Genomic DNA, 115,343 nt, shown 5'->3' with positions numbered 1-115,343 from the left:
GTTTCCGGCAGCGAGGCCCACCGGGGCTCGGTCAGCAGCCGTTCCAGTGAATCCAACAGCGTCATACGTCGTCCAGGGGGCCATTCCAGCAGCACGCCGGGGCCGCTGCTCAGGTCCACGGCGAGCGAGAGCAGGGTGGCGTGGTTGTCGAGGGTGGGCGGCAGGAGCCCGGCTCGCGTCACGACGCTCTCGTACACGGTGAGCGCGTCCCCATAGGCGAGGAGGTCGGTCGGGGCGTCACGCGAGTGCCCCATCCGGACCAGGAGCCCGCCCGCCCGGGCGAGCAGCGCCGTGTCGGAGGGACACCGGCCGAGCAAGTCGGGCAGCCGGGCTGCCTCCGCGATCCGGCGGGCGACCGCGGTGCTGAGGAGTCGGGGTTCAGTGGAAGAGGCAACCAACTCCTCGTGGACGGCAGCCTGTTCACTCTTCCACAAGGCGCGGACGAGTGGCCGCAGCTCATCACGACGCGCGTGGAAGGAGAGCCAGACAACGGCTGCGCTCTGGGGGGCCAGGGCGTCGAGGGCGTCGACAGCCGGGCGGGTGAGCCTCCGGAGCAGGCCGAGAACGGAGAGGTACGGGATGTCCTCGGACGTGCCGAGGCGGGTGAGCAGGGCGAGGCCTGCGGTGACGGCGGGCACGGTGGTGCCGGTTCGCGTGAGCTGTCGGGCCAGGGACCGGGCCGCGTCCTGCTGCCCGGCTGACAACGGCAGCCCGGCGACAGCAGCTTGGATCAGCATCAGGTGCATGGCGGAGTCCCGGATACCCAGCCGCGTGAAGCGGCGGTGCAGGGTGGCCGGGTCGTCCGGTAGCGGGTTCAGCGCCTCCCGGATGGCGGCCTGTGACTCTTCGGGGGACGGCTCTTCGAGGGGCAGCGCTTCGAGGGACGGCGGGCTCTCACCCGGTTCGGGCTGTGGGGAGACGCCCCGTTCGGGCTGTCGGGAGAGGGGGAAGCCACGCCGCGGCGGGATTCCGTCGGGAGACTCCTGCAGCAGATGCAGAGCATAGTCATACAGGGCGGGCGAGAGGGTGAGCGCGCCGCGCTCTTCCTGGGCGCTCACCGGGCGGGGTGGAACTCGATTCCGTAGGTCATGCACGCAGCCTGCCGGACCGGTTCGCGCTCTGTCGAGGGAATTCGGGGGCGGGCCATCTGCAGATGCTCTGCTTGTGTGCCCCGGCACCCTCTGGCGAGAGGATACGGCGGAGCGCAGTCGCTTCCCTTCGTGCTCGTTCCACGGCAGAGGGCTCACGGGCAGGGGCGGCGGCGGGCGGCGTCACCCCCCGGCCCTTTCCCGTTCCCTGGCCCCTGCGGGCAACCGTCATCCCCTCATCCATGCCCCGTCTGCCGGGATCACCATGCTCCGTCACGGACCCTTGTGCTCGTTTCTGTTCTACATAACACTCTCAGTGCACAGAAGCGCGCATCACTGAACATGTTCGAACCTTGCGTGACGGTCGGTTGGTCGGTCGGTCGAGTCGAGTCGAGGAGAGCAGGCATGACGCAGTTCAGCCGACGTAGATTTCTGAGCGCGGCCGTGGTGGGGGGCGCGTCCGTGGGTGTCGCCCTCGGCGGTGGGCGTACGACCCTCGCCCAGGCCGACAGCCCGCGGGGGCTGACCATCCGCGGGAACGAATTCCTGCTGGACGGCAAGCCGTTCCGCATTCTCTCGGGTGCCTTCCACTACTTCCGTACGCATCCCAAGGACTGGCGTGACCGGTTGCTGCGGATGCGGGCCATGGGCCTGAACACGGTGGAGACCTACGTCGCCTGGAACTTCCACCAACCGTACGAGAAGAAGGCCGACTTCAGCGGTTGGCGCGATGTCGCCGCCTTCGTACGGACCGCGGACGAGGCCGGGCTCAAGGTGATCGTGCGACCGGGACCGTACATCTGCGCGGAATGGGACTTCGGCGGGCTGCCGGCCTGGCTCCTCAAGGACAAGGACGCGCCGCTGCGCCGCTCCGACCCCGCCTACGAGAGGGCGGTCGACGCCTGGTTCGCCGAACTGCTGCCCCGGCTCGTGGACCTGCAGGCCACCCGCGGCGGGCCCATCATCGCCATGCAGGTCGAGAACGAATACGGCAGCTACGACGACGACCATGCCCACCTGGAACATCTGCGGGACACCATGCGGTCCCAGGGCGTGGACAGTCTGCTGTTCTGCTCCAACGGGGCCACGCAGGAGGCGCTGAAGGCCGGCAGCCTTCCCGACCTCCTGTCCACCGTCAACTTCGCCGGGGACCCCACCGGGCCCTTCGCGGAGCTGCGAAAATTCCAGCCGGACAAGCCGTTGTTCTGCACGGAGTTCTGGGACGGCTGGTTCGACCACTGGGGCGAGCCGCACCACACCACCGACCCGGCGCAGACCGCCGCCGACGTGGAGAAGCTGCTCGAGGCGGGTGCGTCCATCAACTTCTATATGGCCGTGGGCGGAACGAACTTCGGTTGGTCGGCGGGGGCCAATCTGACCGGCAGCGCCTACCAGCCCACCATCACCAGCTACGACTACGACTCCCCGGTCAGCGAGTCCGGTGAACTCACCGAGAAGTTCCACAAGGTGCGTGAGGTGCTGGCCAAGTACACCACCGTGCCGAGCACGCCCCTGCCGGCCACGCCGCGCCGTATGCCGTCCCAGAGCGTGGCCGTCCGCGAGTCGGTGCCGTTGATGGACGCGCTCGACGTGCTGGGCACTCCGCTACGGCGTACCACTCCCGTTCACATGGAAGCGCTCGGGCAGCCGTACGGGCTGATCCACTATCGCACCCGGGTGCGGGGGCCGCAGGGGAGCAAGCGCCTGAGGATCACGGGCCTGGGCGACCGTGCGCTGGTGTTCGGCGACGGCAAACGCATCGGCACCTTCGACCGTAATCAGCCGGACCACACCCTCGGCTTCGCCGTGGCCGGTGCCTCCAGCACGCTGGACCTCCTGGTCGATCCCACCGGGCGGGTCAACTTCGGCCAGGGACTCAATGACCCCAAGGGAATCAGCGGCAAGGTTCTCCTCGACGACGAGGCGCTGAGCGACTGGGAGATCCGCCGGCTGCCGCTCGACAACCTCTCGGCTCTACGGTTCGGCAGCACGGACACGCCGGTCGGCCCCGCGTTCCACCGGGCCCGGGTCCATGTCGGCACCCCAGCGGACGGCTTCCTCGCTTTCCCGGGCTGGGACAAGGGCATGGTGTGGCTCAACGGGTTCGCGCTCGGCCGGTACTGGTCCCTCGGGCCGCAGGTCACCCTGTACGCGCCGAGCCATCTGTGGCGGCGGGGGCGGAACGAGCTCGTCGTCCTGGAAATGGAGCGGACGGGGGACCGGATCGAGGTCCGGTCCGAGCCGGACATCGGTTAGCGCGGTAGCGATCGGACATCGGTCAGCACGGTAGCGATCGCCGCCATCGCCCTCGCCATGCCGCGCGCCTGTCCCGCGGCTGGGGGCACTGGCATATAGACATGGGAGCGTGACTACAGACCCGCAGAGCTTCAAAATCTTGCTGATCCCCGAACATGTCGAGGACAGAAACGGTGCCTCCGCGGAGGACTCAGCCGTACGATCGGCTGTCGTCGAGGCGACGGGTGAGACGGGCGCCTCGGGCTACCCCCGCTACGCCGGCAACGGGATCGTGGCCGACATCGACCCCCGTACGCGCACGGTCGAGGCCGTGCTCGTCGACGGTGCGGAGCTGGACTATGGGCTGACCGCTACCGTCACGTCCTGAGCGTGTGTCGTCGTCGACGAGCAGCGGCGTTGCCGCGACATCGGCGCAGATCGAGCGGGAAGGACTCCGTCAGGGCGCAATCTGGTGCATCGGCAGAGTAGTTGACGACGCATCAGCTCTTCCCTGGGCTTCCGTCCACCCCGTCTCCTGTGCGGGCGTCGGCGACCGCGGCGTCGAACAGCTCCGCGAGCGTGCCCGGGAAGGCCGGGAGGAGACGTGCGGCGACGGCCCACATCTCGCCGTCGTCGGTACGAGATCCCAGCCGGCGGCGGACCTCGTCGGCGAGGGGTTTGTCCGGCAGCACGGCCGGTCGGTACCACTCCCGGCCTCGGCGCGGCAGCGCGAGGCGGGCGGGTGTGCCGTGTCGCAGCAGGTCTGCCGCGGTGAGCGTGCCGTGCGCCAGATGAACGCCGACCCAGTGCCGCGCGTCGTACCGGTGCCGCAGGCGGGGCAGGAAGGCGCGGACCAGGTGCGGGTTCCAGCCCGTGTCCGGAGGGGAGGAGGAGAACAGCCCAGGGTGAGCGTTGATGAGCAGCGGAGCAAGTTCCTCCGGGAGCTCGGGATGTTGGGCGAGCAACCAGGCGTCGCGCGGTTCGTCGGCCACACCGTCGCGGTAGCGGGCGGTGACGGCGGCCCAGTCGACGGGTGGCCGGGATGCCTGGCTGTCATGGCCGGCCGACCTGCGTGTGGTCGGTGTGCCGGGGCCCCTCCCGGACTGGCGCTGCCCGCCGATGCCCGCCCGCTCGGCAGGCGGAACGCAGGGGGCCTCGCAGGGCCGGGTGCCGGTATCGGGGAGGTCGCGGGCCGCGTCCGGGACGGTGGCCACGAGGCGGTCGCGGACGGGCGGGTCGGTGCGGAGCGTCAGGACGGAGTCGAGGATCGCTGGAGTATCGCGGCGGAGGGCGACCGCGGCGAGGGACAGCGCGTCGTCGGGCCGCAGGGCGCGGATGACGTCCGGTACCACGGTTGCGGGGGCGCGGGTGAGCAGCCAGTGCAGCAGCTCGGCGTCGAGCCCGAGGCCGGACGGCTCGGCGCGAAGCAGCTCGGGAAGCGTGCCCGGCGTGCTGCCGGGTCGTGTTTCGGCGGCGGCGACGATGCCGCGGGGCGGAGCGTCGGCCAGCAGGGTGTCCACGGTCCGCAGCATGGCGGAGCGCTCATGCTGCAGCCACTGCCCGCCGGCGTCCCGTAGCTGGGGGTCGCTTATGGGGTAGGGGACGCCACCCCCGCTCTTCACCATGATGAGGCCCGGCAGCAGGCGTACGGGGGCAGTGGCGCGGACGACGTCATCGAGTGAGAGCAGACCGAAGCGGACGGCGAGCGCGGCGAGGTAACGGACGTCGCGGGGAGCTGGAACGGGCGACGGGCCGTGGTGGAGGAAGGCACGGGCGACGTCCGGCTCCAGGTCGTCCCAGAGGAGCATCCAGGTGCGGACCGGGACCGGGAGCGGTTTGTGCAGATGGCGGCGTACCAGCTCCGCGGGGTCCCGCCGGATCGGTGCGGGCAGGACGAAATGTGGGGCCTGGGGGCGCTCCCGGAGCAGGCCGGTGAGGCCGCCCTGGCGGTCGGGCCGTCGGGCCATCAGGACCAGGGCGGCGGCGCGGGGGTCACCGGCGCCCGCCGGGAGCGTGTCGTACTCGCCGAGCAGACGCCGTAGCTCACGGCGGACCCGGCGCCGCGGGGCGGTCGTACGCGGGTGGCCGAGCAGCTGGACGATGCGGTGCGCCTGCCCGGCCGACAGCAGCCGGAGCACGGCGTCGGCTTGCTCCGCCTCGGTGACCAGGTCTCCGCGCGTGGTCAGGATCCGGAGCAGGACACGGGGGTTGCCGGTGACGGCGAGCGGCCGGAGGCAGTCGATGCGGTTCACGTGGTGCAGGCGTTCGGCCACCTCCTCACCGAGGGGGCCGTTCGCGAGGTGATGGCGCAGCCGGGGAGTGGAGCGGCGGTGGACATAGGCACGTTCGGCGGCGGCCGAGAGGTGGAGGCGTTCGGGGCGGCCGGCGCCGGCCGCGGGCTCGGCGGCCCGCAAGGCGAGCTCCGCCGCCAGGGCGCGGAGCTGGGCCCGGGTGAGCTCGGGGTTGGCGGCCAGGACGGCGAGGTGTGCGGGCGTGCCGTGCGCGAGGACGGGGCCGACCCACCCGGGATCCGGTGTGGCCGTGGCGAGGAGTGAAGCGGCGTCGAGCCGGTCCAGCACCGGGACGACGAGGTCATCGGGTACGGCGGCCGCGAGCAGCGCGAAGATGGCCTCATGATCCGGATTGCGCGTCACGGGGAGGGGGACGCAGGGGGAGGCAGCGAGGTTCCCGGCGCCGGGGTGGGTATGTTGGCGCCCCGTCCGCCCCGTCCGCCCCGTCCGCCCCGTCCGCCCCGTCCGCCTTGTCCGCCCCGTCCGCCCTGTCCGCCCGTCCGCCCGGCTCCCGGGCCAAGGTTGCGACCGGATGAACGTCGGCTCAGCGGCGCTCGCCGAACCAGCGGTCGAGCGCCGGTTCCAGGCCATCCGCGCCGGCCCAGCACACGTAGCCGTCCGGCCGGATGAGCATCGGCTCGGCGTCGGCGCCCTGGCCCACCCGGTCCACCCGGTCCGCCCAGGGGCCGGCGACCCCGGCGAACGTGTCGGCCGGATCCAGCAGGATGCCGTGCCCGGACCGCAGCAGTTCGTGCACCCGGGCCGGGCCGAGGTCCAGGTCCGGCGCGGGCCGGCCGACGAGCGGATGGGTTTCGGTGCCCGGCATCGGATAGCGGATGGCCATCCCGGACATCAGGTCGGCGAGATGGTGCTGGACGTCCGGCAGTTGGGCCATGGCCGTGAAGATCTCCCGGGCGGCCAGCACGTCCCGATCGCGGGTGCCGGCCCAGTCCATCAGCAGGCTCTGCGCCCGGACGTTGCGCAGGACGGCGGCCCCGGCCGGATGCCGTTCCGCGTGATACGTGTCGAGCAGGTTCTGCGGTGCCCAGCGGTGCACGGCGGCGGCGAGCTTCCAACCGAGGTTCAGCGCGTCCTGCATCCCGGTGTTCATGCCCTGTGCGCCGAGCGGAAGGTGGACATGGGCGGCATCGCCCGCCAGGAACACCCGCCCGTGCCGGTACCGCTCGACCTGTCGTGACGCGTTGGTGATACGGCGGGCGTAGCGCAGTTCGAGGAGGTGCACCCGCGTGCCGAACACGGTGCTCAGGCCCCGGCGGATGTCGTTCTCGGTGACCGGCGTCTCCCTCGGCAGTGACTGGCCCGGCCCGCCGAGGACCAGGCGGCGCAGTTGCCTGCCCTGCGGATCGGTACCGAGCGGGAACAGTGCCGCCCAGTGCCCGTCCTCGTTCCAGGTGTGCGACGTGGACGGCTCGACGCCGCCCAGCCGCACGTCGGCGGCGGTGATCGTCAACGTGCCCGGCTGACCGGGGAATCCGGCCCGCAGCAGGGTCCGCACGGTGCTGTGAGCGCCGTCGGCGGCGACGAGGTAACGGGAGCGGAGGGTGGTGCCGTCGGCGAAGGCCGCGGTGACCCCGTCGTCGTCCTGGGCGAGGCCGACCAGTTCGTGGCCCCGCCGGGTGTTCAGGCCGTGCGCGGCGAGATGCTGCTCGAAGAATCCCTCGATCACCACCTGCGGCACGGACCGCCATGGCAGACGGTGCCGGTTGGAGTGGCGCGGGAGGGGGATACCGGCGAAGTGGCCAGTGGTCACGGGGTGATCTCCGGTCGCCAGCAAAGGCTCCAGCAGCCCCCGTTGGTCAAGCGCCTCCAGTGTGCGGGACTGCACGCCGCCTGCCTTGGACAGATCGCTGCGCTGCGACAGCTTGTCGACCAGCACGGTCGACACCCCCGCCAGCAGCAGCTCGTTGGCCAGCGTCATTCCGGTCGGGCCGGCGCCGACGATGAGCACATCGGTGTCCACAAACTCTCCTCTGACTGTGTCGATCAGGACAAGAGCAACGCTCTGCCGGCCGAGCCACCCGGGCCAGGAACCGGCCCGATTGCGCTGGAATCTGACACCGCCTACCTTCAGTTCGGTGGAATCCGACTACGACGAGCTGGACCGACGGCTCGTGCACGCCCTGCAGATCGACGGCCGCGCCCCGTTCAGCACCATCGCCGACGTTCTCGGCGTCTCGGATCGCACCATCGCCCGGCGCTACGCCCGGTTGCGGTCGGCCGGGGCGGTACGGGTGCTCGGCGGGGTCGACCCCACCGCGCTGGGCGCCATCCTGTGGTTCCTGCGGGTGCGATGTGCTCCCAGCGCCTCGCTCCCGGTCGCCGAGGCGCTGGCCAGACGCCCCGACACGTCGTGGGTGAGCCTCAGCTCCGGCGGCACCGAGATCACCTGCGTGGTCCGGACCGAGAGCGAGGCGGACAGCGAGGCACTGCTGCTGGCCAAACTTCCCCGCACCCCGCGCGTGGAGGGCGTGACCGCGCACTCCGTGCTGCACGCCTTCTACGGTGGCCCTGACAACCTGATCGCAAAACTCGGGTCGTTGGACGAGGAGGCGATCGAGCGACTGCTCCCGCCTCCGGTGCCGCACCGAGAAGGGCCGGTGCGACTCGACGACGGTGACCGCAAGTTCCTCGCCCTCCTCGCCACCGACGGCCGGGCCGGGTTCGAGCAGTTGGCCACGGCGACCGGCTGGTCACCGACGACGGTCCGGCGCCGGATGACGGAGCTGCGCGAACACGGCCTGCTCTATCTCGACATCGACGTCGACTGGCGCATGTTCGGCGTGCACGCCCGAACCCTGCTCTGGCTCTCGGTCGCCCCCGCACACCTGGAGGAGGCCGGTCAGGCGCTGGCCGGGCATCCGGAGATCGCGTTCGCCGCCGCCACGACCGGCCCGACCAATCTGTACGCGAGCGTGGTGTGCACGAACCAACGGGAGCTGTACCGGTACCTGACCACCCGGGTCGCCGCGCTCCCCGCCGTCACACACCTCGAAACGGCACCAGTGATCAGGACCGTCAAGCAGGCGGCGAACCAGCCGTAGCAACCGACCAGCCCCCTGCAGCAGCACCCACCATGGCCGGGCTCGGCTACTCCTCGAGGGTCACGACGGTGTCGAGACCGGCATGCCGCAGGGTGCGCTGAACGGCGCGGCGGGCACCGTGGACGGTGACGGCGACGGTTTCCGGTGCATGGGTGACGGCGCGGAGCAGTGCGTAGGCGCATGCGAGGCCGATCCGCTCAAGGCCGCTCATGTTCCATACCCAGGTGTCTGTCCGTCGCAGGCGCCGGTCGCTGAGGAGTTCTTCCAGCTCGGGCAGAGCCTGTGCGTCCAGGGTGCCGGAGAACGTCAGGACGGCATGTTGCTCGTCAGCCTCGGTGAGCGCCACGGGTGCGCGCTCCGGGCGGGCGGACTGCGGGGGCATGGCTGGCACGTCGACCTCCTGGCAGCACGTCAAGGACGTTCACCCATAGTCTCGACGAATGCGCTGCATTCGCCAAGCAGCCGGCCGATGGCGCGCGCGGTCAGGCGCATGGCGCCCAAACCGATCCGGTGGACCGTGAGGTCTCCGAGCAACCACGTGCCTGCGGCCCCCGCACCAACCGTCTCCGATGTCATCTTTCCCCCGGCTTCCTTGGCCCAGCCCTCGCCCCACGACGGTTCGGGGCGAGGCGGCAGGCGCGGAGTATGCCCAGGTGAGAGCGGTGGTGAGAAGGTAGCCGACGGTGGAGGAATGTCACAGTGAGACCGGGAATCCGTGCGGGGCGCACCAGGTTGTTACGGGTGACGCTTTCTTCTCGATGCGGAGGGCTCGCTCGGTGATGGGCGATCAGTCGCCGACGGACTTGGCCCAGCTCTCACGGACGGTGCGCAGAGCCTTGTTCAGCTGGGCCTCGGTGGGGAACTGGGGTGTGCCCTCGACCGTCGGCAGGCGTGCGGCCAGGGCGTTGTTCAGGGTGCCGTTCTTCGCCATGACGGCCATCAGTACCGGGCGTGCGTAGTCCACGAGGCGGAGGTTCTGGCCTTCCGGACTGAAGACGTATTCCTCCCACAGCCGTGCCGCCGCCGGGTGGGGGGCGTTCTTGTTGACCGCCTGCGCGTAGTACTGCGAGAAGCTGCCGTCGAAAGGAATGGAGACCTCCCACTTCACGCCCGTACCGTGGAGCTGGTCGATGTGCTGCAGGTTGAGGTAGTCCCACTCGATGCTGATCGGTGTGCTGCCTTTGGCGATCGCGGCGGGGCTGGGGTCGGCCCGGTTGTAGTTGCCGCTCTTGTCGAGCCGGGCGAAGAAGTCGATGCCCGGCCGGATGTTGTCGAACGAGCCCCCGTTGGCGAGGGCCGCCGCGTACACGGCGGCGAAGGCCGACCCCGCTGCCGTGGGGTCGCCGTTCATCGAGACCAGGCCCTTGTACTCCGGCCGGAGCAGATCGGCGAAGGATTCGGGGCAGGTGCGCTCGCGGGCGGCGTCGCAGCCGATCGAGATGTAGCCGCCGTAGTTGTTGTACCAGCGGGCCTCGGCGTCCTTCTGCTCCGGCGGGATCTCGTCGAACTGCGCGACCCGGTAGGGGGCCAGCAGGTTCTGCCGCGCCGCGGACTGGGCGAAGGTGTCCCCGACGTCGATCACGTCGGGGGCGCGCTTTCGGCCTCGGTAGCGCTTGAGGGCGTCGATCTCCTGACCGCTGTGGCCGCTCGGGTTGTCGACGACGACCTTGATGCCGTACTTCTTCTCGAAGCCGTCGATCAGTCCGCCGTAGTTGGCCCACTGGCGCGGCAGCGCGATCGTGTTGAGCGTGCCCTCCTTCTTCGCCGCCTTGACCAGTGCCGCCGTCCCGCCCACCTCCGCGGCGGACTCGGCCCGGGAGGGCGCGACCGGCCGGGTGGGTCCCGCTTCCTGGCACGCACCGAGACCGGGCATCGCCAGGCCGAGACAGCACAGGAGGGCGCCTGCGCGGACCCGATGATGTGTTGCCACGACGCCTCCAACAGGGCCAAGTGGGGGAAGGTCCGCCGGACGGGGGAACGTCCGCCAGGGGCCTCGAAGGCTCACTGAGCGGACGATGCCCCCGGCACTCCCGCAGACCGCCTACGACTTGTCGCGGGGGCGGTCCTGACGCCACCCCGCCGCGTCGGTCACCGCCCGGAGTTTCTCTCTGCAGGAATGGTCCGAATCAGCCTACTGTGCCCGTTGTGTGTCCCCGTCAGGGCGGTGATCGGGCCAGGTCACAGCGGCGAGTGCAGAGCACGGGTGGGGGAGTGACCGCCACCCGCGGAGGGCTGTACCCCGCTCGTTAGCGGGCGCAGGCGCAGGCACGGTGCCACGACCTCACCACCCCCCGAGCTGCTCCCAACGGCTGAGGAGGTGGTCCGGTGACTCCTCTTCCGGGGGCAGGGCATCGGGGGCGATCGCCTGGGAGGCCCAGATCGTTTTGCCCCTGGGGGAGTAGCGGGTGCCCCAGCGCTCGGCGAACTGCGCGACGAGGAAGAGGCCGCGGCCGTTCTCGTCTGTGGCCTTCGCCTGGCGGATGTGCGGGGAGGTGCTGCTGCCGTCGGAGACCTCGGAGATCAGGGTGCCCCGGGTGCGCAGGAGCCGCACATGGATGGGCTCGGCACCGTAGCGAATGGCGTTGGTGATCAGTTCGCTGAGGATGAGCTCGGTGCCGTAGGCGATGTGCTGCAGACCCCAGTCCTCCAATCGGCGGACGCAGGCGTTGCGGACCGGACCCACCGCCGCCGGGTCGCGGGGGACGTCCCACTCGGCGACGTCCGCAGGGCCCAGCCGCCGGGGCCGGGCCACCAGCAGCGCGACATCGTCGGCGGGCCTGGCGGGCAGCAGCGCTTGCATGACGGCGGCGCAGGTGTCCTCCGGCGTACGGTCCGGTCCGGCGAGGGCCGCACGCAGTGCCTCCAGTCCCGCGTCCAGGTCGCGGCTGCGGCTCTCGATCAGCCCGTCGGTGTAGAGCACCAGCCGCGAGCCCTTCGGCAGCGACAGCTCGGTGGACTCGAAGGGCAGGCCGGTGCTCAGGCCCAACGGCGGAGAGACGGGAGGGTGCAGGAACTCCACCGTCCCGTCGGGGTAGGCCACGGCCGGCGGCGGATGACCGGCCGTGGCCGCGGTGACCCGCCCGGAGACGGAGTCATAGATGACGTACAGACAGGTGGCGCCGGTGATCGCCGGTCCCTCATCGTTGTCCTCGTCCTGGACATCGAGATGGGTCACCAGCTCGTCGAGGTGGCCCAGCAGCTCGTCGGGGGAGAGGTCCAGGGCCGAGAAGTTGTGCACGGCGATGCGCAGCCGGCCCATGGTGGCCGCCGCGTGCACGCCGTGGCCGACCACGTCGCCGACGACCAGCGCCACCCGGGCGCCGGGCAGCGGGATGACGTCGAACCAGTCCCCGCCCACTCCGGCCCGGGCGGGGAGATAGCGGTGCGCCACCTCCAGGATGTCCTGGTCGGGCAGGCCGCGGGGCATCAGACTGCGCTGGAGCGTCATCGCCATCGTGCGCTCGCGGGTGTAGCGCCGGGCGTTGTCGATCCCCACCGCGGCCCGCCCCGCCAGCTCCTCGGCGAAGGACAGGTCCTCGTCGTCGAAGGGCGGAGTGCCCCCCGACCGCCAGAAGTCCACGAGTCCCAGCACCACCCCCCGGGCGCGTAGCGGTACGACCGCCAGGGAATGCACCCCGTGGTCCAGGATGCGCCGGGTGCGTTCCGGGTCCTGGGACCGCCAGGCGGACGAGCCGGCCAGGTCCGGCTCCACCATCGAGCGGATCCGGCCCCGGTGTGCGCCCACCGGGGGCTCCGGGACGAACCGGATCAGCTCGCCGACGGGGTAGAGCGGATGGTCCGGCGCCAGGCCGGCGAGGGCCGCCCGGCGCAGCTCGGTACCCGCCACGGCCGGCTCCTCGCCCTTCAGGACCGGGTCCAGCAGCTCGACGGTGACGATGTCGGCGAACCGGGGGACCGCCACCTGCGCCAGTTCCTCGGCCGTGCGCACGACGTTGAGCGTGGAGCCGATCCGCACCCCGGCGTCGTAGAGGAGCCGGAGCCGTTCCCGGGCCACCTCGGCGCGCCCCGACAGCCACCTCAGCTCGGTGGTGTCGCGCAGGGTCACCACGCTTCCCTGGCGAGCCCCGTGGGCGGTGGTGGACCGCTTGTTGAGGGCCAGCAGTCGGTCCTGGGCCAGGTGCACCTCGTCGGTGGCGCTGCGGTCCGAGGCCAGGAGTCCGGCGGTGCGGTGGTCCAGTCCCAGGTCGCCGACGTGGCGTCCCTCCGCTTCCGCCGGCAGGTCCAGCAGCCGCCGCGCCTCGTCGTTGGCCAGCAGCAGCCGCCCGTCGGGCCCGACGATGAGGACCCCCTCCCGTACCGCGTGCAGGACCGCATCGTGGTGCTCGTACATCCGGGTCATCTCGGCCGGTCCCAGACCGTGGGTCTGCCGGCGCAGGCGACGGCTCACCAGCCCCGCTCCGCCTCCGGCGAGGGCCAGTGCCACGGCTGCGGTGCCCAGGAACATGGGCAGCTGCCGGTTGACCGATTTCTGCACCTTCTCCACCGTGACCGGCGCGGCGACGAGGGCGACGACCCTGCCGGAGGCGTCCTTGACGGGGGCCGCGGAAACCACGGAGAGGCCCAGGGCGCCCTGGAAGGTCCGGGTGAAGGGCTTGCCCCGGGCGGCCTCGGCATACGGGCCGATGACGTGTTTGCCGATCTGCCGCGGGTCGCTGTGGGTGAGGGTGATCCCGTCGAGCTTGTACACGATGAGCGCATCGACGCCGGAGGCCTTCCGGGCCGCCTCGGCGAGCGGTTGGAGCTTCGCGGACGGATTGTCACTGTTCAGCGCCTCCTGGAGCCCCCAGGAGTGCGCGAAGGACTCGGCGGCGGCGAGCGTGCGGTGCCGGGCGTCGGTCATGGTGTCCCGCCGGGCCTGGACGACGAGGGCGACCACCGCCGCCGCGACCAGCAGCACCACGAGCACCAGCTGGAGGAGGAAGACTTCCCCCGCGACGCTGCGCGTGGTCAAGGAGGGCCGTATGTGCTGCGGACCTCCGGCGCTCGCGGGGGGTTCGCCCTGCGGGGGGCCGCCGGTGTCCGCGGGGCCGCGGGCCTCTGTGGGGACACCGTCCCCGGTAAGACCGCCCTCTTCCGTCGGATCTCCGGCCTCCGCTGTGCGTTCGCCCTGCTGGTCGTCGCCGGTGCTGTCCCCGGCAGGGGGTGTGCCCGGAATGGCGGAACGGCCGGGCGCGTGGCTCAGCCAACGCCGGAATCGACCCGGATTTCCGCTCATGCTCCTTATTTATGCTGTATTGCCCGGAGGTCGGCAAGGCGCGCTACGGCAGTTGCCCCACGGGGCGGCGAACGGCCGCCAGGCTGTGACCGCACCGGCCCTCCCCGTCCCGCTCAGGCCTCCGTGTTCGGGTGTGTGCCGGGACGGCGGCCCCATGCCGAGATGGTGACCTGCGGGATGTCGATGAACGCCGGGTCTTTGAGCAGGGTGGCGAACTCGGTCAGGTCGGCCTCGGTGACCAGGCCGTCGGCGAGGAGGGCGGGAGCCGCCTGGGTGATGAGCGGGAGCCAGCGGTCCTGGCCGAGTCCGCCCATACAGCCGAGGTTTCCGGCGAAGGCCACCTCGGTCAGTGCGTTGCGGGCGAGGAGGGCAGGCAGGGCCCGGGCCCAGGTCATGTCGGCGCCGTGTTCGCGGTAGGTGCGCTGGTAGGCGTCGAGGATGCGCTGGACCAGGGGGAAGGGCGAGGTGCCGGCCGGCAGGTGATAGGGCTCTTCGATGAGGAGCCAGCCACCGGGGGAGAGCCAGCCGGCGGCCCGCGCGACCATCTGGTCGCGTTCCTGGAGATGGCAGAACAGGTAGCGGGCGTGGATGAGGTCGAAGCTGCCGGGTGCGTAGTCCTCGCGCGTGATGTCGGCTTCCTGGATCTCCAGATTCGCGGCCCGGCTCGCATCGAGGTGGCGGGTGTCGAGATCGGCGGCGACCACGCGGCCGTCCGGACAGCGTCCGGCGAGCCAGTAGGCGATGGAGCCTGTACCTGCGCCCAGTTCCAGGCAGTTCCAGGACGATTCGATGGGAAGGCGGTCGAGGACGCCGGTGGTGAAAGCGTCGACACTGCGCTGGATGGACTCCAAGCGGTCACGTTCGCGGTCGGCGTCATTGCTCAACAGGCCGCTGTTGTACGGGGTGGTGGCCGGCTGCTGTGTCATGGGTGCGCCTTTCTCGTGCTCGGGTGGGTAGCCGGGGTGTGTCGATGGCGTCGGTCGGTTGGACGGACGGACGGTTGGTCGGTCGGTCGGACGGACGGACGGACGTGGCGAGGCCGGAGGTGGCGGCTGTGCCCCCTCCGGGGCCGGTGGCGCACGGCCGCCGGCCTGCGTCGATCCTGGGCGGCGGCCCTGCGGCCCTGCGGCTCTGCGACCTGGCGGCCCCGGGGTCACAGACTCAGCAACTGCTGGCGAGGTCCGACGGCGCGCTCGCCCACCGCGCGCAGCGCTGCCCAGATGGTGGCCTGGTTGACCGTGATGACGGGCTTGCCGAACTCCTCCTCCAAGGGGGCGATGAGGTCGTAGGTCGGCAGCGCCGTGCAGCTGATGAACACGGCGTCGGCCTGCGGGTGGACGCCGGCCCGGACCGCCGCGGTCACCTGCTCGTAGGACACATCGTAGATCTCGTGGACGGAGCCCAGGCCGAGGTCGGTGAGGGACAGCACCTCCAGACCCTCGCCGGTCAGGTACGCGTGCAGTCGCCTGCCCACCGGCGGCTCGTAGGGATGCACCACGGCGACGCGCCGCGCCTCCAACGCGCGCAGGGCCGCCACCACCGACCCGGCCGCGGTCAGGGCCTGCGGGGCACCCGCGGTGCGCATGGCCGTGCGCAGCGCCCGTTCGCCGGCGGCGCCCCCGACGAAACTGCACGCGGTGCAAAGGTAGGTGACGACCTGGGAGCCGATCGCGCAGACCTCACGGGTGGGCCGGTCCACGCAGCCGGGGCGGTTGAGGGACGAGACGAGTTCGAGGTTGTCGGAGAACGTCACAGGGTCGGTACGCGCGAGGAAAAGCGACACCGTCTCCGGCGCCCAGCGCCAGATCTCCCGGTCCCGGTCGAAGTCGAACGAGGCAACCACCCCCACCCTGGACCGGGGGTGCGGGACGGGCGAACCCTGCGCGTGGTTCAGGCCTGTCACATCCGCGTAGTTCGGGTCTGTCACATCCACCATGGTCTCTCACCTGTGGTGCGAACGGGGCCTCGGTGGCATTCCCGGCTGGGGCCGGCTGGGCGGCGGCCCACGCTCAAGTCGCCGCGCAGAGCGCGCACTTCGCATGCGACGGGGGTTGATTCCCGCTGTGCGATTGGCTGTGCGCCCTCTACAGTGAGGCCCAATGACACTCCTACACGTTCATGATTACGGGGGCGATGGCCCTCAACTGGTGCTCCTGCACGGTTACGGAAGGTCGCTCGCCGACTGGGACGCCTCGGCCGCCCAGCTCACCTCCGGCCACCGTGTCCTCGCCGTCGACCTTCCCGGACACGGCCGCTCTCCCGCTATCTCCCCCTGGACCATCCCCGCCGTGGTGCGGCACCTCACGGACACACTCGACGCGCAGGGCGTGCCGGAGGCCGTAGTGGTGGGCCATTCCCTCGGCGGACTGGTCGCGGTCGAGTACGCCCGGGCGAACCCGGACCGTACCCGAGCCGCCGTGAATCTCGACGGCTTCTGGTGGGGACGCGAGTACCCCGGCGCCGACCGGGTGAGTGAGGGGCTGCTGGCGTCGGCCGGGGTCATCGCGCCACCCGAGTACATCGAGGAGCAGGTCCTCAACTGCGCCCGGTTCGGGATTCCCGCGGACCGGGCGGCGCCCGCCGCCCGTGCGGCCGCACGCCCGTTGCCCGACGGCACGTGGCAGACGCTGCCGGAACGGCCGGCGCCGCTGGAGATTGTCGACGAACTCCACAGGCTCGGCGCGCCCGGTGTCGCCGCATGGCTGGAGGGGGTCGACCGCCCGCTGCTGCTGGTACAGGCCGGCCGACAGCTACCGCCTGCGCCCGGCATGGAGTGGTTCGATGAATTCACTTCCCGGTTCGCACGAGAGGTCGCTGACGAGCTGGATGCGGTCTCCCGCACCCGGCCGACGGTCAGCGTCGACCGGATCGACGCCACTCACCCCATGACCATGGAGACTCCGGAAGCGGTGGCGGCGGTGGTCGCCGGGTTCGTTCGAGGACTGCCCGGCTGAAGCACCCGGCACAGTTCACGAAGCGTGCCTTCGCGCGGTTCCTGCTGCTCGCATGCGGACGTGAAGAGGCCCCGTTGGCCTGTGCGCAGACCAACGGGGCGCTCTGCCGTGAACGGTCAGGACAGGATCTCGACGTACCCGTCGGTTCCGTGCACGCGGATCCGTTGCCCGTCCCGGATCAGACGGGTGGCTTGCTCGACGCCCACGACGGCCGGCAGGCCGTACTCCCGGGCGATCACTGCGCCATGGGTCATCAGGCCGCCCACTTCCGTCACCAGGCCCGCGACCGCGACGAACAGCGGCGACCAGCTGGGGTCCGTGAAGGTGGTGACCAGGATGTCGCCCGCTTCGAGATCGGCCTCCGCCATGTCGAGGATGACGCGGGCCCTTCCCTCGATGGTCCCGGCGGAAACCGGCAGGCCGGTCAGGGCGCCGGCCGGCACGTCGTCGCGCCGGTACGCCCCGGTGAACGCCTCGCCGTCCGAGGTGAGGACCCGGGGCGGGGTGAGCGCCTGGTACGACCGGAAGGCGTCCTTGCGCTGCTGGATGAGCCCGTCATCCACCTGGTGCGAGCGCACGACGTCGTGGAGTTCCTGGAACGTGAGGTAGAAGATGTCCTCCTTCTCGGGAAGCACGTCGGCCTGCACGAGGCGCCCGGCCTCCGCCAGCAGAGCCTGCTTGTAGACGAAGTAGCGGCTGACGATGCCGTACTTCGGGTACTCCCGGTACCCGATGAAGGTTCTGACCCGGTCGATCATCCGCTTGGCCTCGTCGGCTTTCCGGTCCCCGTCCGGCAGAGCACGCAAGCGCGACAGCACGTCCTGTTCCTTCTTCCGCGCCTTCCGCCGCCCTTGCTCGAAGCGGCGCTCGGCGGCGCCCGGCTCGAAGTTCCTGATGTTGTCGAGGAGCACGGGCACGAGCGAGGTGGGGCGCTCGCGCCATCGCGGCCTGGTGATGTCGATCTCGCCGACGCAGCGCATGCCGTACCGGTCGAGGTAGCCCTCGATGGCGTCGCGCGCCTCGGTCCCGCCCGCGAGCTTCGCCAACTCGTCCAGGAAGCTCCCGTCCAGCAAGCCCCCGTCCAGGGCGCCCTGCAGGAACGCCACCACTTCCGACTGCGGGCGGATCACGTCCGCGACGTCGAGCAGCGCCAGCCCCATCTCCGACGTGACGTTGCCGGGGGCGGACAGCGTGAGCGTGTCCGCCGCGTTCTTCTCGCCCAGCCACTCCTGCAGCTTGTCGTTGAGCCACCATGTGGCCTCCATGCCTGCCATGATCGCCTGGAAGTTCAGCGGGTCGCTGAGGACCCGCTTGTGCTCCTCGAAGGCCTCCAGCAGGAAGTCGAACAGCGCCGGTCCGGTCTTCGTCCGGATGTCGCGCTCCAGCGCCGCGATGGATGCCTGGCTGCGCTCGATCAGCTCGGTGACGAGGGCCGGATCGGTCTCGATCGGAGCGGGCGCACCGCCGGCCGGCGGCCCGCCGGGACCCGCGTCCGGGAGCGACGGGACGAAACCGTCGCGGTCGAGGACGGTCTCCAGCGCGTCCCTGACCAGCGGGTCGCCTCTCCCCATGAGGTCCAGGAGGCCGGCGCGGCTCGCGGGCGAGGACAGGCGCCGGGTGACGTCGACGAACAGCCTCCCGGCGGCCTCGTGCATCGGCACCATGGCCGTCAGCTGCCACATGGAGAGCCCCAGGGGCTTCATGGGGTCGGTCATCATCTGCTGATGGCCGACGGAGACGAAGACGTGGTTCTCCTGGTCGCCGGTCTCGGGGATCGGGAACAGCGTCGTGATCGGCCGGCTCTGAACGATCTGGAAGTCGTCGTCGACCAGGCACCATTCGATGTCCTGCGGGCGGCCGAAATGGTCTTCGATCCGTCGCCCGAGCTGCACGAGCCGCACGGCCTGCGCATCCGTCAGCGCCGGCTGCTCCTGCCGCTGTGCGTCGATCGTCACTTCTCGCGTACCGCCGGTTGGCAGGGCGTGCAGGGCACGCTGTTTGGCGGCGATCGCCTTGGTGACGACTTCACCGTCCCGCACCGTGAAGACGTCCGGGTTCACCAGGCCGGAGACCAGGGCCTCGCCGAGGCCGAAGCCGGCGTCGACGGTGGCCACCTTCCGGTTGCCCGTGACGGGGTCGGCCGTGAACAGGACGCCGGCCGCATGCGGGAAGACCATCTGCTGCACGACCACGGCCATGTGGACCGTATGGTGGCCGATGCCGTTCCGCTGCCGGTAGGTCACGGCCCGTTCGGTGAACAGCGAGGCCCAACACCGGCTGACGTGCCGGAGGATCGCCGCTGGCCCCACGACGTTCAGGTACGTGTCCTGCTGGCCGGCGAAGGAAGCCGTCGGCAGGTCCTCGGCCGTCGCGCTGGAGCGGACGGCGTAGGCGCTCTGTTCGCCGAGCCGGGTGAGCGCGCGGGTGATCTCCGCAGCGAGATCGCCCGGGATGGCGATGCCTTCGATGGTCCGGCGGATCTCCGCGCTGAGCGTGCGGATCGCCTCCCTGTCGTCCGGGTTCAGGCGCGACAGCTGATCGAGCCGATCGTCGATCGACGGTGCTTCCTTCATGATCCGCCGGAAGGCGTCCGTCGTCACGCAGAAGCCCCCCGGTACGCGGATGCCGTCGATCCCCGACAGCCCGCCCAGGTGCGCGCCCTTGCCGCCGACAACCGCGACCTGCGTCTCGTCAGCCTCGTGCAGATCCCGCACGTACTGCTCGATCATCGCGATGCCTCCGTGGCAGTCGTGTCCCGCCGCACTGCGCCGGCCGGTCGCCGCACCGGCGCCTCCCGCTTCGTCGACCCGCTTGTCAGGCATGTCTTCGTCTCTGTCCCCCCACTGGTTCGACGCCACCGCATCCCCCCATACGTCGACAACTCACGCACGCCGTGCCCTCATTTCCGCAGGTTGTGGTCTCGGCCGACGATTTTGCGTCACCCCCTGGGCCTTGCCGCAAGCCCCCCGGTGCGCTATACGTTAGGAGTGGCAAGGAGAGAGCTCTCCTTGCCTTTTCTGTTGGCCGTCACCACGCGCACCGGCGAACGGCCCACGCCGACCCCCCCCCGCGGCCCGGGGCGGTTGGCGACGCCGTGGAGGCGATGAGGCGCCGTCTACGCCGGAGGGTCCCCGGGCCGTCGTTCGGCGCCGGCCGTGAGCCGTTGGGCCAGGTCTGCGAGCGAGTCGCGCAGTTGGTCGGGGCTGTGGACGGTGAAGGGCCACTCCAGGGAGGCGAGCAGGCGGGCCACGCTGTCCAGCCGTGCGGCCTGTGCGCGCATGAGGACGCCGGTGGGGGTGGCGGTGAGAGTGACGATCGTGCGTGGCAGCCGGCGCGCGACGTCCTCGAGGGGGCCCTCGATCAGTACCTCGACCCGCCACGGTGCGGGGGTCCGGGCCAGGGATGCGGTGAGGTGGGTCACCGGGTCGAAGTCGTCGGGGGCGGTGAACGTTGCCGCACCGGGCGTGGCGGAGGCGATCCGGTCGATGCGAAAGGTACGCAGGCCGTCCCGGAGGTGGTCGTGGCCGACGAGGTACCAGCACCCGGAATGGAAGACCACGCCGTACGGGTCGACCTCGCGTTCCGTGTGTTCCCGGTGCCAGTCGCGGTAACGCAGGCCGACGGTGTGACCGGAGTGGCATGCCTGCGCCAGGGTCAGCAGGACGCCTGTTTCGGGGGCCTGCGCAAGCACGGTGTCGGTGGTGAAGGACAAGGTGTCCCGCATGGCGGCCAGCGGTGCACGCAGCGGATCCGGGAGTACTCGCTCGATCTTGGCAAGGGCGCCGGCGCCGGCCGGGGCGGTGGTGCTCATGCCCAGGCGGTCCCCGGCCAGCAACCCCAGCACGATCACGAGGGCTTCTTCGTTGGTGAGCATCAGCGGCGGCATCCGGTAGCCGCGGGCCAGCCGGTAGCCGCCGAAGCGGCCCCGGCCCGATTCCACCGGGAGGCCCAGCTCGCGCAGGCGTGCCGCGTAGCGCCGCACCGTGCGCACATCGGTCCCCAGACGGTCCGCCAGCTGTGCACCGGTCAGACCCGGCTGCGTCTGGAGGAGTTCCAGCAGGGCCAGTACACGCGTCAGGGGGTATGACATGGATCACTCGGTATTTGAGGGCGGAAACTGTCCTCTAGGGACTCTACTCTCGCCGAAACCCCTTAAATCCAAGGAGAAACCGCATGGCTACCTTCGTACTCGTCCCTGGTGCCTGGCTCGGGGCCTGGGTGTGGGAGGACACCGCGCAGGCGCTGCGGGAGCGCGGCCACCGGGTGCTGCCGATGACGCTGACCGGCCTGGGCGAACGGTCCGCCCTCGCCACCCCGGAGGTGGGCCTGGACACGCACATCGACGACATCACCGCGTTCGTCGCGGAGCAGGACCTGCACGAGGTCACCCTCGTCGCGCACAGCTATGCGTCGGTTCCCGTCACTGCCGCCGCGGTCCGCCTCGGGACGCGCCTGGAACGTGTCGTCTATCTGGACAGCGCTCCCTTTGCCGAGGGCACGGGCCTGCTCGACGTCATGCCGGAAGACGTGGTGAACCGCCTGCACCAGCAGGTTGCCGAGCACGGAGACGGATGGCGGCTGCCCTTGCCGCCCGTCGGCCTGCTCGGCACGTTCAGCTCCCTCGACGGGCTGGACGAGGACCGGCTCGACCTCATGCGCACCCGGGCCACGTCCCAGCCCTTCCGCACCTTCGAACAGCGGCTGACCTGCCCCGGAGAGGTCGGCCCCGACGTCGACCACGTGGTGGTCGCCTGCAACGATGCCCAGGCCCTGCTGGATGCCGGGATACCGGCGCTGGCCTTCCTCCACCAGTCACCGTGGCGGCGCTTCCACCTGCCCACCGGGCATTGGCCCATGCTGTCGACACCCGTCGAACTTGCCCGGACCCTCGACACAGTCGTCGCTTCCGGACACTGACGGGCAAGGCCTGCTCCCCTCGCGTGGCCGGCGTTGCCGGCTCAGCCCGCGTTGCCGCCGACGGCGTTCATATCGAGGTCCCAGTCCAGTTGGCGGGTCAGGGTGTCGTCGCCGGGGCGCTGAGGGGAGGGGGCCCGGCCGGTGCGGGAGGGGGCGGGGCGGGTGCCGCGGGAGATCTCTCCGCTGGCGGTGATGTTGTGCTCCACGCGGGGGCGGCGGTACGCCTCGTAGAGGGTGAGTGCGCTGTCCGGGTCGGGCGTGTCCCGCAGGGACTTGGCGAGGATGACGGCGTCCTCCAACGCCATCGAGGCCCCTTGCCCCGTCGCGGGTGACGCCGCGTGCGCGGCATCACCGATGAGCAGCGTCCGCCCGGAGCGCCAGGGGGTTTTGGGCGGGATCTCGGTGGCGTTGGTGGCCATGATGCCGTCGGTGGAGGCCGCGACGATGCCCGCAGCGGGGGTGGCGTCCTTGCCCAGCAGATCGACGAGTTGCTGCCGCCAGCGGGAGGGCGTGGGGTGTGCGAGTTCATCGGCGGGGAGGGCTGGACCGGTAACGCGCGCGAACCAGTACGTCTCCCCGTCCGGCGAGACCGCGTAGCCGACGGCGGCACCGCTGCCCCGCACCATGGTGATGTGCCCCGTGTCCTCCGCCACCGGGGCGCTGTGCGTGTAGCCGTAAAAGACGCTCTGCCCCGCGTAGACAGGATCCGCGCCGGGCGCGATCGATTGCCGGATGGCCGAGTTCAGGCCGTCGGCGCCGATGAGCAGATCACCGGTCGCGACGCCGCCGTCGGCGAAACGCGCGGTCACCTTGCTCGGCCCGTTCTGCACGGACACCAGCCGCGCCCCGTGCGACAGCTCGATTCCCCGGCGCACGGCCTCGGCCTGCAACGCGGCGTTCAACTCGCCACGGCGCACGCACCGGTACCGCAGGGACGCGTCGTCGGGCTCCCCGAGCGGCACCCGGGCCATCTCGGCACCCTGGTCGTCGAGCACCCGCATCGCGCGCAACGGAAAGCCGAGCGCGGTGACCGCATCCGAGGCGTCGAGCTGCGCCAGTGCGCGCATCCCGTTGCTCGCCAAGGTCAGGAACGCCCCGATGTCCTCGGCCGTGTCGGGATGCGCCTCGTGCACGGCGACGTCGAACCCTGCCTTGTGCAGGGCCAGAGCGGTCGCCGTACCGGCGATCCCGCCGCCGATGACCAGTATGCGTGTCACGTGGTGCTCCATTCTCCGCGCAGGTCCCCCTCGGGCCTCCGGGTAAATGATGTACCCGGTCGGCCCGGCGTTTCAGGAATCTGCGGCCAATGGCTCGTGCACGCTGCGGGGTGTCCTTCGACGGCCCCTCAGACGGAGGCCTTCGGGCGTGCGTCGTCGGGGGCGCCGGTGGGGTGCGGGGCGGCTTCGGCGACGGACAGAGCGCCGGTCAGGCCCCGTTCGTGGGCCCTGACCCCGGAGCGCACCGCCCACAAGTAGAAGACCGGGGCGGTGACCGCGATCAGGACGGTGCCCAGCACGCCGGGGAGGATTCCGCGGCCGCCGAACTCCCGGCCGCCCAGCGCGGAGACCGTGGCCGTCCACACCAGGAAGGTGATCATCCACCAGGCCGGAGCGAACAGCCGCAGCAGGCTCGCGCCGCGTCCGCCCCCGCCGGACGCCTCGCGGCCCTTTCCGAGCTCGCCCCGGCGCCACAGCACCAGCGCCGCGACCGGCACGGCCACCAGCGTCAGCAGGGTGATCTTGCCGGTCTCCGGCCACTTCGACCAGTACAGCGCGCAGGCGGCGAAGGCGAAGGTGACCGGGCACAGCACCCCGGCGGCCGGCAGCCGGAAGGGACGGGGCAGGTCCGGGCGGGTCCGCCGCAGCACCCCCACCGCGATCGGGCCGATCAGATACGAGATGACCATGGCCGCCGACACCACGCCGGCCAGCGCCTGCCAACTGCGGCCGACGGTGAGCAGCAGTACCACGGAGAAGCCGAGATTGAGCCACATCGCGGGGCGGGCGGTGCCGTAGCGGGGGTGCACGGCCGCCAGCTTCCGCGGGAAGAAACCGGTCTCGGCGAGGTTGGTGACCATGTACGCGGCCGAGGCGACATTGGCGATGTTGGACCCGGCCGGCGAGATGAACGCGCCGAACTGCAGCATGGTGACCACCCAGTGCAGCATCAGCAGTTCCGCCAGGTCGGCGAACGGCGAATTGAGGTTCACGCCCTGCCAGCCGCCGGCCCGCTCCAGCAGCTCCGGCGGCACCGCGCCGAGGTAGGAGACCTGCAGCGCCAGATAGATCACCAGGCCCAGTGCGAGCGCGCCGGCCAGGGCGAGCGGGATGGCCCGGCCCGGGTTCTTGGCGGCGCCGCCGAGGTTGACCACGGCCTGGAACCCGTTGAAGGCGAAGACCACACCGCAGGTGGTGACGGCGGTGAGCACGGCCGGCCAGCCGTACGGGGCGAAGCCGCCGTGGGCGGTGAAGTTCGAGGTGTGGAAGCCGGACCCGACGAGGGCGAGCACCGCCAGCACCGGGATGGCGAACTTGACCAGGGTGAGCACGGTGTTGGCGCGGGCCAGCAGCTGCACCGACCAGAAACAGGTCAGCCAGAGCGCGAGGGTCAAAACCAGCGCCACCACCGTGCCGGAGAGGGTCAGCTGGTGGGTGCCCGGATCGACCAGGCCCTTCGCCCAGCCGAAGCTCCAGGACGTCATGTACTGGGTGGCCGCGATCGACTCGATCGGGATCAGTGAGGCGGTGGCGATCCACACCGCCCAGCCGGTGAGGAAGCCCAGGACCGGGCCGTGCGAGAGGTGCCCGTAGCGGGCCATGCCGCCGGGGATCGGGTAGGCGGAGCCGACCTCCGCGTACGACATCGCGATCATGCCGATGAAGACGACGCCGATCACCCACGCGACCAGTGCCGCGGGGCCCGCCACCTGGGCGGCTGCGCCTGCTCCGAAGAGCCATCCGGAGCCGAAGATCGAGCCTATCCCGATCATGATGAGGGCGAAGAGGCTGAGCCCCTTGCGCTCGCCGGCGCTCATGTCCATGGGAGGTGTTGTCCGTCCTGGTGTTGCGCAGGCCCCCCGCACTGCCGGGGGGCCGCTGTCCGCTGCTGGCGACCACCCTATTTCCGGCCCGGTGGCGGGAATGCCGCTGCGCCGCGGGAACACCAGGCGGACCGGCCCCGGCAAGCCACGGGACCAAGGTCAACAGGCCCGGGCCCATGGCCCGTTCACGCCCCGGCCGCTGCTCTTCGGCGGCCCGGGAGGCCCCGGCATGAGACGCGTCACAGCGAGGGCCGGGTCGGGGCCTGTCCGCGAGGAGGGAAGCGCGGGTTTCGAGGGACCCGGCCCGGCAGCTGAACGCCGTCGGCCGGGTGGCACGGGCCACCTGGCCGACGGTCGTCCGCGGTGCCTCAGTTGTTGACCACCTGGGTGGTGGTTCGACTGGACGGTGCGTAGCTCACGTCGCCGTTGTAGTTGCCGGTGGCGAGGTGGGTGCCCTTCGGCAGGGGGCTGAACACCGCGCTGGCCCGGCCGTTGACCAGGGACACGGTCTGGGGGTGCGCCCGGCGATGGCGAGGGTGACGGTCCCGGTGGGAGTGCCCGTCCCGGGAGCCACCGCGGTGACCGTCGCGGTGACTTCACCCACGACGGAGGGGTCGGGCGCGGAGCTGACGGCCGTCTGTGTGGGCGCCTGGTAGCCGAAGCCGCCGGCCACGGTCACGCTGCCGCCCGCGGTGGTGATGACGAGGTCGGCCGGACCCGGCGTCCCCGGGGGCGTCACCACCAGCAGCAGGGTGTCGGAGTACGCACGGAAGGACACCGCGGGCAGACCGCCGACGGTGACGGCGGTGACCTGGCTCAGGCCGGTGCCCGTCACCACCAGGGTGGTACCGCCCGCGATCGGCCCGGTGCCCGGGCTGACGCCGGTCACCGACGGCGCCGCGGCATGGGTGTAGAGCAGCCGGTTGCTCACCCCGCCGGTGGTGGTCACGTAGACCGGGACGGTACCGGGCCCCGCGACCGGGGGAGCGGTCACCAGCAGCTGCCCCTCGGAGACCGCGGTGGGGAAGGCGATCGCGTCACCGAAGTGCACCAGCAGCGCGGTGCTCAGGTTGGCGCCCGTCAGCTCCACCACATTGCCCCCGCCGACCGGACCGGCGGAGGGGATGAGCCGCGAAAGACTGGGCCAGTACAGGTAGAGGAAGTACCCCACGCGGGCGCTGCCGTCGGGTGTGGTGACGGTGACCGGAACCGCCCCGCTGCCCGCGGGGGCACCGCGAGGATGGTCCGGTCGTCGAGGACGGAGAAGCCGGCCGCCGGCCGGGTGCCGAAGTACACCGCGGTGGCGCCGGTGAAGTGGCGCCCGACGATCGTCACCAGGGTGCCGCCGCTGTAGGAGCCGTGGTCGGGGAAGATCCCGGACAGGCTCAGCAGTCCGGGTACGTCGGCCGGCCGGCGAGGTAGGCCTGCTGTAGCTGTCCCGGCGTGCCGATCGGCTCCGGTGTGCCGATCAGTCCCGATGCGCCGGGTGGTCCCGATGCGCCGGCCGTCCGGGCCGGCGCGCCGGCCAGGGCGTGCAGCAGCGTGCCGCTGTCGAGCGCCCTCGGCAGGTCCGCGCGGTCCACCGTGGTACGGAGCACCAGGTCGTCCCCGCCCCCCGTGCCACGAGCGGGACCGGGGCGCTCACAGTGGGCACGATCTTGCGGGTGACCGGGTCGATGACGGCGATGCAGTGCCCGTCCCGGTCGGTGATCAGAAAGGGCCCGTTCGGGCGCGCCGGTGTCAGCATGAGACCGCCCTCGCTCGCGTCATGCCTCCGATGACCGCATCGCCGGCTTCCGCATCGACGGTCTCCGCGGGGCGACGCACCACCAAGGGAGGCGGGACGAAGCGGAGCGGGACCGGGCGTGCTCTTCCGGGCGCGTGGCGCGGGCCGGTGAGGTGCGCGGGGCGAACAGCATGCATGACGGCTCCAGACCAGCTCGCGGGCCGGCCGCAGGGGCGCACACGGCGGCGCTGATACGGCCGTTACCGGCATGCCTCAACGGAGGAGCGCGCTCGGCGCCTCGTCATGGCACACGAGACTCCGACGCGGGCAGGACGCCTTCCACTCCCCCGGAAAGGATGGGCGGCCCACCGGAATCGGACGGACCAAGTAACCCATTCCGGTGACGGCGAAGGCAACGCTCCGAGCGCGAGGTCACCCGAAAGGCCGATCGCGCGGCGTGGTGTGTGCCGTTGCCGTTGCCGGTCGCCGAAGCAGTGGCTCCCCCTCGGCCCCGGATACGGCCGAGCGACCGGCAGCCACGCCAACCACGCAGCACAATCAGCCAACCTCACCCGGTCCGCCCACCGAAAGCCCGTCACCACACCAAGGCCACCGAAGGTGACCTGCTCGCCGTCGCCGTCGCCGGCGTCGACGTGCAGGTGCATCATCGGCGGTTCGAGGAGGCCTTCCAGGTGTCCAGGAGTGTCCGCACGGCCGGTGACACCTGCTCTTGCCCTGCTGCGTCTGCCCACAGATAGGCGTCGTGCTCGTCCGGGGAGAGTCGCACGGGCGCGCCGAGGTCGGTCGAGGCGGCGAAGGTGAACTGGCGGGCCCGCTTTCCGGAGCCGGAGGTGTAGTCGAAGTGGCCGAGGTAGCCGTCGATGGAGACCAGAGGCAGGCCGGTCTCCTCCCTCACTTCGCGACGGAGGGCGTCGAGCAGTCCCTCGCCGGGGTCCACGCCGCCGGAGGGGAGTTCCCACAGGCCTCCCATGAAGTCATCGGCGGCACGGCGCATGAGCAGCACGCGGCCGTTGCCGTCGGGGATGACAGCCCCGACGACGTGCTTGGTGATGGCGTCCCGATCCGCGGCCGCCAAGAGGTCGTTGATCAGCTCAGCACGGGGAGCCGGAGTCACAGCACATCCTTGTGGTTGAGGGCGACCTCGGTGATTGATCGCCGCGACGTATGAGTTCGCGAGGGTGCGGTCCTGCTCGTGGTGCCATACCCGGAGCTCCATCTTGCCGCCGTGCGCCAGGCGGGCACCAGGGGAGTCGTCCGCGGCGGGACTCCACAGCCGGCCTTGCGAGTGCGCAAGACCCGAAAGCCGTGCGGTCGCTGTCTAAGACGCCAGTCACCGGGCACCCGCTCGACTGCGCGAGATGCGCGTCGCGGGCTTCGCCACCCGCGTGAGTCACCACTGAGGAGGCGTAGCAATGAGCACGGTGAAGGAAACGGTGGACGTCGAGGTCCCGGTCCACACCGCCTACAACCAGTGGACGCAATTCGAGGAGTTCCCGAAGTTCATGGAGGGTGTCGAGAAGATCACCCAGCTCGACGACGAGCGCAACCGCTGGACCGTCAAAATCGGCGGCGTGCAGCGGGAGTTCGACACCGAGATCATTGACCAGCTCCCGGACAACCGTATCGCCTGGCGGACCACCACCGGCGAGACACAGCAGAAGGGCCTGGTCAGCTTCCAGCGTCTGGATGAGACCCATACCCGGGTGGAGCTGGTGATGGACATCGAGCCTTCGGGCGTGGCGGAGAAGGCCGCCGACGTGTCGGGAACCATCGAACGGCGGGTCAAGGGCGACCTGCGGCGCTTCAAGGAATACATCGAGCACCGAGGCGTCGAATCCGGAGCCTGGCGCGGCCGGATCCAGCCCGGCTGACCCAGTCGCGGGAGACTCCAGGCCGGCCCCTGCGCGCAGGGGCCGGCCCCTCGTGCCGCGATAGCGCGATGACCGGCCGGCTCACCACACTGACGCGGCATCAACCTTGGGGAACCGGCTCTCCAGGAAGCTGCGATGCTCTGATCACGCCTGACCACGGAAAGATCATCTACCCCGTGATCAGCGACTACGGGACGGCACCTAGACTGCCTGCGTCTTCACAGTTGATCGGAGCACGACATGCGTCGCCTCAGTCTCGTCCCCGTCCTCGTGGCAGTCGCCGGCCTGGCACTTGCCGGGTGTGCACAGGACTTCGGCAAAGGCCCTGAAGGCCGGGTCACCGGCAAGACCAAGGACGGGAAGAAGTTCTACTTGGTCGTCGATCCCAAGAAGGAGGGCAAGGAGAAGAAGTTCCGGGTCAGCAAGTACGACTACCACGACTGCTACCGGGGCTCGAAGTACCCCAAGTGCATCGACGATTAACCCGCACAGGCCTTCCTCCTGCTCGGCGGCCCCCGCTCCAGTAGTGCGGTCCCGGACCCGCGGTCCTCGCGATGGTCTGTTCCGCACAGTGAGGAGTTGTTGCCCGGCTCGCCTCCCTTGCGGAGCGGACAAGGCAATGCCGGCTTGCCGGGCCGGGGCGGCCGTGACCGTTTCCGGTGTCTACGCGGCCCGTGACCAGGGCGGCACCAACATCGCGGAGGGCAAAACTCCGCATGTGGTCGTTTACCGCGTCATCACCGAAAAACCATAAAGCTCAGGACAGGTGCGTCCCCGGTCTGTAAGGATCCACCCACCGGCCTACGAACAGTCGATCGAATGTTTTCCGGGTCAGGAGGGCTATCCGCAAGGGGAATCGATGCGCACCTTACGCACCAAGGTGGTTCTCTCCGTCCTGCTGCCCCTCGCCGCCACCACGGCCATGCCCGGCCCGGCCTCCGCAGCAGAGAACAAGACCACGAAGAACGCCGACGAGGGCCATGGACCTCCTCGCCCGCATCCGGACCGTGCTCCCCGTGGACCTGCCGGCGACAGAGTTCTTCGAGGCCGCCCCTGTCGCCGGGCCGGCGGAGCCGGCCGAGCACTACGCCCCGACCTGCTGTTCTTCGGCGAAGCGGGAACCCAGTGCCGCCGCACTTCTTCGTGTGCGACGAGGACCTGGAGGACGAGCTCATCCGCGCCCTGGGCGTGGCACGGGTGACCGAACTCATCCAGCAGCAGGGCGACCTGCGCCCCCTGCGGATCTTCCTGTCGCAGCCCGCGCAGCGGGGCCGCAGCCCGCATCAGCAACTGCGGCGGTTTCTCGGCACCAAGAAAGGACGCAAGGTCCACTACGGCCGCGTGCTGGTCGACGCACTCCCACACGAACACGTCCCCACGCCGCTGGCGGACCTGCTCGACTTCATCTGACCTCGCCTCGACGGCAGACGGCCGGCTCACAACGAGCGGCCGCCCGGCGGCGCGCCCACGAGCGCCACCCACCTACCACCACGATCAACCGGCCCGCCCCACTCAAGGAATCACAGCCCCGTCATGCCCTCAACGCACTCCACCCCTGTGCCCAGCAACGGCCCGTCATCAGGATGCCCCGTGCCCGTATCGTCGCCTGCCTCGACCGACAGGACCGCAAAAGCCGCACTGGAGATCATCGCCGAGGTACTCGGCGTTCCCGAGCCTGACGGGACCCAAAGCTTCTACGACTTCGAGGCAACCTCCCTGCAGGCCATACGGATCTGCGCCCGACTCAGCAAGGACCTGAACTTACACGCCATCCCCGAGGACCTGTTCGAGGCGGACACCCTCATCGATTTCACCGCCGGGCTCGCCCCGGACCCGGGCAACCCAGCGACACCCGTCGCTCAACGGATACCTTCCGCCCCGTGTTCCCTCCACGCCGCCGTCGCCCACCAGGCGCGTCTGCGTCCCACCGCCCTCGCCCTGATCTGCGGGAACGAACGCGTCGACTACGCCACCCTCGACGCCGCATCGGACACCTACGCCAGGGAGCTGGCCGAGGCCGGAGTGCAGCCCGGCTCCGTCGTACCGGTCCTGCTGCCCCGCTCACCCCGACTCGTCGCGGTGCTGCTGGCCGTCCTCAAGTGCGGCGCCTCCTACGCCGCCTTGGACCGGCGCTGGCCCGCCCAGCGGATCCACGACATCGTCTCCCGTTTGCGTGCCCCCCTGACGGTGGCCGAAGGCGGCATGCCGCAGGCGTGGGCCCCGCCCGCCGAAAGCCTGGAACAGGCAGCGGCCCGGCGCATCGCCCCGCCCGATGTGACCGTCGCCCCGGGCGACCCCGCCGTGGTCTTCTTCACCTCCGGTACCACCGGCGTCCCCAAGGGCGTCCTTTCGCCCCACCGCGCGACCACCCGCCTCTTTCCTTCCCACGGTGGCTCGTTCGCGGACTTCGGCCCCGGGCGAGTGGTCCTGCAAGCGGCTCCGGCCCCCTGGGACGCCTGCAGCCTGGAGCTGTGGGGCCCGCTGACGAGCGGCGGCACCTGCGCCATCGCTCCTTCCGACTACCTTCTCCCGGACGCCCTCACCGGTCTGGTCGCCAGGGCCGGCGTGGACACCGTGTGGCTGACCTCGTCCCTGTTCAACCTCTTCGTGGACGAGGACTCCCCGGACCGCCCCTGCTTCGCCGGGATCCGGCAGGTCCTGACCGGCGGCGAACGGATCTCGCCCGCGCACGCCGGCCGCTTCCTGGCCCGCTACCCGGACACCGTACTGATCAACGGCTACGGACCGGTGGAAAGCTGCGTATTCGCCACCACCCACCAAGTCACCGCCGCCGACTGCACCCGCGACAAGGACATCCCCGTTGGCCTGCCGGTGCCGGGCACGACCGTGCACATCCTCAACGGCGACCACCCAGCCACACCCGGCGAGCCAGGAGAAATCTGCCTGGCCGGCGACGGCCTGGCCCTCGGCTACCTGGGCGACACGGAGGCCACCGCCACGTCCTTCGTCACCCTCCCCCTCGACGGTTCCCCCGTACGCCTCTACCGGACCGGCGACCTGGGCACTCTGGACCCGACGGGACGCTGTCTTTCCACGGCCGGACCGACCGGCAGGTGAAGATCGCCGGCCACCGCGTGGAACCGGACGAGATCGAGACCGCCGCACGCCAAGTCCCCGGCGTCTGCCAGGCAGCCGTCATCCCCGTCCCGGCGCCGACAGGCGGCTACGCACACCTTGCGCTGTTCTACACCTCGAAGGACCGAGACGATCCCTCCCACCCGGCCGTGGTGCGTCGTGCCCTGGCCACCAGGCTCCCCGCCCCTCTGGTACCCCGCACCGTCCGGCGCTGCACGTCCCTGCCCACCACGGACAACGGCAAGCTCGACCGCCGCGCCCTGCCCGCCTGGCTCTGACCGAGGACCGCTCGCCATGCCGCACACCCTCCCCAGCTACCCCATGTCCTGCGAACAGGAGTCGATCTGGCTCAACGACCAGTTCCAGGAGGGGACCTCCCGCTACCTGGAGTCCTGGACGTACCGGCTGCGCGGCGCCCGCGTCGTGCCGGCCGCCGTGCAAGCCGCGCTGGACGGCATCGTCGCGCGGCACGAGGCCCTGCGCAGCCGCCTGCATCTCGTCGACGGAGAGCCGCGCCAGACCGTGCTCCCGCCGGGCCCGGTCGAGCTGGAGATCCGTCGCCTCGCCCCCGGGCAGCTGCCGGCCGCACTGACCGAAGCAGCCGCCCGGCCGGTCGCTCTGAACCGACCGCCGCTGCTGCGGGCGACCCTGCTCCAGCTGGACACCCACAAGAGCAGCGACGCCGTCCTGGTCGTGGCCATCCACCATGCGGTGGTCGACGGCTGGTGCTGGAGTCTGCTGGACACCGAATTCAGCGCCCTTTACCGGGCCGCCCTGGACGGCTCCGACCCCGGCCTGCCCGAGCTGCCCGTGCAGTTCGGTCCGTACGTCCAGGAACGCCCCGACCCCACCCGGGCCTCCCTGGAGCACTGGCGCCGCGCGTTGGCCGGAGCACCGCAGGAGTCCTCGTTCCCCGCAGACCGGCCGCGGCCTGCCGTGCTGGGCACCGGCGGCGACCGCGTGGAGTTCACCCTGGAGCCCGGCCTGGTCACAGGTGTGCGAGCACTGGCCCGCCGGGCCCGGGCCACCCCCTTCGCCGTGCTGGCCACCGCCCTGGGCGCGCTGCTGGCCCGGTCGTCGGGCCGGCAGGACGTAGTCATCGGTACCCCCGTCTCCCGGCGGGACGACGAACGCCTTGAGCCGATGCTGGCCTGCCTCACCGATGTCATGCCGCTGCGCCAGCACCTCGACCCCACCGCATCCTTCGCCGAGCTCACTGCCCGGACCAAGGCCGCGGTGTGGGCCGCCGTCCGGCACCGCGACGTTCCCTACACCCGCTTGGTCCGCGACCTGAAGGTGGAGCGGTCCACCGGCCGCTTCCCGCTCTTCCAGGTGGTGTTCGGTCTCGACGACGCGCCCGCCCCGGCCCTGGCCCTGCCCGGCGTCACGGCTGAGCGGCTATACGTGCACCGGGGCACGGCAAAGTACGACGTCTTCCTCCACATGGTTCCCGAGGCGGGCGGCCTCCACGGCTACTGGGAGTTCTCCACCGACCTCTTCGACCGCATCACCGCCGAGCGGCTCACCGCACGCCTGACAGCGCTGCTGACCGCCGCCGTGTCCCACCCCGACCGGTCACTGGCCGAGCTGGACATCCTTCCTCCCGAGGAGCACGCCCTCCTCCAACAGTGGACGCACGGTCCGGAGCCGACCGGCGACCGCCCGCTCGCCCACGAGATCGTCGCCGCTCAGGCACGCCGCACCCCCCACGCCCCCGCGGTCGTCCACCGGGACCGGATGCTCACCTACGCCCAACTGGAAACGGCTGCCGCCAACGTCGCCGCCCATCTCGTGACCCGGGGCGCGGCGCGACAACCCGTCGGGATCTGTCTGCGCCGCTCGCCGGAACTGGCCGTCGCCGTACTGGGCGTGCTCAAGGCGGGCGGCTCCTACCTGCCGCTCGACCCCGACTACCCGGCCGACCGCCTCGCCTTCATGGCCGCCGACAGTGGGATCAAGACCGTACTGACCCAGCGCGACCTGGTGGGCCTGGTGGACGCCGAGCCCGTCGTGGTGGACGACCTTCCGCCCGCCCCCGCCGTACCGCTGCCCGCGGCGAGCCCGGACGACCTCGGCTACCTGATCTACACCTCCGGATCGACCGGCCGGCCCAAGGGCGTGGCCATGCCGCACCGCGCTCTGGCCAACCTGCTGGCCTGGCAGCGCGCCCGGTCCGCCGCAGGCACCGGCACCCGCACCCTGCAGTTCGCCCCGCTCAGCTTCGACGTGGCCTTCCAGGAACTGTTCAGCACCTGGACGACCGGCGGAGCCCTGGTCATGGTCGACGACGAAATCCGCCGCGACCCCGCCCGCCTCCTCGACCTCCTCGCGGCCCAGGGGGTGGAGCGGCTCTTCCTGCCGTTCGTCGCCCTGCAGCAACTCGCCGAGTACGCCTGCGCCACCGGCCGGACCCTGCCGCAGCTGCGCGAGGTGGCCACCGCGGGCGAGCAGCTCTTCGCCACCCCGGCCTTGCGGGAGTTCTTCCGGTCGCGCGCGCCCAGCGCAGTGCTGGACAACCACTACGGCCCCTCCGAGACCCACGTCGTCGTCGCCGAGCGTCTCGCGAAGAACCCAGCCTCCTGGCCGGACCTGCCCTCCATCGGCCGCCCGATCGCAGGCGCGCAGATACTCGTCCTCGACGAAGCGCTGCGCCCGGTCCCACCCGGTACGACGGGCGAACTGTGCGTCGCAGGACCCGTACTGGCCGACGGCTACCTCGGCCGCCCCGACCTGACCGCCGAGAAATTCGTCCTGCGCGGCGGCTCGCGGCTCTACCGCACCGGCGACCTCGTTCGGCACCTCCCCGACGGCCGGCTCCAGTACCTGGGGCGGGGGGACGACCAGGTCAAGATCCGCGGTCATCGGGTGGAGACCGGCGAAATCGAGGCCGTCCTGCGGGCGTTGCCCGCGGTGACCGATGCCGCCGTGGTGGCGCAGGAGTCCCCCTTCGGGCGCCGCCTGGTCGCCCACTACCTCACGACCGCGGACGACGCAGCCGCTCCACACCCCACCGCAGTGCGAAAGGCGCTGGCCGAACGCCTCCCCGAGTACATGGTCCCGGCCGCCGTGCTGAAGCTGGAGAGCTTTCCCCTGACCCCCAGCGGCAAGCTGGACCGGGCCGCCCTGCCCCGCCCGGAGCAACTGGACACCCAGTCCTCCACACCCTTTGCCGCGCCCGCCACCCCTGCCGAGCGTCGGATCGCCCGGATCTGGAGCGAACTGCTGGACATCACCCGCATCGGCGTCCGGGACGACTTCTTCGCCCTGGGCGGCCACTCCCTGCTGGCCACCCGGCTCGTCCTCAGGATCCGCGAGGAACTGGGCGTGCGGATCCCGCCCGGCGCGGTCTCCGCGTCCGCGACGGTTGCCTCCCTGGCCGCCCTGGTCGACGGGGACGACGTCACAGAGGCCTTCGACCTGCCCGCCGAGGTCGACCTGCCCGCCGACATCGTCCCGGCGCCGAAGACGGCCCCGGCGGCGCAAGCCCCGGCACATGTCCTGCTCACCGGAGCCACCGGCTTCCTCGGCGCCTTCACCCTGCGCGCCCTGTTGAACCGCACCGACGCCACCGTGCACTGCCTGGTCCGCGGCACCGACCCGGAGCACGCCGCGAAGCGGCTGCGCAGCGCCCTGGAGACCTACGGGCTGTGGGACGAGCGCTGCGCTCATCGGGTCACCGTGGTTCACGGTGATCTTGCCCGGCCGTCGCTGGGCCTGTCCGAGGACGCCTTCGACCACCTCGCCCGCACCGTGGACGCGGTGCACCACGTGGGGGCGGCGGTCAACCTCGTCTCCTCGTACGGACAGCTCAAGGCAGCAACCGTCGACGGCACCACCGAGATCCTCCGGCTGGCCGCGCGCCACCGCACCGTCCCGGTCCACCACGTCTCCACCGTGGGCGTGTACGCCGGCAGGTCCCCGCACCCGATCGGCCCGGAGCACCCGACAGGGCCACCCGAAGCGCTGGAGCACGGGTACACCCAAAGCAAATGGGTCGCCGAAGGGCTCGTCGAACAAGCCCGCCGGCGAGGACTGCCCGTCACGATGTACCGGCCGACCCGCATCGCCGGCCACAGCCGCACCGGCGCCTGCCAGACAAGTGACTACCTGTGGCTGATGCTCAAGGGCTGCATCCAGGCCCGGACCGCACCCGCCCAGGTCGACACCGCCTTCGACCTGGCACCGGTGGACTACGTCGCTGATGCCATGGTGGCTCTGTCCCTGCTCCCAGGCACCACCGGCCGGACCTTCCACCTCGCCGCAGGCCGCCCGCTGCGCCTGGAGACGACGCTGGACTGGCTGCGAACCATGGGGTACCACCTGCCCGAGGTCTCCCCGCAAGCGTGGCTGGACCGGATCGGCGCGAACCCCGGCAACGCGGCGTTCCCGCTCCTGGGCACGCTGGCCGCGGAACTGACCGGCGGCGGATCGGAGGGCAGCCTGGCCTTCGACCCCACCGCCACCGACGCCGCGCTGGCCCCAACGGGCATAGTGCGCCCCGAGATCGACCGGGAGCTGTTCGGCCGTTGCGTCGCCTACTTCACCGCAACAGGATGGCTCCCGGAACCCGGCGCAGCGCCGCCCCCGCCCGCCTCCGCTCCAGCCGGCCCGTTGGTGGACCTTCCGCGGGAGCCCGGCACCCACCCGGCAGGAGAGGCCTGATGACAGCTGCCACCGGCCGCGATGCCGACGATGTCCGCATCTCCCTCGCGAACTCGTTGAGGCCGGTGACGCCCAAGGCATCGAGGACAGGAGCAGACCGACACGGAACGGCCGGAGGTACATCAGCGCTTCCGCCCGGCATGGACCGGGATCACTTCCACGAGACCCAGTAGGCTCAGTCCGTTTCGGGCTCTCGGAATCCCACCACGGCCGCGCCGTGCTCGTGAGCCCACTCAGTCAGCACGGCGATCGGCTTCACCAGCGTCCGGCCCAGGTCTGTCAGCACGTACTCGACCTTCCCGGCCTCGGCGTGGCGGTCGACCAGACCGTACCCCTGCAGCCGCCGCAGCGTCTGGGTCAGCACTTTCCGCGAGATGCCGCCGATCAGGTCGACCAACTCGCCGTGCCTGCACGGTTTGCGGCTCAACGCGAACAGCACGACCACCGCCCATTTGTCGGCGATGATCTCGATCGCCAGCCGAGCCGGGCAGTCGGCGAGGAAGACGCTGCCGGAGTACTCACGCATGCCCCGACGGTAGCCCACTGCCAGGAACCTGGAGGTACCCACCGCCTCAGTAGCGTCGACGGCGGAAGCCAACGAGCAGGGGAACCGAATGAGAGCAGTAACCGGCTGGCCGGGCGGGCGGAAGGTCGTCGCGCTGGTCACCGTCGCGTTGGAACTGTGGTCACCAGGGCACTGGCCCGCCTACGCGCCGATGGCCGCGGCGTGGCCGCTGCCCGGCATCGACGACACACACAGCACCTCCTGGGCGGACTACGGCGTCACCACCGGCATCTGGCGGCTGCTCGACGTCCTCGGTGACCTGCCCGCCACCGTCGGCGTCAATGGACTGGTCGCCGAGCGGTACCCCGAGACCGTCATGGCCGTGCACGAGGCGGGTCACGAGATCGCCGCACACTCCTGGGCTCAGGACGTGGTGCCCGCGCTCCTCGATGCCGATGCCGAGCGGACCGACATCCGTCGCTGCACCGCCCTCCTTGGCCAAGTCACCGGCGTTCGCCCGACGGGGTGGATGAGCCCACGCGCCACCGGTTCCAGGCACACTGACGACCTGCTCGCCGAGGCCGGCTACCGCTGGACCGGCGACCACGGCGACCATGACCTCCCGCAGGTCCTGTCCACCGCTCACGGTCCGCTGGTCTCCCTCATGCACAGCGACCACTCCGACGTCCGCGACGCTGCGGCCGGCCCGTACACCTACCGCGACCTGCACCGTGAGCTACTGAACCAGCTGCTCGCCGAGGCCGGCCCAGGCGCCGCCTGACCATCCACGCCCACGTCGCAGGCCGACCGCTCCTCGCGGGCATGGTCGGCCAGATCCTCGACCACATCCGCGAGTCCGGCGACGTCTGGGTTGCCACCCACGCCCAGGTGGCCGAACACGTCCTGACACAGGGAAGAACGCCATGACCCACGTCCTCGTCGTCGGCGGCACCGGGGCCATGGGCAGCCACGTGATCCAACACCTGTTGGCCACCACCGACGCCACCATCACCGTCCCCAGCCGCCACCCGGAGTCCGCTCACGCCACCGAACTCGCCGCCCTCGCGCCCGACCGCGTGCGACTGGTCCGTTCCGACTCGGCGGCCCTCGAGGGCCTGATCGGGCAGGCCGACCGCGTGTTCGCCAACACCGACTTCTTCGCGACGGGCAGCGCCGTGGGCGAGTATCAGCAAGGACTGCACTTGCTGGCCGCCGCGGAGCGGGCCGGCGTGGAGCGTTTCATCTGGTCCTCGTTGGACAGCGCGGTGTCCCTGACCGGCAACCCCGTCCCGCACTTCGACAGCAAAGCCGCAGTCGCAGCCCACATCGACCTGATGCGGTCGGAGGAAATGCTCCGCAAGGAGACCGACGGCTGGTACACGGACCACGTCTCGGTGCTGACCACGGCGCCGTACTTCGAGAACCTGCGAGACCGACTCACCCCCCGGCCGAACGGCAGGGGCGGCCTGACCTTCCATCTCCCCCCCGAGACCGGGACATCGACCTCCTGCGCCGTCTGCACCCCGACCTGATGGCCTTCAAGGACTGGCTGCACCACACCGGATGGACGGCATGACCACCACCACGTCAACTCCGAACGCAGACACACGGAACAGGGCTCGTCGCTGCGGACCGGGATCGACGCCGGCCTGAGACGGGCAAACCCGCTGTGACACCCACCAAGGTCCATCCGAGGAAGGTTCATGGGGCGGGGAGAGCTCACGGACGAGCAGTGGGCGGCGCTGGAGCCGTTGTTGCCGGAACGAGGGCGAGGCGGCCGCCCCTCTGGCCTCGGCGGCAGCTGATCGACGGCCGCCGCCCCGGCACGGGTCGGGACATCGCAGGACCGCCGGCGAGTGCCACGGGACGTGCCGATCCCGGGAACCGGGCCTGGGCCTGTCGCGTCCTTCACTCCATGTTTGGATCTTGGAAGGACATCGACGAGTTCCTCAGCGATCTCTCGAGCGTCTTGTACGACCACCCCTGCGGTGACCCGCACGAACCGATCGAGCGATGCGTCGAGGAGCTCGAAGCCGACCTCGGCAGCGAGGCGACCGTTTACTGGGTGCTCGGGGTCGTCGCTTCTCTGCCGTGGATGCACTGGTACGACGAGCGGGGGCTCAGGCCGCGCGCGGACGCGGCACTGGCGAAGGCAGGGGCCGAGTTGCGCCGGCACGTGCATGCCTGTGGGCACGACACGCACCCGTGCGTGGACGACGAGCCGCTCCAGGTCCCGACCGACCTGCTGGGCCTCATGTCCTACACCCAGGAAATGGACGACTGGCAACCCGATCCCGATGTCCCGGACGACGAACCTCCGCACGACTCCGACTTCGCCGAAGCGATGCGCTGCCCCCGCAACCTGATCGCCGTCGTCGAACTGGCAGATCGGATCGCGTGACCTTGTCTGCTGATACGCGGTATTCGGCGAACCAGTGATTCAGTGCACCAACGCGAACTCCTGGTCCGCGCCCGAGTTCTTCGCGCTGAATTTCTTGTCGCGCACTCCCTGAAGACTGCCGAATGTCTCTCGGATCTCGCGCCACGCGCACACGTCAAGCCATCCGAGCACCCTGAACCGACGCGCCGCTCGGCACGCAACCAGAGCCAGAGACCGATGCCGTCGTGTTCGACGTGCTCGACACGCTTGGCAGGGTCCAGCAAGAAGCGTGAACGGCAGTACGAGCACATCACGGAGCAGGCCGAGGAGCGTGGCACTTCGCAGAAGCGGGCCAAGGAGATCGCCGCCCGCATGGTGAACAAGGCTCAGCTGTGCCGAGCGGTCGGCCGTTGAACCTCGGCCCCGCGTGGACGGGACGCACGCCGGACGCAGCTCGATGCCTGGAGAGAGGCAGCAGGCTGCGTCCGGCAGCTGAGGGTTGTGCGGTCAGTCGTCGGCCAGCATCGCTTCCCGCAGGTGTGCGCAGATGCGGGTGATGAGGCGGGAGACATGCATCTGGGAGAGGCCGAGCTCTTTGCCGATCTCGGTCTGGGTCATCTCGGCGCCGAAGCGGAGCTCGAGGAGGATGCGCTCGCGCTCGTCGAGCTCGGCCAGGTGCGGCTTGAGGGCCTGGATGTTCTCGGCCAGCACGAGGGCGGGATCGTCGGTGCCGACGAGATCGGCGACGGTTCCCGTCTGCTGTGGGGGCCCGGAGGTCTGTAGGGGCCGCTCGATGATTGCCGTTGTCTCCGCCCTCGACCTGGCCGGAACCGCATGCTGATGGGCCGGTGGCCGCCGCGTTCCTGTGGGGAGCCGCGATCGGCCACGTCTACCAGTGGTTCGCCCACGGCGACCACGCCGCCGGAAACACGGGTGGCACCCTCGCCAACGACGTTCTGATTCCCGCCGTGATGATCGCCTTGGCCGCCCGGGATGTCCGCCGCGCCGGCTCGGGCCGCGGCCCCACCGTCCGCCCGGCCGCCTGACACGGCGGCGAGGGGCCGTCGCCCGGCGGATCCGCGGCGAGGGGCCGGCCGCACGAAGCGCAGACGTGGTGGGCTGACTGCGAGTCAGTACCCCATGTTCAAACGTCTGATGTTTGTATAGAGTGCTGCCATGAAACGCATCAGCGCACCACGGCGGACCGCCAGCCTCTCCGCTCAGCTCGTTGACAGTCTCCGCTCCCACATCGAGTCCGGCGGGTGGCCGGTGGGGACGCGGATCCCGCCGGAACAGGTCCTCATCGAAGAACTCGGCGTCGGACGCAGCACCCTGCGGGAGGCGATCGGTGCGCTGGTGCACCTGGGTCTGCTGGAGCCCCGAGCCGGCGACGGCACCTACGTCCGCTCATCGAGCGAGCTGCAGTCGGTCATGGTGCGGCGGGCGAGCTCCGCGCGGCGGGACAACGTGCTGGAGCTGCGGAGCGTTCTGGAGGAGTACGCCTCCCAAGCCGCGGCCCTGCGCCGCGACGAGAGTCAGTTGCAGCAGCTGCGGGAGCTCCTGACCGACGCCGACGCGGCCTGCGCCGATGAGGACACGTCCGCGGCCACGAACGTCGACGCGCTGTTCCACCGGGCCGTTGTCCAGGCGAGCGGCAACGACCTGCTGATCGAGGTGTACGACTACCTCGGCACGGCGCTCACCTCGTCCCTGGGGGGCCTGCCCTGGGACGCCGTCCATGCCGAGGAGCACGCCCGCCTGCACCGCCGGCTCGTCGACGCGATCGAGGCCCGGGACGCGGGCGGCGCCCGTGCCGCGGCGGCCGCGATCGTCCAGCTCACCCGCGGCCACGAGACCGGCACACCACGAGCCGCGGAGGACCGGTGAGTGCGCGGCCGGCCTCCGCCGTACCGGCTGTCCTGGGCATTGCCACGGCGGTCGCCGGATACGGCGCGGGCCGGGACCGCCGGCTGCGTGCGCCCTCCCGCTGACACGAACACCCTGCCCACACGGCAACGCCCCCACCCGAACGGGCTTTCACGGCCGAAAAGGAGACCACTCGTGTCCCACTCCCGACCCTCCGCCGCCGAACTCAACGCACGTACCGACCGGCTAAACGCCCACCTGTCCGCGACCGACGCGCAGTTCCGTGACACCGCGCCCCTGGAAGCCGTCACCGAGGCGATCCGGCGGCCCGGACTGCCGCTCGCCGCCCTGGTGGCCACGGTGATGAAGGGGTACGCCGACCGTCCCGCCCTGGGCGAGCGTGCCACCGAGCCGGTCACCGACCCGGAGACAGGCCGGACCACGCTGCGCCTGCTGAAGCGGTTCGACACGCTCACCTACGGCGAACTCTGGGAACGGGTGGGCGCGGTGGCCTCCGAGTGGCGGCACCACCCCGAACACGCGATGGGACCGGGTGACCTCGTCGCCGTTCTCGGGTCCACGAGCTCCGAGTACACCGTGGTGGAGCTGGCCTGCATCCGCTCCGGCATGATGTCCGTTCCCCTCCAGGCCGGTACCTCGGCGTTACACCTGGCCCCCATCGTCGAGCAGACCGGACCGCGCCTGCTCGTGGCGCACGTCGACCACGTGGCGGTCGCGATCGACATAGCGGCGAACGCCCCCTCGCTGGGCCGGATCATCCTCATCGGCCATCACTCCGAGATCACCGCCCACCAGGAGGAGCTGGACTCCGCGCGCGGCCGGCTCGCGGCGCAGGACCGAGGCGTCACCCTGGACACACTGGCATCGGTCATCGACCGGGGAAGGACGCTGCCGTCGCTCCCCGAGGTTCCCGACGGGTCGGCAGCCGACGCGCTCAGCGCACTGATCTACACCTCGGGCAGTTCCGGCACCCCCAAGGGCGCCATGTACACCGAGCGCCTGGTCAGGCACTTCTGGATCGATTTCGTACCCGGCCAAGCGGTTCGGCCCTCCATCGTGCTGAACTACCTGCCCTTGAGCCACATGATGGGCAGGGGCGTACTGTTCAGCACGCTCGCCAAGGGAGGCCTCGCCTGCTTCACGGCGTCCAGCGACCTGTCGACGCTCTTCGAAGACCTCTCGCTGGTCCGACCCACCGAGTTCCTTATGGTTCCCCGCATCTCCGACATGCTCTTCCAGTACTACCGGGCCGAGTTGTCCCGCCGGACCGAGCCGGACGGCGATGCAGCCGAGCAGGTGAGGGAGGAGCTGCGGGAGAAGGTCATGGGCGGCCGCCTCCTGTGGGCCGTCACCGCCTCCGCTCCACCGAGCGACGAGCTGACGGCGTTCGTCGAGAACTGCCTCCACGTCAGGCTGTCCGACGGCTACGGGTCGACGGAAGCCGGCATCGTCTCCCTCGACGGCCAGGTGCTGCGCCCGCCGGTGACCGACCACAAGCTGGCCGACGTACCCGAGCTGGGATACTTCGCGACCGACTCACCGCACCCCAGGGGCGAACTGCTGATCAGGTCCGAGCGGCTCGTCCCCGGCTACTTCCGGCGCCCGGACGCCACCGCCGAGGCCTTCGACGAGGATGGCTTCTACCGCACGGGCGACATCATGGCCCGCGTCGGCCCCGACACGCTGAGGTACGTCGACCGCCGCTCCAACGTCCTCAAGCTGTCACAGGGCGAATTCGTCACGGTCTCCCGCCTGGAGGCGCTCTTCAGCGCCAGTCCGGTCGTCCGGCAGATCTTCCTCTACGGCAACAGCGCCCGCGCCTACCTGCTCGCGGTCGTCGTGCCGACGCAGGACGCCCTCGACCGCGCCGACGGGGACCCCCGGCGCATCAGGCCGGTCCTGCGGGAGTCCCTGCAGCAACTCGCCACCGAGGCGGGACTGAACTCCTACGAGATCCCCAGGGACTTCCTCATCGAGAGCGAGCCGTTCACCCAGGAGAACGGACTGCTCTCCGGAATGCGCAAACCGCTGCGGCCCGCCCTGACGAAGCGTTACGGCGAGCACCTCGAAGCGCTGTACACCGAATTGACCGACCGCGAGGCCGACGAACTGCGGGCACTGCGCCGGCTCGGCCCCGACCAGCCCGTACCGGAGACCGTGCTCCGGGCCGCACAGGCGCTCCTCGGGCAGCGGAACGGCGACCTGGAGCCCGACGCACGCTTCCTCGACCTCGGCGGTGACAGCCTGACCGCACTGTCCTTCTCCCAGCTGCTGAAGGAGATCTACCGCGTCGATGTTCCTGTCGACGTGGTCATCAACCCGGTCAACACGCTGCGACGGGTGGCCGACCACATCGAGCGGGCGCTCGCGTCGGAACACCGCCGCCCTACCGCCGACAGCCTCCACGGCCCTGACGCGACGCGACTCGACGCGGCCGACCTACGGCTGGACGCGTTCCTCGACGCACGGGCCATCGGGCGGGCCGAACGGCCGGCCGGTCCGCTGCCCGAGGCCCGGACCGTGCTGCTGACCGGCGCCAACGGCTACCTGGGCCGTTTTCTGTGTCTCGAATGGCTGGAGCGCGTGGCGCAGCGCGGTGGCACGGTGGTGTGCGTGGTCCGCGGCTCCTCCGCCGAGACGGCCCGGGCACGGCTGGAGGCGGCCTTCGACAGCGGCGACCCGGAACTCATGGAGCGCTACCACGACCTCGCCGCCCGGCATCTGCACATGATCGCCGGCGACATCGGGGAACCGAACCTCGGCCTCGACGACAGGACTTGGCAGTGGCTGGCCGACACCGTCGACCTGATCGTCCACCCGGCGGCACTGGTCAACCATGTCCTGCCCTATGACCAGTTGTTCGGTCCCAACGTACGGGGAACAGCCGAACTGATCAGGCTCGCGGTCACCTCCCGAATCAAGCAGTTCACCTACCTGTCGACGGTCGCCGTCGTCTTCGGGAACGAGTCAGCGGCCGACGAGTCGGCGGACATCCGCACCGCCTGCCGGACACGCGTCCTCGAAGGTGACTACGCCGACGGTTACGCGGCCAGCAAATGGGCCGGCGAGGTGCTGCTGCACGAGGCGCACGAAAGGTTCGGGCTGCCGGTCGCAGTCTTCCGCTCGAACCTGATCCTCGCGCACCCGCGCTACCGCGGCCAGCTCAACATCCCGGACGTCTTCACCCGCCTCCTGCTGAGCCTGCTGGCGACAGGCATCGCACCCGGCAGCTTCTACGCCCGCGACACGGGGGACGGCAGCGCACACTACGACGCACTCCCCGTGGACTTCACCGCGCGGGCGATCACCTCGCTGGGTGACGACGCACGAGAGGGCCACCGGACCTACAACGTGGTCAACCCGCACGAGGACGGCATCTCCCTCGACACGTTCGTCGACTGGCTGATGGCAGCCGGGCACCCCCTGACCCGCGTCCAGGACCACGCAGAGTGGCTCGACCGTTTCGAGACCGCCCTGCGGGGCCTGCCCGACCACCAGAAGCAACATTCGCTGCTTCCTCTGCTGCACGCCTTCGCCGAGCCGCAGAAGTCACTGCCCGGGTCCGCCCTGCCGGCGGAACGGTTCCGTGCGGCGGTACGGGCCGCAGCCCTCGACGAGGAGAACGACATCCCTCGTCTGTCACCGGCCCTGATCACCAAGTATGTGGCTGACCTCCGGGCGCAGTACCTGATTTGACGCGCGCCTGTGCGTCGGCGGACGGCATCGTCACGCTGCCTCCGGGCCAGCGGCGCCGGTGAGGAAGACCGGCCGGCCGGTCTCGGTCCGCACAGTGCGGTCCGGGGTGTGGTGCCGGCCGACCAGGTGGTGCTCGCGGAGCGGGCCGTCGACCGCGAAGGCGTGGCGCGCGACGTGGGCAGCCGGCGCGCCGTAGGCGCGGTCGGCCTCGGAGGGCGGTCCGCAGTGCTCGAGCACGGCCGGCTCCACCGGCAGCACGAGCAGCGGTTCGGCCCGGCCGACCGGCCGGAGGGGGCCTCGGGACTGATGGGCCGCATGTTGAGGTGTCGCGTATTCGGTGGATGACTCCCGTTACTGATTACTGATTGCTGTGGGTCGTCACCGGGGTGATCACCCACTCCGGCTGACCCGCCTGGTGGGTCCCGTGGTCACGCCAGGGTGTCGAGCGCTTCCTCGGCCAGGCCGGTCAGATACCGGGGGCAGCCCCAGGCCTCGGCGCCCCGGGCTTCCTCCGGGGCGGCGAACTCAGCCGGCGCGTAGAGGTGGTTGAGGTGCGTCTGGAAGTCCGGGTAGGCGGGCGGATGGGCCTCGCCGTGCGCACACACCGCGTCGGGCGCGGCGGTCCGGACGCCGACGAGCACCTCCCGGATCTCCTCGCCGACGTCCGGCGCCAGTTCGACGGCCTCCGCGCACCACAGGACCAGGAGCAGCAGCACCAGACGCTCCCGCGGGCTGTCGTCCCCGGTGGCCGCGTACCGCCGCGCGGCCCAGCGCACGGCGTTCTCGGCCTCCCAGGACTTGTCGTACTCCGCCGCGTCGAAGCAGTGCGTGAGCGCGCCGATGTCGAGCCGTCCGTCGGCGCGGGTGTACGTGCCGTCCAGGAGACGGTCGTCCCGGGTGGCGACGAGCGAGTCCCGCGCGTAGCGCAGATTGCTCAGTGCCTCCTCGGCGAGGCCGCGCAGGAAGCCGTGGCACAGCCACCCCTTCAGGAGCTCGTCGGCGCTCCATGCCCGGAGCTCGGCCCGGCCGCCGGGACTGCGCAGGAAGTAGCCGGTCATGGCGTCGCCGCTCGGGTCGCCGGACGGCTTCGGGTGCTCGGCGGCGGTGTGCGGGCAGGAGGTGCCGCGCAGGAGTGGCAGCGCCGCCTCCAGGCCCGTGATCATGTCGTCCAGCACGGGCTGCTCGGTGATCAAGCCGGAGGCCGCGTACCACTGGCTCGCGTGCAGGGTGACGACATACCCGGCGAGCACCCCCTTCGTCGGATGGCGGGGGAGGGCGCCGGCCTGGAAGGACAGCTCCTCGCCGGGGTCGCCGTAGGGATAGCCGTTGAGCAGCGACGACAGCCTGCTCAGGCTGCTGGTGTGGGCGGCGGGGATCCGCTCGGGGAGGCCGCCCACCGTGAACGGGTCGAGGACGTCGGCGGTGAGCCGGGCGAAGCCGGCCACGTTGGCCGGGCAGCGCCAGGTGTCGCCCTCGGGCGCCGGGCCTACCAGGCTCTTCAGCTCGGGCCCGGCCAGCCACACCTCGTCCGCCAGGAGTTCCTTCAAGGCGTCCTCATACGGGTGGGAGGTATGGGGGCACGGCATTTCCTTCAAGGCCCGGTCGACGGCGAGCAGCGCGTCCAGCGCACTCCGGGCAGCCTCCGGTCCCGGCCGCCAGGCGAGGTAGCCGGCCATCCGTACCAGCCCGAACGTCCACAGATGCGCCTGCTCGCCACCAGGGTCGGCGAGCAGGTGGCGGGCGCAGTCCCGTACGAGCGGATCCGCTGCGGCACCGTCCGAGGCCGCCGAGACGCGCCCCCATGCCTCAATGAGCCGCTGGTTCCGGGCGGCAGGAGTATCGATCATGTCTGTGATGGGTCCACCTTGCCGCTGGTCGGCTCTGTATACGCGTCTGCTCGGTCGCTCAATGCTCAAGGCCCCGGGGAGCGGGCCACTGCCGGACATCGTCCCAGCCTCGCGCTATGGGCCGGCCAGTGGGGGCAGGCTCGTCGACACCGTTCGCCAGGCAGCGCGTCATGCGGCCAGCGTGGCCGCTGAGCTTGGCCAACGGTATGCGGCAGCGCTCCATCGGACGGGGCGCGCCCTCGTTCCACAGGCCGGTCGCCCTCGACGCGGAGGCCTGCCAAACCGTCGCAGCCGAGGGCCCCTCGTCTGCGCCTGCAGGATGCACCTGAGGTGTTGCCAAGCGAAGTGCTTGCCGAGCCGCGGATCATCGCCCCGCGCCGGCCGACCCGCGTGAACTCACCGGGCCTGGCAGCGGCACCGGTCCCGAGCTGATGGAACGGCTCCCCCCGTCAGGTTCTCGTCGGCGCGACGAGGCAGCCAACCAGCTCGCGGAGCAGACCGAGGACGGAACGTAGGACACGTGGCTCAGCTGCTGGGCAGGCCGGAACGCAGTGGGCGGTGAGTGACCCCAGGCGGCCCGCCCTCGTTAGGCGGCCCGCCCTCGTTCGGCCGTCAGCCTGGCCCGCCCCGGCGACCCGGCAGAACCAGGCCGTGCGGCGGCTGGTGCCGAGTCCTAGGCTGCGAGCATGACCGAGATCAGCACCCCCACGCCCCGCGACGCCTTCGAGCTGCTGCTGGCCGGTAACCGGCGCTTCGTCGCCGGCACCCCCGAACACCCCAACCAGGACGCCACCCGTCGCGCCGCGATCGCCCCCTCCCAGCAGCCCTTCGCCGTGCTGTTCGGGTGCTCCGACTCCCGGCTGGCCGCCGAGATCATCTTCGACCGCGGTCTGGGAGACCTGTTCGTGGTACGCACTGCAGGTCACGTCATGGGTGCGGAAGTGCTGGGCAGCATCGAGTACGGCGTGGAGGTACTGGACTGCCCGCTGGTCGTGGTCCTCGGCCACGATTCGTGCGGCGCGGTGGGCGCAGCGTGCGCCGCCCTGGAGAACGGCGTGCAACCGGCCGGATACATTCGGGACGTCGTCGAGCGCGTGACCCCCAGCGTGCTGGCAGCACGGGCTGCCGGACAGGTTGAGCCCGAGGAGATTCTGGCCGAGCACATAAGGCACACCGTCGACTTGCTGCTGGACCGCTCCCGGGTACTCGCCGAGAAGGTCGCCGCCAAACAGGCCGCTGTGGTGGGCCTGTGCTACCGCCTGGCCGACGGCAGTGCAGAGCTCGTCGCCTCTCGCGGCCTCGACGCGGCAGCTCCCGCAGCGTCCTGACCGCCCCCCCGTGGGCTGGTGCGGGGCTGTGAGGTGTGCCGGGGCGGGGGAGGGCCGGCACCGACGACTCGCGGCACGAGCTGCGTCCGGTCTGCCCGATCAGGTGAGGCCACCGTCGGCGCGGATGTTCTGGCCGGTGACCCAGCGGTTGTCCGCGCGGACGAGCAGGGCCACGAGGCTGGCCACATCATCGGGTCGGCCGATCCGGCCGAGCGCGGTCATGGCAGCGGCACCGTCCAGCGCGTCCGGGTGGGCGCCCGCCCGGAGGAGGTCCGTGTCGGTCGGCCCGAGCGAGAGGGTGTTGGCCGTGATGCCCCGGTGTCCGAGTTCGCGGGATGCGACACGGGTGAGCTGTTCGACGGCAGCCTTGCTGGCTGCGTAGAGAGCCTCGCCCTGGCTGGGCCAATGCGTGCCGACCGTGGAGAGGGTGATGATCCGCCCGCCGTCGCGCATGCGGGTCGCGGCGTGCTGAAGGGCCAAGAACGTACCTCTCCCGTTCACGGCCATCACGCGCTCCCACTCGTCGAGCGTGGTTTCTGCAATGGGTGCGCTGGTGAACACCCCGGCATTGGCCACCAGGATGTCCAGCCCGCCCGCCCCGGCCTCATGGAATGCTCTGTCGGCCGCGGCGAACACCTCGGTGACCTGCTCCGGTGCGGCCAGATCGAGCTGGAGGGCGTAGGCCCTGCCGTTCAGCTCAGCGATCTCGGCGATCAACGTGTCGGCCGCCTCGGACTGCGTGTGGTACGTGAAGACCACTGTGGCGCCGTCTGCGGCCAACCGGCGGGCGATCGCGCGGCCGATACCGCGCGATCCACCGGTGACCAGGGCACCGCATCCGGCTAGCGGTCGAGTGGACGTATCAGGTGAGCCCGTCGAGGAAGTCATGGCCGCACGATGACATCGATTGCGGCCCCGATCGTTCCGCAATCGCCGTAAGAGTGGCAGTCACCGTCGCCGCTCCCTCATGGCTCCTGACACCTCGAGCCGAGCCCGGCTTGCCGTCCGTGCGGCTCTCATGACCGGTGCACCGCTCGGGGGGCGGAGTTTGCCGCGGCTGCCCGCCCCTGCCGGGGGGCGGGCAGCCCGGCAGGGGCGGTGTCGGCCGTGGTGAGCAGCTCAGTAGGAGCCTTGGGCAGGGCGCTGGCCAGCGGCTGCCCGTGCTGATGCGCCGGCTCGATCCGGCACGTAGCGGTACTGCTGGTATCTCGCCTCGGCCGGCATCGGATCCTTCTGGGCGGTTGTGGTCAGGCAGCCTGGGTGAGTTCGGCGCGGCCGAACAGGAGCCCGTACCCGGAGGGGAGCTGCGCGAGGATGCGGGTGAGGAGGTCGTGGCCGGCGAGTTGGCCGACGGTGGTGAGCACGGTGCCGGTGTCCCAGCGTGTGGTGGCGCGGGTGCCGCCGGTGCGTGCTGCGAGGTCCCTGACGAACTCCCGGCCGGTGAGTTGGTGGGTGTCGGGGATCTGGGAGGTGAACACCATGGCGGCCTCGACGGGCAGGCGGGCCGCGAGGTCGACGCGCTCCTCGCCGGTGAGCTGGCGGCCCAGCGCGGCCAGCACGGCACGGACGACCTCTCCGGCTCGCTCGCGGGTGGGGTAGGCGCCTTCGTACCGGACGCGCTCCAGCATCTGGTCATAGGTCATGCCCGGTGCTGGGAGAACCGGTCCAGGCTGCAGGGACATGGGGAAAGTGTCGCCTTTCTCGTCAAAGGGTTGGGGTGGAACGTGCGTAATGCGGGCTGGTCATGCGGACTGGGGACGGCCGAAGAGGAGGTCGTATCCGGGTGGGAGCTGGAGCAGCACGCGCCGCATGAGCTCTTCACCCGACGCGTCCGCCACGACACTGAGGACGGCCCCGACATCCCACTTCGCCGTCTCCGCGGTGGCGCCCTCGATCCAGGCCGCAGTGGCCTGGACGAACCGTTCGGCGGAGAGTGGCTCAGCGGCCTGCAGCGGATTGAGCAGGATCAGGGCGTAGGCCTCCGGTAGCCGGGCGGCCAGCTCGGCACGCTCGTGTCCCACCAGGTGCGCACCGAGCAGTGCCAGGACGACGCGGGCCACCCGGTCCGCTTCCTGTGACGTCTCGTACTCGCCGCGTTCCTGGACAGCTGCCAGGAACGCCTCCCACCGCAGTGTCATCTTCGAGGCCCCAACATGTCCGCGGAGGGCGGGGCCGGGAGGACGAAGAGGCCTGCCCCGCCGGGTGATCCGCTCAGCCGCTGATCTGCTTGTGTGTGGTCTCCCCGCCGATGCTGATCTTGCGGGGCTTGGCGCGCTCGGCGATCGGGATGCGCAGGGTCAGGACACCTGCGTCGTAATCGGCCTTGATGTGCTCGGTGTCGAGGGTGTCGGCCAGCATGAGCTGGCGGGAGAAGACGCCCAGCGGACGCTCGGAGAGCTCCATCTGCACGGTGTCGGCCTTGGTGACCGGGCGGCGCTCGGCCTTGACGGTCAGCATGTTCCGCTCGACGTCGATGTCGATTGCGTCCGTCGACACCCCGGGCAGGTCGAGGGCGATCACGTACTCCTCACCCTCGCGGTAGGCGTCCATCGGCATCGGGGATGGCCGTGACCAAGTGCCGGACGTGCCCATCAGCTGCTGAGTGAGCCGATCGAGTTCGCGGAACGGGTCAGTGCGCATCAACATCGCGAAACACCTCCAGAAACTTCGGGCAGAAACTGCCAATGCGCTTCACCTGACACCGTTGTAGCATGTCATCCAATCGACGACAAGCCGGAGCGTCGTCCATCAGGTGACAAGATCGGAGGACCACGGTGCCCAGGCCCGATCAGCCCACGCCGTCCCCAAGCCAGCACTCCGCCCCCGTGCCCTTCCTCGCCGCCGCAGCGGCGCTGGACGCCATCAACGAAGCCATGTACACCGCCCACACCGCGCAGGCCGACGAACCACACACCCCCGCCGCAGCGCCCCAGCAGGCCCTGGCTTCCCTGATGCTGCTCCGCGAGGTCCGCGAACAGCTCGCCGTCTGGGAGACGGGTCTGATCGAAGCGGCCCGGGAAGCGGGCGCGAGTTGGGCGGACCTGGCCCCACCGCTCGGCGTCGCCAGCCGCCAGGCCGCCGAGCGCCGTTACCTCCGCCTGCGGCCCGACCCCGCCAACACCACCGGCGAAGCGCGCGTCAAAGCCACCCGTGACCGCCGCGCCGCCAACCGCACCGTCGCCGCCTGGGCCCGCGACAACGCCGCCGACCTGCGCCAACTCGCAGGGCAGATCACCGCCCTCGCCCACCTGCCCGCCCACGCCCACGCGCCCGTGGAGCACCTCAGCCAGGCCCTCGCCGACAACGACGCCGCCAACCTCCTCGCCCCGCTGGCGGCCGCCGCGCCGCACCTCCAGCACCACCACCCCGACCTCGCCACCCGTATCGAGACCCTCACCCGGCACGCCGAACAACTACGCCACCAAAGTGACCATCAGCGCCGCACCACCTGAGCCACCGAGCCTCTGCCCCTCACCGTGGTGCATCCGCCGCGCCCCACCTGGTCAGCGGCCGCGATGGGGGGCCGATGCAGCCTCGTGCGATCAAGGCCTGCATGGGTAATGGAAGGCACCCGCGGTGAGCTGGAAGGTTGTGGAGTGGCAGTATGGAACTCCATGAAGATCGCAGCAGGTCAGTTCACCTGTGTCCCGGCCGACGTGGCCGCCAACGTCCGGCAGATGACCGTTCTCGCAGGCCAGGCCCGCGCTCAGGGTGCAGAGCTCGTGGTGTTTCCCGAGCTGGCCTTGACCGGGTACGAGCTTGAGGCCGTACTCGCTGATCCTGCCCTCTGGGCGACGGCGGAAGACCAGCGCCTGGACGTGATCCGGAAGAGCGGCATCGCCACCGTCGTCAATTGCGTAGCAGCCACCGACGGGCCACGGCCCGCGATCGAGACGCTGGTCTTCGGGGCCGACGGCGAGCTGCTCACCAGCTACCGGAAGCAGCACCTGTTCGAGCATGAGCAGGCGGCCTTCGCAGCCGGGCAGCACGATGGGCGATTCGAGTTCGGAGGTGTGCGCTTCGCGCTCGCCACGTGCTACGACAACCACTTTCCCGACTTGACCGTGCGTGGGTCCACTGACGGGTGTCAGGTGCACCTGGCCAGCTCGCTGTACGGCACTGGCGCCGGAGTTGATGAACTCGCGGCGATCTATCCGGGAATCGCCAAAGACTCGAACATGTACGTCGTGCTGGCCAACCATGTCGGACCGGCAGGGCCGTGGACCGGCTGCGGCCGTTCTTCCATCTGGGCTCCGGACGGCGCCCTTATCGCGGAGGCCGACACGGAGACGGCCATGGTCGTCACGACCGACGTCGGGTGAGCCTCGTTCGGCTCACGCCCGGAACCAGATGATGACCGCGACGGCGGTGACGGTACCCAGGCAGACGTATCCGCGCTTGTCAGAGCGGGTAGCGACGGCCCGAAACTGTTTCAGCTTGCTGATCGCCCGCTCCACGCTATTGCGCTTCCTGTACCGCGCGGGGTCGAAACTTGGGGGCCGGCCGCCCTGTGCACCCCGGTTCCGGCGCCCGGCCTGCTGGCCCTTCCTCTCCGGGATCACGTGCCGGATGCTGCGTCGCCGCAAGTAGGAGCGGATGGCGCGGTTGGCGCGGCGTCAGCGGGTGCTCGGATGCTCGTAGAGGTCCAGGGGCGCGGGGCCGTACTCGTACAGCAGGGAGCGAGGTGGTTGGCGGTCTGATGTCGGTTCAGCTGGAGTCCTGTCGGGCGTGGGCTGCCGGTTCCCTAAGGAAGTGGTGTTCCGCCGGTGGCATTGAGGACCTCCGCTGTGATGTAGCTAGCCTGCGGTGAGGCGAGGAAGACGTAGGCGGGAGCCATTTCCGCTGGTTGGGCCGGCCGTCCCAGGGGTGATTGCTTGCCGAAGGTGGTGGTGTCCGGGAGCGTCGCCGGGATCAGGGGAGTCCACACCGGCCCGGGGGCGACCGCGTTGACGCGGATGCCGTCGGAGGCCAGCATCTGAGCGAGCCCCTGCGTGAAGGTGACGATGGCGCCCTTGGTCATGGCGTAGTCGAGCAGGTGCGGGCTGGGCTTGTACGCCTGCACCGATGCGGAATTGATGATCGATCCGCCCTGAGGAATGTGCGGCACAGCCAACTTCGAAAGCCAGAACATGCCGTAGAGATTGGTGCGGACCACGCGGTCGAACTGTTCGGTGGTGATGGCGCTGATGCCGTCGGGCTGCGACATCTGGTAGGCGGCGTTGTTGACGAGGATGTCGATCCTGCCGAACTCCGTCACCGCGCGTTCGATGAGGCGCTCACACTGCTCTTCCTCGCGGATGTCGCAGGGCACCGCCACGGCGGCACGTCCGGCTTCCTCGATGTGGCGGGAGGTTTCACCGGCTTCCTTGCCTTCTTCCGGGAGGTAGGTGAACAGGACGTCCGCGCCCTCGCGTGCGAATGCCAGGCAGACAGCTCGCCCGATGCCGGAGTCCCCGCCGGTCACCACGGCCTTGCGCCCTTCCAGGAGGCCGCTGCCCCGATAGGAGTCCTCCCCGTGGTCAGGCGGCGGGTCCATGGGCCCCGTCCAGCCGGGGTGCGCCTGGTCTTGCTGCTCGAACTCCGGCTGAGGGTGCTTGGTGACCGGGTTCTGCTCGGCTTTGTTGTCGCCTGCCACTTTAGGTCTCCTTCGTTATTGGCCGCGGGTCCGTGTTGTCGATGCGACGGATTCCGGAGTCCGTTCGAGGTCTTGGTAGTCCGTGCCGTGTTGGGCTTCGCCCACCCAGTAGGTGACGGCACCTGGTGCGAGGGAGAATCCGAGGTCAGTGGGGGCTCCTGGAGAGTCGATGCGCTTGCCAGGTGTGGCACGGACTCCGTACCGGATGACGCCTACCGCTTCAGGGAGTGAGAACGGTCTTGATCATGCCGTCCTCCTTGGCCTGGAAGGCCGCATAGGCGCGCGGCCCTTCTTCGAGGGGCAGTGTGTCGAACAGCGTCAGCATCGGCATGGGGTCGACGGCTCCTCCATAGAGTCCGATGAGCGAGATGGTGCCGCCGCGGTGCACGGCATCGACGGCTGTGTTGAGGGCCGCCATGCTGTCCACGCCGGCTCGGCCCAACATCCTCTCGCCCAGTGCGTCGGGCAGCAGGCCGGCGAACTGCTGGGCCACCTTGGCCATGGGCGTGCCGTGTGCCTCCATGCCCACCGCGTCGATGACGGCGTCGGTGCCGCGGCCTCCGGTGAGGCTGCGGATTTCCTCGCCCACATCCTTTTCGTGTTCCTTCAAGTCCAGGCTGTGCACCGGGCGCGGGCCCGCGCCAGACGTTCGGGGACGAGGTCCACGCCGATGACCTTGCTTGCGCCCTGGTGCAGGGCGATGCCATCGGCTCATGCCCGAGAATGTCACCGGGATCGAGGTAGGGGCCGAGCACCTCATAGAGATGCAGGTCGGACCCGCAGATTCCGGTCGAGGTGATGCGGACGATGGTGTCGGTCGGGTCCACGATCTCGGGGTCGGGGACCGTGTCGATGCGAACGTCGCGCTTGCCGTGCCATGTCAAAGCCCTCATGACGCCTCCTTCGAGCCGTGACGGCTCGTCAGGCCGTTTTACCTAGTTTGTCCCTAATCGACGGCGCTGGGCGCGGGATGCGTCAGCGGCAGTCGAGGGGCCAATCGCCCTCTCGCACTGGGGCGCCGCCGGCAGTGTCTTTGTGCGCTCAGGGGACAAGGAGAGAGTCGTCATGCACCTGAGCTCCCGGGAGCTGGTGGTGTGCGGCGATCAGAGCCGCGTCCACGTCGGAGGTGCCAGTGGAGAGGCACAGGGCGCAGGCGACCTCGGTCATGCGTCCGCGCGGCTCTGCGTTGCCGCATTCTGCGTGTACAGCCCGCAGGGCCTCGTATTCGTCCACGAGCTTGCGCAGCACTGCGGGGTGGGCCGTCAGCATGCCGGACTCCTCAGCTTTGGACTCCACCGTTCTCAGTGGCACTCACGCCGGTACCCGGTGCACGAACACTCATGTCCCCTGGTCACGGGGAGAGGTGGCGGACGCTCCCTGAGCCCTGCTGGGGGCCAATCTTGCGCCACTTGAGCCGTCCCGGTGGGTGCCCGCAGTGACGTAGCGGCAAGAGAACCGGTTGCCGAGGCGCGCAGCGGCTGCCGTAAGGGCACCTGGGCCCCGGCCACCCGCCACTCGTGGAACCAGCCCCCGCGTCGTGTCGTTGCCGAGGGGCCCTGGGCCTCCCCTCTCGTGCGCCGCGCTGGAGGCGCCGCTGCCCCAAGGGCGGTGGCTAGCCGTCGGCTGTGAGATGTGGAGAGGCAGGGGCGGTGCTGGTGGTGAAGAGCCGCAGTGTGCCGCTCAGTTCAAGCACACGGCGCACTGCGGGGCTGGTCGCCCGCAGGGACACGGTCTTGCCGTGTCGCAGCGCCACCTGACGTACGGTGAGGAGGACCTTCACGCTGGAGCACGCCCAGAAGGAGACCTTGCTGAGGTCGATCCCGATTCCACGGTCAGAGGCGCTCAGAACGTGGGTGAGAGCCCTTTCGAGTGCCTCCTCGCAGCCATAGTCGATCTCACCCCGCAGGGCCACCACGGTCTCTTCTGCATCGGAGACGCTGGAGACCCTCATCAGGCATGGCGGACCCACCGCCCCACCGACTGGGTTCTCGTGTGGCGTGGCGAGCTGCTGCGCCCCCGGGGCGCGCTCTGTCACAACCGTCACTACCCGAGGGTCCACCCCGCTTGCCCTTCTCGGAGACCTGCCGATGCCGGAACTCGACACACGCAACGTGTTGCACGAAATATATGTCATGTATTTGGCGTCAGCCAAGGGGCCCTCATAGGATTGCCGCATGGGAGTGCCTGACCCTCACAACGGATGGACGTTCATCACCAATCACGCTCGCGTGCTGGCAGCCATCGCCGACGACCCCAACGCCCGCATCCGCGACATCGCCGCCCACTGCCGGCTCACCGAGCGCGCCGTCCAGCGGATCATCGCGGATCTTGAGCAGGGGGGTTACTTGTCGCACAAACGCGAAGGACGCGCGAACACTTACCGCATCGAGCCCGGGAAGGTGTTGCGGCACCCGGCTGAAGCCGGCCTCCCCGTCGCCTCCCTCCTCTCCCTGCTCGTCCAGGACGAAGCGCTCCGCAGCGAGCAGCCGCCCCCGCGCGCCGACGCGTAGCGCCGAACACCGCGTCGCGGCTGCCCGTGGCACCGTGACTACGCCCCGCGAAGTATCGCGCCGTCGGTTGACGTTCACCGGTGTGGTGGGTACCCCCAGGACTGGCACCGCCTGATCTGAAGGCGGCAGCCGAGTCGCGCTCCGGATATGAGCGGGACAAGTTCCGCCTGTGGACGGACGCCGATCCCGACGGCTGCGAGATGCGCAAGGAAGTCCTCCTGGCCGACGCGGTCAAGAAGCCCCGCGAAGGCCGGAACCGGCGGGCCGGGTCGTGGTGGTCGGCGCCGACATGGACAAGGGCCTCGTCGGTCGTCGCGTGGTCGTCGATCCGGCGATCTGCGACTCCGGAGGGCCGGATGCGAACCCGGTGGGGTTGAGGGGGAGCGAACGCGACGGTGGTTACGCCGAGTATGTGACCGCGCCGGCGGAGCGAGTTCACGATGTGACGGAATCCCCGCTCACGGACGATCAGCTCGCCACGTTGCCGATCGCCTACGGCACGGCGCTGGGGGTGATCGAGCGGAGCCGACTGCAGGAGGGGGGAGACCGTGCTGGTCTCGGGAGCATCCGGCGGAGTCGGCCTCGCGCCGGTGCAGATCACCCGAGCGCGCGGTGCAAGGGTGCTTGCCATCAGCAGCGGATACACGATCGATTCGGTGCGCGAGGCGGGTGCGCACGAAGTCGTCGACCGGGCACGAGACGTCGCCTAACAGATCCGCGCTATCGCCCCGAAAGGCATCGACGTCGCACTCGACATCGTCGCCGGGGCCTGGTGAGTGAGGGGCTGCCGCTGCTGCGCGAAGGCGGCCGGTGGGGCGTCGCCGGCGCGCTCGGCGGCTACAACGTGTCTTTTGACGTGCACCGTCTTCACCTGCACAACGCGCAGGCGATCGGCATCCTCGATGCACACCCCCGCGCACTTCGATCTCCTCATGGACATGGCTCGCCAGGCCGGGACGACGGGCGCAGCACGCATCGCACCCACCGTGATCGTGCCGTCTTCTGGGCTGGGCGTGCGGGTGCCACGCCCACCCATGGCGCAGGTGGGGCATTTGCGGCCACAGGGGTGTTAATGCGGCCTCCGTCCGGGAACCCGTGAGCCATCAGCCGGAGAAGTCGGCTGCCGGAGCGAGAGGCGGTGTGCCGTGGGGCATGGCGGCGATGTGATTGCGGAGCTGACGACCGATCACCGTGAGGTCGAGGAGCTGTTCGAGCAGTTCAGTGACGCTCCTCCTGGTGGGGAGGACCGCAAGCGGCTGGTGGATGCGTTGACGATCGAGCTGGTGCGGCACTCCGTGGCCGAGGAGGCGTACCTCTACCCGGCGGTGCGCGAGCACTTGGAGGACGGTGACGCGCTGGCGGACAAGGAGCTCGCCGATCACGCCCGCGTCGAGCAGCTGCTCAATGACCTCGAGCGGCGCGAGGCGACGGACGAGGACTTCGACCAGCTGGTGCGGGAGCTGCGCTCCGAGGTGACCGCGCACGTGGATGACGAGGAGAACAACCTCTTCACCCGGCTCCGCAACGGTGTCCACCCCTACGTGCTGGAGGAGCTGGGCGACAAGGTCCGCCAGGCGAAGAAGAGCGCTCCCACCCGCCCCCATCCCGCTGCCCCGAGCACGCCGCCGGCCAACAAGCTGCTCGCTCCGGGCCTGGGCCTGGTGGACCGGGTGCGCGACTACGTCAGCGGCCGCGGCCAGTAACCCACCCAGAGCTCTTCCCGTACGCAAGTGAAAGGTGAATGACGCGCCGTCGTCGGCGCCGATGACCTCCTCGCAGCCCTCTCCAGCGAATAACGGCGCTGTGCTGCGGACTGTGCGGCGGGCGGGTACCTTCACTCATCAAGATCAGTTGCAGGACCACGCCGTCCGCCTGCGCGGCCACCTTCGCGGCCGCCGCAGGGCCGCATCGGCCAGTCGCAGCTCTAGACGCGCTCGGCGTCGAGTTCGTCGCCTTGCAGGTGGCGCACGAGCGCGGGGCGGTGGAGGTCGGCGACAGGGCCGAGGAGGTCGGGGTGGCGCAGCAGCGTCGCCGCCCGGCGATCGCGGTCGTCGGGCCGGGTCAGCCGGCGGAAGTCGACACTCATCCCGGCGGCATGCTCACCGCAGGAGAGGGCGGCCACCGCCTCGTCGGCGAGTTCCGGTGTGGTGAGCAGGCACGCAGCCCAGCTCGCCACGACCTCGTCGACCCAGGTGCGCCAAGGCTCCTCGAACGCCTCCGGGCCGGATACGTCGACGCCGGTGATCCAGTCCAGCCGGGCCGAGCCGCCGGGGCCGACGAAAGCGACTGCCGCGGCGTCCGCCGCCGTGGGGTAGCGCAGCCACGCAGCGGCCGTGGTTGCCTGGTGGGCCTGGGCCTCTGCGAGGGCCACGTCGAGGGCACCGCCCGTGGCGGGGTAGGAGCGCAGCAGCCACTGCGCGGTGGATGCTATGACCGGTGAGATATCGGTGGACAACGACATGGCGTCCTTTCTCTTGCGCCACAGGGTCACCGCAGGTCGCGGACCGTCGCGCAGTGCAGTGGGGCCGTACCCCGGGCGCCCGGAAGCCTAGACGCGCGGACCATCGGGCGAAATGACGCAGCTCACGCGGAATGCTTCGATATGCCCGTTCGTCCTTTCAGGGCCCCGGGGCCGACGGAGCCCTTCAGCAGCACGCGGTAGTTAGCGGAGGCGACGGTCCCGTCCGCCCGCGCTCCTTGGCCGGGAGCCTCTCGCGGTCTGTCTGCGCCCCGGGATGCGGGTTCTCGATCTCGGCTCCGGCAAGGGCGCCACGTTGGTGTTCCTGGCCCGCGAATACGGTGCCGAGGTCGTCGCGGCCGACTGGTGGAGCGCGCCCGAGGACGCGACAGCCGTCTTCGCCGAGGCGGGTGTAGGGGACCAGGTGACCGCTGTGCGAGCGGAGGCTCACGCCCCTGCCGTTCGAGGAGGAGAGTGAGCGGTGGCGCTTTCACTGGGGGATCACCGAGTTGGTGGAGGTCACTTCGGCGCGGCCGCAGCCTGATGCCTGGCGGGACTGGCTGCTGTGGGCCCGGGCAGGGGCCGGGCATCAGCCGGCCAGCCGTAGCGCGAACGCGCCCGTTATCGACCTGCTCACAGCGGACGGCGGGGATTCCTTTCCTTCGCTCTGGTCACCGCACGTAAGAGCTGAACAGGCCGTAAGCCTGTTTCTCCGGTCGTGAACGGGGGAGCGGACTTCCTAGCCCCGGCAGCCGCCCTGGCGCCGCAGGGCTGACCGTGCCACGGCGGCCGTACCCAGCGCGGCGCCGAGCAGGCCACCGACGAGAGCGGCGGGGTGCCGGGCCAGCGCGGTTACGGGCGAGTGAGCTGCTGCGTGGTCATCGAAGTCGCCGTGCGCGCCGTAGTCGTGCCCGCTCCTGCCGTCGGCGGGCTCCCAGAGGTTACCGGTTCGGTCCGGGGGAGCCGGGGCGTCGGTCTGCTGGGAGTCGAAGCCGGTGCGGGCGAGGTAGTGGTCCAGGAGCGCGGGGGCCAGCTTGTTTGCCAGGACGGTCGCGAAGGTGGACGCGCCGACGGCATATTGCTTGCGCCGGGGATGGTCGGCTGCGTGGACGATGGCGCGGGCGGCGACTTCCGGCTGGTAGATGGGCGGGCACCGGCTGCGGGTGGCGGGGCAGGCGGGACCGCAGCCAGGAAAACTGAGGGGTGTTGACGGCCGGCAACTTCACCAGGGTGACGTGGACGCCGCTGCCCTCGTGGAGGAGCTCTGTGCGCAGGGCTGAGGTGAAGCCGTTGATGGCGTGCTTGGCGCCGCAGTAGGCGGACTGCAGAGGCACGGACCGTTCGCCGAGCGCCGAGCCGACCTGCGTCGGGCAGGCTGGTGGTGGCCGCGGCGACCATGCCGCCCTCGGCGCCTGTCAAGCCGCGCAGGACCGCATACGACTGCCGAGCCTCGCGGGCAGCGATGGTGTCCCTGAGCCCCGGGACCGCCCAGGCCCATGCTCGCTCGGTTGCCGCCCAGGCTCGAGCGGGGTGGACGGTTGGTGTTTGTGGGAGCCCGGTGCCCAGCTCCAGCACCAGATCGCGCCGCTGGCCGGTCGGGAGCACCAGGTCAAGCGTGAACTGGTCGCCGTGGCTGCTGCCGTCGGTCAGCCGGGCGTCCCCGGCTCCCGACCACCGCAACGCCAACTGGCCGAGGCGCGCCTGCCACTGGCCTGCCGGGCCGAGCCTGACCTCACGCATGGGCTCCTGCCCGTACGCCGGCAGCGGGTGCAGCACGACATGTACGCGGGCCGGCCCGTCGAGGGCCACGATGCGCCGCAGCAGCACCAGCCGTCCGGTCTGGCCGGGAAACGCCAGAGCATCGCGGCACTCGACGATGCCGGTGCGCGTCACCCACCGGCTGCGCCAGATCAACGAGCCCTCCTCGTAGGCGCCGCCGGGTACGAACGGTTCCGCTGGAGTGACCGCGTACAGGCCCCTGCCTCCGACGAGCGCGGCGAAGACCGCGTCGTCGTGCCATCGTGGGGCACACAGCCAGCAGATCTCGCCGCGCGGGCCGACCAGGGCGCCGCGCTCGCCGTCAGCCAGCAGCGCGTAGCTGCCCAGCTCCTGCGGCGGATATGCAGGGCCTAAGTTCGGCCGTTGCTCCCTGGTCATCGTCGCCGCGCCTCAGGCGATCCGGTACGGATCGGCGCGGTCGGCCCGCAGCACGAGCCCGTGGCCGGGTGAGCGGTCATGGCCGGGCCGGACGGTACCGCCCGCAGGGTCCAGAACGCCGCCGAAGACCAGGTTCTCGATGCGCACGTGGTCGTGGAACCACTCCAGGTGCCGCAGATTGGGCACGGAGGCCGCGGCGTGGGCGTGGACATGGGGTGCGCAGTGGGCTGAGATCTGCAGCCCGGCCGCTTCGGCCAGCGCTGCCGCTCGCAGCCAGATGGTCAGGCCCCCGCAGCGGGTGGCGTCGGCCTGGAGGCAGTCCACGGCGCCTTCCTGGAGCATGTGCCAGAAGTACGGCAGCGTGTAGCCGTACTCTCCCGCGGTCACCTCGGAGGTGACGCCGGACCGGACCTGCGCAAGTCCCGCCAAGTCGTCAGAGGAGACCGGCTCTTCGAACCAGGTGACGCCATGCGCGTCAAGGTGCGGGCCGAGCCGGACGGCCTGTTTGCGGGAAAAGGCGCCGTTGGCGTCGACATACAGCTCTGCGGCCTCGCCGATGCTCTGGCGGGCCAGGGCGATGCGCCGCCGGTCGCGATGCTCCTCGGTTCCCCACGACTCACCGATCTTGATCTTGACCCGCAGGATGCCCTGCTCCGTGACCCAGGTGCGCAGCTGCCGGTCCTGCTGCTGGTCGTCGTAGGTGGTGAAACCACCACTGCCGTAGACGGGCACGTCGTCGCCACTCGCGCCCAGGAGCCCTGCCAGCGGCACCTGCAGCAGTCGCGCCTTGAGGTCCCACAGGGCGATGTCGACCGCCGAGAGGCCGCCCGCGATCAGCCCGGGCCGGCCGGCGTTGCGCACGGACCGGGACATCGCCTCGTTGGCGCCCGGTACATCCAGCGCGCAGCGGCCGGTCACGATGTCGGCAAGCTGTTCGTCGATGACCTGGGCCGTTGCCGCTGCTCCGTAGGTGTGGCCCAGCCCGGTCGTGCCGCCGGAGTGAACCCGGGCCACCACCATGGTGGCGGAGTCCCAAGCCAGCGTGCCGTCGCCCTCGGGTGCGTCGGTAGGGACCCGGTAGACCGAGGCCTCAACCGAATCGACAACCGGCTCTGACGAACCGCCCAGCTGGGCCGCGCTGCCGGCGTTCTTGGGACGCACCGTCAGTCCTGGTGGTGCTTGCGGCCCGGGAGAAACTCCTGGACCTTTGCTTTCAAGCCCTGCTTGACGACCGCCGTGCGGTCGCTGTCGCCCTTGAGGACGGCGGTGGCCGCTGCCTCGATCTGGTCGAGGCCGGCGTGCGGCGGAATCGGCGGGACGGCCGGATCGGTGCGGAAGTCGATAACGAAGGGCCGGTCGGCGGTTAGCGCCTGACGCCAGGCGTCCGCTACCTCGCCGGGCTTCTCCACCCGGATGCCGCCAAGTCCGATGGACCGGGCGAAGTCGGCGTAGGGCACGTCCGGGAAGCGCCTGTGAGGCGAGGAACTGCGGGGCGCCGGACATCGCGCGCATCTCCCACGTCACCTGGTTGAGATCCTGGTTGTTCAGTACGGCGACAATGAGTCGAGGGTCGCGCCACTCCTGCCAGTACTTGGCCGCGGTGATGAGCTCCGCCATGCCGTTCATCTGCATGGCTCCGTCGCCGACGAGGGCCAGCGCGGGCCGGCCGGGATGGGCGAACTTCGCGCCGATGACATACGGCACGCCCGGGCCCATGGTGGCGAGCGTCCCCGACAGCGAACCGCGCATGGTGCCGCGCATCCGCAGGTGGCGGGTGTACCAGTTGGCGGCCGAGCCGGAGTCCGCGGCGAGGATGACATCGTCCGGCAGCAGCGGATCGAGGGCGTGCACGACATACTCCGGGTTGATCGGCTCGGCCTCCACGGCGGCCCGCCGCTCCATCACCTCCCACCAGCGCGCCGCATCCTTGGCGATCTTCTTGCGCCATTCGCCGTGCTTCTTCGGCTTGAGCTGCGGCAGCAGCCGTTGCAGGGTCGCTCGGGCGTCACCGACGAGGTTGACCTCGAACGGATAGCGCATCCCGACCATGTGCGGGTCGATGTCGATCTGCACCGCCCGCGCCTGGTCCAGCTCGGGCATGAACTGGGTGTAGGGGAAGCTCGATCCGATGACAAGCAGGGTGTCGCAGTCCCGCATCAGCTCGTACGAGGGTCGGGTGCCCAGCAGGCCGATGGCGCCGGTGACATAGGGCAGGTCGTCGGGGAGCGCGTCCTTGCCCAGCAGCGCCTTGGCCACGCCTGCGCTGAGCATCTCGGCGGCCTGCTCCACCTCCGCACGTGCCCGGCGGGCATTTTGCCCGATCAGGATGGCGACCTTCTCTCCGGCGTTGAGGACGTCGGCGGCGCGGGCGAGGTCGTCCTCCATGGGTACGGGCGCGTACGAGGCGATGCCGAGGCTGGAGGGGACCATCTTGAAGTCGTGGGTGGGCGGCGAGTAGTCCAGTTCCTGGACGTCCGCCGGGACGATCACCGCGGTGACCGTGCGTCGGCCGTAGGCGGTCCGCATCGCACGGTCGATGGCGTTGGGCAGTTGCTCGGGGACCGTCACCATCTCGCAGAAGTCGGAGGCCACGTCCTTGTACAGGCTCAGCAGGTCCACTTCCTGCTGGTACGAGCCGCCCATGGCACTGCGGTTGGTCTGGCCCACGATCGCCACGACCGGGACGTGGTCGAGCTTGGCGTCGTAGAGGCCGTTGAGGAGGTGGATCGCGCCCGGCCCGGATGTGGCCGCGCAGACACCGACCCGGCCGGAGAACTTCGCGTAGCCGACGGCCTGGAAGGCGGCCATCTCCTCGTGCCGGGCCTGGACGAACTTCGGCTTGTTGTCCGCCCGTTCCCAGGCGGCGAGCAGGCCATTGATCCCGTCGCCGGCATAGGCGAAGACGTGCTCGACGTCCCATTCGCGCAGCCGCTGAAGAATGTAGTCAGAGACCTTGGTGGACACGCGTGATCCTCATTCCTCGTCGGTGAAGTGCGCTGCCCACGCCGGCGCCCAGCGCACCCAGGGCGGCCAGAGCCCCGGCCGCCGCCAGGCGTGCATCGCGGGCAACGGCCCGGGGCCGGGGTGCGGCGTGCTCGGGAGCGTCGGTGGGCAGTGGCCCCTCGAGGCCGAGGGCCAGTGCTTCGGCCAGGTGCAGCGCGCCCCGGCCGGTGTCGCCGTCGGTGATCTGCGTCCGGCAGCTGAAGCCGTCGGCCAGCACCAGGGCGTCAGGGTGGGTGGCGCGCACCGCGGACAGCACGCCGTGTTCGGCGATCGTCATCGAGATGTCGTGATGGCCGCGTTCGAAGCCGAAGTTGCCCGCCAGCCCGCAGCAGCCGGAGTCCAGGACGTCCGCTTCGACGCCGGCCCGCCGCATCAGCTCCCGGTCTGCGTCGTCACCCAGTACCGCATGCTGATGGCAATGCGTTTGCACGGTCGCCGGCCGCCCAAGCCGGGGTGGCTTCCAGCCGTCGGGAGCGTGGTGGACGAGTTGTTCGGCGAAGGTCCGAAACTGTCGGGCCAGCCGCTGGATGTCCGGGTCATGAGGGAGCAGCTCGAGGGCGTCGGCGTGGAAGACGGCCGTGCACGAGGGCTCCAGGCCGATGACGGGTGTCCCGGCTTCGATCCAGGGACGCAGTGCTGTCACGGTGCGGTCCAGCACTCGTTTGGCGAGGGACAGCTGCCCCGTCGAGATCCACGTCAGTCCGCAGCAGAAGGGCTGGAGGGGGACCGCGAGGTGGAATCCGGCATCTTCCAGGACCCGCACCGCCGCTTTGGCGACGTTGGGGTGAAGGTGGTTGCTGAAGGTATCCGGCCACAGCACCACCGTCCGAAATTGATCTTTGGCAGGGGCGCGCGCCGCACCGATTCTTCTGGGCCTGGTGGTCACCGCGGCCTATCCCGGACAGCCCGGTTGCCAAGCCGCCCCGAAACCCGATCATGCCTGTCAAACTGATCGTAGGTTCATGTCATGACGACCGTTGACGACATGGACTACGAGTTCCGCACTGCCCGGGCTGAGGATACTCAGGCCATCGCGGCACTCGACGGATCCTTCACCACCCGCACCATCTTCCACGTGGCCGTCACCGAGGGCGGGTTCGCCCTCAAGGAGATCCCGGTGGACCCGCCCATCCGCAAAGTCTTCGACACCACCGCGCCTGCCAGGGCTGCCTGCGCCCGGGCTCGCACCGAGCACGCTGCCCACCGGGCAGAGGAACTGGCCATACGCCAAGAGCGAGGAGAGCAGGCACAGTCTGCAGCGACCGTGTCCGTGCACCGGTCAGCGCATCTCCCAGGAACGCGCCTGCAAGTCAGCAACCCGATCCCGATGCTTCAGGGTCTGAAGGGACTCAGCTCCGGAATTGCGTTGACGATTGAGCTGCGCCAGGCTGTCAGGTTTTAGGGAGTGCTATACCCATTTCACGCATGGCAGCCGAGGCGGGACCGCCTTCGGAGCGTTCGGTTTTGTAGCCCTTGGTACGAGGGGCGAGGGTGCGGGGGTCGACGGCTTCGGAGGGGGCACCGGTGGCGTAGAGGCCATCTGGTTGCTGGTCGCGGTCGTGGGGGGCGAGCCAAAAGACGCGGCGCAGGAAGGTACCGGAGGCGCGGGAGGCTTTGGCGGTGGGGCCGAGGACGGCGTAGCCGATGAGGCGGCCGTCGCGGTGGTAGGGGGGTTGGCGCCGGCGGCTGGAGACGCGGTCGAGGGACTGGCGGACGTAGTCGAGGTCGGTGGTGTCCTCGAGCCACACGAGGTCGGTTTCGTGCGTGAGGTCCTTGGGATCGATCAGGGCGCTCACGCGTTCCTCGGTGATGTCGGCGATGAGGCCGATGCCTGGGTAGTACTTCTTGGAGTTGGAGGTGGCCATCTCCTTGGGCGAGCGCAGGCCGAGGGTTTCGCGGACGCGGCCGGCGAAGGCGCGGGAGGAGACGGGGGTGGCACCTTCACTTTCGCACCAGCGGGTGTAGGCGAGATAGAGGTGCTTTTGTTCGGCGCGCAGTCCGGGGTCGGTCTTGCAGCATTCGGTGAGGAATCTGCCCATGTGGTCTTCGGTCTCGGCGTAGGCGATGGTGGCCAGGCGGACCCTTTCGGGGCCGGTGAGGTCTTTTTCGCCGGAGAGGTAGCGTCGGGCGCCGTCGACGAGCCAGGTGAGGAGGCCGGGGCCTCCCTCGCGGACGAGGATGTCGACCTTGCGGGTGTCGGGGACGACGCGTTCAAAGGGGACCAGGCTCATTCGGCGCCAGAAGACGAAGCCGCCGGTGCCGACTTCGGGACGGGGGTTGCCCAGAAGAAACAGTTTGTGTGTGGGGACGAAGGAGAAGAAGTCCTGGCGCATGCGGCGGGCTCTGATGATGTCACCGCCGGTCAGGAGTTTGACACGGGAATCATCGAGGCGGTCGCCGGCCTTGAGTTCGGAACAGACGATGACCCGTCGGCCGTGGGGGCGGACACTCCTGTTGCTGCCCAGAACTGCTTACCGAACGTATGACTGTATTGACGGTTGGTCATCAGCTGGTCCAGCCTCTGGGGTTGCGGTACATGAAGCCGCGCTTCCCAGAGAGGAATTCATGGCCATGGAGCCGACGAAGGAGCAGCAGGCTGCCCGTGAGGTGTTCGCCTCCGGCCGGGACCTGGCCCTGGTCGCCGGAGCAGGGACGGGCAAGACGTCCACGCTGATCCTGATGGGCGCCGCGACCCGCAAACGCGGGCTGTACGTGGCGTTCAACCGGTCGATCGCCGACGATGCCCGCGGGCGGTTCGGGTCCAATGTGGAGTGCCGTACCGCGCACTCCCTGGCCTTCCGCGCTGTCGGCCACCACTACCGTGAGCGTCTGGATGCCTCGGCGAGGATCCCCGCCAAGCACACCGCCCGTCTGCTCGGCATCACCCGTGACCTTGACGTCAACTCCCGCCAAATCAAGATCACTCACGCCGCGCGTCTGGTGATGGGCATGGTCCGCAAGTTCTGCTACACCACCGACCGGCAGGTCATGGCCCGCCACATGGAGCCGGTCAACGGCCTCGACGGCCCCGGCCAGGACTATCTCGCCCGCACCCTGCTGCCCTACGCACATCGCGCGTGGGAGGACATCTGCTCGCCCGCGGGCCGGCTGCGGTTCGAGCACGACCACTACATGAAGCTGTGGGCGATGACCGCCCCGCAGCTCGGGGCGGACTTCGTCCTGCTGGACGAGGCCCAGGACACCAACCCGGTGCTGGAGGAGGTCTTCCTCGCCCAGGACGCGCAGCGGGTGTGTGTCGGGGACCCTGCCCAGCAGATCTACGGCTGGCGCAACGCGCGCGATGTGATGACCGGCTTCCCGGCCGACCAGCTGCGCCTTACCCAGTCCTTCCGTTTCGGCCCGGCCATCGCCGAGGTGGCCAACCGGTGGCTGGGACACGCCGAGTCGGAGATGCAGCTGACCGGCCATGGCCCCGGCTCCCGCGTCGGCGAGGTGGCGCAGCCGGAGGCGGTGCTGTGCCGGGGCAACGTCGATGCGATGAGCGAAGTCCTGTCCTTCCTGGAGTTCGGCATCCCGGTGGCGCTGACCGGCGGGGGCAGCGCTCTGCAGCGCATCGCCAAGGCCGCGCTCGAGCTCAAAGCGGGCCAGCGCACCAGCCACCCGGAGCTGTTCTTGTTCTCCTCCTGGGGCGAGGTACAGGAGTACGCCGAGCAGGACAAGGCCGGCCAGGACCTCAAAGCGATCGTGCAGCTGGTCGACACCTACGGCCCCGACCAGATCATCACCGCGGTGGACCGCTTGTCTCCGGAGGAGAAGGCGCAGGTCACCGTCTCCACCGCCCACAAGGCCAAGGGACGGGAGTGGCCGTCGGTACGCATCGGAAAGGGCTTCATAGCCCCGTCGGTGGACGACCACGGTCTGCAGCGCAAGCTGAATGCGAGCGAGGCCCGCCTGATCTACGTCGCGGTCACCCGCGCACGCCATCTGCTGGACACCGAGGGCATCACCTGGATCGACGAGTACGAAAAGACCATGGCCGACGCCGGCCGGGACGGCACGGTGGCCGGGCGGCCGATGATCGAGCTCAGTCTGACCGGACAGCTGAAGTACGACTCCTCACCGATCTCGCAGTTCATGGCCGCCCACCTGCCCTACAGCCAGAACCTGGTACGCGACTACCAGTCGCGCATCGCCTGCCTCCCGCACCCGGTGCAGCCGATCGACGTGCAGTACCCGAACTGGACGGCCCTCGGACACGCCATCGACTACCGCCTGCGCCTCAGCCTGGGCGGGCGGCTCGGACTGGCCGTTGTCGCCGGTGTCACGCTCCTTGACGAGACCGGACCGCTACGCGGCGCACCGGCTCGTGGCTCCCGCAAGGCCCTGCACGCGGCGGGCCGAAAACTGCTGGCCACCGTCGACACCTACCTCGCCGACCCCAGCAGCCTGGACGAGAACGCGCTCATCCGGCTGTGCTTCGTAGCCGGCTTCTTCGAGGACGTCGCCCGCACCGGTGAGATCCGCCGCTTCAGCATGCTCGCCCAGGCCACCGCCGCCACGACCCTGGACGACCTCACCGCGGCGGTCCCCGAGTACGTCGTGACCGACATCGACCAGCAGACGCGGCTCGCCGACGGCCCGTTCGCCACCTTCCGGGCCCTACCACAAAGGGCCCGCGTGTGTGGTCCGGTCTTCGCCGGCAGCGGCGACATCGGCGGCGCCGACGCCGACTACATCCTCGGCGGCCTCCTACTGGACTGCAAAGCCACCAAAGACCCCCACCGCCTGGGCCGCGAGGAGATTTACCAGCTCGCCGGATACCTCCTGCTGGACTACGACGACCAGTTCGGCATCGACCAGGTGGGCCTGTACCTCTCCCGCCAGGGCGGCCTGATCACCTGGGAGGCCGCCGATTTTCTGCGGCGGCTCGGTGCGGCCATGCCACTGGCACAACTCCGCGCACAACTGCGCCAACATCTGCATGATGCCGGAGGGGGACGCTGATATGCCTACCTGCACCGGATTAGATACCAACTCAGGTTGCCGGTCCGATAGACAGCCGGGGAGAACCTGATCCGCTGCCCCACTTCGTCGCCGTCCGGGCCCTGGGGCTGGACTCCGGAGCGGCCGCTGCCGGACGCAGCGCTGGTGGAATCCGGGTTGGGCGTGAAGCCGGGAGCGGGGGAGTGCTGGAAATCCGTGGTGAGGCAGGGGAGGGGCTCGTAGGTGCGCAAGGCCTCTCTCGGGCAGCACGAAGCCCTGATGGTTGCCGGGAGCTGGCGCGGTCTGGGTTCGTATCGGTGCGGAGCTCTTCAGGGGGTGTGCTCCCCGTGGTGTTCGGCGGTGTTGGCTCGGGTGGACCGGAGAGCGATGTTCGTCGTGCCGGCCGGGGACCACTGGAACCTCGTTCTTGGAACTCATGGACGACCACTACGACGTCGGTTGCGCCTCGGGACTACCGCGGGGTGGCTGGCCTTTCGAGTGTGGCGTTGGTTGGTGTCATGCCGTGTCACTGAGTGGGTAGGGGACTTTGGCATGCCAAGTGCCTGCGGTTTGCGGCGGGTGGTGCCCAGTTGACCGCCGGGTCGCGTTCACGATGGTTGGTGAGCCTGTTGACGAGGCGTCTGGCGCGGTTCGGCGGGAGCGCTGCCAGGGGCGGCGACCTTCTGCTTCGACGTGCTTCTCTGCACTTCACTCTCATGGGTGAAGGCGTGTATGTGGCTCGTCAAAGGGCCTCCGAGATGGATGGGATGGAGTCAGGGGCGGTGACGGCTCCGGCCGCTGCCGGGCAGATCCCCGGCGTCGGTAAGATCAGCGCTCTCATGGGGGGTGCGATGCGAACGTCGGGAGTGGGCAGCGAGGGGCAGAAATACGCGCTGACCTCGGATGAGGACGACAGCGATTTCTGGGGCTTCGCTCACGAGGCCGAGGGGCTGTTCACGCCCCTGCCTGATGAGGAAGGAGCGCGCCGAGTGCACCTCGCGCGTTGCCTCCCGCAGGGCGGCCTACTGAGGTGCGTTGACCACGTCGGCAGTCGTCGTGCCGTGGCAGGGAACGCCTGGTTCCAGCTCCTCGACGGTGACGGTGCCACCATGGGGTCCTACTTCGCCAACGAGGTCACCGTCATCGACGTCAAGCCCTCCGCCAGCGGTGCCGGCCTCGTCGACCTCACGGTGACGCTCTGGTGCGAGAACGCCTTGCCCGGAGCGGAACGATGGTGGGAGCTGATCCGCACCGGTCACCTGAACCACACCGGAATGTGGCACGAACTCGCGCCCAAGGACCGACACGCGTGGCTGTCGGTGGCCCTGTGGTCCCGGGAGTACCAACGCCAGGGGAAGCCCGATGCGCCTGCAGGCCAGGTGTTCACCTTGGACGGCCGACACATCGTTGACAGGGACACCTTCTACTGCGCCATCGGTGAGGCCATCAACGGCCCCGGTGGGTACTTCGGCTGGAACCTGGACGCTCTGGACGACTGTCTGAGAGGCGGCTGGGGCGCGACCACTCCGTTCACTTTGCACTGGGACTCCTCGGCCGAGGCTCGGACGCGGTTGGCAGAGCGCGTGCCCGCCGGTGATCGCGAGCTTGTGCTGTTCGACCTCCTCCTGGAGACCTTCGATGCACGGGGTGTGAGCGTCATCCTTCGGTGACAGCTCGTTGCTTCGAGGCAACGGCCTGGGGGACGTCATTCGGACTCCTGCGGACGGCGGCGTGCGGGGATGCCGAGGTGGACGGCTGGGCGCTGGGCTCGGCGTTGGGTCTCGTCGCGCTTCGCGCGGAGGCCCCCATGGCTGAACCGGTCCCGCTGTCCCTCTCGCCGGAGCGCCTGGAGCAGCTAGGGGGTGTCGTTCGGATCATGGTGGATCAGGGAGCGGGGCCTGGCGCGTGCGATCGCAAGGCGGAGGAGGGAGTCGACGCGGAGCGTCGGCGAGTGACGACAACGCGGATGGGGGTCCCCCCGCGCCGTTCAGGCGTGGGGGAGTGCGTGCCAGGCCCCGCGAGCCCGCCATGATCCGAACGACACCCCCTAACTGATGCGGTCCGGCTGAGGGCGGTTGTGTACCCGTCCCCGAAGCTGACGTCGGTCCGTCGGCGCTCGCGGCAGTACCCCGGAAGCCGGCCGAAGCCGCGGCGGTCCCGCGCGGCTGCGCCGACGCCACTACTGAGCCTTAGACCATGTCCTACGTGGTGAGGCGGACGAGTCGTTTGTAGCAGCACAAGGCGGCAGCCAAGCCGAGAAATGCCAGGTAGTTACGGGGGTTGCGTTCGTAGCGGGGGCTGAGGCGGCGGTAGCCGGACAGCCATGACATCGTCCTTTCGATCACCCACCGGCGGCGGCCCAGCCGTTCGCTGGACTCTATGCCTTTGCGTGCGATCCGGACTCCAATGCGCTTGCCACATAACCATTTCCGCAGGTCCGGGCGGTCGTAGGCTTTGTCCGCGTGTAGGCGCTGGGGCTTGAAGTACCGACCTCGATGAGGGTCGTGTCTCGTTTGGTGACCCTCGATCATGGGCTTCAGCCCCTCGCTGTCGTGGGTGTTGCCGGCTGAGACGCCGACGAGGAGAGGCAGTCCGTTCGCGTCCGACAGGATGTGCATCTTGGAACCCGGCTTTCCCCGGTCCACGGGGCTCGGACCTGTGTGTTCGCCCCCTTTTTTGCCCTGACGTGGGCGGTGTCGAGGACGACACGGGTGACGTCGAGGAGGCCGGCATCATCAAGCCGGTGCAGCACTGCCCAAAAACGCCGCCGACAACGCCCGTCGCGTCATCGGCGCCCCGTTCCAGGTAGACCTCCCCGTCGAGTACGTCACCGGCCGCCCCTGACCCCGCGCCCGGCGCCGCCCGACGAACGCTCGGGCGGCGCCGGAAAGAGGCCAAGGCGTAGGCGCCCCAGTGCTCGCTCGCGACGATGCACTGAACGATCGTCCCTTGCTGGAACATTCGGGTCTCCCGATGACGCGTCGATGTGGGCTATGCGGCTGCCAGGAGTTCGCCGGTCGCAGCGACCAGCTCGTCGGCGGCAGAGTTGGCGCGTGCGCGGGTGGTGTGGAGGACGGCGTGGTCAGCGGCGCCGCGCATGGCATAGGTGGCGTCGGCGGCGGCCTTGGATGTGGGCCGAGAGCGCCCATCGCAGCGCCAAGGAAAAGGGCAAGGACGCCTTTAAGGACTGACTGCCACAGAAATACGCGGGGCCCAACATTTCTGTTGGGCCCCGCGTACGTTGACTATCTCCAGGTCCGTACCGTGCAGGGTCTCTCCGTTTCGGGCACGGATGGTACGGAGAATGTGCGGCCCTCCCCAAGACAATCCTGGTCAACCCAGGAAGCCCAGCCGCACCTGACGGACGGCAACTTCCTTGCCGTCGGCTACGGGGTGTCGTCCCTGGCCTGCCGTCAGCAGGGGGTGTGGGGCGCAGTAGTCCGGTAGTCCACCGTCCTATTGCGCTTGTCGAACGCCTCTACCCATACGCCGTAGCGGACTGCGAAGGGGTCACAGCCAGCCGGCCGCGAGTAGAGTTCGCCTGCCTCCCGACTGCTTACCGGAAAGCAGTCGTGGACGACGCGCTCGTCACCGCTGAATACCTTGTCCTTTGAAATGGACACACAGATCTTTCGCACATTCGACCGTCGAGACGTCTCATATCTGACTGTCGCGGCGATGTACCGCTTACCATGGTTTTTGTACGCTTCCCACTTCGGCTGCCACAGCTTCACCTGCGCGCCGGCGGCCACGTGAGCTTCCGGGCTCGGCGTGGAGAGAGTCTGAGCTGCTGCGGTGTTCCCTGGGAGTCCTGCAAGCAGGGCGCTCGCAGCCAAGGCCAGGGCAGCACGGGCTGATCTTTGCTTCGTTGGTTTCAAAGCCGTTTCCTGTTTCCTTCTTCGTGTGATGGAGAACTAGCGCAGGCATCGGACAGACGTCCTTCGGATGCACAGGCCGGACCGTGATCCTTGATGCGAGAAAGGACGTAGGCGGCAATGTCCGTGAGAGTTGAGCTCTCCAGACACGAGCACCGCTCCTGGCGCTTTCGCTGCCTGATGACCAGCCACACTCAAGTGATGCGGTTTGCCGACCTCGCGCGGTATCCGCAGTCTCTTCAAAATCGACCGTGAGGCAGGTCAGAGCGAGACGCCGGTCCTATCCGTTCAGCAGTAATGCTTCTTGACGACGTAGGCGAGGCTCTTCCTGCTGGGCCGTGCCTTGCACCACACAGCGCCTTCGGTATTCAGCGAGAAGCTCTTGGCGAACCCGTACTTCCCTGCGACCCACTTCGTGCCACCGTCGCAGCGATACACCTGCCAGTACCCCGATGCCTGCCTACGGCCCGCATAGAACACGTAGCGTCCCTGCTTCTTCATCCTCCACTCGACCTTTTCGCTTGCCTTCTTCGTCCACTCGCCCTCGCCCGCGAGGGTCAAGTCCAGCTTCCCCTTGAGGCTTGCGAAGATCTTGGTCGCCAGGCCCGACTCGACTTCAACCCCGGTGTGCAACTCGGCACGGGCTTGGAGCCGTCGAATGCGCTCGACAGTGACCGTGCGACGCAGTTCGCCTCCGCTGTAGTTCTCCTTCGATGTTTCATGCGTGATCTTCCAGGGCTTCTTGGTGTAGTCCCACCTCACCGCGGTGCTCCCCGGATCGCAGATCAGGGGCCCCGCACTCGCAGTAGTCGCCGGCACAGCAACCAGCAATGACGCGACTACCCCTGCTCCGGCCATCGTCGCGGCCATCTTCCTTGTCATCGTTGTCCTCTTCTGTGTCGTGGGTGCGGGCGGCAGCAGGCAACTGCTCGGCGCCCAAGCACCCAGTGCCGTTCCGGCACCCGTCCATCGCCCGTGCACTTCGGCTTCGAGGAGAGCTGCCGGCCCTCGTGCCCGCCCGGTCCACTCCCCCGTGGTGGGCGGGGCGGCGAGACCGAGTCCACCCGCCGCAGAGTTGTTTGGCAGCCCCTCTGAACTGCACTAATCAATTCGCGTTGCGGTCCCCGTCGTCATGGGATGCCGTTGTGGCCCTGACGACCTGGCCCTTAGGCTGGTGGGGAATACAGGGGGAGTTGAAGGGGGAGCGGCCAGTGGGGCGCCCGGAGAATCCGATCGATCCGCAGGATGGTCCGGTCCAGCGTTTCGCCTATGCGTTGCGTGAGCTCCGAGACGAGGCGGGTGCGCCGGCCTACCGGGCCATGGCTCGGCACGCGGGGTACTCCGCGGCGACGCTGTCGCAGGCAGCCGCGGGGGAACGCCTCCCACTCTGCCGGTGCTCCTGGCCTACGTAGGGGCGTGCCGCGGAAATACCGCGGAGTGGCGGGACCGCTGAGAGCAGGCCAATGAGGAGCTCACCCGGCGGCCACGCCCGCAAGAGGACGACGTCGATCCGCCTTGCAAACACCTTGAACGTCTGGAGCCGGCTCCCGGTCCTGGAGAGACCTGGCTGTTGGTCGACCAGTTCGAGGAATTGTTTACCCTCTGTACCAACAGCATGGAACGAACCGTCTTCCTGGAGCGACTGCTGGGCGCGTGTGACGACGACAGCCGACTGCGCGTGATCCTGGCTGGCCGGGCAGACTTCTTCGGCCACTGTGCCGGCCACAGAGAGCTGGCAGCTGCTCTCAAAGACACCGCACTGCTGGTCAGCCCCCTGGATAAAGATCAGCTACGGTCGGCCATCGCGCGTCCGGCTGCGGCCCGCGGGCTGATCGTCGAACGCGACCTGGCTGCCCGCATCATCGAGGACGTCGCGGACGAACCCGGCTCCCTGCCACTGATGTCTCACGCTCTCATGGAGACCTGGCGCCGACGGCGAGGACGAACACTGACCACCCAGGCCGGAGGGTGGGACCGCGCCCACCTCGTCGACCTGCGCACCCATCGGACCCTGGCGCGCCCCGTAACAGGTGAGAGCACGATGGCGGTCGCCTTCAGCGCCGACGGCCGCTTCCTGGCCGCCGGAGACACGGCCGGCCGGGCCACACTGTGGGACGGCCAAGCCCGCCGCCAACTGGGCCAGCTGCCCGCCAGCGGCAACGAGACACCGGCCGGCCAACGGGAAGCAGTGACCTCACTCGCCTACTCCCCCGACGCCAAGACCCTGGGCACCGCCGGGGATCACGGCGCCGTCCGACTGTGGGATGCCGCCTCCCACCACCCCTTGGGCGGCCCGCTGCCGACCACCCCCGGCGCCCCGGTCCTCGCCTTGGCCTTCACCCCGGACAGCGAAGCCCTGCGCACAGTCGGCCGCCGCACTCCTGTGCAGACCTACGACACCGCTCCGGACCACGCCGCCAGTACCCTCTGCCATCGCGGCAACGGCGGCCCCTCCCCCCTTCGGAATGGCGGACCTTTCTGCCCGACGTTGACTACCGCACGACCTGCTGAACAGCCTGTCCCTGATGCCCTCACGAGCGGGATATCGCTCTCCGTCTCATCGCACGCTCTGGCCTGCAGGGGAGGAGGGGACCTGAGCGAATGTTCCCTGCTCGCGTGGGGGTGATCGGCGTGGTGTTCGCCATCGGCTAGGAACGCCACCGCCTTGCCATGGCAAGGGCCGTCCCGCCCACCGACATCGCCAACCCGGTCCCACCAAAGATCAACGGCAGCAGCCACAGCGAGGCGAACCCGTTGAGCCGCGCATCCTCGGGGGCACCGGCGCGGTAGAGCACCTCGACCCGGTCACCCTTCTCGTACGAGGGCGGATTGGAACCCGTCGAGCTCCGGAATCTCCTGGGCATGCCGTCCGCCGACGTGAACTCGACCACCGGGTACGCCACGGGCGTGTGGTCCTCTCCGTGGTCGTCCTCGCGCCACTCCAGTGCCACCACTGAGCCCCGGGTCCGCTTCGCATCCGACAGGAACGAGGCCGACACCCCCGCCAGGACCAGCCCGAGGACCAGGAACACCGCCCCGAGCGCGATCAGCGCGACCGCGATCCACCGGCGGGAAGCCCGCCCATTCATCTGAACTTCAATCTCCACGGAGGAACTCCTTCGGGTGGTTATTGGTCGGGCTGGTGGTGCTGGTGGTGTGTGAGGTCTTGGTGTTTGAGGAAGTGGCGGGCGGCTGCCAGCAGGAGCGGCCCGACAACATCGAGTTCACCCGCCGTGGAGTTGTTTGACACCCCACCTGAGCTGCACTAATCAATTAGCCCAGGGCCTGCGCTTGGTCTCGACGCCGTTGTGGCCCGGTGGTGCGGTTCCTAGGCTGACGGGCAAGTGCCGAAGACCTTGGGGGAGTCGAGTGGGGCGTCCGGAGAATCCGATCGATCCGCAGGACGGACCCGTCCAGCGCTTCGCATACGAGTTACGCAAGCTGCGCGAGGAGGCGGGGGCACCGGCCTACCGAGCCATGGCCCGGCACGCGGGCTACTCCGCAGCAACGCTGTCACAGGCCGCCGCCGGCGAACGCCTGCCGACCCTGCCGGTAGTCCTGGCCTACGTACGCGCCTGCGGTGGCGATGGCGAGGAGTGGCGGTATCGCTGGAAACAGACCGACGACGAACTTGCCCGCCTGCCACGCCCGCAAGAAGACGACACCGAGTCGCCGTACAGAGGAATGTCGCGTTTCGAGCCTGCAGATGCGGAGTTGTTCTTCGGCCGCGACCAGCTCATCTGCGACCTCCTCCAGCTGGCCCGCCAAAACCGTGTCACCGCACTTGTCGGAGCTTCGGGCAGCGGCAAGTCGTCCGTCTTACGCGCGGGTGTCATCCCCCGCCTGCGCCACACCGACGACGCCGGCCTTCGACCTGCTGCCCTGCGTATCGTCACCCCGGGCGCCCATCCACTACACACCCACCACCGCCTCCTGCGGGCCAAGGACACCAACGGCGAGAGGGCGGATACCTGGCTGATCGTCGATCAGTTCGAGGAGCTCTACACCCTCTGCCGGGATCCGGCGGAGCGAACGGCCTTTATCGACCAGCTCCTGACGGCCCACGACCCGGACAGTCGATTACGCGTGCTGATCGCGGTGCGGGCTGACTTCTACGGCCGATGCCTGGAGCACGAGGGGCTGACCACCGTGCTGCGAGACGCCGGCATGCCGGTCGCACCCATGGGCCCCGACGAACTCAGAGAGGCCATCATCAAGCCCGCCGCGGCGCGTGGCCTGATCGTCGAGCGGGGCCTGACCACCCGCATCATCGAAGAGATCGACGGCGAACCCGGCGGCCTTCCCCTGATGTCCCACGCCTTGCTGGAGACCTGGCGCCGCCGCAGGGGCAAGACGCTCACCGAGGCCGCCTACAACGCAACCAACGGACTGCACGGCGCCATCGCCCACACCGCCGAGGCCACCTACACCCAACTGCCACCCGCCCAGGCCGCCATCGCCCGCCGCACGCTGCTCCGTCTGATCACCCCAGGAGAAGGTGCCCAGGACACCCGCAGGCCCATCGACCGCTCCGAACTGGGCGCCGGCGATCCGGCTGACACCGCCGCGGTGCTGGAGCGTCTGGTCTCCGCCCGGCTGATCACCCTCGACGGCGACACCATCGACCTTGCGCACGAAGCCCTCATCGGCGCCTGGCCGAGACTGCGAGGGTGGATCGAAGACGACCGCGAGCGCCTACGGGTGCACCGAAGGCTCACCGACGCCGCCCACGCCTGGGATGAGCTCGGTCGGGACCCAGGGGCCCTATATAGGGGTATCCGGCTGACAGCAGCCGAAGAAGCCTTGACCACCAGCGACCTCACCACGCTGGAGCAGGACTTTTTCGCCGCCAGCGGCACCGCCCGCGACCATGAACAGCAGGCCGCCACCCGCACCACGCGACGCCTGCGCCAGTTCACTGCCGCACTGTCCGTCCTGCTCGTCCTCGCGCTCGTCGCAGGAACTGCCGCCTGGGACCAGTACCGGACCAGCGAACAGGAGCGGCGCAACGTATTGGCCGCACAGCAGATCTCCCTGTCACGGCAGCTCGCCGCGCAGTCGGCCGCTCTGGCCGATGACAACCCTGATCTGGCCTCGCTCCTGGCAGTCCACGCTTATCGGGCTGCCCATACGAAGGAAGCGGCCGCCGGTGTCCTGGCGGCCGCCGGCCTTCCACTCCGGCACCGACTGACGCACACCTACGGCGCTCTGTCGATGGCGTTCAGCCCCGATGGCCGCACCCTGGCAAGCGTCGACGGAGCTGGGGGAATTCGGCTGTGGGATGTGAGCACGGGAAAGACCCGCACCACACTGACGGACAACAGCGGTGCTGAATCGGTTGCGTTCAGTCCCGATGGCCGCACCCTGGCCAGCGGGGAAGACAACGGCGGGGTACAGCTCTGGGACGTGACCACCGGCAAAGTCCGCAGTTCCTTGCGCTCCCCCCAGGTTGATTACGTGAAGTCGGTGGTGTTCAGTCCCGACGGCCGCACCCTGGCCGGCAGCGGCGGAAGGGGCGTGAAGGTACGGCTGTGGGATGTGGCTACGGGGAGACTCCGCGCCTCCTTGCGCTCGCACGCCGATGAAGTGAAGTCGGTGGTGTTCAGTCCCGACGGCCGCACCCTGGCCGGCAGCGGCGGAAAGGGCATGAAGGTACGGCTGTGGGACGTCACCACTGGCAAAACCCGCACCACACTGACAGGCAGTGGCGCTACCAGATCGGTGGCCTTCAGCCCCGACGGACGCACCCTGGCAACCGGCGGAGACGGGGGAAGGCTGCGGCTGTGGGATGTGGCTATGGGCAGAGTCCGCGCCTCATTGCGCTCGCACGCCGATGAAGTGAACTCAGTGGCGTTCAGTCCCGACGGCCGCACCTTGGCCAGCGGCGGCGAAGACGGAAATGTGCGGCTCTGGGACACCGCAACAGGCAAGACCCTGACCACCCTGACCGGGCACACCAGCGATGTGCAGGCAGTAGCGTTCAGCCCCGACAGGCGGACGCTGGCCAGCATCGGTGGCGAAGACGGGGCGCTGCGGCTGTGGGACGTGGCAAGCGGAAGAACCCGCGCCACACTGACCGGCCACACGGGGGCTGTGAAATCGCTCGCGTTTAGCCGCACAGGTAGCACACTGGCCAGCGGCAGTGACGACGGCACAATGCGATTGTGGGACGTGGCCAGCGGCAAAGGCCGTATCGGGTTCAGTCGAAACACCACGGTAAAGGCGGTGGCGTTCAGTCCCAGCGGGCGCGCTCTGGCCGGCGGCAGTGACGAGGAGGGGAGGGCATGGCTGTGGGATGCAGCAACCCGCCGGGTGAGAGTCCTAGCTTTCTCCGACGCAAACCATCTCGACAAACTGGTGTTCAGCCCCGACGGCCGCACCCTGGCCGGCGAAAGCGGTTCAGGCTCGGTGCACGCCTGGGAAGTCACCGCAGGCACGGTCCACGCCACTTCGGCCCGGCCCCCCGATCCCGTGGGTTCTTTGGTGTTCAGCCCCGACGGACGCACGGTGGCCAGCAACAGCTATGAGGGGACGATGTTCCTCTGGGACGTGAAGACGGGCACTACCCGGACCCGTGTCACCCAGCCTGGATCCATCAACGGTGTGCGTCCGGTGGCGTTCAGTCCCGACGGCCGCACCCTGGCCAGTGGCGACGGCACGGAAAGAGTGCGGCTGTGGGACTTGACGGCCGCAAGGCGCTCGGTCACCCTGACCGGTCCCCTCACCCCGGTGGCGTCGGTGGCGTTCAGCCCTGACGGACAGACCCTCGCCATCGGCAGTTATGACGGGACGGTGCGTCTATGGGATGTGAAGACTGGTAGGAGGCGTGCCATTCTGCCTGGCCACACCGGCCGAGTGGGGATGGTGCTCTTCAGCCCTGATGGCCGCACCCTGGCCAGCGGCGACGACACCGGGGGAGTGCGGTTGTGGGACGTGTATCTGCCCCACCTGGCCGACGCAGTCAACAAGTTATGCCTTGCCGTCAACCGAGAGCTCACCCCCGCGGAGACCTCATTTTACCTACCGGGCCGAATTCCGCACGACGTGTGCCGTTCCTGAAAATCGGCTCGTCCTCCCACACGGCGCGGAGAACCACGGCCTGGGGCGTTGAGAGTTTTCTGAGAAGGTGACGGGCGCGTCCTGAATGCTGGGTGCGGTGGTTGCCTGGTGTCTGACCTGGGTGCGGCCGGAGGCCGGATTGTGCCGTCGCTGTCGTTGAGGCTCACGCCCGATGTGTTCAAGAGCAGAAGGTAGCGGCCCGAGAGTGTGAGAGGGCCGAGAAGCACGCAGCCCAGCAGCGCCAGCGGGCCGCACGGCGTGAAGCCCAGGAGCGCGAACGGACCGAGGCAAGGGAACGCCACATCCACCAGGCCCGCGTCGAGAAGGTGGAGAATTTCGCCCTGCCCGTCCGCGGTGCGCTGAAGAAGGCGGCCCGTGAGCCACGCACCACCACCTGGCCGGAAATCCAGCAGAAGACCGGCCTGCACCAGCTCGGCCGCCTCGACCACCAGGACAAGGTGGAACTGCTTCACCGCCGGTGATAGCCGGGACCTACGGTCTGCCGACACTCTTGGTGGCGGACATGGCATGGCAAAGCGGATTGGGTCCGGACCGGGCGGCTCCCGCACCGAAGCCGGCGCGGCCGTTGACGTGGGCAAGACCGGTTACACCCGCACCGGCACCTGCGCCCGTCACGCCGACGCCGGAACTGCCGTGGCGGATCCGCGTCGTCATCCGCACGGGGCTGCTGGGCCAGTTCATCGTTCACCTGCTCCCACAGGCTCTGCCAGTACGCCGCACCGCCGCGGCATACCTCCACGAACGCCATCAGGACCGGCAGCGTTGGCAACCGCTCACGCCCGCCGCAGCCTGAGACAACGTCGCCGCCGAATCCCCCGCACGCCGTGTCATCGCCCGGCTGCCCGGTGCGCCGGCCTCCTCGCGAGGCTTGCGCGATCCGAACGCGAAGTGCTGCACGGGCCCGGCCTGCGGGTCGATCGGATTCTCCGGACGCCCATGAAGCCTCCCCTCGGTCGCTAGGCACCCCGCACAGAGGCAGTAGTGGTCCCTGCCCGCACCAGTGGATCTCGGCCGATTGATTAGTCCAGCTCAGCAGGGGTGCCAAACAACTTGCCGGCCGGTGAACTCGAAGTTGTCGGGCCGCCACCCACACCGGGCACCGAGCGGTTCGTCGCCATCAAGACCACTAGCTGAAGGGAACCACCATGCGCATCAACAAGAACGCCACTGCATGCACCGTGGCAGGCGTAGTTGCAGCTCTCGCCATCGGCGTGGCCGCTCCGGCCGCACAGGCGGCCACCAACCAGGCTCCAGCCCGCACCGCCGCGGTGCAGACGACCGGACGGACCGTCGTGACGCCGTCCAGCATCGCGGTGCTCTCCACGCTGTCAACCCAGGCTCAGACGACGGGGAAGCTGACCACCGCCGACGTGCACAAGCTCCGAGCGGCCGATGTCAGCACCAAGGGTGTGGGCGGTCTCATCGCCAAGGCCGTGAAGCTACTCAAGAAGGTGCCTGGCGCCTATAGGTGGGGCGTGGCGAAGGCCAAGAGTGCCTACAAGATGGGTAAGAACAAGGGAGTCGCTTACCTGAAGAAGAAGGTGAGCGAAATGTCCAACTGGAGCCCGACCAAGTGGGCCTGGAAGACTGTCATGGCGCTCGGCAACGGACAGTTCGTCTGGCAGCTCATTAAGTTCCTCTCCGGCCACTGATCATTCCGGTGATTTCGGCCCCCGGCGCATCCGCGCCGGGGGCCGATCCAAATAGAGGAGGACCAATCGTGACATATCTAAACCAGAGGGAAACCTCGCACGCCAGTGACATTTGGTGGATGTCATCCGCTGTGCTCGTCGGAGCATCCCTTGTCCTTACCGGTTTCATTGACGGGGCGTCATCCGAGCGATGGGGGTGGTGGATCTACTTCGGGGCATGGCTGCCCTTCCTCGGAGGCATCCTGCACTCCATGGCCGCCAAGCTGCCACGAGCAGGCGCCAGCATCCGCAACTCAGCTCTGGTCCTTGCCGTAGCCACCGCGAACCTCACCCTGTTCCACCATGATGCGTTCCCCTTCTGACCCGGTGAGCCTGAACGAGGGGTGCCATGGTTTTTCTCTCACGGCCTCGGCCAGGGAGCCGACGAGGGGCCAGGGCCGGGCGCCGGGAGCACAGCACAGGTCGGAAGCCGGGGATCGGCACCGTCCCGCCCGGCCGGAGCGCCGGGGACGGTGCCGGGCAGGGCAGGAAGTTGTGCTGCCACTGGAGCGAGTCCATGCTCAGCGCGGCGTCGGCGAGGGCCTTCACGGACGGTGTCTTGAGCGAGGCGAGGCTGGTGTCGACCCAGTTCTGGGTAAGGCCGTAGCTTTGCTGCCGGTACTCGACGGCCTGCACCAAGCACTGCACCCACCCCGCCAGCGGATGCGGCCCGCCGACGTCGCCAGTGAGCCCGGCCGCGATGATCCGGTCCGCGTCCATCGCCGCGTCCAGCCACTGCACCAGGCCCGTGTCCGCACCCAGTGCGGGAAGCCGTCGACGCAGCTCCAGCAACGCCCCGGCACGCATGTTCGCCAGTGGCCGCCGCCCGGACTCCCAGCCCTGCAGCGTGTCCAGCTCCACGCCCAGGTCCTCCGCCAGGGGCGGCCTGCGCGCGCGGGATCGACTCGCGAAGCAGGCGCAGCACGAACCCAGTGCCGGCACCTGCTGATGTTCGCCTGGGTCTGCCCAATCTGGCCTGTTCCCCGGTCACTTGGCGCACCGAAACTCGTACTCACGGTCAGTTCTACCGCATCGGCAAGTTCACCCGTCGTGGAGTTGTTTGGCAGCCCCTCTGAGCTGCGCTAATCAATTAGCCCAGGGCTGTGCTTGGTCTCGGTGCCGTTGTGGCCTGGTGGTGCGGTTCCTAGGCTGACGAGCAAGCACAGAAGATCTTTGGGGGAGCCGAGTGGGGCGTCCGGAGAATCCGATCGATCCGCAGGACGGGCCCGTCCAGCGTTTCGCCTATGAGTTACGCAAGCTCCGGGAGGAGGCGGGTGCGCCGGCCTACCGGGGCATGGCCCGGCGCGCGGGCTACTCCGCGGCAACGCTGTCGCAGGCGGCCGCCGGCGAACGTCTGCCGACCCTGCCGGTAGTCCTGGCCTACGTGCGGGCCTGCGGCGGTGACGAGGAGGAGTGGCGACGCCGCTGGACAGGGACCGACAAGGCGGTATCACAGCAGCCCCGCTCGCCGGAGGACGACACCGATCCGCCCTACCGGGGGCTGTCCCGCTTCGAACCCGGGGACGCGGACCTGTTCTTCGGCCGCGACGCGATGACGGCGCAACTGGCCGGCACCGCCTGCCGGCACCGCGTCACCGCGTTGGTGGGGGCCTCCGGCAGCGGTAAGTCCTCACTGCTGCGCGCCGGGCTCGTCCCCGGCCTGCGCCACACCGACAGTGCCGCCCGCCAGGCCCCGGCTGCTGTGCGCATCCTCACCCCCGGCGCACATCCCATGGCGCACGGCCAACGTCTGGAACCTGCCGCCGGGCCCGGGGAAACCTGGCTGCTGGTGGACCAGTTCGAAGAGCTGTTCACCGTCTGCAGCGACGATGCGGAACGCGAGGCATTCCTGGAGCGACTGCTGGCCGCGCGCGACGAGAGCAGCCGACTGCGCGTGGTCTTAGCTGTACGGGCCGACTTCTTCGGCCACTGTGCCGCCCACCGGAACCTGGCGGCTGCGCTCAAGGACACCGTGGTGCTGGTCGGCCCCATGGACAAGGATCAGCTACGCGCGGCCATCGTGAGGCCGGCCGTGGCCCGTGGGCTGATCGTCGAACGGGACCTGACCGCCCGCATCATCGAGGACGTCGGAGACGAACCCGGCGCCCTGCCGCTGATGTCCCATGCACTGATGGAAACCTGGCGCCGCCGCCGAGGACGAACGCTGACCCCCCAGGCATATGAAGGCGCCGGCGGACTGCACGGCTCCATCGCCCGCACTGCCGAAGACACCTACCAACAGCTCACCCCAGACCAGGCCGCCCTCGCCCGCCACATCCTGCTGCGCCTCATCGCGCCGGGAAACGGCACCCAGGACACCCACCGTCCCACCGCCCGCACCGAATTCGCTACCACCGACCCCTGCACCGAAGAAGCGCAAACCGAGACCGATGCGGTTCTCAACCGCCTTGCCCACAGCCGGCTGCTCACCCTCGACGACGGCCACGTCCGCCTCACACACGAAGCACTGATCACCGCCTGGCCTCGGCTCCACAGCTGGATCAACGACGAGCGCGACCGCATCCGCCTGCACCGCCAGCTCACCCGCGACGCCGCCGGCTGGCAGGAACTCGATCGCGACCCCACAACCCTTTACCGCGGCAGTCGACTCACCTGGGCAGAAGAGACCTTCACCGGCGAGGACCGCAACGCACTCAATGCACTCGAATCCGCATTCCTCGACGCGGGTCTCGCCGCCCGGGAGACGGAACGCGCACACGCAGCACGCGCGGCACGCCGCTCTCGCCGAGTCGCCGCAGCCGTGGCCGTGTTATGCGTTCTTGCCCTCGTTGCAGGCACCGTTGCCGTGCAACGGGCCGTCACGTCCAACGAGCTTCGTCAGTCGGCACGATCCCGTGAACTGGCGGGCCAGGCAGCGGATGCGGCAACTGACCAGCCGGAGGCGGCGCTGCTGACAGCGCTGGCGGGCTACCATCACGCTCACACCGTCGAGGCCCGCTCCGCGCTGATCAGTTCGTACGCCGAGTACCGCGCCAACCGCCTCGGCGGCCACACCCGTGACCTGACCACTCTGGCCTTCGCCCCCGACGGCCGCACTCTGGTCACCGCCAGCGACGACCACACCGTCAAACTCTGGGATTCCGCCGGCCATCGTCTGCTTGCGACCCTTGTGGGTCACGTCGCCGGCGTCAATGCGATAGCCATTGCACCTGACAGTCGTACCCTGGCTACTGCCGCCGACGACAGCACGGTACGTCTTTGGGGCCTCACCACGCATCGCGCCAAAGCTGTCCTCACCGGCCATAAGGGAGCGGTCAACGGTGTGGCGTTCAGCCGCGACGGCCATACCCTCGCCACAGCTGGTGCCGACCGAACAGTCCGCCTGTGGAACACGTCCTCACATAAGCCGGAGCATACGATCACCGGGCTCAGCGGGGCGATCAACGCAGTGGCCTTCAGCCCTGACGGACACACCCTCGCGATGGGCGGGGACGACGGTAGGACCAGGCTCTGGAACGTCAAAACCCACCGGTGGACCGCCACTGTGACGGGGCATACCGACGCCGTGGACACCGTGGTGTTCAGCCCTGACGGACACACCCTCGCCACTGCCGGCAACGACGGAAGCGCCAAACTGTGGACAGCCTCCGGCAACAGACTGAAGAAGACCCTGTCCGTGTACGACAGTGCTGCACCAGCACTTGCCTTCGCTCCCGATAGCAGGCACCTAGTCACAGCCAGCCCAGTGGGAGTGGGCGGAATTTCGGTGTGGGACACGAGAACCGGACACAAGACCGCAACCCTGGGCGAGACTCCGGCCCGTGCGGTGGCATGGCGGCCGGACGGCCGCACTGTCGCAGTCGTCGCCACCTCGCGTCACGCAGGTCTGTGGGACCTGCGTACACATGAGGTTTCCTCCTCCGGCTTCTTCTCTGCCCAGCGAAACTTCTTCGCCATCGCATTGCGCCCCGACAGCAACGTCGTAGCAGCAGCCGGCTACGGAAAGATCACCTCCTGGGATACCGCCCGCCAGCGCTATATCAGCGACTTCCGCACACCCGATTACGTGCAAGCCGAAGCCTTCACCCCTGACGGCCGAGTCCTCGCCACAGCCACCAGCTCCAAGACGATGCTGTGGAGCTATCCCACCGGCCGGCTCCTGGCCACGCTTGACAGCCATAACACCACCGTCACCGGCCTCGAAATCTCCCCGGACGGCCACACCCTGGCCGCAGCCGGATACGACCACACCGTTCGCCTGTGGAACTTGGCCACCCGACACACGATCTCCGTGCTCACCGGGCATCCTGATTCGGTCCAAGCGATCGCATTCAGTCCGGACGGTAAAACCCTGGCCTCAGCCGGCGACGACCGCACCATCCAACTGTGGGACGTCACCACCGGCCGACGAAAAGCCATCCTCACCGGCCACACCAACACCCTCTTCGCCCTCGATTTCAGTCCGGACGGTAAAACCCTCGCCTCAGCCGGCGACGACCGCACCATCCGCCTGTGGAATGTCGCCAGCCACCACACACGGACAACCCTCACCGACAACAGCGGAAGGATCACCTCCGTCCGCTTCAGCCCAGACGGCAACACACTGGCCACAGGCGGGCCGGGCCGCACCATCCGCCTGTGGGATCCGGCCACCCACCGCACCACCGCCACCCTCACCAGCTACCGTGCACCACTCCTGGACGACCCGGATTCCTTTCTCCCGGCACTGGAGTTCACCCCGACAGCCGCACCCTCATCAGCTTGGGCGGCCCCAGCATCCGACTATGGGACCTCAACGCCGACCACATCGCCACCCGCGTCTGCCAGCAGAGCAAAGCGAACCATTGGGGAGAATTGCTTCACGCGCTACCGCAAGAAAGGCCCTGTCCCTGACTTGTCCCGGCACCAGCTCGGTCACGCTGTCCACCGTCACGCGGCGATACCCCGCGGCGTCGGCGGCGTGCTCGGCCCGGTGCCCGCGCCGCTGAAACCAGCCGGTCAGCGCCACCCCGGCTAAAGGTTGTCCCGTAAGTGATCTTGAGAGTGGAGGGGCGGGCAGACAGGACTCATTCATCCGATGAGGACGAGGTTGTGCAGGCGGGCGATGCCGAGCATGACGTAATGGATGCCATCGCCTTTCAGGCGGCAGTCGCGAAGGATCTTCCAGCCCTTCATGCGGGCCAAGGTGTGCTCGACGCGGGCGCGAACTCGCTTGTGCGACCGGTTGTGTTCCTCCTTCCAGGTCGGGAGTTCGTTGCCCTTGGTCCGGCGGTGCGGAATGACGAGTCCGGTGCCCAGGTAGCCGCCGTCGGCGACGGTTGCGGTGTGGCCGACGGCCTCCTTGGCGCCGGATTCCTCCCAGCCTCGGCAGTCGTGGCGGTTGCCAGGCACGGGCGGCCGACTATCACGACCGCTCGGGTGTCGGCATCGATGACGACCGGTCCGGCGCGCGCGTTGGCCAGTCGGCCGGGCTTCGTCAGGAGGCCGAGAGGCCTGGTGCTGCTAGCGCGACGGGCAGTGATGGATGGAGAACAGCAGCGACTCATGCCGCACCACGTCTCTGGCGGCAGTCGGGCCGGCTGGGGCATCGCACTGAGAGCACCGGCGCTGTGCGCCGTCCTCGAACGCGCATCGCCCGCAGCGGAGCCTGTCGGGCTGCTCGCTGAACACCACCGCTGGAGCCGGGCTCGCCAGATGCGCACAGACCGGAAGGCGTCCGCGTTCCTGGTTCTGGTAGAGCGCGGCCACGATGGTCTTGAACCAGTCCGGCAGGTCGGTTAGCGAGGCCGAGCGACTACGGCCCGGCCCGAGTACGGAATCGAGCGTTGCGGCGGTGTGAGCGGAGGCCGCCTGGAACTGGTCGCCAAGGGCGGTGGAATTCTGCATGGGCCAGGGGACCGCCTGAACCCGGTGGCTGCTAGGAGGGGGCCGGCGTCCGGGTGAAGCTCCCGGTCGGCCCATGCCGTTGTCCAGGCCCGCGTCAGACGCGTGAGGCCCGAATCAAGGTGGAGCTGGTGTCCGAAGGGGCGAAGGCGACTGTGGACCCCGGCCTGCCGGAGCCGGACTGTCCGGTCTGGGGGACATCCATGGCTGGTGGAGCGCCAACGGACAGCCGGCCAGCGCCAGGAGGCGCCGGCGGCAGTGAGCCTGTTAGAGCCAACTACTGCGGGCATTGTGCACCTCTGCGGCCCGGACGCGATTGAGGCTGCGGCCGGGCCAGGTCGCGGCCCGGGTGATGTGGAGTACCGGAAGTGTCGGCAGACGTCACCGGCCCGCCACTGGGGCAATGCCGCCTGCTGTGTCGGTCGGGGCGCGGCTGGATTGATTAGTCCAGCTCACAGGGCCTGCCAAACAACTCCATGGCCGGTGAACTCAGTGCTGTCGACGTCGACCTGGCGCCGGCACACGTGACAACCCAAGGACGGATCACATGAAGCGCAAGCTCGCCCTCACCGCAGCCACCGTGGCCCTCAGCGTCGGAAGCCTGGCCGGCATGACGGCCCCAGCCGCCACAGCCAGCCCCGCCGCGCCCGCCACTACCGCTGCCGCTGTGCCGGCAGACTCCCCGGTGAAGCAGGGCCACACGATGACCAAGGATGCTCAGGGCCGCAAGGTGGCGAAAGTGACGTTTACCCAGGTGACCGGGCACGTCGTGAAGGGATGGATCGAGAAGCTGTCCAAGGACAAGATCTGCGCCCAGGCGATTGTGAAGTGGTACAAGGGCGGCAAGCTCCGCGACACTGACCTGTCTGAGAAGGTCTGTCGCAAGGGCCAGAAGAAGTACTTCTCCATGCGCGCCGGCGACAAGCACCACTTCAACGCCAGCGACGTGTGGGGCGGATTCAAGCTGTCCTGACCACCGTCAGCGATGACGCCCGGGCGGCGGGACGCACGTCGGGGGACGATGCGAACCACGCCCGGGCACCACATCGTTTGTTCATGATGCGGCGGTCTGCCTCGCAGCCCGCCGGTTGCCGAAACCCGTCGCGGCGCACGTCGCTGGTCTGTCACCGGCTGAGGCGGATGCGCGGCCCCCACGCGAACTCGAGGTCGTCCAGCAGGATGAGCTCCAGCTCCTTCTCCCACAGGCCGCGCAGACCGAACGGGTTGGTCTCCATCCGCTCCAGGACGACCAGGGTCTCAGGCTGTCCGATCAGCGCGTACCGGCCGTGCGAGGCGGGCCTGCTGCCGGCCCGTACTCCCGCAGCAGCTCTTGCAGGCGGGCGCGGTGCTGTGCGGCGAACGCCTCCCGGCGCTCGATGTACCCCTCGCGTTCCTCGGTGCGCACTGTGCTCAGCGCGACGTCCAGGAACTCACCGTCCGGCCAGTGGCGCTCACCGGGCGCGGCCAGGGCTCACGGGAACCGTTCCGCCGCCGTCAGGACGTCCTTCGCGTCCAGCGCCGGAGCCGGGGCCCGTTCCTCCACGGGAGCCTCCTGAGGGGGAGGGGAGGTCGGCTGCTGAAGGTGGGTGAGGAGCATGGCGCTGGAGGCGGCGCGCCCGCGTTGTGCGTGGGCGGTGGTGTCGGCGATGCGCAGCAGGTAGCAGGCGACGTCGCGGACTCCGGCGAACCAGCCGTCCTCGAGTCGTTAGCCTGACAGCGTGCCCCGGCCGGATCAACGGCCGGGGCACGGTGCTTTTTCACGAAGAGGGAGCCCAGTCACCTTCGTGGCAGTATTGCTTGTCATCATCGCTCTTCTCGCAGTAGAAGTAGTCTTCACTCTGGTCCAGGGTGAAGAGTCCAGGCTTCTTGGGAGTCCAGTTCAGGCTCACATTGTGCATGCGGTATTTCTCGATGAAGTGCGTATCGCCGATCACGTGATCGGCCTCGCTGCATGCGCCGTGCTTCGGGGGGCTCCACTTGATCACCTCGGGATGTTTCCGTGCAGTGCATACCACCTCGGCCGGACTCAGGCGCGTCGAATACGTGGAAGTGATCTTCACCTCGCAGTTGACCTCAGGAGCATCCGCCGGTTTCGGGTCGAGGTTCGGCGTCTTCTCCTCGCAGCCCTTCTCCACCGCGCGGTCCTTGAGCGCTAAACCGTCGATGGTTTTGTCGAAGTTCTCCGCAACGCCCCTCATGCGCTTTTCCGTCACTTCTTCTGCGCGGTTGGCGTCTTTGCGGTCTTGCGCTGACATGCCGGTGGCGCATCCTGCGAGAGTCAGCGCCGTGGCCGCTACGACAGATCGTGCTATCCACTTCCGCACCAGGATCCTCCGTTATGTGGTGTAGGGGCATGCTGTGCGTCACAGCCTGCCTATGTCATCCATGCTCCGTCGCCGGTGGCGGGTGCCGCAGAAGAACTCGATGCGATCTCTTGGTTTGGTGTCGGTAGCGGTGAGAGCCGGTGGTGGTGTGCTGGGCGGGGTGTTCCTGGGCTGGTCAGTGGTTGTTTGTGGGTGGTGGGCCGCTGTCATGAGTGAGAGGTTGATGGGTGGATCGCTGTCGTGGGGCTTTATCGCATGGCAGCTGATGTTGTCTCAGGTCCGAGAGTTCTTATGCGGTGAGGTGGGCCGGTCGGTGTGATCGTGGGGTGGATCAAGAGGTAAGGGTCGGCCGTGGGCCTGTGCTGCCCAGGGGATTGGTGGTGCGTCGTCTGCTGGAGCGGCAGCAGGCAGGGAGCTGGCCACGCGGCATGTGCGTGCGGCCGCCGAGACGGTGGGGTTTCCGAGCGTACGGTGTGGCGCTGGCTGGAGCAGGCGAAGGCGACCGGGCAGGTGGAGGCCGGGGTTCGGCAGGGGTATGCGGTGTCGGACGAGGTGGGGGCGCTGCTGGGCGAGGTCGGAGGGAATGTCGCTGAGCTGAGACGCCGGCTGGCCGCGGCTGAGCGCGATGAATCAGCGGCTGAAGAGCCCGGTGCACGGGCCCAGACCCGGACCGAGTCACTGTCACCCCGGAAGTACGCCGCCTGCTCGCGCTGTGGAGGGCGAACCGTCCTATACCGCAGCGCGGACCAGCCACTGCGGTTCGTCGAGGGGCTTCCTACCGGCTGGAAACCTCCGCATATGTACGCCGCGCGCGATGGTGAACAGGACCAGGATTACGGCCCCGCGGGACCGGAAGACTGGGCCTGACCGTACGAGCAGAGCCGGTTCCTCGGATCACTCGCGTTCGGCGGGAAGCCCAGAGGTCAGCTGAAAAGTCTGCCAGCGTAGTGTCCGGGCGTGTCGGCCCGGCTACGACGACCTCGAGAATGACCTCATGGACCGTCTGCTGCACCTTGACCGCACACTCGACGAGTTGGACCCGCCCCGCTGGGCTCCTCCTGCCGCTGACGCGACCCGCTTGGTGCGCGAGGTGCACAGGTTGCGACGCATTCCGCTAGGCGAACTTGGTCCGGCAGATCTGCGCACACTCCTCTCGCAGCAGGTGGCCCTGCCGTACGTCCTTCCACTCGCAGTGCGCTTGCTGCTTGAGGATCCGCTGCTGGATGCATATTTCTACGAGGGAGACTTGCTGCTCGCCGCCGTCAATGCCCCAGCCTCCGCCTGGTCCTTGCTGCCGGGCCTCGGTGCGCGGCTGCGCACCGTGATCACGACACTGCCGGGGTCAGCGGCCGCCGATCTGCCGCGCGGCGGCGCCGAGGAGCTTGCCCGCTTCGTCGCGCCGCCCGAGGCATCTCGCTGGCCTGACGAATTGGCGGGTGAAGGAATCCGTAGGGAGGACTGACCGGCACCGAGGCTACTGTGAGTGGGCGCGCTGGTGGTGTTGGGCGCCTGGTCACGGGAGGTGGATGCGACCCGGTCGGCTGTCATGGGGTGACCTAGCGGCTGCTGTTTTTCGACCAGTGTGAAGGTAGATCGGCTGTGACGGAGCAGTGGTTGTGCGGTAGTTGTGTTGTTGTGGCCTGGTGTTTTGTTTGTGGGTTGGGATTCGGGCTGGGTCGGGGCGTGTTGGAGGGGATGGGGATCGGGGCTGGCCGAGGTGTTCGGTTTGGTTGTTCGGGGTGTTGAGCGGGGATTTCGTGGGTGTGTGGATTGATCTTGGGTTTGTTGTCGGTGGAATGGTGCGTCGAGAGGTAACTGGTGTGGTCGAGCTCGGGCCTGGTCAGGGGCGTGATCCGAGGTAGGTGGTTAGTGGGTCGCTGGTGGCGGGGGAGAACCGGACCATGCCGAGCCTGTGGCCGATCACGGCGATGGTGTTATAGACGCGGGTGCCTGGTGTGGGTGGGGAAGGGTGGCCAAGGTGCGGGCGAGTGTGACGGTTTCGGGGGAGATCACGAGGTCGCGGACCAGGACCAGGAGTACGGCTGAAGCGTTTCCTGCGCGGTCCATGTGCGCGTTGGTTCTCGCGAGTTGATGCAGGCGCCTGTGCCAGTGGTCGGTGAGGTGTTGTTGGTGGTCGTACCAGCGGGTGGTGATCGCGTGTGCTGCCTGCCATGCATGCGCGCTCCGTGGATGCCGTTGTAGCCGCTGGTGGCGGTGGTGGGCCGTGGTGAGTTCGGAACGGTCCCGGTGCGCAGTGTGGACGTGAGTCGTGGGTCGGGGGTGGCTTGCTGATGGCGCCGGCACACCAGCTGGGGCCAGGGCCGGTGGATCCAGGCGGTGTCCGCCGTGCCGCGGCTGTGGTGTCGCACGCACGTCGTGCACGCTCGTACAGCTTGCTGGCGGCGCTCGACGGGCCCTCAGTATGCGGTGGCCGGTCTGGCGTCCGTCGTGCCGTCCTGGAGCAGGCCCGGCAGTGCACGCGCGAGGGCGTGCGGCCGGACTCGGGCCACGGCAGCGACTCGGCGCGCGGCGGTGGGGGAGAGGTCGAGTCCTGCCGCGGGCGGGGTGCCGTGTCCGTGGACGGTGATACCAGCGCTGTCGAGGAGTTGGGGCAGTGTCAGCCCGTAGGCACCGGCGAGGCGCTGTAGGTAGGAGGCGGTCGCTTCGAAAGCCAGCGGCCGGATGCGGAATACGCCCGGTGCCGGGAGCGGGATCTGTGCCCATGCCCCGGCGGCGGGTGCGCCGCCTCGCAGGGCACCGGGCGCGGCTGCGCAGCCAGCCGTGAGAAGTGCCTGGTTCACCAGGTGCCGGGCTTGGTTCGGGCACGGGGCCGGTAGCGCTGTTCGGATAGGTGGTCCACGCGGACGGCGTCGAGGGTGGTCTTCGTGATGCGTTCCGTGCCGTCGATGAGCGCGGTGATGGCCGCCTGCTTGACCAGACGCGCAAGCGACCCGATCCGTCCGGCGGTGCGGGCGTGCAGGTATGGCACCAGCCGCACCAGGCTCCCTCGCCGGTGGTGGCGGAGGTCGAGCGCGTTCTCCAGGGCTTGTACCAGGTCTTTGAACGGCTCACGTTCACCGTCGCGGGCGGGCAAGGGATCGCAGTCGACGAGGGAGGCGCGTGCGGCGAGCTGCGCCCCGCGCACCCCGCAGAACAGCGCGGTCCCGGTGACGTCGATGCCCGCGTACACGAACGTCGCGCTGATGCGTTCGGTGAGGTCTTTCAGCAGATCAGCGCTCTGGGCGCCGGTGGTGGTGCGGGGGTTGAGCCGGTGGATCTCGTCGATCAGCACCAGCCGCACACCCGCCTGCGTGTAGGTGTGGCAGACGCTGTTGACGATCTGGGCCTGCGACATGCGGCCTGTCAGGGGGATTCCGAGGTAGCGGGCGAATTCGAGAGCCAGGGTCTTCGCGCTGGCGGCGGGCGGCACGAGCACGTAGGCGACCGGGACCTGCCCGGCCGCGGCCGTATCGCCCTGGCGGCGGGTGTGGGCCAGGTGGCAGGCGCGGCCGACTTGGAGCAGCGCCGTGGTCTTGCCCGCGCCGGCGGGGCCGGTGACGATCAGGGACGGGCGTGCGGTGACCCGGGCACGCAGAGGCAAGGAGTCGTCGTTGAGGGCCCGCCGGAGAATGGCGAGTCGGCGGTGCTGGTGCAGCGGCCGTTGGGATGCTGCTGGGGCAGGTCATCGATATCTCCGACGGAGAACCGGGGCACATGTGGGGCGCCGGCCTTGGAGGCGCCGAACTGCACCCGGCCGTAGGACACCGGCTCGATCCAGCCAGGCGGCGCATCCACTCGAAGTCGACTTTCCCGAATGTGACGCTATCCGTATCGGTGCGTACCTGGAGCGATGCATCGCGTGTGTGTCCGCGCCGCGGAGAGCGGTAGCACTACGTATGACAGCCGAAGGCGACCGGGTATGTGCCTCTGGTCGCGGATCCGAGGTCGACAAGCAAGCGCCTGGGGCGCAGAAAGGCCCCCTCCAGCGGGCTGCCGGAAGGGGTGCCGTTCGCCTCACGCGTCGACCAGACCTCCCTGCACCTGTCCGGGCGTTTTCGTTCAGCCCGTGATCAAGTCCAGTTGCACTTGTGGAGCGGTACAAACAGGGCGTGCGTGGCGTACGTCCAGCTCACGTTCGGCAGGTCCGACTCCAGGTCCCACGAGTTGCCGGTGTTCCAGCCGCCGTCGGACTCCTGGTGTGCGTACGCGGCGTGACACGCATACTGCTTACGCAGAGATTCCGCCTCGTCGGTCGTGTCCAGGCGCAGCGGATTCGGCGTGTTCGTCCACACCTCCTGCCATCCGTCGGCGGCCTTGTCGATGCCGCCCCGGAACCCGGCATCCGTCGGGTAGACCATCAGCACGAACTTGTCCGAGTCTGTCGGCAGGTTCACTCGCACCTGCTTGACGAGGCTGCCCGGTGCCTCCACCTCGTAGCCGGTGCACTCGCCGCCGCAGCCCTCCGACGCGCCGCCCGGAATCCAGAACAGCGTCGCACCCGAGGCGAACTTTTGCGTCACCTGCCGGTACGTGTGGACCCCCTTGGCATCCGTATACGAGTCGGTACCGTCCGTCTCGTCGGACGCCGGGTAGCCGAACGCGCTGTTCTCCCAGCCGTACTCGCCCCACGTCGCGCCGATCTTCCCCCATACCGGGTGGGCGCCGGTCGCCGCCGACCAGTACACGGTGCCGCCCTCGAACTCCTGGCGCACCCCCTTGCCGTCCGCGTTCTTCAGCTCGTCCGACTTCGGGTAGCCGAGCGCGGACGTCTCCCAGCCCATCGCCTGCCACTTGTCGCGCACCGCCCCCCATACCGGGTGGGCACCGGTCGCCGCCGACCAGTAGATCGAGCCGTTCTGGAAGTGGGTGTACCGGCCGCGCCCGTCGGGAGTGGTCATCTCGTCCGTCACCGGGCATTTCAGCGGCGAGGACACGTCATCCATCGCGATGTACTTGTCGAGGATGGCGCCGGAGACGGTCTTCCCGCAGAAGTCGCGGTCGGCTGCGGCTGCCGGGGACGACGTAAGGAAGGGGGCGGCCAGGCAGGCTGTCGCGAACAGGGCGAGTTTCCGAAGTGTTTTCACCCCGGAAAGGTACTGGGAAAAGAGGTGCGCGAGGAGAGGGAATCCGGCCGGGTTGCACCGGAATGTCCCCCCATAGGCCCTGCTTGCGGTAGGCCAGGCGCATGCGCTGCACCGTGGTACGCGAGACGCGGCCGAAGCCGAGCGCGGTCAGTCCTCGGCCTTGGCCTGTTCCAGCTCGGCCAGTGTGTGCCGCTCGGGGTCGTACTGTTCCCCTACAGCTCCTTCGCTGCCGGGCCCGTCGGCAAGGCCACATCCATCCGACTTCTCTCACATGCCGCTGCCAGACCAGCGCCTTTTCGCGCGCCGCGGCGGGCGTGGTCTCGAACAGCCCCCACTGCGGGGCCGCCTGCGGCACAGCGGCACCAATGACGGCGAAGCCGGGATCGGCGAACAGGTAGCCGGCGAACACGGCCTCACCACCGTCGTCCGGGCCGACCGGACAGGGCGACCACCTGCCATTTCACGCCGCGGAAGCGGACATGCGCCCCGACCTTCACAGCCGGCCGGGCATTGCGCCGCGCGGGCACCCGACACCTCCCGTCTCGCTGGCGCCGCTCCAGCTCCGCGGGCCGACGAGGGCGCGTTTGTGCAGCCGCGTCTCCAGATCTGTCGTCAGATGTCGGTAGAGGCGTCTCACGATCTCCGGAAGGTCAGCGCGGGCCATGCTTATCGCGGCTGGATCGAGTTGGCTCACCACCACACGCCCGTCGCGCCGGTCGTCACGGCTCCCTTCGTGATGGTGTGCTGGTCGTGCTGCGCTCGGTCGAGGTTCGCGCCCATGAGGTTGGCGCCCACGAGGTTCGCGCCATTCAGGTTTGCAGCCGTGAGGTTCAGATGACTGAGGTCGGTGCTGGCGAGACAGGTGTTGCGCAGGTCAGTAACCGCGCCGTTGTCCTTGCTGCGATCCCGGCGACCGAGAACAGTCAGCGCTGCCTGGACATCCAAAGTCAGCGAGTGCGGGGCCACAGCGACCGACGGGCACGGGCGCGGGCGCGGGCGCGGACGTGGGGGCGGGGGCGGGGGAAGAGCCCCGGAGGGCAGCAGGATGGCTTGCGGCGTGGCTTGTGGCAGGTTCGCGCGGACGAACGCGGAGAGCACCTGCACGATTGTTGGCTGATCTGGCGGCGAGTCGCGAGCGAGCCGTTCCAGCGCGTATACCGCGCCGAGTCGGGTCTGCAGGTGCTCCTCACCGAGGGTGCCGATCTGATCCATTGCCTTGGTATACCGGTCGGTGAACTGTCCCTGTTCGGTCGCGGACAGTGACTGCGCGGTGAATACCAACGCGGCCAGGGCGGTGAAGGTAGTGACCACGGAGCTGATTGCCGACCAGTTCATTTGCTGTCGGGGCGCTTCGGCCGCGGTCGGTTCTGCTGCGGACGTGGCCGGCTCCGTTGCCCGGGCGATCAGGCCGGGCCCGTCCGGGAGCTGGTCCCACTCCACTGGCGGCGTCATATCCGGGCTGGCTGTCGACCGCCGGGCCGATGCCCAGGACACCCCACAGCCAGCCAAGGCCACTATGGCCGTCAGCGTCCACCACCATGTCCCTAACCAGCTCGCGATGGCTGGCCAACCCGGCCACTGCCATGTCCCCAGGACTACTACGGCCACTGCCGTCATGCCCAGCCCGATGCTCGCCAGCCTCAACCTCTGCTGTCGTCGTCCGTCACTCATGCGGGAAGATCACACCACATACGGTGATCACTGCTGCACTTCGCCTGAACCGAAACAGATCCGTTGTCCGCCCCGCCAGTGCTGTGAATGCCCGAGCCGCGTACGCGGACGAGGCGGGACCGTTGCGGAACGCAGCGCCGTGCATCGCCCGCCACCTCCGCCAGCCGAGACTCGAAGACGCTGATGTTGCTCATCCACACCCCTCCCTTGTGTACCGCCCCAGCGAAGCTCACTCCTGAGCCGATCAGCCCTGTGGACGAACCCGCCCGACCGTCCCCGGGACCTGCCATGACGTCCCGTGGACGGCTGCCTGAGCCGATGGCACGGCTGCTTCACCACGCGTAGGCGGTTGGCGTCATGCCCACTGCACGCCCAGTGCTCGCAGCGCCTCCAGCTGCTCTTCGGTGAGCTTGTAGCGGCGCTGCTTCTGGTTGGCGTACCAGACGCCGACCTTGGTCTCGGTCCCCTCGGGCAGGGCCACCACTGCCTTGTGCGGCGGCTGGCCGCCCTCCTGCTCCATCCACTGGGCGAGGGCTGCGAGGCCGCGTTGGAAGGCATGCTGCGCCTTGCCCTGTCCCTTGGCCGCACGCTTCGCCGCCGGGTGAGGCTCGGAGGGGGCTTGTTGTGCGGGGTGGTGGTTGACCTGGTGTTGCTGGTTCGCTGAGAGGCCGAATGAGCGGTTCGAGCGGGGCGGTCGCGGTGTGTGAGCCGGGATTGTGTCTTCTGCGTTGAGAGAGGCCGTGCTCGTTGTAGGTGGCCTCAGCGCCCAAAGGCCCAGTGCGTATGTGCGCTGGTCAGGGCTTTCGCGGGCGCTTTTGCGACGGATGCCCAGGAATTGAGCAAACCGGCCCCCGGGGACGGCTGTAGGCGTCGGCGTGGAGGGGGAGTACTGGGCGGTCATGGCCACACCCGCCCCCTGGGGTGTGGGTGTGGCCATGACCGTTGCTGAAAGTCAGTTCCTTACCGGAGCAAGGCAGTCCTAGCTGCCACTACGGCCAGGACGACTGCGAAGGCTGGAAGCCCGAACAGCCTCAACCCGCCCTGACGCGACTGGGCGGCCCCGGCAGCTCCCCCGAGCGTCGCCGCGCCGGCCTGAGCGACTGCGAGCACGAGCAACCACAAGCGAGCTGGCCGGATTGCCTCAGCGTGACTGTTCATACCGTCTCCTTGTCGTGTTCTGTGATCCACGCGGGCCCGGCCGGAACATCAACGTCATTGAGCTCGGCGGCTCGGTGTGCGACGGCGTCCATGTGTGCGTCCCACTCCTGGCGAGTGAGGGGACGGCCCCCTGAACCTTCCGCGCGAGGCGACTCACGCAGCAGCTCCACGAGGACATCGTGAGCGTTGTACGGCACAGTGTCCTTCCTTCTGTCGAATCAACGGATTGAGCAGGAGCACCTCTCTAGGGACTCCTCCTGCGATCACGGGGCAGGGTCGTCCCCCGTGATCCCTAGAGGAGCCCTAGCGCAGGGTGCCGAGCTCGTCCGGCGGAAGGGACTTCAGCCGCTCCTCGGCCCTTTTCAGACGGGCCGTGACGGTCTTGCGGTCGATCCCGAGCTTCCGGGCGATCTCGACGGGCCCCATGGTTTCCCCGTGGGTCAGCAGGTAGATCTCTCGCTCACTCGGGTCGGGAAGGTACTTCTCCAGAAACACCTTGATCGCTTCGCGCTCGTTCACGCGGTCCACCAGCGCGTCCTTAGCCTCCACGTCCGGCTCCGGCAGCTTCTCCACCGGTACGGACAAGTTGTCCTGCCGGCGGTGGAAGTCCTTTCGGGCGTAACCGGAGCAGTGCACGAGGAAGGGCCACGGACCGCCCGTGAAGACGAAGTTCGGCTTCATGCGCGCCCGGTAGTAGCGGGCCTGCGCATCGATCACGATCTCCGACAGGTCCGGCTCGCGATAGCCGGCGTTGTAGATGAGACCGCGCAGGGCGTCCTGGTTGTCCCAGAGCTCCTGACTGATCTCCTCGCGAAGCCGCCTGGCCGCGGTCTCGGCCTCCTCAGCATCGACCGCAATGGTCTCGCCAATCGGCGCCGCCGCCTCGCTGGAGCCATCCTGGTACGGCCGCTGGCGCGGGAAGATCACCTCCTGGGTGTCCGACGGGGTCTTCGGACGGAAGACCGGCGGCGCCGTGGTGCCACCCGTCTCCCGTGATCGAAGACGCGGCGGCGACTGGTCGTCCGCCCCGTGCTCATCGGATCCTGCGTGCATGTGCTGTCCCTCTCGATCTCGCAGCGGATGACCCTGTTGGGGGAGATGTCGCGGCAGGCGACGGGATCGGGGGAGGGGACGGGAAGAAATCCGGGGCCTACTCTGGGCTCTTCTCCGCCGTGGGCTACGACGAAGGCCTCCGGGCGAACGGCGTTGGTCTCCTCGCCCCGGTGTAGGGGGAAGCCAACGATGATCGCCCGGAGGCCTGTTGCTGGTTCGCTCCAGTCAGTCCTTCTGGAGGATCATCCAGACCAGGGTGGCCGCCGCGATACCAATGCCGAGGGCGATGCCCAGCGCCGGGTTGATTAACGCGATGTACGTCACGATCCCGCACACCATCAATGCCACCAGCAAGATCAGCGACTTTCGGTCGTTGGTCATCAACACTCCACGTTCACGACAGGTTTGGAGGGGAAAGATCACCGCCGACGGCTCACTCATCTCGTGTGTCCCACGGCGGTCTTCGGGGGATAAGTCGCACAGATTTCGAAGAACGGGGAAACACCCAACTAGTTCCGTCCCTCCCCCAGACCGGCAAGCCGCATCCCCGGTATCAGTGCTCTCCGCTACAGACGAACTGGTGAGGTTGCCGCACGACGCAGCCGAGCAGTGTTCCTGCGGACGATTCGTCACATCATGGGAGCGGGTAGCGGAGTCTCTTGCAGCTTCCGCTCAGGCCAGACCTGCTCACCGAACCGGTGTTACCGCGCTGCATCCGGCCCCACGCACGAGGCCCCGGGCACGGCCATGACAGCCCGGGTCTCGTGCGGACCGGCTCAATCGCCGGACAACGGTGGCGTCATGCCCACTGCACGCCCAGTGCTCGCAGCGCCTCCAGCTGCTCTTCGGTGAGTTTGTCGCGTCGTTGTTTCTGGTTGGCGTACCAGATGCCGACTTTGGTCTCGGTCCCGTCGGGCAGGGCCACCACTGCCTTGCGCGGCGGCTGACCGCCTTCCCGTTCGACCCACTGTGTGAGGGCTGTGAGGCCCCGCTGGAAAGACTGTTGGGCTTTGCTGGGGCCCTTGGTGGCGCCGTTCGTGACCTGGGTGGCTTTATTCACGAGTAGTGGTTCTGGCTCAACTTCTGTGGTGGCACCACTGTGCGTGACGACTGACATTCCGTGTAGCAGGCCAGGGACTTGGCCCACCGCGCTATAGGGCGATCAGTCCGGCTGCCGTCTCCTTGAAGCCACAGGTATTGAAATAGAAGGGACGCAGGTGCTCCTCGAAGTCGACGTGAAGCCACTCACACTTCGCGGCACGGGCTTCTTTAGCCGCAGTTGCGACGAGCGCAGCTCCGACTCCGCTCGACCGGCGATGCTGCGCGACCACCGTGTCCAGGACGAAGGCATGAACTCCGCCGTCCCAGACCACGTTGACGAAGCCGATCAGAGAGTCGTCTTCCCGTGCACAGACCCAGCCGAGGCTGTGGCGCTCAAGTCGTTCTCGCCAGTCGGTCTGAGCGACCGGGTGACCGAAGCCGTCGGCGTGTAGGGCGTTGAGGGAGGCGTTATCAAAGTCGCCCCGCCATTCGTACTTGATCGTCACACCCCGATCGTATGTCCGTGCCGAGCCTGGTACTGACCGGATTATGGAGCGAGGAGAACCCGCTTGCGGAGCAGTTGAAATCCGGCGCGGCCGAACATTTGGCGCTTGAGCATCTTGATTCGGTTGACATGGCCTTCGACCGCCCCCGAGCTCCAAGGCAGGGTGAGTCCGGCGGTGACGGCGTCGAGGTCGCGGTCGATGCCGGCGGCGAGGGTGTGGAGGCTGGGCAGGTCGTCCTGCCGGACGGAGTCGAGCCACCCCGCGAGACGCTCGCCCTGACGCTCGGTGAGCATGGACGCGAAGGAGCGGACGTGCCGGGTGAGGGCATCGAGCTCGGGACAGTGCATGAGGACGGCCTTGAGCTGGAGTTGTTCGGGCTCAGTGAGCGTTTCCGGGCGGCTGAGGATCCATCCGGAGACTGTTCGGGGCGACGGCGGCCGGGCGGTCACAGATCGTGGTGAGGTGCGCTTCTTGTGCAGGTACGCACGGACGCGCTGGTAGCTCCCCTTGTAGCCGAGCGGCACGATCTCCTCCCACAGCTTCCACGCGTTGGTGAAGCCCTCGTTCCAGCGGTCGTCCAGGTACGGCTTGTATTCATCGAGGACTGAGGGCCGGTTCTGCCACTGGCCGGTGAACAGGTCCTCCGGCTTCGAGGCGTCGGCGAACCGTTTGACGGTATGCCAGGCCATGCCCAGTTGCCGCTGGACCGAACGCATGCTGTGTCCTGCCTCCAGAAGTGCGTGGACGGCGGCGTGCCGGGTCCGAGTGCGGTCTGCGAACCGGTGCCCGGTCGGCCACGGTGAACCGGACGGTTCTTCTTCCGGGGCTGACTCAGGGTCGGGTTCGGGGGGCGCAGGAACAAGGACTCGAAGGCACCGGCGGTGCTGGGCGACTGCCCGCTCGGCAGCCTCGGTCAGGTTGTGCCAGAGGTGCCACCGGTCCGCAACCTGAATGGCCTGCGGGGCACCAGCGGCGGCGCCCTCGGCGAAGAACGGGGCCCGGTCGCGGCAGACGACCTCAACGCCTGGCCGGTCGGCGAGCCAGGCCGCCAGGCTGGACGCCTCCCGGTCCGGCAGCAGGTCGACGGGGCGGCGGCTCTCGATATCGACGAGGACGGTGACGTAGTGGCGGCCCTTGCGAGTGGCGTACTCGTCGACGCCGACCACCCGCGGCGCGGGGACCTCGGGGTCGGGGAGTGCATCGACCAGCCGGAGCACAGTGCTGCGGCTGACGAGTACCCCGAGAACGCGGGCGATGCGGGCTCCGGCCCGGCCCGCGAGGGCCAGACCGACCGCAGCCAGGGTGGAGCGCAACCGCTCGGTCCGCTGAGCGTGCTGGCGTGTCAGGCCAGGTATCTGCTCGACGAACGTACGGCGCGCACACCCCGAGTTCCCACAGATGAACCGACGGACCCTCAGCTGGAGAACAACGCTTCGGCCACCGCTCGGCACATCGGCGGGAAACCGCAGGTAGGAACCATGCACCCGGTTCGACCAGACTTCGCAGACCGGGCACACGGCGCCGTCCGCGATGCAATGTGCATCAACGCGCACTATCTCGATGTTGACGTCCAACGACAGCACTGCGACATCCGCGATGGACGGGAACAACAGCTCCTTCAGCCGGAGCACGACCTCTTCCACGGCCCCGAACTGTCAGCCCAACCGTCCTGTTCACGGTCCATTTTCGGGCGAGTTCGCGTACGGCTCGAAGGAGCCTGGCTGTCACTCAGAGTGGCCGCGTCACAGAAGTTGAGCCAGAACCGCAACTAACGAACGAAGCCACCTGGGCGGGACCCGGAGCCTGGGCGGGCTGTACGCCCAGCGCGGACAGCCGTTCCTGCTGCTCGGTCGAGAGCTGTGCCCAGGTGCGATCTCTCGGGTTGGTGTCGGTGGTGGTGAGAGTCGGTCGTGCTGGTCCAGGGGTAGGTGTTACGGGGCTGGTCAGCGGCTGTTTACGGGTGGGCAGGCCGCTGTCATGGGGTGAGAGGTTGATGGGTGGATCGCTGTCGTGGGGCTTTATCGCATGGCAGCTGATGTTGTCTCAGGTTCGTGAGTTCTTATGCGGTGAGGTGGGCCGGTCGGTGTGATCGTGGGGTGGATCAAGAGGTAAGGGTCGGCCGTGGGCCTGTGCTGCCCAGGGGGTTGGTGGTGCGTCGTCTGCTGGAGCGGCAGCAGGCGGGGGAGCTGGCCACGCGGCATGTGCGTGCGGTCGCTGAGACGGTGGGTGTCTCGGAGCGTACGGTGTGGCGCTGGCTGGAGCAGGCGAAGGCGACCGGGCAGGTGGAGGCCGGGGTTCGGCAGGGGTATGCGGTGTCGGACGAGGTGTGGGCGCTGCTGGGCGAGGTGGGAGGGAATGTCGCTGAGCTGAGGCGCCGGCTGGCCGCTGCCAGCGGCGGGGCCCCGGTTCCGTCGGCGTCGACACTGCACCGGGTGATCCGCCGAGACCGACGGGCGGGGCGGGCTTTGCTGGTCGAGCGGGAGCCCGTGGTGGCCGGGCCGAGCAGGCCGGATCCGCTCAGCGAGCTGGGCTTGAACGTCGTGGCCGGCCAAGGCACCGGCGGGCAAGTCTTCCTGCGGGAGCAGAAGCATCTGGCACAGGTCCCGGTCCTGGTGCCGGGTGCGCAGGTGGTGCACACGCCCGCTGTGCGGTCGGTGTTGCGGACGGTCGCGCACGCGGCTGCGGTCGGGGCGGTGGTGTGCCTGTACGGCGATGCCGGCCAGGGCAAGACTGTCGCGTTGCAGTACGCCCTGTCGCAGCTGCCGCACCCGGCCCGGGTCCGCCGGGTCCATGTCGGTGTGCATCCGACGGTCCCCGAGCTGCGCCGGGTGCTCGCGGATGCCCTGGAGCTGGGCAGGCGTCTGCCGCGCGGGGCAGGGGGAGGCCGATCTGATGTTGGTGAACGCGCTGCGGCAGCCTCGTGTGCTGGTGCTGGACGAGGCACAGCGCCTTCCGGGGCCTGCGCTGGAGTTTCTGCGCGGGCTGTGGGACCACCCGGACACGGATACGGCACTCGTGCTCGCGGGGGCGGGCAGTGAACGGGCGATGCGCCGGGTACCTGCGCTGGCCTCTCGGGTGCTGACCTGGGAGCTGGTGCCGCGCCTCAGCCAGCGGGAGGTGGCCACCGTGATGGCTGCCTTCCACCCGCTGTGGGAGGACGTGACCGCGGACGATGTCGCGTGGGTGGACGAGCATGCGGGACACGGCAATTTCCGGACCTGGGCGAAGCTGACCTCGCACCTGACCGCCGAGACCTACGGTAAGAGCCGGGCGGTGGTGGACCGCCAGATGCTGGAGCGGGCCTGCGTACGGCTCATGGGGCCGCTGTGACCGGCGCGGCCGAGCCGGGAGAGGACGCTTCCCGCTCCGGCGTGCACCGGGAGGGCCCGGGCGTGCGGGGAAGCCTGCCTTCCTCCTCCCTGTCGGCGCTGCGCGGCCCTGCGGTGCGCCGGCTGCTCGCCCTGCGGCAGGACCAGAAACTGACAACGCGGCATGTGCGGCTGATGGCTCAGTCGTTGGAAGTGACCGAGCGCACGGTGTGGCGGTGGCTTGCCGCTGCTGAGCGTGACGAGTCAGCGGCCGCAGAGCCCGGGGCGCGAGCCCAGAGCAAAAACCGCTTCTCCGTCACCCCCGAAGTGCGCCGCCTGCTGGCTTTGGGAAGGGCAACGTCGCAGCGGTGCATCGTGAGCTGACCGCTCGCGCGACCAGGGGCGAGGGGGATCCGCCTCCCTCGATCCCGACGCTGCACCGGGCGATCCGCCGTGATCTGACGCCGGGGGAGCGGGCTGGACTTGCCGGTGGTGAGCGGGTCGCTCGTAAGCACGATGTGTTCCTGGCCCGGCCGCGGGGCTGGCGCAACCAGGTGTGGGAGACCGACCATGTGCAGGCCCCGGTGCTGGTCGATGTCGAGGGCAAGGCCCGCAGGCCGTGGATTACCTGGTTCACCGACTGCGCGACGAACGCGATCACTGGTGTCGCCGTGACGCCGGTGCATCCGTCGCGGGAGTCGGTGCTGGCCGCGCTGCGCTCCGCTGTCCTGCGTGAGAACCCCTACGGCCCGTTCGGCGGCCTGCCCGAGAAGGTACGGGTGGATCGCGGCAAGGACTTCCTGTCCCGGACGGTGACCGCGGCGTTCGATCTGCTGGACGTGACGGTGGAGGACCTGCCCGCCTACACCCCTCACCTCAAGGGCACCGTGGAGGGCCTGAACCGGGCGGTGGAGAGCATGTTCCTGGCCGCGCTGCCCGGCTATGCCCGCCAGCCGCGCCCCGGCAAACGTGCCTCCCGCCCGAAGAGCGAGGTACTGCTCAGCTTCGAGGACTTCACCGCCCGCCTGCTCGCCTGGACGCTGTGGTGGAACACCGAACACCAGCCCGCGCCCTTGCGGGGCAGGACCCCGCTTGAGGCGTGGCAGGACGATCCCACCCCGCTACGGGACGTGCCGGCCGCGGACCTGTGGACGTTCACCCTGGAAGACGCCGGCACCCGCACGCTGACCACCCGCGGCGTCCGCTTCCGCAGACGCGACTACGTGGGGCCGTGGATGACCGGGCTGGCCGGGATCCAGGTCCGGGTCCGCTTCATGCCCCACCACGACCACCGTATCGAGGTCTACCACGCCGCCACCGGCCGCTACCTCGGTCCTGCGGACCTGGCCGACCAGGCCACCGAGGAACAGGTCAGCGCCGTACGGAAGACGCGGGCGGCCCGTGCCCGCCGCCTGAAGAAGGACCTCGAAGCTTCCCAACGCGAGCGCTACGCCGCCGCCACCCAGGCCGAAGCCCCACAGCGGCTCGGCGCACTGACCACCGCCCAGGCCGGGACCGAACTCGCCCAGGCCACTGACACTGACCTGTCGGACCTTGCGCTGCCGGACCTCATCCCGCCAGCCGCGCCGCCGGCCGACTGGCGCACCCCTGCTTCCCTGGCCTTGCTGACCACGCCGGGCCTGCCCGCCCCGCGCCCGTCCGACCGTGAGTCAGCCTCTGCGGTCCCCGACGGCCCGGCCGGGCGGGCCGCGCCTTCCACCACCGACGAAGACGGAGACGCCTCGTGACCGCGGCCACCTACCAGTACGTCGACCTGTCCGATGCATCCGTGGTCACCACTCGCGCCCTGCTCACCGCCCGCGAGAACATCGGCGACACGGTCGCTGCCCGCGCCATGATGTGTATCCACGGCGGCGCCGGCTTCGGCAAGACCCTCGCCGTCAACACCTGCCTGCGCGAACTCGAACCCGGCGAGGACGTCCGCCGGGTCACCTTCCGGGCCCGTCCCACCGCCCGAGCGGTGCGCTACGAACTGTTCACCGCGCTCGACCTGGCCGGGGAACCACCGCGCCACCCCAGCGAGTTCGACCGTCTGCTGAAAACCGCTCTGGCTGAACGCCCCCGCACCTTCCTGGTCGACGAGGCCCAGTGGCTCAACGGGGAGGCGTTCGAGTACTTCCGCTACCTGTGGGACGAGCCTTCCACCCAGCTCGCGATCATCTTCGTCGGCGGTGAGGGCTGCCACACCGTGCTGCGCCGCGAACCGATGCTCTCCTCCCGCATCTTCATCTGGCAGCACTTCACCCGCCTCACCCCCAGCGAGGTCCTCGACGTCATCCCGCTGTTCCACCCGCTCTGGGCCGACGCCGACCCCGAGGACATCACCTTCGCCGACAGCCACGCCGCACACGGCAACTTCCGCGCCTGGGCCCAGCTGACCGCCCACACCCGCACCGCCCTAACCCGCACCGGCCGCCCCCGCGTCGACCAGGAACTGCTGCGCTGGGCCTTCAGCCGCCTCGCCTGACCACCACACCGCCATGCCGCTCGCCGCGCCACCGTCGCCTGTCACCGTGGTCATCGACCGCCATGACGACGCGCTCCACACCCACACCGCCCTGGCCGCCCACCATCCGCCGTCCGGCCGGATCACCCTGCACCCCGGCCCGGGCACCACCAGTGAAACCGGCCTCGCCCACGACCTTCTCGCCGCCCTGGGCAAGCCACCCCTGCTTCCAGGCCGCTTCCCAGGCGGTTGTCAGCCCGCATGGGAAGCCGCCACAGCCTGGATCACTGCCCTTCCTGTCACCCGGCTGACCATCCTGCGCGCCCACCGCCTCACCACTCACCGCACGATGCGCCTCCTCCAGCTACAGACCCTCACCGGTATCCACCTGACCCTGGTCTGTCACCGCCCACATCTTCCCGCCGCTCTGCACCAGGCCCTGCGGACGGCCGACTACTCCGTCACCGCCGACTTCGAGGCTGCCCGCCGCCACTACTACGGCACACCAGTCACCGAACTTCCACTCGCAGACGAGCCCGCCGGGCCGGCCAGCCGGTGGCTCACTCTGCCCGCACTGGAACGCCTCATCTCCTACGACAGCCCCCGCCCCTGCACCGACCCGTGCACCCCGCCCTCGATCGCCTGGCGGCACCGCCCACCGCCCGTGCCTCTCACCGCGCCCACCGCCCAGCGAGTCGCCCACCGCCTCCACGCAGCGACCGCACATCCCCGCCTGGCCGCGGCCATCGCCGCCGCACTGTTCACCGGCGCCTCCCTCCAGCAACTCGCCACCGCACGCCCCCGCGACTACGACGACACCGTGGCCACGCTCGCCCTGCACGACCGCGCCCGCTACACCGACGGCTGCGCCGCCCACCCCGTACCACCCTGGGCCAGCGTCTTCCTGCGGGCCGCTGTCTGCTTCACCCGGCTTGTCTCCGGCGAGGACCAGGAGCTGCTCGCCGCGCCAGGTGACCGTACGCCCCTGCTGCGCGTGGCGGAGACGGCCAAGCTGCGTCCGCCCCAGCCGCCCGCAGCCCGCCGCCAAGCCCCGGTCGGCCGTGTGGAGTGGGACTGGCGCGAGCGGCAGGAAGCCGAGCAGTACGAAGCGCCGTCCAGCCGCGCCCGACCCTCGCGACGCTGAACACCCTGTCGCGGTCGCTCAAGGGGCAGGCTCAGCCGATCGAGAAGTCGGCGAACTCGACATCGCTGAACGCGATGTGCAGGCCGTGGGCCCGGCGGCCCCATTCGCGGAAGTAGGCGTGCCCGAGCGCGCGGGCGAGGATCACCGTCTGCTGCTGCTCGCCCGCGCCGGCATGCCGGGCGGCGAACAGCTCCCGAGCCACCTCTCCCGGCAGATCCTGGGTGATCCACCGCACCCGCGGGTCGTCCGAGGACCCTGCCGCAGCAGCAAACCCGAACCGCGCCCTGGTATGGAAGACGAACCCCTCCGCCTCAGCCCGCGCACGCCGACGGGCCCGTACCCGGGGCTGCCACCGAGCCAGGACTGCTTCCTCGATCGCCCGAACGTGCGCCGGACCCGGGGGTCGACGTGCTCCTGGCCTCTTCGTCACCCACCGCTGCACGGTGCGCTGCGAAACCCCCAGCACGGCGGCCACCTGCCTGGTGGAACCCCGATGCGCTACCAGCAGGAAACGCAGGCGGGCCTCGGTGCTTGAGGGAACGGGCCGGGTGCGCAACGCGCGCTCCAAACCCTGCTCTATCTGTCCCACGTCCGCCTCTCGAAGCGGCCAGCCGACCAGGCCGACACGTGCAGTCCGTCGCGTCAGTTCTCCCACGTCGCCCTGCCCCTGCCGGCCAGGTTTCGCATTCTCCAGACAGCGCTGGCTGACGCAGGCTACGAGCCCCTGGGTGAGCATCAGCGACAAGCCGAAGGAGCGGGTCACGACAGAACGCGACCGGCATCCCAGTGCTGTCATTCTGGTATCGAGCCAAGAAGGGCGAGCCGGGCGGCGGCCTGTTCCGGCCCGAGCGGCGCCTCACGGTCCAGCAGCGCGGCCAGGCCCTCCCGGGCGGCGACCAGGTCGACCTGGTCGGGGTGGAGGCAGCTGTAACGCCGGTGGGCACTGAGTTCGGTCAGAAGACCCAGCGCGATCAGGCGCTCAACCGCGTAGGAGGACACCGTCGGCGGCTCGCCGGGCTCGTTCGGCGTACCCAGTGTTGCCGCGATCCGGTTCGCCGCCTCGTACGGCGAGAGCCGACCGCGACCACGCGAAACCGCGCACGCCCGGATCCGGGACCACGCCCACGTGCCGCGCCCAGCGCAGCACCACGACCGTCGTGTGCAGCCGCTTCGCGGCCTGGGCCTCGTCGTACTCGGTTCGCTCCAAGATCTCCATCGACCGCGGCGTCGTCTACCGGCATCCGATCCGCTACGTGCGCCTGCCCTGGACGCGGGCATGGAGGCCGTGCCCCGGTTCGGCGGGGGCCAGCCGCAGCCGCAGGCTGACACGACCGAGTCCAAGGGGCGTGGCTGCTGTGGGCTTCCTGATAGACCATGCGGGGTGATATCACTACGGTGAGTGATCTTGCGTGGCAGTAAGGCCGGGGGTGGGGCGTGGCTGGGAGGCTTGAGCCGGGTAGAGACGGAGCCCGGCCGGTGTTCGAGGGGTTTCCGGAGCCCAAGTCGCCAGAGGTTGTCGTGCTTGCCCCGCCGACCCAGAGCGCTCCCTTGCCCACGCCTCAGGTGTACCTGCAGTACATCTATGACGAGGACGACTGGGAGGACTTCACCGTCGAGTGGGTCCACCAGTTCGGTACCTGGGCCGGTCGTCCGTACATCCGGGTGCAGCGGATGGGCGGGGCTGGCGACCGCGGAGCGGACGTCGCAGCCTGCCTCTCCGAGCAAGGCACAGCGGGTGAGTGGCACTGCTATCAGTGCAAGCACTACCTCAAGCCGATCGGGCAGTCGGACGCTTTCCCGGAGATGGTCAAGATCTTCGTCGCGAAGATCCTCGGCACGTACGAGCTGCCCACGCGCTATGTCTTTGTCGCGCCAAAGATCGGCACGGGACTGGAGCGACTCCTGCTCAACCCGCCCCAGTTGAAGGAAGAGTTCTTCACGGCCTGGAACGCCAAGGACTCCAAGCTTGGGCAGAAGCCCAAGCTCAGCCCGGAGATGCGCACCGCGGTGGGGGACCTGGCTCAGGCGACGGACTTCTCGATGTTCGAAGCCAGGAACCTGGACGAGATTCTCGACCTGCACGCAGTGACGCCCCACCACGTGAGACGCTTCCCGCAACCGCTCAAGGCGCGCCCAGCGGCCGACCCGGCCCCACCCGACCAGGCACCCCATGAGGCTGTCTACGTCCGCAAGCTCCTGGATGCCTACAACGCGAAGCACGGCATTGCCCTGGAAACGCTTCAACAGGCACGCGACCATGCGAAAGTCAGCGGCCACCTCTTTCGCCAGCGTGCCGCCTTCTTCCACGCCGAGTCGCTCTGGCGTTTCGCCCAGGAGAGCGTCCCGGAAGCGACCTACACCGCGATCGAGACCGATCTGTACGACGCCGTGATCGAGATCGAAGACCGCGACCACGCCAGCGGCTACGCACGGCTGGAAGCCGTACTCGACGCGGCTGTCGCCCACACGCCGAACCCGGCGAACATCCTCGCCCCCGTCGTGAAGGTCATCGACCTCAAGGGCATGTGCCATCGTCTGGCCAACGACGACCGGCTGACCTGGTGCAAAGAGGAGACCCCGTGACCCCCCTCAACAGCCCCGTGGAGGCCGGGATGCGCGCTCTGGTCCTCCTGTCGGAAACCTTCCCGCGCCGCCTGGACGTCGCCCAGCTCGTCTACCTGGACCACGCCATGCTCCACAGCGGCGACCTCGACCACGGCCCCGCCAGCCTGCACCCCGACCTCCCCGCTGGCCCCGGCGAGCTCGGCCTGCGCCGCCACCTCATCGAGCAAGGCCTCAGGGTTCTACTGCGCGCCGGCCTCGCCGACATGACGACCACCGACGACGGCTTCATGTACGGGGCCACGGACGAGGCAGCGAGCTTCCTCAGCGCCTTGAAGGCCCCGTACGTCGGCCAGCTCATGGAACGGGCCGACTGGCTCACCAGCACCTATATGCACGAAGGAACGGACGTCCGCGAGGGCATGAAGCAGATCACCCAGCGCTGGTCTGGCCGTACCCACGTGAGTCCCGGCGACCTGGGAGAGGACGACCTGTGATCAGGCTGACCCTCGTACACCTGACCTTCCTCGGAATGGGGAAGCCCCCGGCTGCGGTCGAGTTCAGTCCCGGCCTGACGGTCATCTATGGCGCCTCCGACACAGGTAAGTCCTACGTCGAAGAGGCCGTGGACTACATGCTGGGCGCCAGCGAACTCAAGTCCATTCCGGAGGACGACGGCTACACCCGCATCCTCCTGGGCCTACGAGTGAGCGACGGCCGCAGTCTCACCCTGTCCCGGGCCATCGGCGGTGACACCATCGAGGTGTTCAACCACGAACTCCGAGAGGTGCCATCGGAGCCGGCAGACGAGACTCTCAAGTTCAAGCACAACGCCAAGTCGAAGAAGAACATCTCCCGCTATCTGCTGACCGTCCTGGGCATCGACGGCCAGAGAATCCTCCAGAGCGGCCGCGGCAACGTGCTGCCGCTGAATTTTCGGGACCTCGCGCGCCTGGCCGTCGTCAACGACACACGTATGGCAGACCAGCACTCCCCGGTACTCGGCACGCGGAATCCGCTGAACGAGACCAGGGAGAAGTCGGTCTTCAAACTCCTCCTCAGCGGGCAGGAGGAGCCAGAACGTCCTGCCGCGCCCAGCAATCTGGAGAAGCAGTTCGGCAAGGGCAAAATAGCTGTCATCGACCACCTGCTCGACGAGAGCCGCGAGAAGCTCACGATGGAGGCGAACCAGTCGCAACTGCGGGAGCGGCTCGACCGCCTGCAGACGTCCCTTGGCGAGGTGACCGCCGCCGCCGTCGAGCTTGCAGGGGTCCGCACCAGCCTCCTGCGCGACCGCCGGGGCCTGGAGGAGATCGACCTTGCGGCTCAGCAGCGGGCGGCCGAGGTCCAGCAACTGCTGGCGCGGTTTGGTCTACTCAAGGAGCAGTACGAGTCGGACCTGGCCCGGCTCCAGATGGTCGGTGAAGCTGGCACCCTCCTGGGCTACTTCCAGGCCGGGGCATGCGTCTTCTGCGGTGCCGAGCCACAACACCAGCACCCGGAGCACCACGTTGCCGAGAGCACCCAGCTGGCAACGTCTGTAGCTGCGGAGACACGTAAGACAACCGACCTGCTCAACGACCTGCTCCTCATGATCGAAGACCTGGAAGACCAAGCGGCCGACATAGAGTCGGCCCGGGCTGCCCGTGAGGAACAGCTCACGCTCAACGCTGCGGAGCTCCACGCACTCGATCAACGAATGCAGCCCGTCGACACGGATGCCACCCAGCTGCTGAACGCCCGCTCACGGGTTGAAAACGAGCTTGCCCTGCACGCTCAGATCGAGCAGCTCGAAGACCTCAAGGCAACGCTTTCCACCGTGGCACCTGCCCTGCAGGTAGCCCGCCCCGACGGCATTCCCGCCGCCGACGTTGCCGACTTCGAGCGCATCATCCATGAGACCTTGGAAGCCTGGCACGTCCCGGGGAACAACCACGTCATCTACGACCCGACGGACGCCGAACTTTCCGTCGACGGGCAGCCAAGGAGGAGCCGCGGCAGGGGGATGCGGTCCATCCTCCATGCCGCCTTCGCCGTATCACTGGCGCGCCGAAACACTGCCCGCGACCTGATCCATCCGGGCTTCGTCGTACTTGACACGCCAGTTCTCACCTACCGCCGACCCGAAGACCCGCACGAAGAAAATCCCGAGCTGATGACCGCCGACGTCGTCGAGAACTTTTACCGGGACCTCATCGAAAACTCCCCGGGGCAGGTCATCGTGATTGAGAACCCCACGCCGCCGGCGAGCATCAGAGGGCATGCTGCCGTCCACGCATTCAGCGTGGACGGCTCGGCACGTCAGGGGTTCTTCCCGCCCCGAGGCCGGCAGTGAGAACTGGGCGACCAACACGGAGCGCGCCTTAGGCCCAGTCGACGCCCAGCTCCCGCAGCGCGCCCAGCTGCTCTGGGGTGAGCTTGTCGCGCCTGGACTTGGTGTTGGAGACCCACACGCCCAGTTTCACCACTACCGGCTCCTCCCCGTCGACGGCGGTCTCCTCGCTGTGGCCGCGGGGCACTGGCCGGTGGGCGCCTTCCCGCTCCACCCACTGCGCGAGCGCGGCCAGGCCCTGCTGGAACGCCGCCTGGGCCTTGCCCGGCCCTCTCGTCGCGCGCACGGCTGCCGGGGCGGGAGACGGCGCCTCAGCGCCCTTGATGCCCAGTGTGGCCAGCCGCTCCCGCTGTTCGGGCAGGAGCTGAGCCCAGGTGCCTGGCTCCTGCTGCCGCCACCTCCAGGTGCCGATGTCATCGCCGTCCATGAGCACGCCGGGGGCGATGTAGATGTAGGAGAGGTGCCCGTCGGCGTCGACCAGGTCGGCGAGCACCCGGTAGTGGCGCTGCCAGCTCAGCGGCCACGGGCAGTCCCAGTCCGGGTCGATCTCCGTCAGCTGCGCCGCGCGCACGGCGGCCCGCTGCGGGTCCTTGCCCAGGCCGCCCTTCCGGCGCAGGTTCGCCATGTGCTGCCCGATGGGCACCATCGCCTCGCCCTCGCCCCACACCGCGTCCTGACGCGGCGCGAGGTGCCCCGTCGCCCGCCGGAACGAGCGGAGCGCGGCCAGCTTGGCCTCCCACGCCTCTTCGCCCGGCTCCCAGAGCATCCCGGCCTCCGGGGCGTCCAGCAGCGTCTTGCGGCGCTCCTCCAGCTCCCCGGCCCGCAGGGCCTTGCGCTGCTGGTGCACCCACCGCCCGAGGGGGAAGTCCTTGGTGACGCCGACCTCGGTCTCGACGTCGTACGGGACGGCGTAGACGCCGGTGATCTGGTTCTCCGCCCGCCAGCGCAGCAGGGCCTGGTAGCCCTCCAGCCACACCAGGGACTCCGGCCGGTAGACGCGGGTGCGCAGGAAGGCCGCGATGGTCGCCGCGTCGCGGGGAGAGGAGAAGTGCAGCAGCGCCGACTCGGCAGCGGCGTCGGTGTCGTCCTGCTCCTGGTCGTCGCCGTCGTTCTCGCCGCCGGCCCCGACGATCCGCCCGTCCTCATCGCGCTGGACGTGGACTGTGCGCTTGCCGCTGGTGAGGGCGCGGGAGGCGAGCTGCTCGACCAGGCGCTCATCGTGTGAGCGCAGGCCCTGGAGGACCGCTACAAGGGGGCGGAAGCTGGCGCTGGCGACCATGTCGGTCGGGTCCTCGTTCGGCTCCAGGAACACCGGCACGATGATCCTGGCCACCTTCGTGCTGCCGTCCTTGTTGAGGCGGAGCGCGCGGCCGATGTTCTGGACGATTTCGACCTGGGAGCCGCGGGTGTCGGCGAAGCAGACGGCCTCGACTCCCCGGTCGCCGGTGATGTCGACGCCTTCACCGAGGACGCGAACGCTGGCGAGGAAGGCGCGGTGGACCCGGTGTCCGGCCGTGTCGATGCCGTTGGCGAACTGGCGGATCTTCTCGCGCCGTTCGGCGACGGTGTGGTCGCCGCACAGCCACGCTGACCAGACACGGTCCGGCGGGACGTGGCGGCCGGCCTCGAGTTCGTAGAACTCCGCGTCGATGGAGGACTTCGGCAGCTTGTCGGCGGCGGCCAGGTCGTCGCCTGTGGCGTCGTGGACGTACAGCTCGGCTGCCGTCGCCGGGAGCTTGTCCGCGAACGCGGCGGCCTCCTCCACCTTCTGGTGGAACGTCATGACCGTACGAAGACCGTACGCCGCGGCGTGCTCCAACAGCGCGGTCTGCAGAAGCGCCAGACGCCGGCCGCGCCGCGCCTCCTCCGACTCCCCGATGACCGGCGAGGGATCGCGGATCTCCAGCACGTCGATCTCGAAGCCGGCGAGAATCTCGCGCTCGATCGCCTCCGAGAGCCCGAGCTCTGCGAGCCACGTGCCGTACGTGCCGTCCGGGTCGTCAGCCATGGTCGCGATCTCCGCCTCCTGGCCGTCCGCGCCCTTCTGCGGGCGGGCCGCGGCGAGGATGCGCGGGGTCGCGGTGAGGTAGAGCCGGAAGTCCGCCGGGATGCGGGCGTTGTCGTGGATCGCTGCCCACGGCCGCCCAAGATCACCGGCGGTGCCGTGGGCCTCATCCACGATTGCGAGGTGGAAGCCGTCCATGCGCTGGCCGTAGAGCCGCTCCCCGCCCGCCAGAGCGGCCTCCAGCGGCCCGCGAACCTTCCGCTGGCCCACGGGTGCGTCGATGTCCTCGCGGTCCACGAGAGAGGCGTACGTGGCGAACACGACCACGGGCCCCTGCCCGGCCCACAGGGCGAGCTGGATCGGGTTCGTGGTGGTGCGCACCCCCAGCTCGTTCAGCACCGCGTCGTTCTCCAGCGAGCACACCGCGACCATCGGGGCCCGGTGGCCCACCAGGCGCCACGCCTGGGCGGTCTGCGCGAGCAGGTCCAGTGTGGGCACGGTAACGAGGATCCGGCCGTCCGCGAACGACTCCAGCGCGCACGCGGCGGCCGTGATCGTCTTGCCCGAACCGGTCGCTGACACGATCGTGCCCCGGGCACCCTGCGGGGGCACAGATGACCTTGCAGGGAATCCCACCCACCTACGAAACGCGGACCGCTGATCTACCTGGTGTTCCTTGAGCCGAATCGCTGACATTTCCTTGCCTCCCCGAGCGCTGAATTCGTGTGGTATTTCAGAGGGCCGCGTGCGGAATGCAGGCCGCGCCCAAGTCGTTCCAGATCGACGCATCCGCCTTGTGCCAGCCGCCGGGCTTTCCGTCCTTGAAGGGCGGCTTGTTGTCCGGGTCGTAGTGACCGGCATCGAGCGTGCAGACGATGACGCCCCCGTCGCTGTTCCTCGTCCGTGCCGTGCAGAGGCCACCGGCCTCGCCCAGTGCCTCCAGCGCCCGGCGCCGCTGCGTGGTGTGCGGGTACGTGCGCGGCAGGACGGTCTCCCTGACGAACTTCTCCAGCCGTACCAGGTCCGTCCGCTCACGCTGCCTCACGTCCGCGAGATGTACGGCCAGTTCAGCGGCCCCGGCTGACCGGCCACCACGCCGGGACCAGTCCCGGTCAGCGATGCCCACCAGAGCCTCGCTCACGGCCGTTACGCCCTCGTCCCAGCCGTCCGCGAACAGCTCACCCCGAGAGGCCGGCGCCATGCCGTCCAGCTCGACTACCTCGCTCTGCGCCCCGGCGACCGCTCCGGCCTCCAGCGCGACCACCAGGTCGTCCGCCTCGCTCGCGGGCACACCCTGCGCCTCCAGGAGCGCGAACAGCCTCAACCGGGCGTTGGTGCCCGCCGTCTGATACCGGCTCACCCGGCGCACAGAATCGCTGCTCAGCGCGGGATCGGCTCCGGTAGATTCGTGGTGACCGGTCATCTGCGGTCGTTCCTCTCGGAATTCCGGGCAGGTACCTGGTTGGTTGGGGGTGTCTCGCGTTTCCGCCAACGCTACATGCTGCATCAGTCTGATGTACGCGGCACACGGGAACCCACACGATCGAGCGATCCCCACCCTTCGCAGCCAGCCGGCCCGCGTCAGCGGGCTTTAAAGGCCCTGGAGGCGAAGCCGGAGGGGCCGTTGGGCGGGGAGTTGTAGTGGTCCG

Annotated in this window: 90 protein-coding genes and 15 pseudogenes (1 of these 105 running past the window's edge); 42 read left to right on the top strand and 63 right to left on the bottom strand. The window is 69.3% G+C overall.

What is annotated here, in order from left to right:
* On the bottom strand, positions 1-1,058 hold the 5' portion of the coding sequence (locus CFW40_RS00500) for a hypothetical protein (protein WP_088795847.1). 829 nt of this gene lie to the left of the window's left edge; the window shows 1,058 of its 1,887 coding nt (coding positions 1-1,058); the start codon lies at positions 1,056-1,058; its stop codon lies off the left edge, out of view.
* A gap of 435 nt (positions 1,059-1,493) precedes the next feature.
* Between CFW40_RS00500 and CFW40_RS00495 the strand changes: the two genes are divergently transcribed.
* Together CFW40_RS00495 and CFW40_RS00490 are read left to right on the top strand one after the other, a co-directional pair.
* Positions 1,494-3,344 (top strand): beta-galactosidase family protein, encoded by a 1,851-nt coding sequence (locus CFW40_RS00495; protein WP_088795846.1) that lies wholly within the window; start codon positions 1,494-1,496, stop codon positions 3,342-3,344.
* Positions 3,345-3,453: 109 nt separating this feature from the next.
* Positions 3,454-3,711, top strand: coding sequence for a hypothetical protein (locus tag CFW40_RS00490; protein ID WP_088795845.1), 258 nt, complete (start codon positions 3,454-3,456; stop codon positions 3,709-3,711).
* A 112-nt stretch (positions 3,712-3,823) separates the two neighbouring features.
* Here CFW40_RS00490 and CFW40_RS00485 read toward each other — a convergent pair whose 3' ends face one another.
* Both CFW40_RS00485 and CFW40_RS00475 read right to left on the bottom strand, forming a co-directional pair.
* Positions 3,824-5,977: a hypothetical protein gene (locus CFW40_RS00485; protein ID WP_107446741.1), complete on the bottom strand. Its 2,154-nt coding sequence runs from the start codon at positions 5,975-5,977 to the stop codon at positions 3,824-3,826.
* Between the two features lie 181 nt (positions 5,978-6,158).
* Positions 6,159-7,595 carry an FAD-dependent monooxygenase gene (locus CFW40_RS00475; protein ID WP_088795842.1) on the bottom strand — a complete coding sequence of 479 codons (1,437 nt, stop codon included), beginning with the start codon at positions 7,593-7,595 and terminating at the stop codon, positions 6,159-6,161.
* A gap of 115 nt (positions 7,596-7,710) precedes the next feature.
* Between CFW40_RS00475 and CFW40_RS00470 the strand changes: the two genes are divergently transcribed.
* Positions 7,711-8,676 carry an Lrp/AsnC family transcriptional regulator gene (locus tag CFW40_RS00470; RefSeq protein WP_088795841.1) on the top strand — a complete coding sequence of 322 codons (966 nt, stop codon included), beginning with the start codon at positions 7,711-7,713 and terminating at the stop codon, positions 8,674-8,676.
* A gap of 46 nt (positions 8,677-8,722) precedes the next feature.
* Here CFW40_RS00470 and CFW40_RS00465 read toward each other — a convergent pair whose 3' ends face one another.
* The 6 genes and pseudogenes from CFW40_RS00465 to CFW40_RS00445 form a co-directional block, all read right to left on the bottom strand.
* Positions 8,723-9,058, bottom strand: coding sequence for an STAS domain-containing protein (locus CFW40_RS00465; RefSeq protein WP_088795840.1), 336 nt, complete (start codon positions 9,056-9,058; stop codon positions 8,723-8,725).
* An 89-nt stretch (positions 9,059-9,147) separates the two neighbouring features.
* Positions 9,148-9,252, bottom strand: a pseudogene (locus CFW40_RS37695) (aldo/keto reductase); the annotation flags it as partial.
* A 211-nt stretch (positions 9,253-9,463) separates the two neighbouring features.
* Positions 9,464-10,606, bottom strand: coding sequence for an ABC transporter substrate-binding protein (locus CFW40_RS00460; protein ID WP_371127313.1), 1,143 nt, complete (start codon positions 10,604-10,606; stop codon positions 9,464-9,466).
* 351 nt (positions 10,607-10,957) lie between these two features.
* Entirely contained in the window at positions 10,958-13,648 is a 2,691-nt protein-coding gene (locus CFW40_RS00455) for a SpoIIE family protein phosphatase/ATP-binding protein (protein WP_256331683.1), read from the bottom strand.
* Positions 13,649-14,025: 377 nt separating this feature from the next.
* Positions 14,026-14,838: a trans-aconitate 2-methyltransferase gene (locus CFW40_RS00450; RefSeq protein WP_088795838.1), complete on the bottom strand. Its 813-nt coding sequence runs from the start codon at positions 14,836-14,838 to the stop codon at positions 14,026-14,028.
* 227 nt (positions 14,839-15,065) lie between these two features.
* Positions 15,066-15,848 (bottom strand): Asp/Glu racemase, encoded by a 783-nt coding sequence (locus CFW40_RS00445; protein WP_176956625.1) that lies wholly within the window; start codon positions 15,846-15,848, stop codon positions 15,066-15,068.
* A 163-nt stretch (positions 15,849-16,011) separates the two neighbouring features.
* On the opposite strand from CFW40_RS00445, the gene CFW40_RS00440 reads away from it, so the two are divergent.
* Positions 16,012-16,866, top strand: coding sequence for an alpha/beta fold hydrolase (locus tag CFW40_RS00440; RefSeq protein ID WP_088795837.1), 855 nt, complete (start codon positions 16,012-16,014; stop codon positions 16,864-16,866).
* Positions 16,867-16,982: 116 nt separating this feature from the next.
* Here CFW40_RS00440 and rph read toward each other — a convergent pair whose 3' ends face one another.
* Complete coding sequence (gene rph / locus CFW40_RS00435; protein ID WP_088801817.1) at positions 16,983-19,595, bottom strand: rifamycin-inactivating phosphotransferase; 2,613 nt, start codon at positions 19,593-19,595, stop codon at positions 16,983-16,985.
* A 386-nt stretch (positions 19,596-19,981) separates the two neighbouring features.
* Entirely contained in the window at positions 19,982-20,956 is a 975-nt protein-coding gene (locus CFW40_RS00430; protein WP_088795836.1) for a YafY family protein, read from the bottom strand.
* Between the two features lie 83 nt (positions 20,957-21,039).
* On the opposite strand from CFW40_RS00430, the gene CFW40_RS00425 reads away from it, so the two are divergent.
* The gene (locus CFW40_RS00425; RefSeq protein ID WP_088795835.1) at positions 21,040-21,783 is read left to right on the top strand and encodes an alpha/beta fold hydrolase; all 744 of its coding nucleotides are present in this window, start codon (positions 21,040-21,042) and stop codon (positions 21,781-21,783) included.
* Between the two features lie 41 nt (positions 21,784-21,824).
* Here the strand turns inward: CFW40_RS00425 and CFW40_RS00420 are convergent, their stop codons facing one another.
* The 6 genes from CFW40_RS00420 to CFW40_RS00400 form a co-directional block, all read right to left on the bottom strand.
* The gene (locus CFW40_RS00420) at positions 21,825-23,000 is read right to left on the bottom strand and encodes an FAD-dependent oxidoreductase (protein WP_088795834.1); all 1,176 of its coding nucleotides are present in this window, start codon (positions 22,998-23,000) and stop codon (positions 21,825-21,827) included.
* 128 nt (positions 23,001-23,128) lie between these two features.
* Positions 23,129-24,823: an APC family permease gene (locus CFW40_RS00415; RefSeq protein ID WP_088795833.1), complete on the bottom strand. Its 1,695-nt coding sequence runs from the start codon at positions 24,821-24,823 to the stop codon at positions 23,129-23,131.
* Positions 24,824-25,238: 415 nt separating this feature from the next.
* Positions 25,239-25,994, bottom strand: coding sequence for an IPT/TIG domain-containing protein (locus CFW40_RS00410; protein WP_088795832.1), 756 nt, complete (start codon positions 25,992-25,994; stop codon positions 25,239-25,241).
* Positions 25,904-26,197, bottom strand: coding sequence for an IPT/TIG domain-containing protein (locus tag CFW40_RS38825; protein WP_373433767.1), 294 nt, complete (start codon positions 26,195-26,197; stop codon positions 25,904-25,906). Before CFW40_RS38825 ends, CFW40_RS00410 begins: the two co-directional genes overlap by 91 nt.
* Positions 26,198-26,208: 11 nt before the next feature.
* A complete protein-coding gene (locus CFW40_RS37690; RefSeq protein ID WP_093494104.1) occupies positions 26,209-26,421 on the bottom strand; it encodes a hypothetical protein in 213 nt (70 codons plus the stop codon).
* A 792-nt stretch (positions 26,422-27,213) separates the two neighbouring features.
* Positions 27,214-27,684, bottom strand: a complete 471-nt coding sequence (locus CFW40_RS00400; protein ID WP_256331684.1) for an NUDIX hydrolase — start codon at positions 27,682-27,684, stop codon at positions 27,214-27,216.
* Positions 27,685-27,982: 298 nt separating this feature from the next.
* Here CFW40_RS00400 and CFW40_RS00395 point away from each other — a divergent pair, with 298 nt between their 5' ends.
* The 6 genes and pseudogenes from CFW40_RS00395 to CFW40_RS00370 all read left to right on the top strand — a co-directional run bounded on the left by CFW40_RS00395 (position 27,983) and on the right by CFW40_RS00370 (position 36,199).
* A complete protein-coding gene (locus tag CFW40_RS00395; RefSeq protein WP_088795829.1) occupies positions 27,983-28,441 on the top strand; it encodes an SRPBCC family protein in 459 nt (152 codons plus the stop codon).
* Positions 28,442-28,681: 240 nt separating this feature from the next.
* Positions 28,682-28,924: a hypothetical protein gene (locus CFW40_RS00390; RefSeq protein WP_088795828.1), complete on the top strand. Its 243-nt coding sequence runs from the start codon at positions 28,682-28,684 to the stop codon at positions 28,922-28,924.
* Between the two features lie 645 nt (positions 28,925-29,569).
* A pseudogene (locus CFW40_RS00385) lies at positions 29,570-29,851 on the top strand (hypothetical protein); the annotation flags it as partial.
* 180 nt (positions 29,852-30,031) lie between these two features.
* Entirely contained in the window at positions 30,032-31,519 is a 1,488-nt protein-coding gene (locus CFW40_RS00380) for an AMP-binding protein (RefSeq protein ID WP_176956626.1), read from the top strand.
* Positions 31,516-31,815 (top strand): hypothetical protein, encoded by a 300-nt coding sequence (locus CFW40_RS00375; protein WP_176956627.1) that lies wholly within the window; start codon positions 31,516-31,518, stop codon positions 31,813-31,815. Before CFW40_RS00380 ends, CFW40_RS00375 begins: the two co-directional genes overlap by 4 nt.
* Before the next feature lie 16 nt (positions 31,816-31,831).
* The gene (locus CFW40_RS00370) at positions 31,832-36,199 is read left to right on the top strand and encodes a non-ribosomal peptide synthetase (protein WP_088795826.1); all 4,368 of its coding nucleotides are present in this window, start codon (positions 31,832-31,834) and stop codon (positions 36,197-36,199) included.
* Positions 36,200-36,374: 175 nt separating this feature from the next.
* On the opposite strand, the gene CFW40_RS00365 is transcribed toward CFW40_RS00370, so the two are convergent.
* Positions 36,375-36,725, bottom strand: coding sequence for a helix-turn-helix domain-containing protein (locus tag CFW40_RS00365; protein WP_088801815.1), 351 nt, complete (start codon positions 36,723-36,725; stop codon positions 36,375-36,377).
* A gap of 88 nt (positions 36,726-36,813) precedes the next feature.
* Between CFW40_RS00365 and CFW40_RS00360 the strand changes: the two genes are divergently transcribed.
* The 4 genes from CFW40_RS00360 (at position 36,814) to CFW40_RS36890 (ending at position 39,498) form a co-directional block, all read left to right on the top strand.
* Positions 36,814-37,485 (top strand): polysaccharide deacetylase family protein, encoded by a 672-nt coding sequence (locus tag CFW40_RS00360; protein ID WP_256331685.1) that lies wholly within the window; start codon positions 36,814-36,816, stop codon positions 37,483-37,485.
* 142 nt (positions 37,486-37,627) lie between these two features.
* Positions 37,628-38,236: an NmrA family NAD(P)-binding protein gene (locus CFW40_RS00355; RefSeq protein ID WP_218136813.1), complete on the top strand. Its 609-nt coding sequence runs from the start codon at positions 37,628-37,630 to the stop codon at positions 38,234-38,236.
* A gap of 383 nt (positions 38,237-38,619) precedes the next feature.
* Entirely contained in the window at positions 38,620-39,105 is a 486-nt protein-coding gene (locus tag CFW40_RS36895) for a hypothetical protein (RefSeq protein ID WP_176956628.1), read from the top strand.
* Between the two features lie 246 nt (positions 39,106-39,351).
* Positions 39,352-39,498 carry a hypothetical protein gene (locus CFW40_RS36890; protein ID WP_176956269.1) on the top strand — a complete coding sequence of 49 codons (147 nt, stop codon included), beginning with the start codon at positions 39,352-39,354 and terminating at the stop codon, positions 39,496-39,498.
* Positions 39,499-39,591: 93 nt separating this feature from the next.
* Here CFW40_RS36890 and CFW40_RS00350 read toward each other — a convergent pair whose 3' ends face one another.
* Complete coding sequence (locus tag CFW40_RS00350) at positions 39,592-39,879, bottom strand: sigma-70 family RNA polymerase sigma factor (protein WP_305538871.1); 288 nt, start codon at positions 39,877-39,879, stop codon at positions 39,592-39,594.
* 53 nt (positions 39,880-39,932) lie between these two features.
* On the opposite strand from CFW40_RS00350, the gene CFW40_RS00345 reads away from it, so the two are divergent.
* From CFW40_RS00345 to car, 3 genes are all read left to right on the top strand, one after another.
* Complete coding sequence (locus CFW40_RS00345) at positions 39,933-40,130, top strand: DUF6790 family protein (protein WP_256331687.1); 198 nt, start codon at positions 39,933-39,935, stop codon at positions 40,128-40,130.
* 130 nt (positions 40,131-40,260) lie between these two features.
* On the top strand, positions 40,261-40,971 hold the full coding sequence (locus tag CFW40_RS00340; RefSeq protein ID WP_088795825.1) for a FadR/GntR family transcriptional regulator: 711 nt from the start codon (positions 40,261-40,263) through the stop codon (positions 40,969-40,971).
* Between the two features lie 174 nt (positions 40,972-41,145).
* Positions 41,146-44,667 carry a carboxylic acid reductase gene (gene car, locus CFW40_RS00335; protein WP_088795824.1) on the top strand — a complete coding sequence of 1,174 codons (3,522 nt, stop codon included), beginning with the start codon at positions 41,146-41,148 and terminating at the stop codon, positions 44,665-44,667.
* A gap of 30 nt (positions 44,668-44,697) precedes the next feature.
* Here the strand turns inward: car and CFW40_RS00330 are convergent, their stop codons facing one another.
* The gene (locus CFW40_RS00330) at positions 44,698-44,904 is read right to left on the bottom strand and encodes a hypothetical protein (protein WP_143034607.1); all 207 of its coding nucleotides are present in this window, start codon (positions 44,902-44,904) and stop codon (positions 44,698-44,700) included.
* 191 nt (positions 44,905-45,095) lie between these two features.
* On the bottom strand, positions 45,096-46,514 hold the full coding sequence (locus CFW40_RS00325; RefSeq protein ID WP_088795822.1) for a hypothetical protein: 1,419 nt from the start codon (positions 46,512-46,514) through the stop codon (positions 45,096-45,098).
* 686 nt (positions 46,515-47,200) lie between these two features.
* Here CFW40_RS00325 and CFW40_RS00320 point away from each other — a divergent pair.
* A complete protein-coding gene (locus CFW40_RS00320) occupies positions 47,201-47,842 on the top strand; it encodes a carbonic anhydrase (RefSeq protein ID WP_088795821.1) in 642 nt (213 codons plus the stop codon).
* A 99-nt stretch (positions 47,843-47,941) separates the two neighbouring features.
* On the opposite strand, the gene CFW40_RS00315 is transcribed toward CFW40_RS00320, so the two are convergent.
* The 4 genes from CFW40_RS00315 to CFW40_RS00300 form a co-directional block, all read right to left on the bottom strand.
* Positions 47,942-48,730 carry an SDR family oxidoreductase gene (locus CFW40_RS00315; RefSeq protein ID WP_088795820.1) on the bottom strand — a complete coding sequence of 263 codons (789 nt, stop codon included), beginning with the start codon at positions 48,728-48,730 and terminating at the stop codon, positions 47,942-47,944.
* 359 nt (positions 48,731-49,089) lie between these two features.
* Positions 49,090-49,524 (bottom strand): DUF2267 domain-containing protein, encoded by a 435-nt coding sequence (locus CFW40_RS00310; protein ID WP_256331688.1) that lies wholly within the window; start codon positions 49,522-49,524, stop codon positions 49,090-49,092.
* 60 nt (positions 49,525-49,584) lie between these two features.
* Entirely contained in the window at positions 49,585-49,980 is a 396-nt protein-coding gene (locus CFW40_RS00305; protein WP_088795818.1) for a DUF2267 domain-containing protein, read from the bottom strand.
* Between the two features lie 73 nt (positions 49,981-50,053).
* On the bottom strand, positions 50,054-50,488 hold the full coding sequence (locus tag CFW40_RS00300) for an Hsp20/alpha crystallin family protein (RefSeq protein ID WP_088795817.1): 435 nt from the start codon (positions 50,486-50,488) through the stop codon (positions 50,054-50,056).
* Between the two features lie 128 nt (positions 50,489-50,616).
* On the opposite strand from CFW40_RS00300, the gene CFW40_RS00295 reads away from it, so the two are divergent.
* Together CFW40_RS00295 and CFW40_RS00290 are read left to right on the top strand one after the other, a co-directional pair.
* A complete protein-coding gene (locus tag CFW40_RS00295) occupies positions 50,617-51,294 on the top strand; it encodes a type III effector protein (RefSeq protein WP_088795816.1) in 678 nt (225 codons plus the stop codon).
* Positions 51,295-51,456: 162 nt separating this feature from the next.
* Complete coding sequence (locus CFW40_RS00290) at positions 51,457-52,164, top strand: carbon-nitrogen hydrolase family protein (RefSeq protein WP_088795815.1); 708 nt, start codon at positions 51,457-51,459, stop codon at positions 52,162-52,164.
* A gap of 12 nt (positions 52,165-52,176) precedes the next feature.
* Here CFW40_RS00290 and CFW40_RS37685 read toward each other — a convergent pair whose 3' ends face one another.
* The 6 genes and pseudogenes from CFW40_RS37685 to CFW40_RS36885 form a co-directional block, all read right to left on the bottom strand.
* Positions 52,177-52,299 carry a hypothetical protein gene (locus CFW40_RS37685; protein WP_371127225.1) on the bottom strand — a complete coding sequence of 41 codons (123 nt, stop codon included), beginning with the start codon at positions 52,297-52,299 and terminating at the stop codon, positions 52,177-52,179.
* A 287-nt stretch (positions 52,300-52,586) separates the two neighbouring features.
* A complete protein-coding gene (locus tag CFW40_RS00280) occupies positions 52,587-53,477 on the bottom strand; it encodes an SDR family oxidoreductase (RefSeq protein WP_088795813.1) in 891 nt (296 codons plus the stop codon).
* Positions 53,478-53,492: 15 nt separating this feature from the next.
* Positions 53,493-53,624 (bottom strand): annotated as a pseudogene (locus CFW40_RS37680) (NADPH-dependent oxidoreductase); the annotation flags it as partial.
* Between the two features lie 73 nt (positions 53,625-53,697).
* Positions 53,698-54,370, bottom strand: a pseudogene (locus CFW40_RS00270) (zinc-binding dehydrogenase).
* Positions 54,371-54,518: 148 nt separating this feature from the next.
* Complete coding sequence (locus tag CFW40_RS00265; protein WP_088795812.1) at positions 54,519-54,746, bottom strand: DUF5133 domain-containing protein; 228 nt, start codon at positions 54,744-54,746, stop codon at positions 54,519-54,521.
* A 343-nt stretch (positions 54,747-55,089) separates the two neighbouring features.
* Positions 55,090-55,428, bottom strand: a complete 339-nt coding sequence (locus tag CFW40_RS36885; protein ID WP_176956630.1) for an STAS domain-containing protein — start codon at positions 55,426-55,428, stop codon at positions 55,090-55,092.
* A gap of 223 nt (positions 55,429-55,651) precedes the next feature.
* On the opposite strand from CFW40_RS36885, the gene CFW40_RS00255 reads away from it, so the two are divergent.
* The 3 genes and pseudogenes from CFW40_RS00255 (at position 55,652) to CFW40_RS00245 (ending at position 57,690) form a co-directional block, all read left to right on the top strand.
* Positions 55,652-55,987 (top strand): helix-turn-helix domain-containing protein, encoded by a 336-nt coding sequence (locus tag CFW40_RS00255; protein WP_088795810.1) that lies wholly within the window; start codon positions 55,652-55,654, stop codon positions 55,985-55,987.
* 208 nt (positions 55,988-56,195) lie between these two features.
* A pseudogene (locus CFW40_RS37670) lies at positions 56,196-56,937 on the top strand (zinc-binding dehydrogenase); the annotation flags it as partial.
* A 195-nt stretch (positions 56,938-57,132) separates the two neighbouring features.
* A complete protein-coding gene (locus CFW40_RS00245; protein ID WP_088795809.1) occupies positions 57,133-57,690 on the top strand; it encodes a hemerythrin domain-containing protein in 558 nt (185 codons plus the stop codon).
* Between the two features lie 221 nt (positions 57,691-57,911).
* Here CFW40_RS00245 and CFW40_RS00240 read toward each other — a convergent pair whose 3' ends face one another.
* Complete coding sequence (locus CFW40_RS00240; protein ID WP_088801813.1) at positions 57,912-58,442, bottom strand: hypothetical protein; 531 nt, start codon at positions 58,440-58,442, stop codon at positions 57,912-57,914.
* A 280-nt stretch (positions 58,443-58,722) separates the two neighbouring features.
* On the opposite strand from CFW40_RS00240, the gene CFW40_RS37665 reads away from it, so the two are divergent.
* Positions 58,723-58,923 carry a cyclopropane-fatty-acyl-phospholipid synthase family protein gene (locus CFW40_RS37665; protein WP_256331689.1) on the top strand — a complete coding sequence of 67 codons (201 nt, stop codon included), beginning with the start codon at positions 58,723-58,725 and terminating at the stop codon, positions 58,921-58,923.
* A gap of 261 nt (positions 58,924-59,184) precedes the next feature.
* Here CFW40_RS37665 and CFW40_RS00230 read toward each other — a convergent pair.
* The 5 genes and pseudogenes from CFW40_RS00230 to CFW40_RS00210 form a co-directional block, all read right to left on the bottom strand.
* Positions 59,185-59,809 (bottom strand): annotated as a pseudogene (locus CFW40_RS00230) (SDR family NAD(P)-dependent oxidoreductase); the annotation flags it as partial.
* A gap of 430 nt (positions 59,810-60,239) precedes the next feature.
* Positions 60,240-60,602, bottom strand: a pseudogene (locus CFW40_RS37660) (trehalase-like domain-containing protein); the annotation flags it as partial.
* Positions 60,603-60,614: 12 nt separating this feature from the next.
* Positions 60,615-61,763 (bottom strand): enolase C-terminal domain-like protein, encoded by a 1,149-nt coding sequence (locus tag CFW40_RS00220; protein WP_088795807.1) that lies wholly within the window; start codon positions 61,761-61,763, stop codon positions 60,615-60,617.
* 2 nt (positions 61,764-61,765) lie between these two features.
* A pseudogene (locus CFW40_RS00215) lies at positions 61,766-63,566 on the bottom strand (thiamine pyrophosphate-requiring protein).
* Positions 63,547-64,437 (bottom strand): annotated as a pseudogene (locus tag CFW40_RS00210) ((Fe-S)-binding protein); the annotation flags it as partial. The pseudogenes CFW40_RS00210 and CFW40_RS00215, both read right to left, overlap by 20 nt.
* 135 nt (positions 64,438-64,572) lie before the next feature.
* Here CFW40_RS00210 and CFW40_RS36880 point away from each other — a divergent pair.
* The gene (locus CFW40_RS36880) at positions 64,573-65,007 is read left to right on the top strand and encodes a hypothetical protein (RefSeq protein ID WP_176956631.1); all 435 of its coding nucleotides are present in this window, start codon (positions 64,573-64,575) and stop codon (positions 65,005-65,007) included.
* Here the strand turns inward: CFW40_RS36880 and CFW40_RS00200 are convergent.
* Together CFW40_RS00200 and CFW40_RS00195 are read right to left on the bottom strand one after the other, a co-directional pair.
* Positions 64,997-65,401 (bottom strand): DUF6009 family protein, encoded by a 405-nt coding sequence (locus CFW40_RS00200; RefSeq protein WP_088801812.1) that lies wholly within the window; start codon positions 65,399-65,401, stop codon positions 64,997-64,999. The two genes, CFW40_RS36880 and CFW40_RS00200, sit on opposite strands and share 11 nt — an antisense overlap.
* Positions 65,402-65,407: 6 nt before the next feature.
* Positions 65,408-66,043: pseudogene (locus CFW40_RS00195) on the bottom strand (phage/plasmid primase, P4 family); the annotation flags it as partial.
* Between the two features lie 133 nt (positions 66,044-66,176).
* On the opposite strand from CFW40_RS00195, the gene CFW40_RS38635 reads away from it, so the two are divergent.
* Both CFW40_RS38635 and CFW40_RS00185 read left to right on the top strand, forming a co-directional pair.
* Positions 66,177-68,570 (top strand): UvrD-helicase domain-containing protein, encoded by a 2,394-nt coding sequence (locus CFW40_RS38635; protein WP_306427414.1) that lies wholly within the window; start codon positions 66,177-66,179, stop codon positions 68,568-68,570.
* A gap of 599 nt (positions 68,571-69,169) precedes the next feature.
* Positions 69,170-70,219, top strand: coding sequence for a barstar family protein (locus tag CFW40_RS00185; RefSeq protein ID WP_256331690.1), 1,050 nt, complete (start codon positions 69,170-69,172; stop codon positions 70,217-70,219).
* A gap of 531 nt (positions 70,220-70,750) precedes the next feature.
* Here CFW40_RS00185 and CFW40_RS00180 read toward each other — a convergent pair.
* A pseudogene (locus tag CFW40_RS00180) lies at positions 70,751-71,310 on the bottom strand (IS5 family transposase); the annotation flags it as partial.
* Positions 71,311-72,712: 1,402 nt separating this feature from the next.
* On the bottom strand, positions 72,713-73,306 hold the full coding sequence (locus CFW40_RS00175; RefSeq protein ID WP_143034608.1) for a hypothetical protein: 594 nt from the start codon (positions 73,304-73,306) through the stop codon (positions 72,713-72,715).
* 688 nt (positions 73,307-73,994) lie between these two features.
* On the opposite strand from CFW40_RS00175, the gene CFW40_RS00170 reads away from it, so the two are divergent.
* A complete protein-coding gene (locus tag CFW40_RS00170) occupies positions 73,995-75,050 on the top strand; it encodes a WD40 repeat domain-containing protein (protein WP_093813893.1) in 1,056 nt (351 codons plus the stop codon).
* Positions 75,051-75,072: 22 nt separating this feature from the next.
* Here the strand turns inward: CFW40_RS00170 and CFW40_RS00165 are convergent, their stop codons facing one another.
* Positions 75,073-75,531, bottom strand: coding sequence for a DUF3592 domain-containing protein (locus CFW40_RS00165; protein WP_256331692.1), 459 nt, complete (start codon positions 75,529-75,531; stop codon positions 75,073-75,075).
* A gap of 262 nt (positions 75,532-75,793) precedes the next feature.
* On the opposite strand from CFW40_RS00165, the gene CFW40_RS00160 reads away from it, so the two are divergent.
* From CFW40_RS00160 to CFW40_RS00155, 3 genes are all read left to right on the top strand, one after another.
* Positions 75,794-79,483 (top strand): helix-turn-helix domain-containing protein, encoded by a 3,690-nt coding sequence (locus CFW40_RS00160; protein WP_095889136.1) that lies wholly within the window; start codon positions 75,794-75,796, stop codon positions 79,481-79,483.
* A 326-nt stretch (positions 79,484-79,809) separates the two neighbouring features.
* The gene (locus tag CFW40_RS36875; protein ID WP_176956632.1) at positions 79,810-79,965 is read left to right on the top strand and encodes a hypothetical protein; all 156 of its coding nucleotides are present in this window, start codon (positions 79,810-79,812) and stop codon (positions 79,963-79,965) included.
* Positions 79,966-80,649: 684 nt separating this feature from the next.
* Positions 80,650-81,156 carry a hypothetical protein gene (locus tag CFW40_RS00155; RefSeq protein ID WP_088795803.1) on the top strand — a complete coding sequence of 169 codons (507 nt, stop codon included), beginning with the start codon at positions 80,650-80,652 and terminating at the stop codon, positions 81,154-81,156.
* 327 nt (positions 81,157-81,483) lie between these two features.
* Here the strand turns inward: CFW40_RS00155 and CFW40_RS37650 are convergent, their stop codons facing one another.
* Positions 81,484-82,056 carry a hypothetical protein gene (locus CFW40_RS37650; RefSeq protein ID WP_256331693.1) on the bottom strand — a complete coding sequence of 191 codons (573 nt, stop codon included), beginning with the start codon at positions 82,054-82,056 and terminating at the stop codon, positions 81,484-81,486.
* Between the two features lie 325 nt (positions 82,057-82,381).
* Here CFW40_RS37650 and CFW40_RS00145 point away from each other — a divergent pair, with 325 nt between their 5' ends.
* Positions 82,382-86,173 carry a helix-turn-helix domain-containing protein gene (locus tag CFW40_RS00145; protein ID WP_088795802.1) on the top strand — a complete coding sequence of 1,264 codons (3,792 nt, stop codon included), beginning with the start codon at positions 82,382-82,384 and terminating at the stop codon, positions 86,171-86,173.
* Between the two features lie 53 nt (positions 86,174-86,226).
* On the opposite strand, the pseudogene CFW40_RS00140 reads toward CFW40_RS00145, so the two are convergent.
* Positions 86,227-86,594, bottom strand: a pseudogene (locus CFW40_RS00140) (transposase family protein); the annotation flags it as partial.
* Between the two features lie 64 nt (positions 86,595-86,658).
* Positions 86,659-87,042: a hypothetical protein gene (locus CFW40_RS36510; RefSeq protein ID WP_143680869.1), complete on the bottom strand. Its 384-nt coding sequence runs from the start codon at positions 87,040-87,042 to the stop codon at positions 86,659-86,661.
* 544 nt (positions 87,043-87,586) lie between these two features.
* Between CFW40_RS36510 and CFW40_RS00135 the strand changes: the two genes are divergently transcribed.
* The gene (locus tag CFW40_RS00135; protein ID WP_088795801.1) at positions 87,587-88,012 is read left to right on the top strand and encodes a hypothetical protein; all 426 of its coding nucleotides are present in this window, start codon (positions 87,587-87,589) and stop codon (positions 88,010-88,012) included.
* Positions 88,013-88,309: 297 nt separating this feature from the next.
* Here the strand turns inward: CFW40_RS00135 and CFW40_RS37645 are convergent, their stop codons facing one another.
* Together CFW40_RS37645 and CFW40_RS00125 are read right to left on the bottom strand one after the other, a co-directional pair.
* Positions 88,310-88,444 (bottom strand): hypothetical protein, encoded by a 135-nt coding sequence (locus CFW40_RS37645; RefSeq protein ID WP_256331101.1) that lies wholly within the window; start codon positions 88,442-88,444, stop codon positions 88,310-88,312.
* A gap of 352 nt (positions 88,445-88,796) precedes the next feature.
* Positions 88,797-89,294 (bottom strand): hypothetical protein, encoded by a 498-nt coding sequence (locus CFW40_RS00125; RefSeq protein ID WP_143034499.1) that lies wholly within the window; start codon positions 89,292-89,294, stop codon positions 88,797-88,799.
* A 1,063-nt stretch (positions 89,295-90,357) separates the two neighbouring features.
* Between CFW40_RS00125 and CFW40_RS00120 the strand changes: the two genes are divergently transcribed.
* A complete protein-coding gene (locus CFW40_RS00120; protein WP_088795798.1) occupies positions 90,358-90,825 on the top strand; it encodes a contact-dependent growth inhibition system immunity protein in 468 nt (155 codons plus the stop codon).
* 955 nt (positions 90,826-91,780) lie between these two features.
* On the opposite strand, the gene CFW40_RS00115 is transcribed toward CFW40_RS00120, so the two are convergent.
* The 10 genes and pseudogenes from CFW40_RS00115 to CFW40_RS00065 all read right to left on the bottom strand — a co-directional run bounded on the left by CFW40_RS00115 (position 91,781) and on the right by CFW40_RS00065 (position 101,519).
* Positions 91,781-92,164, bottom strand: a complete 384-nt coding sequence (locus CFW40_RS00115) for a hypothetical protein (RefSeq protein ID WP_088795797.1) — start codon at positions 92,162-92,164, stop codon at positions 91,781-91,783.
* Positions 92,161-92,964 (bottom strand): AAA family ATPase, encoded by an 804-nt coding sequence (locus tag CFW40_RS00110; protein WP_256331100.1) that lies wholly within the window; start codon positions 92,962-92,964, stop codon positions 92,161-92,163. Before CFW40_RS00110 ends, CFW40_RS00115 begins: the two co-directional genes overlap by 4 nt.
* A 469-nt stretch (positions 92,965-93,433) precedes the next feature.
* A complete protein-coding gene (locus CFW40_RS00105) occupies positions 93,434-94,447 on the bottom strand; it encodes an LGFP repeat-containing protein (protein WP_143034498.1) in 1,014 nt (337 codons plus the stop codon).
* A gap of 690 nt (positions 94,448-95,137) precedes the next feature.
* Positions 95,138-95,887: a pentapeptide repeat-containing protein gene (locus CFW40_RS00095; protein WP_107446733.1), complete on the bottom strand. Its 750-nt coding sequence runs from the start codon at positions 95,885-95,887 to the stop codon at positions 95,138-95,140.
* Between the two features lie 586 nt (positions 95,888-96,473).
* Positions 96,474-96,638 (bottom strand): helicase associated domain-containing protein, encoded by a 165-nt coding sequence (locus CFW40_RS38820; protein WP_371127239.1) that lies wholly within the window; start codon positions 96,636-96,638, stop codon positions 96,474-96,476.
* A 941-nt stretch (positions 96,639-97,579) separates the two neighbouring features.
* A complete protein-coding gene (locus CFW40_RS00080) occupies positions 97,580-98,203 on the bottom strand; it encodes a sigma-70 family RNA polymerase sigma factor (RefSeq protein ID WP_176956272.1) in 624 nt (207 codons plus the stop codon).
* 351 nt (positions 98,204-98,554) lie between these two features.
* The gene (locus CFW40_RS36865; RefSeq protein WP_176956271.1) at positions 98,555-98,710 is read right to left on the bottom strand and encodes a hypothetical protein; all 156 of its coding nucleotides are present in this window, start codon (positions 98,708-98,710) and stop codon (positions 98,555-98,557) included.
* A gap of 418 nt (positions 98,711-99,128) precedes the next feature.
* A pseudogene (locus CFW40_RS00075) lies at positions 99,129-99,359 on the bottom strand (helicase associated domain-containing protein); the annotation flags it as partial.
* A gap of 121 nt (positions 99,360-99,480) precedes the next feature.
* Positions 99,481-99,876, bottom strand: coding sequence for a GNAT family N-acetyltransferase (locus tag CFW40_RS00070; RefSeq protein WP_088795790.1), 396 nt, complete (start codon positions 99,874-99,876; stop codon positions 99,481-99,483).
* A gap of 41 nt (positions 99,877-99,917) precedes the next feature.
* Positions 99,918-101,519, bottom strand: a complete 1,602-nt coding sequence (locus CFW40_RS00065; protein WP_218136773.1) for an ISL3 family transposase — start codon at positions 101,517-101,519, stop codon at positions 99,918-99,920.
* A 1,249-nt stretch (positions 101,520-102,768) separates the two neighbouring features.
* Between CFW40_RS00065 and CFW40_RS00055 the strand changes: the two genes are divergently transcribed.
* The 4 genes and pseudogenes from CFW40_RS00055 to CFW40_RS00040 all read left to right on the top strand — a co-directional run bounded on the left by CFW40_RS00055 (position 102,769) and on the right by CFW40_RS00040 (position 106,795).
* Positions 102,769-103,206: an ATP-binding protein gene (locus CFW40_RS00055; protein WP_119098188.1), complete on the top strand. Its 438-nt coding sequence runs from the start codon at positions 102,769-102,771 to the stop codon at positions 103,204-103,206.
* A gap of 113 nt (positions 103,207-103,319) precedes the next feature.
* Positions 103,320-104,932 (top strand): annotated as a pseudogene (locus CFW40_RS00050) (Mu transposase C-terminal domain-containing protein).
* Positions 104,929-105,672: an ATP-binding protein gene (locus CFW40_RS00045; RefSeq protein WP_176956270.1), complete on the top strand. Its 744-nt coding sequence runs from the start codon at positions 104,929-104,931 to the stop codon at positions 105,670-105,672. Before CFW40_RS00050 ends, CFW40_RS00045 begins: the two are co-directional and overlap by 4 nt.
* 13 nt (positions 105,673-105,685) lie before the next feature.
* Positions 105,686-106,795 (top strand): hypothetical protein, encoded by a 1,110-nt coding sequence (locus tag CFW40_RS00040; protein WP_256331096.1) that lies wholly within the window; start codon positions 105,686-105,688, stop codon positions 106,793-106,795.
* 31 nt (positions 106,796-106,826) lie between these two features.
* Here the strand turns inward: CFW40_RS00040 and CFW40_RS37635 are convergent, their stop codons facing one another.
* The 4 genes and pseudogenes from CFW40_RS37635 to CFW40_RS37620 form a co-directional block, all read right to left on the bottom strand.
* Positions 106,827-107,030: a terminal protein Tpg-like protein gene (locus CFW40_RS37635; RefSeq protein WP_256331842.1), complete on the bottom strand. Its 204-nt coding sequence runs from the start codon at positions 107,028-107,030 to the stop codon at positions 106,827-106,829.
* Positions 107,031-107,234: 204 nt separating this feature from the next.
* Positions 107,235-107,531 (bottom strand): annotated as a pseudogene (locus CFW40_RS37630) (hypothetical protein); the annotation flags it as partial.
* Between the two features lie 56 nt (positions 107,532-107,587).
* Entirely contained in the window at positions 107,588-107,794 is a 207-nt protein-coding gene (locus CFW40_RS37625; protein ID WP_256331095.1) for a hypothetical protein, read from the bottom strand.
* Positions 107,775-108,002 (bottom strand): hypothetical protein, encoded by a 228-nt coding sequence (locus CFW40_RS37620; RefSeq protein WP_256331094.1) that lies wholly within the window; start codon positions 108,000-108,002, stop codon positions 107,775-107,777. Before CFW40_RS37620 ends, CFW40_RS37625 begins: the two co-directional genes overlap by 20 nt.
* 341 nt (positions 108,003-108,343) lie before the next feature.
* Here CFW40_RS37620 and CFW40_RS00025 point away from each other — a divergent pair, with 341 nt between their 5' ends.
* From CFW40_RS00025 to CFW40_RS00015, 3 genes are read left to right on the top strand one after another with little or no spacing between them, the layout of a single operon-like run.
* On the top strand, positions 108,344-109,378 hold the full coding sequence (locus tag CFW40_RS00025; RefSeq protein WP_143034497.1) for an ABC-three component system protein: 1,035 nt from the start codon (positions 108,344-108,346) through the stop codon (positions 109,376-109,378).
* Entirely contained in the window at positions 109,375-109,854 is a 480-nt protein-coding gene (locus CFW40_RS00020; RefSeq protein WP_088795786.1) for an ABC-three component system middle component 2, read from the top strand. Before CFW40_RS00025 ends, CFW40_RS00020 begins: the two co-directional genes overlap by 4 nt.
* The gene (locus CFW40_RS00015; RefSeq protein WP_088795785.1) at positions 109,851-111,692 is read left to right on the top strand and encodes a hypothetical protein; all 1,842 of its coding nucleotides are present in this window, start codon (positions 109,851-109,853) and stop codon (positions 111,690-111,692) included. The genes CFW40_RS00020 and CFW40_RS00015 overlap by 4 nt, the downstream gene beginning before the upstream one ends.
* A gap of 28 nt (positions 111,693-111,720) precedes the next feature.
* On the opposite strand, the gene CFW40_RS00010 is transcribed toward CFW40_RS00015, so the two are convergent.
* On the bottom strand, positions 111,721-114,390 hold the full coding sequence (locus tag CFW40_RS00010; RefSeq protein ID WP_088795784.1) for a DEAD/DEAH box helicase: 2,670 nt from the start codon (positions 114,388-114,390) through the stop codon (positions 111,721-111,723).
* A gap of 37 nt (positions 114,391-114,427) precedes the next feature.
* On the bottom strand, positions 114,428-115,054 hold the full coding sequence (locus tag CFW40_RS00005; protein ID WP_256992056.1) for a hypothetical protein: 627 nt from the start codon (positions 115,052-115,054) through the stop codon (positions 114,428-114,430).
* Between the last annotated feature and the right edge of the window lie 289 nt (positions 115,055-115,343).

Origin of the sequence: Streptomyces sp. 2114.4 (genome assembly GCF_900187385.1) — a bacterium.
GTDB classification, from domain to species: Bacteria; Actinomycetota; Actinomycetes; order Streptomycetales; family Streptomycetaceae; genus Streptomyces; species Streptomyces mooreae.
This window is presented reverse-complemented; position numbering and strand designations above follow the sequence as displayed.

Bases quoted from the DNA above. Each gene is read 5' to 3' on its own strand.
- CFW40_RS00495 (WP_088795846.1), top strand. From the start codon at position 1,494: ATGACGCAGTTCAGCCGACGTAGATTTCTGAGCGCGGCCGTGGTGGGG.
- CFW40_RS00465 (WP_088795840.1), bottom strand. From the start codon at position 9,058: ATGCCCCCGCAGTCCGCCCGCCCGGAGCGCGCACCCGTGGCGCTCACC.
- CFW40_RS00450 (WP_088795838.1), bottom strand. From the start codon at position 14,838: ATGACACAGCAGCCGGCCACCACCCCGTACAACAGCGGCCTGTTGAGC.
- CFW40_RS00445 (WP_176956625.1), bottom strand. From the start codon at position 15,848: ATGGTGGATGTGACAGACCCGAACTACGCGGATGTGACAGGCCTGAAC.
- CFW40_RS00440 (WP_088795837.1), top strand. From the start codon at position 16,012: ATGACACTCCTACACGTTCATGATTACGGGGGCGATGGCCCTCAACTG.
- rph (WP_088801817.1), bottom strand. From the start codon at position 19,595: ATGATCGAGCAGTACGTGCGGGATCTGCACGAGGCTGACGAGACGCAG.
- CFW40_RS00430 (WP_088795836.1), bottom strand. From the start codon at position 20,956: ATGTCATACCCCCTGACGCGTGTACTGGCCCTGCTGGAACTCCTCCAG.
- CFW40_RS00425 (WP_088795835.1), top strand. From the start codon at position 21,040: ATGGCTACCTTCGTACTCGTCCCTGGTGCCTGGCTCGGGGCCTGGGTG.
- CFW40_RS00415 (WP_088795833.1), bottom strand. From the start codon at position 24,823: ATGGACATGAGCGCCGGCGAGCGCAAGGGGCTCAGCCTCTTCGCCCTC.
- CFW40_RS00395 (WP_088795829.1), top strand. From the start codon at position 27,983: ATGAGCACGGTGAAGGAAACGGTGGACGTCGAGGTCCCGGTCCACACC.
- CFW40_RS00390 (WP_088795828.1), top strand. From the start codon at position 28,682: ATGCGTCGCCTCAGTCTCGTCCCCGTCCTCGTGGCAGTCGCCGGCCTG.
- CFW40_RS00370 (WP_088795826.1), top strand. From the start codon at position 31,832: ATGCCGCACACCCTCCCCAGCTACCCCATGTCCTGCGAACAGGAGTCG.
- CFW40_RS00365 (WP_088801815.1), bottom strand. From the start codon at position 36,725: ATGCGTGAGTACTCCGGCAGCGTCTTCCTCGCCGACTGCCCGGCTCGG.
- CFW40_RS00360 (WP_256331685.1), top strand. From the start codon at position 36,814: ATGAGAGCAGTAACCGGCTGGCCGGGCGGGCGGAAGGTCGTCGCGCTG.
- CFW40_RS00355 (WP_218136813.1), top strand. From the start codon at position 37,628: ATGACCCACGTCCTCGTCGTCGGCGGCACCGGGGCCATGGGCAGCCAC.
- CFW40_RS36895 (WP_176956628.1), top strand. From the start codon at position 38,620: ATGTTTGGATCTTGGAAGGACATCGACGAGTTCCTCAGCGATCTCTCG.
- CFW40_RS00340 (WP_088795825.1), top strand. From the start codon at position 40,261: ATGAAACGCATCAGCGCACCACGGCGGACCGCCAGCCTCTCCGCTCAG.
- CFW40_RS00325 (WP_088795822.1), bottom strand. From the start codon at position 46,514: ATGATCGATACTCCTGCCGCCCGGAACCAGCGGCTCATTGAGGCATGG.
- CFW40_RS00320 (WP_088795821.1), top strand. From the start codon at position 47,201: ATGACCGAGATCAGCACCCCCACGCCCCGCGACGCCTTCGAGCTGCTG.
- CFW40_RS00315 (WP_088795820.1), bottom strand. From the start codon at position 48,730: ATGACTTCCTCGACGGGCTCACCTGATACGTCCACTCGACCGCTAGCC.
- CFW40_RS00310 (WP_256331688.1), bottom strand. From the start codon at position 49,524: ATGTCCCTGCAGCCTGGACCGGTTCTCCCAGCACCGGGCATGACCTAT.
- CFW40_RS00305 (WP_088795818.1), bottom strand. From the start codon at position 49,980: ATGACACTGCGGTGGGAGGCGTTCCTGGCAGCTGTCCAGGAACGCGGC.
- CFW40_RS00300 (WP_088795817.1), bottom strand. From the start codon at position 50,488: ATGTTGATGCGCACTGACCCGTTCCGCGAACTCGATCGGCTCACTCAG.
- CFW40_RS00290 (WP_088795815.1), top strand. From the start codon at position 51,457: ATGAAGATCGCAGCAGGTCAGTTCACCTGTGTCCCGGCCGACGTGGCC.
- CFW40_RS00265 (WP_088795812.1), bottom strand. From the start codon at position 54,746: ATGCTGACGGCCCACCCCGCAGTGCTGCGCAAGCTCGTGGACGAATAC.
- CFW40_RS36885 (WP_176956630.1), bottom strand. From the start codon at position 55,428: ATGAGGGTCTCCAGCGTCTCCGATGCAGAAGAGACCGTGGTGGCCCTG.
- CFW40_RS00255 (WP_088795810.1), top strand. From the start codon at position 55,652: ATGGGAGTGCCTGACCCTCACAACGGATGGACGTTCATCACCAATCAC.
- CFW40_RS37665 (WP_256331689.1), top strand. From the start codon at position 58,723: ATGCGGGTTCTCGATCTCGGCTCCGGCAAGGGCGCCACGTTGGTGTTC.
- CFW40_RS36880 (WP_176956631.1), top strand. From the start codon at position 64,573: ATGACGACCGTTGACGACATGGACTACGAGTTCCGCACTGCCCGGGCT.
- CFW40_RS38635 (WP_306427414.1), top strand. From the start codon at position 66,177: ATGGAGCCGACGAAGGAGCAGCAGGCTGCCCGTGAGGTGTTCGCCTCC.
- CFW40_RS00175 (WP_143034608.1), bottom strand. From the start codon at position 73,306: ATGACAAGGAAGATGGCCGCGACGATGGCCGGAGCAGGGGTAGTCGCG.
- CFW40_RS00155 (WP_088795803.1), top strand. From the start codon at position 80,650: ATGCGCATCAACAAGAACGCCACTGCATGCACCGTGGCAGGCGTAGTT.
- CFW40_RS36510 (WP_143680869.1), bottom strand. From the start codon at position 87,042: ATGCAGAATTCCACCGCCCTTGGCGACCAGTTCCAGGCGGCCTCCGCT.
- CFW40_RS00135 (WP_088795801.1), top strand. From the start codon at position 87,587: ATGAAGCGCAAGCTCGCCCTCACCGCAGCCACCGTGGCCCTCAGCGTC.
- CFW40_RS00125 (WP_143034499.1), bottom strand. From the start codon at position 89,294: ATGTCAGCGCAAGACCGCAAAGACGCCAACCGCGCAGAAGAAGTGACG.
- CFW40_RS00120 (WP_088795798.1), top strand. From the start codon at position 90,358: ATGGACCGTCTGCTGCACCTTGACCGCACACTCGACGAGTTGGACCCG.
- CFW40_RS38820 (WP_371127239.1), bottom strand. From the start codon at position 96,638: ATGGAGCAGGAGGGCGGCCAGCCGCCGCACAAGGCAGTGGTGGCCCTG.
- CFW40_RS36865 (WP_176956271.1), bottom strand. From the start codon at position 98,710: ATGACCAACGACCGAAAGTCGCTGATCTTGCTGGTGGCATTGATGGTG.
- CFW40_RS00055 (WP_119098188.1), top strand. From the start codon at position 102,769: ATGTTGGTGAACGCGCTGCGGCAGCCTCGTGTGCTGGTGCTGGACGAG.
- CFW40_RS00040 (WP_256331096.1), top strand. From the start codon at position 105,686: ATGCCGCTCGCCGCGCCACCGTCGCCTGTCACCGTGGTCATCGACCGC.
- CFW40_RS00010 (WP_088795784.1), bottom strand. From the start codon at position 114,390: ATGTCAGCGATTCGGCTCAAGGAACACCAGGTAGATCAGCGGTCCGCG.